Genomic DNA, 82634 nt, shown 5'->3' with positions numbered 1-82634 from the left:
GGCGGGTGTCGCCGGAGGCGATCGTTCCGGGGTCGGGGGGCTGGGGGACCGCGCCCGGCGTGCTCGCCGCCTCCGCGCCGGGCACCACCGTCCCGGCCGCCGTCCCCGGCGCCACCGGGCCGGACGGCCTGCCGCTGGAGGACCCCGCGCCCGCCACGACGAGCACCCCGGTCCCCGAGCCGATGATCACCATCCCCGGCCTGCCGCCCATCCCGTGCGGCATCTTCTGCCCGCCCGCGCAGCCGCAGGGCCGCACGCTGCCGCAGCCCGGCCCGCAGCCGCCACAGGGCGAGAATCTGCCGCAGCCCGGCCCGCAGGCTCCACAGGGAGAGGCACTGCCGCAGGGCGCGCCCGCCCCCCAGCCGGACCGCCCGCTCGGCCCGGACGGGAAGCCGCTGGAATTCGGCCCGGACGGCCGGCCGGTCGCCCCGGCCCAGGACCCGGCGGCCCCGCCGCCCGGACTGGTGCTCCCCTTCGGGATCACCATCCCGCTGCCCGCGCCCCCGGCCCCTCCCGTTCCGTGATCGGCAGAAACGGCCGATCACAATCGAATCACGAATAAAATGCCAGGTCAGCCCAGTTAAACGCAATGCGCATCACGAAGGGGTAACAAAAACATCTCGGCTGCGGTAGCCTCTGATCGTCCGAGCGTCGAGCATGGAGGGTCAGCGCACCGTGGGGCGTCACCGTAAGCAGCATTCCGCGTCCTTCAAGCGCAGCTCGGTTCTCGCGCTGACCGGCCTGGTACCGGCCGGCCTCGCGGCCGTGACCGCGACGACGAACATCAGCCCGGCGGCCGTCGCGCAGCACCTGCCGAACCCGCGCGACCTGCTCAACAACGAGCAGGGTGACGTGCTGGAGCCGGAGACGACGTCCCCGGATGCCGCCGAGGTCGTCGGCGCCCAGCCGGTCGCCGCGGTGGCCACCGCCGAGCACGCCATGGCGAAGCCGTCCGCGCCCCCCGTGGTCAAGACCGTGGCGCTGGCGGGCGACCGGGCCATGGCCGATCTGCCCTCCGGCTCGCTCGGTATCCCCGGCATCGCGATCGCCGCGTACCAGAACGCCGAGGATCGGCTCGCCGTCGAGAACCCCGACTGCCACATGGGCTGGTCCACCCTGGCCGGGATCGGCCGGGTCGAGTCCACGCACGTCTACGGCGGCAAGGCCGACCGGGACGGCAACCCGCTCAAGCCGGTCTACGGCCCGGTGCTGGACGGCTCGCTCTACGGCAACAACATCATCCACGACAGCGACGGCGGCGCGCTGGACAACATCGGCGGCTACGACCGCGCCATCGGCCCCATGCAGTTCCTGCCGGAGACCTGGACCAAGTTCGCCGCCGACGGCAACGGCGACGGCATCGCCGACCCGCAGAACCTCTTCGACGCCACGCTCACCGCGGGCAAGTACCTCTGCCACGGCGGCCTCGACATGCGCGATCTCGCGCAGCAGACCAAGGCGATCCTGCGCTACAACAACTCGATGGCCTACGTCGCCAACGTCATGGCCTGGGCGAACTCGTACAGCAACAACGTCGCGCCGAAGCCCGCGGACCTGCCCCGCATCTGACGCCACTAGACTCGGTTCCCATGTCAGTGGTAACGGAAGCGGACGTGCGGGGCGCCCTCGCCAAGGTGGACGACCCGGAGATCCGCAAACCGATCACCGAACTGGGCATGGTGAAGAGCATCGGCGTCGCCGACTCCGGTGACGTGCACGTGGAGGTCTACCTGACCACCGCCGGGTGCCCGATGCGGACGGAGATCACCCAGCGGGTCAGCCGCGCGGTCTCCGACGTGCCCGGCGTCGGCGCGGTGACCGTCGAGCTCGACGTCATGAACGACGAGCAGCGCACCGAGCTGCGCAAGTCGCTGCGCGGCGACTCCGCCGAGCCGGTCATCCCGTTCGCCCAGCCCGGCTCGCTCACCCGCGTCTACGCCGTCGCCTCCGGCAAGGGCGGCGTCGGTAAGTCCAGCGTCACGGTGAACCTGGCCGCCGCCATGGCCGCGCGCGGGCTCTCCGTCGGCGTGCTCGACGCCGACATCTACGGCCACTCCATCCCGCGCATGCTCGGCACCGACGCCCGCCCCACCCAGGTCGAGCGGATGATCATGCCGCCGGTCGCGCACGACGTGAAGATGATCTCGATCGCGCAGTTCACCCAGGGCAACACCCCGGTGGTCTGGCGCGGCCCGATGCTGCACCGGGCGCTGCAGCAGTTCCTCGCCGACGTCTTCTGGGGCGATCTGGACGTGCTGCTGCTCGACCTGCCGCCCGGCACCGGCGACGTCGCCATCTCCATCGCCCAGCTCATCCCGGGCGCGGAGATCCTCGTGGTCACCACGCCGCAGCCGGCCGCCGCCGAGGTGGCCGAGCGGGCGGGCGCCATCGCGCTGCAGACGCGGCAGCGGATCGCGGGCGTGGTGGAGAACATGTCCTGGCTCGACCTGCCGGACGGCAGCCGGATGGAGCTCTACGGCTCCGGCGGCGGCCAGGCGGTGGCCGACCGGCTCACCCGCGCGGTCGGCGCGACGGTGCCGCTGCTCGGGCAGATCCCGATCGAGCAGGCGGTGCGCGAATCCGGCGACGACGGCACCCCGATCGTGCTGCGCGACCCGGACACCCCGGCGGCCAAGGCGCTGCTCGAGGTCGCCGACAAGCTGGCCGTTCGCCGGCGCGGGCTGGCCGGGATGTCGCTCGGCATCGACACCACCCGGCACCTGTAGCCCGGGCGCACCAATAAGCTCGGGGCATGCTCACGCTGCTGCTGTACGTGCTGATCGTCGGGTTGGTGGCCGCGGTGCTCTTCCTGCTGGCGGGCGCTGTCTTCGGCCGGGCCGAGGAGCTCGGGCCGCTGCCGGAGGGGACGACCGCGACCGTGCTGCCCGCCGCGGACATCGCGGGCGCCGACGTGCGCTCGCTCCGCTTCCAGCAGGCGGTCCGCGGGTACAAGGCCGTCGAGGTGGACTGGGCGCTGGCCCGGCTCGCCGAGCGGATCGACGAACTCCAGCACGAGCTCGCGCTGGCGCACGCCGGGCAGGACGGGTCCTCCCGCCCCACCCCCGGACCCGCGCCGGCGGGCTGGACCGACGCCGGCGCTCGCCCGCAGCCACCGGTTCCGGCCGTCTCGCACCCCGGCACCGGGGAATTCCCCGCCCAGAATGCGGTTTTCCGCACGGGAGAATTCACCGCGCCCCGCTCGGGCGACATTCCGGCCGCGGTCGCCGACCAACAACCCCGCCCGCGCCGGATCTCCCGCCCCGGCGATTCGGCGAATCCGTGAGCGCCCCGGTCGACGACGGCCGCATCCGCTGCCCCTGGCCGCTCGGCTCCCAGCTCTACCTCGATTACCACGACACCGAATGGGGCCGCACCCTGCACGGGGACGACGCGCTCTACGAGCGGATGTCGCTGGAGGCATTCCAGTCCGGGCTCTCCTGGATCACGATCCTGCGCAAGCGCCCCGCCTTCCGCGCCGCCTTCGCCGATTTCGCGATCGAGCGGGTGGCCGGGTTCGGCCCGGCCGACGTCGAACGGCTGCTCACCGACGCGGGCATCGTGCGCAACCGGGCGAAGATCGAGGCCACCATCGCCAACGCCAGGGTCGCCGCCGAGCTGGACGGCGGGCTGGACGCGCTGCTCTGGTCGTTCGCCCCGCCGGCGCGGCCGCGGCCGCGCACCGGCGCCGAGATTCCCGCCGTGACCCCGGAATCCACCGCCATGGCGCGCGCGCTGAAAAAGCGCGGATTCCGCTTCGTCGGGCCGACGACGGCATATGCCCTGATGCAGGCGGTGGGAATGGTGGACGACCATGTCGCCGACTGCTGGGTGCGGTTCGAGGACTCGTTTTCGAACTCACCTGTCCGAGAAGAAGCGGGATAGGGAAGAATAGAAGCCGGTGTATCTCGCCGATTGTCGGCGGGGTGCGCCGGTTGGTGACAACTGGAGTTCCGAGAAGTGCGCGAAATAGCGCGCAGATCTGGAGGGAGCAGAGGATGGCGGCCATGAAGCCCCGTACCGGGGACGGTCCCCTCGAGGCAACCAAGGAAGGGCGTGGGATCGTCATGCGGGTTCCACTCGAGGGTGGCGGACGGCTGGTCGTCGAGCTCACACCGGATGAAGCGGCTGCACTGGGTGACGAACTGAAGAGTGTCACCAGCTAGCAGCGCGGTACTCGCCGAGCTCGCCGAGGCGCTCGCGTGTCCGAATTGCGGACTCGCGCTCGCCGCCGTCGGCCGCGCGCTGCGGTGCGCCGGCGGACATGGTTTCGACCTCGCGCGCCAGGGATATGTCAGCCTGCTCACCGGTGCCGCCAGCCGGTTCACCGGCGATACGGCCGACATGCTCCAGGCCCGTTCCGATTTCCACGCGCGGGGTCATTTCGCTCCGGTCGCCGCGGCGGTCGCCACCGCCGCGGCGCCCCCGGAGGGAAACGGGGTGCTGCTCGAAATAGGGGCGGGCAACGGTTACTTTCTCGGCGCGGCGCTCGATGCCGCGCCCGGCGCCCGCGGGATCGCGCTCGACATCGCCAAACCCGCCGCGCGCCGCGCCGCCCGCGCCCACCCGCGCGCCGCGGCGGTCCTCGCCGACGTGTGGCGCGGGCTCCCGCTGCGCCCCGCCGCCGTCGACACCGTGCTCACGGTCTTCGCCCCGCGCAACCCGGCCGAGGTGGCGCGGGTGCTCGCCCCCGAGGGGCGGTTCGTCGTCGCAACGCCCACCGAACGGCACCTCGCCGAGCTGATCGGGCCGCTCGGGCTGGTCCGGGTCGACCCGGACAAGGAGCGCAAGCTGGCGGCCGCGCTGGAAGCCGATTTCTTCCCGCTCGGCGCCGAGCTCGTCGAGTACCCCATGGCGCTCACCCGCGCGGACGCCGCGCTCCTGGTGTACATGGGCCCCTCGGCCTTTCACGCAGGTGCCGAGACCGCGGCGCAGCTCGCGGCGCTCCCCGACGAGCTCGGGGTCACCGCGTCCGTCCGCGTCGGCACCTACATCCCGCGCACCACACCGTGACCTGCGCGCAGCGCGCCGCCGTCACGCCCGGCCCTCCACGTGACCGCGGGTAGCGCACCAGCCACACGGCACCGCAGCCACCCGCTCGGCACCGCACAGGCCCGCGCGGCACCGCGCCGGGCCGACGCGCACCCGCGTCAGCGCACCGAGCGGTACACGGCTTCCGTCTGCTCGGCGATGCGCGCCCAGTCGAACTCGGCGATGGCCCGCTCGCGCCCGGCCGCGCCGTACCGCGCCGCCAGCTCGGGATCGGCGGCGAGCCGGTTCACCGCATCGGCCAGCCCGCGCTCGTACTCCGCGGCGGCCGCCGGGTCGTAGTGCACCAGATTCCCGGTCACGCCCTCGACCACCACCTCGGGAATCCCGCCCACATCCGAGGCGACGACGGCGGTCCCCGCCGCCATCGCCTCCAGGTTCACGATGCCGAGCGGCTCGTACACCGACGGGCAGACGAAGACCGCCGCGGCGGCGAGGATCTGCCTGATCTGCTCGGTGGGCAGCATCTCGCGCACCCAGAAGATCCCGTCGCGCCGCTCGCGCAGCTCGGCCACGGCCGCGACGACCTCGGCCTCCAGCTCGGGCGTGTCCGGCGCGCCCGCGCAGAGCACCAGCTGGATCTCCGGGTCGAACTCGCGCGCGGCGGCGAGCAGGTGCCCGACCCCCTTCTGCCGGGTGATCCGCCCGACGAAGGCCACGATCGGCCGATCCCGCCGGACCCCGAGCTCGTCCAGCACCCGCCGCACCCCGTCGGCGGCCGCGCCCGGATGCCAGAGCGTCGCGTCGATGCCGTTGCGCACCACGTGCACCCGCCCGGCGTCCAGCGCCGGGTAGGCGTCGAGCACGTCGTGCCGCATGCCGTCGCTGACCGCGATCACCGCGTCCGCCAGCTCCACCGCGTTCCGCTCGGACCACGAGGAGAGCCGGTACCCGCCGCCGAGCTGCTCGGCCTTCCACGGCCGCCGCGGCTCCAGCGAGTGCGCGGTGAGCACGTGCGGGATGCCGTAGAGCGTGCCGGCGAGGTGCCCCGCCAGCCCGGTGTACCAGGTGTGCGAGTGCACCACGTCGAACTCGCCGACGGCGCCGGCCATCCGGACCTGCGTGGAGATCATCCGCAGCGCGGCATTGGCCCCGTCCAGCTCCGCATCGGGATCGTGCACAACGGCATCCGGGCGCGGAACGCCCATGCAGTGCACCGTCACCTCGCACAACCGGCGCAGCCGCGCGGTCAGCTCGGTGACGTGCACCCCGGCCCCGCCGTACACCTCGGGTGGGTACTCCCGAGTCATCATCGCGACCCGCAGCCGCGGGTCCGAATGCTCCTGCCCGTCGGAGCGCGCTGCCGAGCGTTCGCCGTCCGTGCCGAAACTCACCGGTCCCAAACTAGACGCTCCCGCCTGCCCGGGCCACTCGCCCGGCGGTGGCACGGTAGTTTGGGTTTCGTGAGGAGCCAGCCGCACGTACTCGGGATCGTGCTCGCCGGTGGCGAGGGCAAGCGACTATTTCCCCTCACCGCGGATCGTGCCAAACCGGCCGTTCCGTTCGGAGGGGCCTACCGACTCATCGACTTCGTGCTGAGCAACCTGGTCAACGCCGGGTTCCTCCGGCTCTGTGTGCTGACGCAGTACAAGTCGCACTCGCTGGACCGGCACATCTCGCAGACGTGGCGGCTCTCCGGCTTCGCCGGCGAGTACATCACCCCGGTGCCCGCCCAGCAGCGGCTCGGGCCGCGCTGGTACACCGGCAGCGCGGACGCGATCATGCAGTCGCTGAATCTCATCTACGACGAGGACCCGGAGTACATCGTGGTCTTCGGCGCCGATCACGTGTACCGGATGGATCCGGAGCAGATGGTCAGGCACCACATCGACTCCGGCGCGGGCGTCACCGTCGCCGGGATCCGGGTGCCGCGCAGCGAGGCCGGCGCCTTCGGCTGCATCGACTCGGACGAGACCGGCCGGATCACCCAGTTCCTGGAGAAGCCGGCGCACCCGCCGGGCACCCCGGACGACCCCAACGTGACCTTCGCCTCGATGGGCAACTACGTCTTCACCACCAAGGTGCTGGTCGACACGATCAAGGCGGACGCGGAGAACTCCGACTCCGACCACGACATGGGCGGCGACATCATCCCCACCCTGGTCGCCGCGGGCGAGGCGAGCGTCTACGACTTCGCCGACAACGAGGTGCCCGGCGCCACCGCCCGCGACCACGGCTACTGGCGCGACGTGGGCACCATCGACGCCTTCTACGACGCGCACATGGACCTGGTCTCGGTGCACCCGGTCTTCAACCTCTACAACCGGCACTGGCCGATCCGCGGCGCGGCGGAGAACCTGCCGCCCGCCAAGTTCGCCCAGGGCGGGCTGGCGCAGGAGTCGATCGTCGGCGCGGGCAGCATCCTCTCCGCGGCCACCGTGCGCACCTCGGTGCTCAGCTCCAACGTCATGATCGACGACGGCGCGACGGTCGAGGGCAGTGTGCTCATGCCCGGCGTGCGGATCGGCCGCGGCGCGGTGGTGCGCCGGGCCATCCTGGACAAGAACGTCGTCGTCGGCGAGGGCGAGATCATCGGCGTCGACCTGGAGCGCGACCGCGAGCGCTTCGCGGTGAGCAACGGCGGCGTCGTCACCGTCGGCAAGGGCGTCTGGGTCTAGCGGCAGGCGAACGGGTAGCAGTTGCCCGGCTGGCTCGGGATGGTCGTGTTGTTGTGCGGGCGATCGCTGGAGTCGCCGCCGCCGAGCATGATGGCGAGCACGATCGCGATCACCACCACCACCAGCACGCCGATGAAGGCGCGGATCAGCCAGCGCTGCAGGCCGTCTCCGCCGCTGTTGGTGGCGGCCGCCTCGGTGGTCTCCACCGCGATGTACGTACTGCCGCCGCGTCCCCAGATCATGCCGCACCTCGATCTCGTTGCCGGGCCGTCCCTTTGAACAGCTTACGGCCCGAATACCCCCGCGCGGGAGCGGAAATCCCCGGTTCAGCCCCGGCTGGCGCAGAGCAGGCCGTCGCCGACCGGGATGAGCACGCTGGTCAGCCGGGGATCCTCGGCGACCGCGCGCAGCGCCGCGCGCACCGCGTGCGTGGTGGCGTCGCGCTGCGCCGGGTCCGGCACCCGGCCACCGAGCAGCGCGTTGTGCAGCAGGATGGCGCCGCCGTCGCGGAGAAGCCGCACGCCCTCCGCCACGTACTGCGGGTGCTCGATGGGCGCGGCATCGACGAAGACCAGGTCGTAGGCGCCGTCGGCGAGCCGGGGCAGCACGTCCAGCGCGCGGCCGTTGATCAGCCTGGTGCGCGCGGTGGGGATCTCCGCGGCGCGGAACGCCTCCTTGGCGGCGCGCTGGTACTCGTACTCCGGGTCGATGGTGGTCAGCGTGCCGTCCTCCCGCATGCCGTCCAGCAACCACAGCCCGCTGATGCCCGCCCCGGTGCCGACCTCGACCACCGCGCGCGCGGCGAGCAGCTGGGCGTACATGCTCAGCAGCGCGCCCACCGACGGCGGCACCGGTGGCACGCCGAGCTCGAGTGCCCGCTCGCGGGCGCCGACGAGGATCTCGTCCTCCACGACCGAGTCCTCGACGTAGGCGAGGGTGCGCTCCAGGTTCGATGCCACGACCATGAGGCTAATGCGGACCACGCGGTACCGGGTCGCTCCACGCGCCCGCGCGATTTTCTCAGCTCACCCTCAGCCTCTATATATCCAGGGCATATGGCGGCGGGAGAGAGTGTGAATCACGCGGAAACCGCTCGACGGTAAACGCGGGTGTCGGGAACAACGATGTACCCACTGTCGGTTGTCTCCATCGACGACCCCGCGGAGTTTACGGTCCCTAGTAGGAGGTAGCCCCATCCACATGGTCGATGCGGCGAGAGAATACGCCACCCTGCCGGAACATCCCGAGCCGGGCGACTTCGATGCCACCGAAGCGGTTGCCGAGGATTCGCCGGAAAACCTGACCGGAACCGCCGCCTTCGACGCGACCGGCGACCGCTCCGCCATGCCGTCCTGGGAGGAGCTCGTCCGCGAACACGCCGACCGGGTCTACCGGCTGGCCTACCGCCTCTCCGGCGACGCCCAGGACGCCGATGACCTCACCCAGGAGACCTTCATCCGGGTCTTCCGCTCGCTGCAGAACTACCAGCCCGGCACCTTCGAGGGCTGGCTGCACCGCATCACCACCAATCTCTTCCTCGACATGGTCCGCAGGCGGAACCGGATCCGGATGGAAGCGCTGCCGGAGGACTACGACCGGGTGCCCGCCAACGGCCCCACCCCGGAGGACGTCTACCACGACGCCAGGCTCGACCCGGACCTGCAGTCCGCGCTGGACTCGCTGGCCCCGGAATTCCGCGCCGCGGTCGTGCTGTGTGACATCGAGGGGCTCTCCTACGAGGAGATCGGCGCCACGCTCGGTGTCAAGCTGGGTACCGTGCGCAGCCGGATCCACCGCGGCCGGCAGGCCATCCGGGATCACCTTGCGCATAATGGAGCACAGCAGCGGTTCGCCGCTGACTCGACGATCGGGTGACCCGGCAGGGTCGGCGTCACCCACCTGCCGTGGATGCTGTCGATAGTCGGAAGGGTGAGCACCGAATGAGTGGCGACTCCAGCGGGTCCGGCCGTGCTCCCCGGTTCCACGCCACCGAGCATCTGGCCAGCGAAGCCGTCGCGGCCTATGTCGACGGCGAGCTGCGGATGAACGCCTACCTGCGCGCGGCCCAGCACCTCGCGGCCTGCCCGGAGTGCGCCGCCGAGGTGGACGCCCAGCAGCAGGCTCGGATCGCGCTGCGCCGCTCCGGCGCGGTGTCGGCTCCGCACGGGCTGCACGACAGCCTGAGCCGCATCCCGTTCGCCGAGCCGCAGCCCGGCGCCGCGCACCGGGAGAACCGCCGCGACGAGGCGGTCTTCGGCTTCCTGTCGGAATCGTTCACCGCGACCCGGTGGACAACCTGGTGGCGCAAGTAGAGTTCACCGGGTGACCACCGAATCGACGAATTCCGGAGCGGCCGACACCTCGGATTCGGCGGCGAACCGGGGGAATCTGCGGCCGCCGGACGCCCCGGTGCTCGGCCCGCGCCCGGTGTACCGGCCCCACATCGACACGCACACCGCCTCCACCTTCCGCAGGCCGTCCGGGCTGAGCGGCTCGTTCGCCGCGCACGACCAGGCGCGCGCCGCCGGAGCCGGCCCGGACCCGGTCCCGCACCGCCCGCCGGACACCGTGCTGGCCGAGGCGTTCGGCAGGCCGGAGGGCTCCGCCGAGCTGCTGCAGCGCGACCCGGACGCCGCCGAGCGGGACGACCGGATCGCGGGCCCCGCCGACCCGTGGCGCGATCCCGCCGCCGGCGCCAGGCTCGGCGCCCCCGCGCTGCCGACCCCGAAGCCCGCCGCGCTGCCCCCCTCCGAGCGGTTGACCGCGCGCGAGGTGCTCTTCGGCTCGCGGGTCGCGCCGCGCGCGCTGGCCCTGCTCGCCGCCGTGGCGCTGGTGATCGGGCTCATCGGCGGGCTGGTCGGCAGGCTCACCGCGGAGACCGCATCCACCCTGACCTCGCGCAAGGTCACCCTGGAGCAGGTCGAGGGCGGCGAGGAGCCGCACGGCCAGATCGCCGCGGTGGCCGACGCGGTGCTGCCGTCGGTGGTCTCCATCCGGGTCACCGTCGGCGACAACGGCGCCACCGGCTCCGGCGTGGTGATCGACGGCGCCGGGTACGTGGTGACCAACAACCACGTGATCTCGATGGCCGCACAGGACACCAGCGGCCGCGCCGCCATCCAGGTCACCTTCAACGACGGCACCCGGGTGCCGGCCAGGATCGTCGGGCGCGACCCGAAGACCGACCTCGCCGTGATCAAGGTCGAGGCGAACAACCTGACCGTCGCCCAGCTCGGCCGCTCGGAGGAGGTGCGGGTCGGCGACGACGTGCTCGCCGTCGGCTCGCCGCTCGGGCTGAGCAAGACCGTCACCTCCGGCATCGTCAGCGCGCTGCACCGGCCGGTGAAGCTCTCCGGCGAGGGCAGCGACACCAATGCCGTGATCGACGCGGTGCAGACCGACGCCTCGATCAACCCGGGCAACTCCGGCGGCGCGCTGGTGGACATGCAGGGCCGGGTGGTCGGCATCAACTCCGCCATCCGCTCGGAGACCGGCGGCTCGGTCGGGCTCGGCTTCGCCATCCCGGTGGACGTGATGACCGAGGTCGCGCAGACGCTGATCCGGGACGGCGAGATGCACCACCCGATGATCGGGGTCAGCGCCAACACCAGGCAGGTCGCGAACGAGGTGATGAGCGGCGCCGCGGTGGCCGACGTGCAGCCGGACGGCCCGGCCGCCAAGGCGGGCATCGTGGAGGGCGACGTCATCGTGAAGGTCGGCGACCGCGAGGTCACCGGGCCGGACGAGCTGGTGGTCGCGGTGCAGGCGCGGAGAATCGGGGAGACGGTGAACGTCACGCTGATCCGGGACGGCAGGCAGGTGGATGTTCCGGTCACGCTGCAATCCGACTGACCGGTCGGCCGCCGTCGGAGGGTAGCCTGGAGCGGTGTTCAGCAATATCGGCTGGGGCGAGTTCGTCATCCTGATCGTCGCCGCCCTCGTGATCCTCGGTCCGGAGCGGCTGCCCGGCGCCGTGCGCTGGACAACGCGCAGCCTCAGGCAGGTGCGTGACTACGCCAGCGGCGCCACCTCCCAGCTCCGGGAAGAACTCGGGCCGGAATTCGACGATCTGCGCAAGCCGCTGGCCGACCTGAACGAGCTGCGCGGAATGTCGCCGCGGTCGATGGTCACCAAGCACCTGCTCAACGGCGACGAGTCGATCTTCCGCGATCTGGAGCGGGCCGTGCCGGACACGAACGACCTGTTCGGTACGGGTGGCGCCATGCCGGACTACCCGAAACCGACCGGTCCGAGCCTCACCAAGAACGACAAACCGTTGGGGCACAACGAGCGTCCGCCGATCGACACCGACGCCACCTGATCACCCCGCTGACCGGCCGGGAAGCGTCAAGCAGGCTAGACGCAGGATGCTGGTCGTCTGTCTAGACTTCGCACATGTCGGCCGATGACGTGGCACGGGTCTTTGCGATCGAGGACAAGGTCGATCGACTCAAGGCGGCTACCGAGGGAGTCGCGGCGGCCCAGCAGACCATCAACGAGCTCACCCGGATCCGCCGCGCGGTCATCCGCGAGTTGCACGACGAGGGCTGGACGTTCGCGAGAATCGGTGCCGCCGCGGGTCTTTCCCGGGCCAGAATCCACCAGGTGAGTACCCAGGGCCCGGCGCCCGAGGGGTTGTTCTTCGGACACGGGGCGCTCCGCGTGCTCGTCCCCGAGGTCAGGGCGGGCCGGGTGCTCGGCGCGCCGGACCCGGCGGCCGCGCAGCGGCTCGCGGAGCTCCTGCGCCAGCTGGGATTCGCCGTGGTGGTGGAGAACTTCCTGCCCGGGCGCCCGCTGGACCTGAACCGGGACGGGCTGATCGTGCTCGGTGGCCCCGAGCTCTCGCCGAGCCTGCGCCAGCTGGTGACCGCCGATCCGCGGTTGCGCCGCACCATCACCCGGGCGGGCGATGCCAGGCGCGGGATCGAGGATCGCGCGGCGCGGCGGGTCTACCGGCCGGGCGGCCCCGAGCCGCACGACATCGCCTACCTGGCCCGGCTACCCCGGCCGGACGGGCGCGGCACGATCCTGGTGATCGACGGGCTGCACCCGCCCGGCTCGCTCGGCGCGGTGCGGCTGCTCGCCACCCGGCTGGCCACGCTGCACGAGCGGGCAGACAGCCACCTGTTCTCCGTGCTCATCGCGGTGAAATACGAACGGGCGACCGGGGAGCCGGTCGATGCCGATCTGCTGACCCCGGTCTACCGGCACGATTCCGACCCGCGCCCCGCCCGGCTGCGGCGCTGATCCGGCCATACCGGGCCCCGCTCGATTGTGTTGGAGTTCACCGCCGCTTCCGGCCCGCCTTTCCTACGTACATGTTTGAATTGCTGCGCGATAACTGGCGGGCAGTAAGGTGAACTCCGTGGTGGCGACCTCCGACGACGGCGGGTTCCGCGTCCCGGCCGGGGCGAGCGAGACCGGCGCGCTGGTGACCCATCGGATGACCTACAGCGATCGGCTCCGCGTCTTCATCGGCCCTGGCGAGGCGGTGGCGCGGTACCTGCGCCCGCTGCGCGGGCTGGACGGCAGGCGGCGCTACGCGCTCAACCTGGCCCGGCTCCCGATCCCGCTGCCTGCCACCGGGATCACGCTCGCCGACAGCACCGCCTTCGGCGGCAACTTCGTGCAGTGCCTCGGCGCCGCCGACGCGCTCACCCTCGAGCTCTGCCGCACCGGCGGCGGCGGGCCGCCCCGGCACTACGTGCTCGGGTTGCCCGGTGCCAGGACCGGCGCGCCGAGCGTGCCCATCCCGTGCGGCGGCGCCGACCGGTACGTGCACGCGGACGAGGTGTTCACCGCCGCGCACGCCGCCGAGGTCTTCACCGAGTACTTCCACAGCGGCGACGTGCCCGCCGGATTCCAGCTGCGCGGGAACGGGCCGTGAGCGAATCCGCGTTCGTCCTCGCCGCTCTCGCGATCTCGGCGCTCGCCCTCGGCACCGCGCTGATCCTGCGCCTGCGCCGCCCGCGCGAGGTCGAGCAGGTCACCGTGGACGAACTCCGCGCCAGGCTCGCGGCCGAATCGCGGCCGCCCGCCGAAAGAACCTCGCGATCCGCCGATTCCGCCCCGAAGCCGCCCGATTCCGCCCCGGAGCCGCCGCGTGACCACACCGGGCACGCCGGCAGCCCCGAACCGGGGCCGGACGGCGAGCGAACCGAGCCCGGCCGTTCCGGCGACGCCGGATAGCGACCCACCCCGCAGGGGCGGAACCCCCACCCCCGCGCGGCGCGGAAGGGATCAGGCCGCGACCTCGGCGGGGCGCAGCGTGTTCATCGGGGGGCGGTCGGCGAGCGAGACGTGCGTGCTGTGCGCGGTGAACTCGTCCCCGATCAGCGGGAACTGGGTGAGCGCCGCCCCGGAGTCGGGGATTCCGCAGCGCCCGAGCACCGTCCCGAGGATCTGCCGCGACATCACCCCGAGGTCGGAGAGCGGCCGGTTGCGGTGCGTCCGCACCCCGAGGTTCACCTGCCCGATGGCATGCAGCCCGAGCCGATCGTAGGTATCGAGCAGCAGCCCGATCTCCACGCCGTAGCCGGGCGCGAACGGCACCGAGGCGAGCAGCTCCCTCGTCCCCGCGTACTCCCCGCCGAGCGGCTGCAGCACCGGCGCGAGCCCCGGCCGCAGCGCCGCGAGCAGCGGCCGCGCGACCAGCTCGGTGACCCGCCCGCCCCCGGTGGCGTCCACGGCCGCGCCCTGCCGCAGCGGCCGCCGGTAGTACGCCTTCACCAGGTGCAGATCCGGCACCGTGAGCAGCGGCCCGAGCAGCCGCGGCACGAAGGACGGATCCGGGTCGATGAGATCGGAGTCCACGAAGGCGACCAGATCGCCGCCGGTGGCGGCGAGCGAGCGCCACAGCACCTCGCCCTTGCCCGGCACCGGCTCCAGCTCCGGCACGGCCTGCTCGCGGCTCACCACCCGCGCACCGGCGGCGCGGGCGCGCGCGGCGGTGGCGTCGGTGGAGCCGGAGTCGAGCACCACCAGCTCGTCCACCAGCGTGCCGAGCAGCGGTCGGATACTGGCCACCACGTCGGCGACGGTCTCCTCCTCGTTGAGGGCGGGCAGCACCACGGAGACCGTGCGCCCGTCCTTGGCGTCGACCAGTTCGTCGACGGTCCAGTCGGGGGCGTCCCACGTGTGGGTGTTCGCCCAGCCGTGCTCGCGATAGCGGTTCGTCATACCAGTCCTCGCAATGTTCGCGCCGGCGGCCGGAGGCCCTGGATCGCCGCGGTCATGTCCACCACCCGCCGGGTAGCGGCGACCTCGTGGACCCGGAAGACCCGGGCGCCCTGTGCCGCCGACAACGCCGTCGCCGCCAATGTGCCCTCCAGCCGTTCGGATAGTCCGACACCAAGAGTCTCCCCGATGAAATCCTTATTACTCAGCGCCATCAGGACAGGCCATCCGGTCTTTACAAGAACGTCCACTCCGCGCAACAGAGCGAGCCCGTGATAGGTGTTCTTGCCGAAATCGTGGGTCGGATCGATGAGGATTCCGTCCCGCCGCACCCCCGCCGCGAGCGCCGCCTCGGCCGCCGCGGTGACCACCGCGGTCACCTCGGCCACCACGTCGGCGTAGCGCACCCGGAAGGGGCGGGTGCGCGGGATCGCGCCGCCGGTGTGGCTGCAGACGATGCCCATGCCGCGCTCGGCGGCGACCAGGACCAGCTCGGGGTCGGCGCCGGCCCAGGTGTCGTTCACCAGGTCGGCGCCCTCTTTCCCGGCCGCGAGCGCGACCTCGGCGCGCCAGGTGTCGACGCTGATCAGCATCTCGGGGTAGCGGGCCCGGATGGCGGCGACGAAGGGCACCACCCGGCGGCTCTCCTCCACGGCGTCCACCTCGGCACCGGGCCCGGCCTTGACGCCGCCGATGTCGACCAGGTCGGCGCCCTCGTCCACCGCGCGCGCGACGGCGTCCATCGCGGCGGCGTCGGTGAAGGTGGCACCCCGGTCGTAGAACGAGTCCGGGGTGCGGTTCACGATCGCCATGACCAGGGCCCGATCCGTCGCCACCGGCCTGCCGCAGAGGGTGGGCGGCGGGGCACTCCTCTCCGAGAGATGGCTGGCGCTGATCATGCTCCGACTGTACCGAGGGGGATGGCGACCGGTCGGTGGTGTCCGGATCAGCCGCGCGGGGCCCGCCCGGCCGCGACCTCGGCCGGGTAGTCGTCGCGGAACGGCACGTAGCCGGCCTCCCTGCCGTCCAGCACGTACAGCTCGCCGTCGGCGTCCGGGTCGAAGCCCTGGTTCCGCAGCTCCACCTTGCGGCTCTTGAAGGTCGAGGTCTGCTCCAGCTCGCCGACCACCCGGACGAAGAGCGGGCGGGCGTAGGCGGGCAGCCGGTCGTACACCAGCCGGGCCAGCGCGGCGCCGTCGAACTCGGCCTCCGGTCGCAGCACCACCGCCGCCATCCCGGCCCTGCCGTCCGCGCCGGGCACCTCGACCCCGTACACGACGGCCTGCGCGAGCACCGGCGCCGCGGCGAGCGCGCCCTCCACCTCGGTGGTCGCCACGTTCTCGCCCTTCCAGCGGAAGGTGTCGCCGACCCGGTCCACGAAGGCGATGTGGAACCAGCCCTGGTCGCGCACCAGGTCGCCGGTGTCGAACCAGACGTCGCCGCGGCGGAAGCCGTCGCGCACCAGCTTCGCCTCGCCCGCCTCCGGGTCGGTGTACCCGTCGAACGGGGTGAGCCGGGTGACCTTGGCCAGCAGCAGCCCGGCCTCGCCGGTGCGCACCCGGCGCAGCTTCCCGTCCCGGCCCCGGCGCGGCCCGCCCGCCTCCTCGTCGTACTCGACCACGGCGTAGGGCAGTGGCCCGAACCCGGCGGTGCGCGGCACCCCGAAGCCGTTGATGAAGGCGATATTGCCCTCGCTGGCACCGTAGAACTCGACGATCCGGCCAACGTCGAACCGGCGCTGGAAGTCGTCCCAGAGCTCCGGCCGCAGCCCGTTCCCGACGGCCAGCCGCACCCGGTGCCCCCGGTCCTCCGCCCGCTCCGGCTGATTCAGCAGGTAGCGGCAGAGCTCGCCGATGTAGACGAAGGCGGTGGCCCGCTCGCGGATCACCTCGTCCCAGAACCGGGAGACCGAAAAATTTCGGCCCAGTGCCAGCGTGGCCTCCCCCGCGAGCACCGAGGCGAGCGCGACCGTGAGCGCGTTGTTGTGGTAGAGCGGCAGGCAGCAGTAGAGCGTGTCCGAGCCGCGCAGCCGCACCCCGAACCCGCCGAGCCCGGACATCGCCCTGCTCCAGCGCAGGTGCGTCATGACGCTGGCCTTCGGCATGCCGGTGGTGCCGGAGGTGAAGATCAGGAAGGCGCGCTCGCTCGCCCGCACCCGCGCGCAGGCGGGCGGATCGTCGGTGGCCGCGGTGCGCGCCCGCTCGGCCAGCTCCTCGGCCGCGAGCAGGTTGCCGGGGCGCTCGTCCAGGGAGTCCAGCGCCTCGGCGCACTCCGCCCCGGCGACCAGCACCCGGCTCTCCAGCAACCCGATGCTGTGCGCGAGCACCTCGCCGCGCTGGTGGTGGTTGAGCAGCCCCGCGGTGGCGCCGAGCTTGACCGTCGCGAGCACCGCGAAGAGCGCCTCCGGCCGGTTCCGCAGCAGGATCCCGACGACGTCGCCGCGGCGCACCCCGGCGTCGGCGAACACCGCGGCGTACCGGTTCACCTCGGCGTTCGCCTCGCGGTAGGTGAACGCCGCGCCCTCGAAGCGCAGGAACACCCGGTCCGGAACGCGGTGCGCGACCTGCTGGAAGGCGAACCCCACCGAGCGGGCGTTCAGCAGCCCGAAGGCGTTGCGCAGCATGGTCGGTGCGTCCGGCACCATGCCGGGCAGCCGAGTCACGATGTCGAGCAGGCCGACCGTCGAAGGGGTGCTCACCGGCGATTCTCCTCTCAGACGGGCGCCGGCTCCAGCGCCGCGAAGGCGGACGGCAGGTCGGGCGCGACCACCACTCGGTCCAGCGCCGCCGCGGTGACGAAGCCCCGGTCGCGCAGGGTCGCGATCCAGTCCAGCAGGCCGCCGTAGAAGCCGTCGGCGTCCAGCAGGACCACCGGCTTGCCGTGCTCGCCGAGGTAGCCGCCGGTCCAGGTCTCGAAGAACTCCTCCAGCGTGCCGATGCCGCCGGGCAGCGTGAGGAAGGCGTCCGCGCGCTCCTCCATGACCTGCTTGCGCTGCCGCATGGTGTCGGTGACGACCAGCTCGTCGGAGTCGACGTCGGCGACCTCCTGGTGCACCAGGTGCTTCGGGATGACGCCGAGCGTGTGCGCGCCGCCCGCCCGCGCCGCGGTGGCGACCGCGCCCATCATCGAGACGTGCCCGCCGCCGGAGACCAGCCGCCAGCCGCGCCGGGCGATCTCGGTGCCGACGCGGGCCGCGAGCCGCACGTGCTCCGGGTCGGTGGTGCTGGCCGAGCAATACACGCAGACGGCGTACCCGCTCGCAGCGGTCACCATTCGTCCTCGGTGCCGAGCGCGTCGACGTTGCCGGTGCCGCCGGAGGTACGGATGATCTCCACCACCTCGGCGACGTCGTCGGTGACGTAGAGCAGGTCCAGGTCCTCCGGCGAGATCTTGCCCGACGCGGCCAGCGAATCCCGGATCCAGTCGACCAGCCCGCCCCAGAACCTGGTGCCGAAGAGCACGATCGGGAACCGGGTGACCTTGCGGGTCTGCACCAGGGTGAGCGCCTCGAAGAGCTCGTCCAGGGTGCCGAAACCGCCGGGGAGGCAGACGAATGCCTGCGAGTACTTGACGAACATGGTCTTGCGCACGAAGAAGTAGCGGAAGTTGATGCCGAGGTCGACCCACTCGTTCAACCCCTGCTCGAACGGCAGCTCGATGCCGAGCCCGATCGAGTAGCCGCCCGCCTCGCAGGCGCCGCGGTTCGCGGCCGCCATGGCGCCCGGGCCGCCGCCGGTGATCACCGCGTACCCCGCCTCGGCCAGCGCCGCGCCGATGGCGAGCCCGGCCTGGTACTCCGGATGTTCCGCGCCGGTGCGCGCCGAGCCGAAGACGGTGACCGCGCGCGGCACCTCGGCGAGCGCGCCGAACCCCTCGACGAACTCGGCCTGGATGCGCAGCACCCGCCACGGGTCGGTGTGCACCCAGTCCGAATCGCCGCGCTGGTCGAGCAGATTGCGGTCGGCGGTGCTGCCGTCCCGGCGCGCCCTGCGGAAGACGAGCGGCCCGCGGAACCTGGTGGAGGGCCTGCGCTGACCGGCAGCTTCGGCGTCGGTGGACATGCGCCCCACGCTACCGGCCGTGCCCGCGCCCGAGCGCGGGGACCGAGTTGTTCGCCCGGCTGTTGCCCCAGCGTCACGCGCCGTCGGTCAGGTACCCCCTGAGCACCTCGGTGACCTGGGTGATCTGCCGCACCGGCACCCGCTCGTCGCGCTTGTGCGCCAGGTTCGGATCGCCCGGCCCGAGGTTCACCGCCGGGATGCCGCGGGCCGCGAACCGGGCCACGTCGGTCCAGCCGTACTTGGCCCGCACCCCGCCGCCGCCCTGCTTGCCGACCGCCGCGATCAGGTCGGCCGCCGCCGGCGCTCTCAGCCCGGGCAACGCGCCCGCCGCCGAGTCGGTGACCTCGAGTTCCAGCTCCAGCCCGGAGAAGACCTCGGCGACGTGCTCGGCGGCCTGCTGCACCGAGCGATCGGGGGCGAAACGGAAGTTCACCTCGACCTCGGCGGCGTCCGGCACCACATTGCCCGCGACCCCGCCGCCCACCCGCACCGCGGAGAGCCCCTCGCGGTAGACGCAGCCGTCGATGTCGACCTCGCGGCCGCGGTAGCTCGACAGTCGCTCCAGCACCGGGGCGAGCCGGTGGATGGCGTTGTCCCCCAGCCACGACCGGGCCGAGTGCGCCCGCACGCCCGCGGTGGTCAGCTTGGCGCGCAGCGTGCCCTGGCAGCCGGCCTCGACCCAGCCCGCCGACGGCTCGCCGAGGATCGCGAGATCGGCCGCCAGCCACTCGGGGAGGTCCCGCTCGACGCTGTTGAGGCCGTTGTAGCGGGCCGCGATCTCCTCGCAGTCGTAGAAGATCAGGGTGAGATCACAGACCGGATCGGCCACGGTCGCGGCCAGGTGCAGGAAGACCGCGTCGCCGGATTTCATGTCAACGGTGCCGCAACCGGCCAGCACCCGGTGCCCGTCCTCCATGACGTAGTGGCTGGGCAGATTGTCCGCGATCGGCACGGTGTCCAGGTGCCCGGCCAGGATCACCCGGTCCCGCCTGCCGCGGTCGGTACGTGCGAGGACGACATTGCCGTGCCGCAGCACGGTGAAGCCCGAGGTCTGTTCGCGCAGCGCGGTTTCCACCACGTCGGTGATGGCCGCCTCGTCCCTGGAGACGCTCGGGATGTCGACGAGGGCGGCGGTCAGCTCGATCGGGTCGGCGCGCAAATCGATGCTCACGCCGTCAGCCTACGGCCAGTTCGCCGCGCGGATGCCATGCCATCATGGTCGCGGCCGGGGCGAGGAGAAGGGGTGTGATGACCGCGAGACCGACCAAGGCGGACGTGGCCAGGCAGGCCGGTGTCTCCACGGCGACCGTCAGCTACGTGTTGAACAACGTCCCCGGCCGCTCGATCTCGGAGCAGACCAGGGCCGCGGTCCGGCGCGCCGCCGACGAGCTCGGCTACCGCCCCAACCTCGCGGCCCGCAACCTGGCCCGCCGGCGCAGCGGCGTCGTGCTCTTCGTACTCCCGCAGGTGGCGCTGAACGCGCTGGCCATCGAGGTGAGCACCAGGATGACGACCGAGCTCGCGCGCCGCGGCGTCATGCAGGTGCTCCTCTTCGACACCGGCGACGAGGCCGCCATCGTGAACGCCATCACCGACCTGGACCCGGTCGCCGTCACCGGCGTCTACCCGCTCCAGGGCGCCGCGCTCGCCGCCGTCGAGGCGGCCCGGATCCCCAACTTCCACCTGGGCAGCAGCCGCCTCGCCGACCTCGGCAACCTGCACCTCACCGCGGGCGAGGTCCGGATCGCGCACCTGGTGGAGCGCGGGCACCGGCGGCTGGCCTACGCCTTCTCGCCAGACGAGTCGTTGCGCCCGATCGGCGAGTACTGGCTGGCCGGGCTGCGCGCCGCGATGGACGCCCGCGGGTTGCCCGAGCCGGAACTCGCCGAGGTACGGACGGCGAACGCGGCCCAGGTCGTCACCGAGTGGCGCGAACGCGGGGTCACCGCGGTGTGCGCGCAGAACGACGACACCGCCTTCGTCGTCCAGCACGGCATGCGCCAGGCCGGGCTGGAGTGCCCGCGCGACCTGGCGGTGATCGGCGTCGACGCCATCCCGCTCGGCGAGGTGGCAGCGCCGCCGCTGACCTCGGTCGCCTTCGCCGCCGACGCCATCGTCGACATCGCCACCGCGGCCTTCATGACCGCGCTCGGCTACCCCACCGAGGCGAAGGCCACCGGCGCCGACCTGATGGTGCTGCTGGTCCGCGAATCCACCTGATTTCCGCCGGTTACGCGCGTAACCTCTCCCGAGAATGTAATTCTTCTCGATCGCCGAGAGAGGTTCTCCATGACGCGCGACCTTCCGATTCCCGCCGACTGGGCGGAGATCACCCCGGAGTGGATGACGGCGGCGCTCGCCGCCGACTTCCCCGGCGCCCGGGTGACCGCGGTGCACGTGACGCTGCGCGACGACGGCACCAACCGCCGCGCCCGGCTCGGCCTGGAGTACGCGGGCACCCCCGGCCCGCGCTCGGTGTTCGTCAAGGCCGCCGACCCCGCCCACAAAGAGCTGATCAAGCTGACCAGCGGGATGTACCACGAGCCGCGGCTCTTCCAGAGCGGACTGCCGCTCCCGGTCGAGCACCCGGTCGTGCACATCGCGCTGATCGATGAGCAGCGCGAGGACTTCCTGCTGGTCATGGAGGATCTCGCCGAGCGCGGCGCCGACCCGCGCGACGCCACCCGCCCGCTCACCGTCGACCAGGCCGCAGACGGGGTGCGCGCGCTGGCCCGGCTGCACGGCACCTACTGGGGCGCCCGGCTGGAGCAGCACCCCGAACTCGCCTGGCTGGAGCCCTTCGTCCCGTGGGACGGCATGGAGATCGCGCCGCTGCCCGCCGCGCTCGACCGGCTCCCCGACGCCCCGCCCGCCGTGCGCGAGCTGACCATCGGCGCGCTGATCGACGACATCTGGAAGCCGTACATCGCGAGCCTCACCACCGGCCCGCAGACGCTGCTGCACGGCGACGCGCACATCGGCAACACCTACCTGATCGACGGCGCCCGGGTCGGCTTCCTGGACTGGCAGGTGGCCAGGCGCGGCTCCTGGTCGCTCGACCTCGGCTACTTCCTGCAGGGCGCGCTCACCATCGAGGACCGGCGCCGCGCCGAGAACGACCTGCTCGCCGAGTACCGGGCCGCGCTGCGACTCCCGGCCGCCGAGCTGCCGTCGGCGGCGGAGATCAGGGACGGCTACCGCGCCTCCGTCGCACACGGGCTGACGCTCTGGCTCTGCACCGCGAGCGCGGGCGAGTTGTGGCAGCGCCCCGACATCGCGCTGGCGCTGGCCGAGCGGTACGCCGCCGCCTACGCCGACCTGGACACCGCGGGCGCACTCGCCGCACACCGTTGATAACCGTCGGTTACGCGCGTAACGTCTCCCAGTAACACCGTTATCGCCTGGTAGGCGCCGAGCAGTGGAGGAGCCTGTCGTGACCGTCACCCTGCCGGAACGCGAACTACTCGAGATCGCGTCGCTCGACGCCCCGGACGAGGTGACCGCGCTGACCCGGCAGTGCCTGGCGGCGGCGCTGGCCACGGCCGACGGCGACGACACCACCGAGCACATCGCCGAGATCGAGCGCGCCGCGGCGGGCTGGGCACGGACCGGCGTCCCGATCGACGCCGTGCACCACGCCGTGCACTCCGGCTACCGGATCGGCCTCGACCTGGTGGCCGCGCGCCGCACCGAGGGCGAGGTGCGGCGCGACGACTACGACACCCTGGTGGCCGGGATGCGCGCCATGCTGACCGCGCTCGACCGGATGACCACCGCGATCAGCATGGCCTACGTCCGCGAGCTGCGCTCCGCCGCCGCCGACCACCACACCGCCGTGCACACCCTCACCTCCGCGCTGCTCGGCGGCTACTCCACCAGCACCATGACGCGCGAGTGCGGCATCGAGCCCGCCGAGCGGTACGCCGTCGTGGCGCTGCAGATCCCCACCCACCCCGACGCCGCCGACCCCGCGCTCGACGGCGACGTGGTGGTCCGGCGCACCCTGCGCCGCGCCCAGGCCGCGCTCGCCGCGCACGCGGGGCGCGACACCCTCGCCCTGCTCAGCGTGGACGGCGGCACCGTGCTGCTGCCCGCGCACGCCGTCACCGACGCCTCGCTGGAGGCGCTGATCGCCGAGCTGTCCGCGGCGGCCAGGGTGCCGATCACCGCCACCGTCGTACACGCCGACAAGCACGCCATCCCGGACGCCGCCGACCGCGCGCACCAGCTGCTCGACACCGTCACCCTGATCGGCGCCCGCGGCGGCCTGCACCGCTTCGAGCGCATGGCCCTGGAATTCCAGCTCACCAGGCCCGGCCCGGCCCGCGACTGCCTCGCCGCCATCCTGAACCCGCTGGACGAGCACCCCGAGCTGCTCGCCACGCTGCGTACGCACCTGGAGAACGACTTCAACCGCCAGCTGACCGCGCGACAGCTGCACATCCACGCCAACACCGTCGACCACCGGCTCAAGCGGATCGCCCAGTTCACCGGGCTCGACCCCACCTGCGGCGCCGACATCTGGAAGCTGCGCTCGGCCCTGGTCGCGCGCTCCGCGGACGTGGCGGCACCACGCGCCCGACGCGATCGGTACGCTCTCTCGACGTGAGCACTCAGGGAGCAGCAGCAGTCGGCATCGCCACCGTGACCACGTCCGGGACCGTTCTGGACACCTGGTACCCGGCCCCGGAGCTCGGCAGCTTCGACAGCACCGGCACCGAGCGGCTGGACGCGCCGCCCGCCGAGTACTCGACCCTGGTCGGCCCCGACGACGCGCGCGACGTCGAGGTGGTCGCCGTGCGCACCACCATCGCCGACATCTCCGCCCCCCCGGTCGACGCGCACGACGTCTACCTGCGGCTGCACCTGCTCTCGCACCGGCTCGTCCAGCCGCACGGGCTCAACCTGGACGGCCAGTTCGGGCTGCTCGCCAATGTCGTGTGGACCAACCACGGCCCCGCCGCCGTCGACGGCTTCGAGAGCGTGCGGCTGCGGCTGCGCGGCCGGGGGCCGGTGACCGTGTACAGCATCGACAAGTTCCCGCGGATGGTCGACTACGTGGTGCCCACCGGGGTGCGGATCGGTGACGCCGACCGGGTCCGGCTCGGGGCGCATCTGGCCGCCGGGACGACCGTCATGCACGAGGGGTTCGTGAACTTCAATGCCGGGACGCTCGGCACCTCGATGGTCGAGGGGCGGATCTCGGCCGGCGTCGTGGTCGGGGACGGGTCGGACGTCGGCGGCGGTGCCTCCACCATGGGCACGCTCTCCGGCGGCGGCACCACCGTGATCTCGGTCGGCGCGCGCTCGCTGCTCGGCGCCAACTCCGGGCTCGGCATTCCGCTCGGCGACGACTGCGTGCTCGAGGCGGGGCTCTACCTCACCGCGGGCACCAAGGTCTCGACGCCGGACGGGACGATCGTCAAGGCGGCGCAGCTGAGCGGGCAGCCGAACCTGCTGTTCCGGCGGAACTCGCAGTCCGGCGCCGTCGAGGTGGTTTCGCGCACCGGCACCGGAATCGAGCTGAACTCCGCGCTGCACGCGCACAACTAGCTCAACTGCTTCTTCTGCACCTTCCCCATGGCGTTGCGCGGCAGCGCCTCGACGAAGCGGATCTCGCGCGGCCGCTTGTGGTTCGACAGCTCCGTCGCCACATGCGCCACCAGCTCCGCTTCGTCGGGCGCCGCGCCCCGCGGCACCACGAAGGCGACGATGCGCTGGCCCAGATCGTCGTCCGGCAGGCCGACGACCGCGACCTCGGCCACCTCCGGGTGCCCGAGCAGCGCCGTCTCCACCTCGCCCGCACCGACCCGGTACCCACCGGACTTGATCAGATCCACCGACTCCCGCCCGACGATCCGATGGAACCCGTCGGCATCGATCACCGCCACATCCCCGGTCGCGAACCACCCGTCCGCGAGCCAGCTCTCGGCGGTGGCGTCCGGTCGGTTCAGATACCCGTCGCCGAGCATCGGCCCCCGCACCTGCAGGCTGCCGATGCTCTCCCCGTCACGCGGCACCTCGGCACCGTTCTCATCCAGCAGCCTGGTCTCGACCCCGCGCACCGGAAGCCCCACCCAGCCCGGCCTGCGCTCGCCATCTGCCCTGGTCGAGAGCGTGATCATGGTTTCGCTCATCCCGTACCGCTCCACCGGCGCGTGCCCGGTGAGTTCGTGCAGCTTCCGGAACACCGGCACCGGCAGCGGCGCGCTCCCGGAGACCAGCAACCGAGCCTCGGCCAGCTTTCGCGCCGCCTCCTCGTCCTCCGCGATCCGCGACCACACCGTCGGCACCCCGAAGTAGAGCGTGCCTCCGGCCGCCGCATACGCCTCCGGCGTCGGCTTCCCGGTGTGGATCACCCGGCTCCCGACCCGCAGCGGCCCGAGCAGCCCGAGGATCAGCCCGTGCACGTGGAACAGCGGAAGCCCGTGCACCAGCGTGTCTTTCCTCGTCCAATCCCACGCCTCGGCCAGCGCATCCAGCCCGGCCGCGATCGCCCCCCGGCTGAGCAGCACCCCCTTCGGCGCCCCCGTGGTACCCGACGTGTAGAGCACGAACGCGATCCCCGCCGGATCCGGCTCCGCGTACCGATGCCACGACCGCGCGTGCTTCCGCACCGGAATCCGCGGCAGCTCACTCCCCTCGGGCGCGTCACCGAGCCACGCCTGCGCCCCGGAGTCGTTCAGAATGTGCCGCAACTCCGCGGCACCCGAATCCGGCGGCACCGGCACCACACTCACCCCCGCCAGCAACGCCCCCGTCACCGCGAGCACGGTGGTGACGGTCGGCCGCGCCAGCACCGCGACCCGCTCCGCCCCCGCCACCCGCTCGGCCACCGACGTGGCGGCCCCGAGCAGATCGGAGCGGGAGAGCGTCTCCCCGGCAATGGTCAGGGCATCCGGAAGGTCGTCGCCGGCGGCGACGGCGGCCGGGTTCAGCGATCGCAGCAGCACCCCGCTCACGCTACTGATCACAGACCGGTCACCGGTCACCGGCGTCATTGACACGACTCCCGAAACAGTGAAACCGTGGGTGTGTATCCGTCTCACCGTCGAGATCGGAGGTCGCGATGCCCCGACCTTTGCCCGTGCCACCCGAGCCCCCCGCCGACTTCGAGGTCGCCGCCTTCCTCCCGGTGCTCGCGGGCGGCCTCGCCGCCGCCCCCAACGTCATCCTGCAACTCGCCGCCCCCGGCGTCGGCTACGGCGTGCTGGAGAGCACGGTGCACAGCGGCAACGTGATGATCCACCCGATCAAACGCCTCCGCACCACCATGACCTACCTGGCCGTCGCATTGCTCGGCACCGACGAGGAGCGCGCCGCCTACCGCGAGGCCGTGAACACCTCGCACCGCCAGGTCCGCTCCACCGCCGAGAGCCCGGTGAAGTACAACGCCTTCGACGTCCGCCTCCAGCTCTGGGTAGCCGCCTGCCTCTACTGGGGCCTCGCCGACCTGCACGAACGCCTGCACGGCCCGATGGACTCCCCGGAAGCCGACGCCTTCTACCAGTACGCCGCCCGCCTCGGCACCACCCTCCAGGTCCGCGCGGATATGTGGCCCCCCGATCGCGCCGCCTTCGACCGCTACTGGTCCGAGAACCTCGCCGCCACCACCGTCTCCCCCGCCGTCCGCGCCTACCTCCGCGACCTGGTCGACCTCAAGATGCTTCCCCTGCCGGTCCAGGTCCTCCTGAGCCGCCCGCACCGCTACCTCGTAGCCGGAATGCTCCCGCCGCACGTCCGCGACCAGATGGGCCTGCGCTGGACGCCCCGCGACGAATGGCTCCTCTCCCGCACCCTCCGCCTCCTCGGCCACGTCGACAACGCCCTCCCCCACTCGGTCCGCCGCCTCCCCCTCGGCATCTACCTCAGCGACCTGCGCTTCCGCCGCAAGCACGGGCTCCCGCTGGTCTAACCGATGGCGACTTTCGCCCCGCCGGAGAACGCCGAATCGTGCAACTCCAGCGTCCCGGGCACCGACCCCGCCGGGACGTCGAAGACCACGGTGACGTTCACGCTGTTCCCAGGGTTGATCTCGGTGATGATCTCGTCGTTCACATTGATCTCCGCCGAGGTGTCGTTGTCGAACCTGCGCCCCTGCGTGTCGATCAGATGCTGATTACTGCCGAAGTAGGTCTGCGCCCGGTCCCCGATGTTGGTCACCACCAGGTGCACCTGGACGAACTCGCCCTGAGCGGTTTCCTTCAGATAGGGGTTGCTGCCCACCGTCTTCACCGGGGCATCGACCCCGGTCACCCGGAACTCGAACTTCCCGTCCCGCACTGTCGCCCCGGCCGAGGCGACCTCGGGAGCCGCCGTTTCCGGCGCGACCGCGGCCGGCTCGGCACCTGGCGCCGCCGAGCTGAAGGTGGCCGTCGACTTGTCCTCGTCGGCGCTGTTGCTCGACAGACCGACGATGCCGAAGCAGCCGCCGCAGAGCAACACCATGGCGCCGATCAGCACCCAGGGCCACACCGGTTTTTTCTTCGGCGGCTGCGGCGGCGGGTACGGGTGTCCGTACGCCTGCTGCTGGGGATACTGCGGCCCGCTGGGCTGCTGCGGATAAGGCGGCTGAGTCATGACCTGACCTTGACTGGTTCTGGACGTAGAGCCACCCAGAGTGTCAGTTACCGCAAAGCAAATCTGTCCGCCGAATGATCGACACGGCGTTCAGCCCTCAGCCAGCCGCCCCGGCACCCGGAACGAAATCGCGATGTGATCGCGGGCGAACTCACGCACCGCCCGCTCGTCCTCGAACGGAATAACCGTCTGCGGCGTCAGCGCCAGCGATAGCGACGTCCGCGCGATCATCTCGGCGATCGGCGCCGGATCGTACTCCGGCAACTTCCCCTCCCGCTGCAACCGAACGATGAACTCCACCAAGTAATCCCGACCGAGCTCGATCACCGGCGCCCCCTGCACGGTCAGATAGGGAAGCACGATCTCCGGCTCGGTCTGCAACAGCCGGTCGAGCAGCTTGTTTCCCCGCAACCCCTCCAGGAACACGACGAACAACTCGACGATCTGATCCTCGGCCCCGGCATCCCGGTCGACCTGCCGCTGCAACGCCGCATCCACGTCCTCGACGAACTGCTTCGCCTGCCGCAACCCCACAGCCTGGATGAGATCGGATTTGCTGGCGAAGCGCCGGTAGAGCGTGGCCAACGAGAGCCCGCACCGCCGCGCCACCTCGACCATGCTGGTCCGCTTGATACCGAAGTCGAGGAAGGCGACGAGCGCCGCGTCGAGCACCCGGGCCTGGTTGCGATCCTCCGGGCCCGCGGACCGCACCAGATGCAGCAATCGGGTCAGCTTCGCCATGTGGGCCACCCTATCCATCCCGAAACGATGACAGCTTCAGCATCGCATGGTTGCAGCCCCGATTGACAGCGTTGCGAGATGATGAGAGCTTTACCGGTAAATCTTCTCACGGAAGGCGGCAACGATGCCAGCACCGCTCCCCGCGCCGACGCCGACCCCCGTCGACGGCTTCGACATGGCCGCGCGGTGGACCGGCGCGGGCGCCTTCCTCGGCGGCACCGCGAACGTGATCATGCAGCTCAGCCACGCCCCCGTGGCCTACGGCGTGCTGGAGAGCTCGGTCGATTCGGGCAAGGTCATGCTGCATCCGATGAAGCGGCTGCGCACCACGCTCACCTACCTCGCCGTCGCGCTGATGGGCACCGAAGAGGAGCGCGCCGCCTATCGCGACGCCGTGAACACCTCGCACCGCTCGGTCCGCTCCTCGAAGCAGAGCCCGGTGAAGTACAACGCCTTCGACCCGAACCTGCAGCTCTGGGTCGCCGCCTGCCTCTACTACGGCGTGATCGATATCGAGCGCAGGCTGCACGGCGAGTGGGACGACGACACCGCCGACACCTTCTACCGCTACGCCGCCCGCCTCGGCACCTCGCTGCAGATGCGCCCCGACATGTGGCCCGCCGACCGCGCCGCCTTCGCCGAGTACTGGGAGTCCGGCCTCGCCGCCCGCGCCATCGACGACCGCACCCGCGAGTACTTCGACACCCTCATCGATCTGCACATGCTGCCCAAACCGCTGCGCGCCTTCGCCCCGTTCCAGCGCTTCCTGGTGACCGGGCTGCTCCCGCCCCGGCTCCGCGAGCAGATGGGCATGACCTGGTCGGAGCGCGAGGAGCGGCGGCTCGAGCTGCTCATGCGGGCCATCGGCGCCGGCCAGCGCAAGCTGCCGACGGCGCTGCGGCTCTTCCCGATGAACTTCTACCTGGCCGATTTCCGGCTGCGCCGCAGGCTCGGCAAGCCGCTGGTCTGAGTCACGACCGGCTGACCAGGGCGCGCAGGAAGAAGCCCAGGTTGGCCGGGCGCTCGGCCAGGCGGCGGGTCAGGTAGCCGTACCACTCGGTCCCGTACGGCACGTAGACCCGCACCGCCCGGCCCTCGCGCACCAGCCTGCGCTGCTCCAGATCGCGCACGCCGTAGAGCATCTGGTGCTCGTACCGGGTTCGGCCTGCCGCGATGGCCGCCTCGACCAGCACCGGGTCGTGGCTTGCCACCATCGGGTAGCCGTCGCCGTGCATGAGCACGTCCAGGCAGCGCAGGTAGGAGTCGGTGACCTCCGCGCTGTGCTGGAAGGCGACCTCGGGCGGCTCGTTGTACGCGCCCTTGCACAGCCGGACCCGCGCGTCCGTGAAACCGCCGCAGTCGGCTTCGGTGCGGTGCAGGTAGGACTGGAGAACCACGCCGAGCCAGGGGAATTCCGGGCGCAGTGCGTGCACGATCCCGAGGGTTTCCGCGATGCCGGTGTGGCCCTCGGCGTCGACCGTCACCCAGACGCCCGCCCGTTCGGCAGCGCCGCAGATGGTGCGTAGCCGATCGGCCGCGGCCGGGCTCGCGTGGCCGCCGGTGGCAGCGGGCTCGTGGAGCTCCCGGCCCAGCGCCGTGAGCTTCACCGACACCTCGAGCGGCCGCGCCCAGCGCGGGCCCAGTTCCGTACCGGGCGCGTCGGCCAGCGTCGCGAGATCCGCGATCAACGCCAGGTACTCGGCGACGACGGCATCCGCCTGCGCCGGGTCGGTGGTGTTCTCGCCGAGGAAGTCGACGCTGACCCGCCGCCCGTCGGCGAGCAGTTCCCGCAGCACCGGGAGCAGCGCGGCCCGGTCGGCGCCCGCCACGAAGCGCCGCACCACCGCCGCGGTGGCGGGCACGGTGGTGACCGCCTTCGCCAGCCGCGGCGACCCCGCCGCCGCGAGAATCACCGGCCGCAGCGGGTTCACGGCGTCCCCATGTGCGGGTAGCGATGGTCGGTGGGCGGGACGAACGTCTCCTTGATCGTCCGCGGCGCGACCCAGCGCAGCAGGTTCAGCGGCGACCCCGCCTTGTCGTCGGTGCCGGAGGCCCGCGCCCCGCCGAACGGCTGCTGCCCGACCACCGCGCCGGTCGGCTTGTCGTTGACGTAGAAGTTCCCCGCCGCGTATCGCAGTTTCTCGCTCGCCTGGTTGATCGCCTGCCGATCGCGGGCGAAGACGGCGCCGGTCAGGGCGTACGGCGCGGCGCTGTCGACCTCGTCCAGTACGGCGGGCCAGGCGTTGTCGTCGTAGACGTGCACCGCGAGGATCGGGCCGAAGTACTCGGTGCCGAACGCCTCGTCGCGCGGGTCGTCGACCAGCAGCACGGTCGGCTGCACGAAGTACCCCTCGCTGTCGTCCGCGGTGCCACCCACCGGGATCTCGATCCCCGCTTCTCGTGCCCGGTTCAGCGCGGCCACGTTCTTGTCGAAGGCCCTGCGGTCGATCAGCGCCCCACCGAAGTGGGTCAGCTCGGCGACGTCTCCGTAACTCAATTCGCCTGTGGTGTGGAGGAATTCGTCGCTCATAGCGGTCCAGAGCGAGCGCGGGATATAGGTGCGGGAGGCAGCCGAGCACTTCTGACCCTGGTACTCGAAAGCGCCGCGGACGAGCGCGGTGGCGAGAGAGGCCGGGTCGGCGGAGGGGTGCGCGATTACGAAGTCCTTCCCACCGGTCTCGCCGACCAGCCGCGGGTACCCGCGGTACCGGTCCAGGTTCGCGCCAACCTGCTGCCACAGGTACTTGAAGGTCTTCGTCGAGCCGGTGAAGTGGATCCCCGCCAGGTTCGGATCGGCGAGCGCGACCTCGGACAGAGCCCGCCCGTCCCCGGTGACCAGGTTGATCACCCCCGGCGGCAGCCCCGCCTCCTCCAGCAGCCTCATCGTGTGAAAAGCGGCCACGGTCTGCGTCGGCGACGGCTTCCACACCACCGTGTTGCCCATGAGCGCGGGCGCGGTGGGCAGGTTGCCCGCGATGGCGGTGAAGTTGAACGGGGTGATGGCGTAGACGAAGCCCTCCAGGGGGCGGTAGTCCATCCGGTTCCAGGTGCCCGCGCTCGACTCCGGCTGCTGGGCGAGGATGTCGCGGGCGAAGGCGACGTTGAAGCGCCAGAAGTCGACCAGCTCGCACGGGGCGTCGATCTCCGCCTGCTGGGCGGATTTGGACTGGCCGAGCATGGTCGCGGCGGCCAGGGTCTCCCGCCACGGGCCCGCGAGCAGGTCGGCGGCGCGCAGTAGGACGGCTGCGCGCTCGTCGAACGGGAGCGCGCGCCAGGCCGGTGCCGCGGCGATTGCCGCATCGATGGCCGAGCGGGCTTCCTCGTGCGTGGTGTCGGTGTAGGTGCCGAGCACGTGGCTGTGCCGGTGCGGGGTGACGACTTCGTGCAGCGCCCCGGTGCCCGGCCGGTGCTTCCCGCCGATGACCAGCGGGATCTCCACCTGCTGCTCGGCTATCTCGGTGAGTTTCGCGCGGAGACGTTCGCGTTCCGGGGTGCCGGGGGCGTAGGTGTGGATCGGCTCGTTGCCCGGGGTGGGGACAACCGTGACAGCGTCCATATCTCAGGCTAGCGCCGGGAGGCTGGTTCGGCAGGGAGGCCGCGCAGGCTGGAGAATTCGTCCCTATGGAGATGACCTATGACCCCGCCGCCGACGCCGCATACATCTCCCTGAGGCAGATCGCGAACGGCGAGGCGGTCCGGCAGCAGAATGTCGACGTCGATCGTGGCGACATCATCATCGACTTCGACCGCGACGGTCTGCTCGTCGGCATCGAAATCCGCGGTGCGCGCGCTGCCCTCCCCGCCGAAGCGCTGGACTCCGCGCTCCCCCGCCCGGAGGAGGGGATCGGACCACTGCCGCTCGAGGCAATCAGCAAGATCACGCCCGAGCCGATCCGCGAGCACTGGGTGGTTGTCGCGAACAAGCGCTACCCACCCAAGCAGGTCTACCAGCTCATCACCGGGCTGCCGCGCTCGACGTTCACCTCGCACCGAGCGCTCGCTGAACTGCGCGGATCAGGGCTGACCACCAGCGTCTACACACCTCAGCGGGCCGGCCACCCGGAACCGGTCGAGAAATCCGAAGACGCGACGAGCGGCAGCCAACCGGCCGAATCATTCGCAACGCTGCTGAAATTCCTCACCGACCGCGATCTGACGCTGCACCTCGCCAATGCTGAGGCCGCCCTCGAGCACGCCGACTCGACCAAGAGTGCCGCGGTGACCACCGAGTACGGATTCAGCGACGACCTTCTCGACGCCGCGCTGGCTGTGCGCGCACACGTCGGTCGCCTCAGCGACGTCATTCACGCGACCGTCATAGCGCGCGTGCTGCCTGCCATACTCGAACCCGGCGAAGTTGTCGCGCGAAGGCCGTCCCTCGGAGCGGGCAACGATCCTTCGCGCCCTTTCGACCTCGAAACTGACAGGCGAATAGCTGAATTCAAGGTCGCGCAGTGGAAGGGCGCCGACACCATGCGCAAACGAGGCGTCGTCGCCGACCTGGTCCACCTGGCGCTCGCTGACCGTGATCGGCGTGCTCAATTGTTCGTTGTCGGCACACTTCCCATCCATTTCCTGACGACATCCAAGTCGACGATCGAATGGGCGCTCGGCAGGTCATCTCCACACACCAGAGCCCGATTCGAAGAACGCTTCGGACCCGCGAGCGATCACACCATCGCCGGTTTCACTCGGGAGTACGGCGCGCATATCGAGCTCGTCGACCTGACAACGCTCGTCCCGTCGCTGGCGTTGCCGCCAGAGTTCATCTGACCCCGCGGGGCCCCGACCTCGGGTGGAATCCCGAGGCCGCAGCCTTCGCGGCGCTCGAGCCTGGGGTATACGGTAGCGCCGGGGGATTCCGCTGTGGGCTGTCCCGACGATGTGAAAGCGGGGCGGAGCGTGCACGGTGCGGAACCCGAATCGGAGCTGGACCAGCAGATAGCGGCGGTTCGCGGGGAATCGCGATCGCCCGACGGAACGGTGACCATCGAGACCGACCCGGCGGGCCGGATCACCCGCCTGCACGTCGCCGACTACGCCATGGACGACGGCCCCGAACGCTTGGCAGCCGTCCTCGCCGAGCAGCATCGCAACGCACACACCGCTGCCATCGACCACGCCGTGCGCATCCTCGACCCCGCGGCGTCGAATCCGGGAGACAGCGGTGTCTGACGACTTGGCGCAGGTGGCCCGACAGGTCGCCGAACTCGATACCGCCGTCGCGAAGGTGCGGGGCGCGGCGTATTCGCCCGACGGCTCGATCACCATCGAGGTCGACATCTACGGCACCATCACCGACCTGCGCCTGACGGAGTTCGCGATGGAACGCGGGCCGGAGCACTTCGCCCAGCTCGTCCGCGACTGCCACGAGCGGGCGCATACGGCGGCGCTGGCGGAAGCGCGGGAAACCGAGGATCGAGTTCGCGGGCAACAGGATTCGCGGGGTGCGCGGTGAACGTCGATCCGGTCAAGGTGCGGGAGCTGGCGACGAGGTTGCGGACGCAGGCAGGGATTATCGAGGGTCACCAGCCGCTGGCCAAGGCCACCCGAGATTCCGCTCGCGAGGGCATCGACGAATCCGAGACGTTCGTCCGGGTACAGGAAGTGCTCGGGGCGCTGGACCGGGTCGTCCGCTATCACGCGAGCCGAATCACCGCCGTCGCCGCTGATCTCGATACCGCCGCCGCGGCCTACGAAGCCCAGGAAGCGGCCAGCGCAGCGTCGATGGAGCAGGCGGGCCAGCGATGACGGACGGCAGTTCGATCGAGATCTCGACCGTGCTCGGGTGGACCATCAGCCCCGCTGAACGGCTGCCGACCGAACTCGACTCCCTCGCCAACACCATCGAGACCGATGTCGAAGCAGCCAGCCGCGACGTACAGAATTCACGCGACTACTTCGAAGGCGAGGCGGGTGACGCCCTCCGGACCCGGTTCGAGACCGAACGACGGAATGCGCTCGCCACCGTGGACGCGATCTCCTCGATGAAGGCCCCCATCCAAGAGGTAGCCGAGATCTTTCGTTCGGCCAAGACATCCATCGTGGACACCGTCCGCAAGATCGAGGCCTCGGAATACGAACTGTTCTACACCGAGGACGGCCAGGTGCTGTCGAGGAAGTCGGTGCTGGACTGGATGACCGACAACCTGCTCACTGGCCTGACCCGATCGATGTCCGTCGAGCGAACACGTCGTGATTATCAGGAGGCGCTGCAGGAGGCGTTGAACGATATCTGGACAGCCGATCTCCGCTACAACGCCACCCTCAACGAGGTGCTCGAGAGCCTGCCGGAGGCGGTTCGCGAAGCGCTGATCCCCGTACCGAGCGATCCGGAACTGGCCCGCATCCTGCGCGAATACCAGGTCGACGCCTCGGGCACGACGGTCATCTTCCCATCCGGCGTCCTCTTGGACACACTGCGCCTCTACCTACCGGATATCCAGCCGAAAGCGATGACGCAGGAGGAGGCGGCGGCGCTGGCACTTCTCGCCACCAAACCCCCGGAGGGGGTGTTCAACCTGAAGACCTTCTACGCCGTTCAAGACGAGGCAGCGGAGGTGGCGAAGACCGCATACCCGGAACTCGACATGACGGAGAACAGAAGGTCTCTCGCGGACGGGCATTCCGATGCCTTCCGGCACATGTACTGGAATGCGCGCATGACCCAGGAGTTCGGCCCCGAGTGGACGAGCACCTTCACCAGCGCGCACGAGATGGTGGGAAGCAACCCCGCGGCCCGAGAGGCGATGGACCTCTACAACAACGAGCGCGGCCGGGAAATCGGAACACAGAACATGAACGCTTCGCCGGAGGAGTTGCAGCAGAAGGTTCTGGAGGCCATCGACAACAACCGGGCGGTGGTCCTCCAGGAAGCTCCCGGAGGTGCGCAGATCGCGTTCAGCAACTCTGTCACGCCCGGCACGAACCCGATTCAGCCTGGGGCCGACCTCCCCTTGAACGGAAGATGACATGCGATTTTCCATTGCCCGGCTCGCAGCGGTGACCATCGCCGCGATCGTGACCTGCACGGGATGTCAGTTGATCGGGGAGGAGCCCACCGGCCCTGCCTGCTCCGGGCAGACCTTCGATCTGAAGGATCGGTCGGCGGCACCGCTCGGCCCGCCCAAAGAGCTGGTATCGGCCTTCAACGACGCGGTGGATCAGCGGCTGGAATCCGTGACCATGGCCGAGATGGTGAACCGCGCCGGGTGGTCCGACGGCTGGGATCGAGCGATCTATTTCGGCGCGGGCATGACCGACGCGGACCTGAAGCAGATGTCCGGCTCGAACCTGGAACTGGCGTGCTTCACCGGGCGACCGCAGTACAACGACGACAACCCCGATATGGCCAGCCCGTACATGAGCCTATTCCTGTCCAACGGGCAGCCTATTCAGGCCGAGCTATGGACCGGCCAGAATCCGAGCCTGGATTTCGGAGGCCGGGAGTTCCTGACGCCGGACACGGTCTTCCGCTTCGATCCCAACCCTGGCGTGATGGTCGCGGAGTAACCGCCGGCTCGACAGCCGATTGGAATCGCCAGACAGTCATCGATTGGGTCATTCAACAGAGGCGAACGACTATCCCAGCTCCGCCGTCCTGGCCCACCGCGACCGCATGGCCTCCGACTGGGACGACAGCGCCCAGGCCGCCTGGCTCGCCGACGCGGATATCGACCTGATCCGCGGCCACGCCCGCATCAGCGGCCCGCGCCGGGTCACCGTCGGACCGCGCACGCTGACCGCGAACCACGCCGTCGCCATCTGCACCGGCACCCGTGCGGCGCTGCCACCCGGTTTCGCCGCCGTCCGCCCCTGGACCAGCCGCGAAGCGACCAGCGCCCGCACCGTCCCCGCCCGGCTCGCGATACTCGGCGGCGGCGTGGTGGCCGTCGAGATGGCGACCGCCTGGCAGGCGCTCGGCGCGCAGGTCACCCTCATCGTCCGCGAGGACCGCCTGCTCCCCCGCGTCGAGCCCTTCGCCGCCGCCCTGGTCGCCGACCGCCTGCGCGCCGCAGGCGCCGACCTCCGCCTCACCAGCGGAATCACCCACGCCGAGCGCACCGACGCGGTGCACCTCACACTCGCCGACGGCGCCCACCTCACCACCGACGAACTCCTCCTCGCCACCGGCCGCGCCCCCGCACCGACGACACCTACACCGTGCCCGGCACCGACTGGCTCTACGCCGTCGGCGACGTGAACCACCGCGCCCTCCTCACCCACCAGGGCAGATACCAGGCGCGGATAGCCGGAACCGTGATCGCCGACCGCGCCCGCGGACGGAATATCGATACTGATCCGTGGGGTAGCCACGTCGGCACCGCCGATTCGATCGCGGTACCGCAGGTGATCTTCACCGACCCCGAAATCGCCTCGGTCGGCCTGACCACCGACGACGCCGCACGGGCCGGCCGCCCGGTGGACGTCGTGGACTACGACCTGAGCCGCGTCATCGACGCCCAGCAGTACCTCCCCGGCTACCGCGGCCAAGCACGGCTCCTGATCGACCCGCACCAGCGCACCATCGTCGGCGTCACCTTCGCCGGCCCCGGCGCCGCGGAACTCCTGCACTCCGCCACCATCGCCATCACCGCCCAGGTCCCGATCGACCGCCTCTGGCACGCCGTCCCGCCCTTCCCGACGATCAGCGAGGTGTGGCTGCGCCTCCTGGAGACCTATCGCCACCGCTGATCCGCCTGCGCTCCCGCCCCGAGAGCCCGCCCCAGATCCCGAACCGCTCGTCCTTGGCGATGGCGTACTCCAGGCAGCGCTGCCGCACCCCGCACCCGGCGCAGATGCGTTTGGCGTCGCGCGCCGATTCGCCCTGGCTCGGGAAGAAGGCGTCGGGGTCGGTCTGCGCGCACAGTCCGTCAGCTCGCCACGACAGTTCCTCGAAGGCGGTGTCGCACGAGGTGAAGAGCGTTGTCGTCATGCTGTGAACTTTCGCCGATCCGGGGTCCGGCGTCGCCACCGCTGACAGGGGATTCCGGTGGCGGTTCTCCCCCATTCGGAATACCTGCTACCTGGAATGCGGGCTACGGCTCGAGGAACAGGCACTCGTTCGGGAGCCGCGGCGTCTCATGTGCACCGTACGCGGCGATGCGGACGTGTTCCGCGAGGCGGTGGCGTTGCAGGTCGCAGACGAAGATGAGGGCGGCGGTGAGGCAGGCGACGAAGTGGAATTCGAGTCCGCCGAGGGTGAGGGTTAGCCAGATGTCGGGTTCCTCGGGGTGGGGGGAGGTCGGGGCTGAGCCGTTGCGGCCGGTGTGGGCTTGGTCGTTCGCGGTGCGGTGAGGGGGCATTGGGGGTCGCCTCCGTGGACTGGGGTGTTGGAGCGCTTTCCGTGGGGGTGGGGTGGCAATCGGGCGAAGGGGTCTTGCGGGCAGGGGAAGGCGGCGGTTCGTTCAGCGGTGGGTTCGGGGGTGACACCAGCGGATTGCGTCGACGATCCAGTCCCGGGTGGGGAGGTAGGTGTCGGTGGGTGGGACGACCCACGTGCGGTGCGCGGTGCTGGGTACGGGTAGGGGGAAGGTCGCGGCATCGGTGATTCCGACGTTCGCCGCGGCGAGTTCGAGGTCGGCGTAGGTGTCGAGGGGGCCGACTCGGGCGAGGAACATCCAGCGTCCGCTGAGCGTGGACGACGAGATCGGGCCGCATCGTCCCGGTACGTCGTCCATCCGTGATCGCACGGCGGCGCCGAGGTGTGGTGGTGTGGTGACCACACAGAAGTCGTCGCCGCTGGCCCGGATGGTGTTCACCCCGCCGGCGCTAACGAAGGCCGGGATTCCGCACACTTCGCGGTAGTAGTCGCAGAGCTCTTCCAGCGTCGTCTCCAACGGTGGCACGGCGACATGCATTCGGTTTCCCCCTCAGTTGCTGGCCCTCGGATGCGAGGGCGCCCGGCCCCGGACCGGGGCAGTGGGTCCGGTATGCGGGAGGAACCCCTGACGTTCCTTCCGGGCCGGGCGCCGGAGACAGAAGACCGCATCGGTAGGCGCGTTTCGAGGGTGTCCGGATGATCCGGGGCAATCGTTCTGATCGCCCTGACGCATCTCCAGATATGATGTAAACCGTTGTGTATGAGGAGTTTTCCTTCATCCAAAGGGGAGATCTGTGGCATCCAAAAATAGGGGCCCCAGTGTTCAAAACGGGGAATCCAAAACTGGGGGGCGGCCTGACGCTCACGCCGGCTCGACAGTGCCGCGCAGGCAGTTGGGGCGGCATCTGCGGGAGCTACGACAGGAGTCCGGGCTCACGATCGCGGAGGTTGCTCGGCTCATCGAGCGCGGCGCCGGGACGGTGCAGCGACTCGAAACCGGTACCCCGCATCGCATCCGACTGCTCGACATCGAGGCGCTGTGCCGCGTGCTGCACGCCGATCGAACGATGACCGATGCGCTGATGGGGTTGGCTCGGCAAGGCAACGACCGGAGCTGGTGGCACGAGTACGGCGACCTCATCCCCGAGGGCTTCGACGTGTACATCGGGCTGGAGGCAGCTGCCGCGTCGTCGACCTCCTACGGCATCATCGTTCCGGGCCTGTTGCAGACGCCGTCGTACGCCGAGGTCATGATCCGCACGGCCTATCCGGACAACGAGTCCTCGGAAATCTCACGGCGGGTGCAGATGCGGCTGCACCGACAGAAGCTCGTCACCCGGACATGGCGACCGATGCACGCCACAGTGCTGTTGGATGAGCACGCGGTCCACCGGGTTGTCGGGAGCCCGGCGATTATGTCGCAGCAGCTGCGGCACCTCGCCGACCTCAGCACCCGGGACAACATCGAGGTCAGGGTAGTGCCGTTCACCGCTGCATCTCCGCTGGGAGACGTGATCGGCCCCTACTTCATCCTTGACTTCGCGCCGGACGCGAAGGGCACGCGCGAACCGTCGGTCGTGCACCTCGAAAGCTTCACGGGGAGCCTGTATCTGGAGCAATCCGAAAGCGTGGAGCGTTACCGGATGGCGCATCGTGAGCTGACCCGCGTAGCGTTGAATCCGCAGCAGACACGTGACCTGCTCAGGCAGGCGGCAAGGAGGTATGCGCGATGAACTTCGCCGGTGCCCATTGGTTCAAGTCCTCCAAGAGCGGCGACAGGGACTGCGTCGAGGTCGCCTTCGTGGACGCTCAGGTCGGTGTCCGGGACTCCAAGAACATCGCGAGCGGGCACCTGACCTTCTCTGCCCACGCCTGGGACGCATTCACAACCGGTATCGCCCGCGGTGACTTCGACCAGGCGTAGCGGCACGACCGGAGCCCGGTTCCGCGTCCAGCGGGACTGGGCTTCTGCCTTTCTCTGCCATAGACATCCCCATTCAGCACACTCTGAACGTGAGGTCTTCGCGATCGCCGCTGGGCCTGCACTCCCCGATCCGAAGCTTCGCCCCGACCAATCTTTCGGCAACTCAATGCTTTCCGGTGCATCAAGGGACAGAGCTCTATGATTCGTGACGGGAACCATCGCGTGCGCTGGACCGTCGGGAGGGGATGTTCGTGCCGGGTGTATCTGGACCAGTGGCGCTGGTGGACCGTGTCGATGAGATAGCGACACTGCTCTCGGAGGTCGATCGTTCGGTCGAACTCCGGCAGGCGAGCGTGATCGTCCTCCGCGGGGAGGCCGGGGTCGGCAAGACGAGCCTGTTGGCCGGATTCGCACACGAGGCGGTGCAACGTCACAGCTCAGTGCATCTGCTGGCCGGCTACGGCCAGGCGATGCTGAACTCCTTGGCTTCCGATTCGTTCCAGGCTGTGCGCGAGTGCTTGAGATCGTTGGCTTCGTCGGCGCAGCGGTCCGGCTCGGCGTCCCGGTGGCAGCGGGTCGCGCAGTCGTTCAAGGAGAACGCTCCGGATTGGATCGAGTCGGTTCCCGTAGTGGGCCAGGTGCTGGCAGCAGGTGTCCGAACCGGCCAGTCCTACGCCGCGAGCGGTGGCGAGCGCACCGAGATGGACAGTCGTCTCGACCAACTCCTTCTGCTCATCGAGGACATCGTCACCGATACGCCGCTGGTGATGGTGCTCGACGATCTGCATTGGGCCGATACCGCAACAATCGACCTTTTGACGGCGGTCGCGCTGCGGGTGCGCGGCCCGCTGGTCCTCGTCCTGGCCTACCGGTCCGATCAGCTGAAATCCACCGACCAGACGCATCCGCTGCAGCGCACGGTCTTCAAACTGTGCAGGTACCGTCCGGATACGCAGGTTATCGACCTGCCGCGCCTGTCCCCGCACGACACCGAGGAGTTGGTGCGCCGGACCGTCAGCAGGTCGAATGTTCCGCCCGGTGCGGTGTCTCAGATCGTCCGGTTGAGCGCGGGCAATCCGCTGTTCGCGGAGTCGCTGGCCCGTGTCGACCACCGGAGCGGGCATCGTCCCCCCCAACAGATCACCGCGGTCATCGAGGACCGGTTGTCGTATCTGTCGGCAGACGATCAGCGGTTGCTCGAAACCGCCGCATTGATCGGCTACAACTTCGAGGTCGACTATCTGGCGCAACTGGCCCGGATCGACGTCGACGATGTCTACGAGCGGCTACATGTCCTCTTCGATGAACACGACCTGGTTCGCCCGGCCGAACAACGAAGCGACCTCGACCGCTATCGCCTCCACCATCCGCTTTTCGCCCAGATCCTGCGCGAGCGCGGCGCCGCGAACGGCCCCCGCTGGCGTCGGCACCACGCCCGACTGCTTCAAATCATCGAGTCCGAACCCGACTGGGACGAAGAGATGTACGTCCGAGCGGCAGCCGTAGCCGTCGAAGCATCCAACCGGGAGAAGGCCGGTCCGCTTGCTCTTCGAGCGGCCCGCCGCCAGTTCGCACTGGGCGCCGTATCGAAGGCCCTCGATCTCGCGCGCATCGCCGTGCAGTACGACCCCTGTTTCGCCACACACGCACTGCTGGCCGAATGCCTCTCAGCCGGCGGCGATCACATCGCCAGCGTGGACGCCTGTGCGGCGGGTCTCGCAACGGCCACATCCGCCGAAGTGCCCCTCACGGACGTGGCGCGACTGCGGCTGCTGTGGGCGCGGAATCTGCGTATGACCTGCCAATGGTCTCCGGCAGTCGAGGCACTCGACCAGCTGGCGGCCGACCACCCCGAGCCCGGCGAGGTCCTCGCCGAAACCCTGAATCTCTACGCCGAAGTCGCACTCTGCGGGCCGACCCAGGACTGTGAACGATGCATCGAACTCTGCGATCAGGTAGCGGCGATGTCCACCGACCCCGAAGTTCGGTCACGCGCGTTCGGCCACCGCGGGCTGGCCCATCTGGCCGCCGGCCAGCCGACAGAAGCTGAGCGGTGGCTGCACCGGGCGATCGACGTTGCCCGCTCCGCCGGGCACCCATACGCCGAGTACGAGGCCGTCCACTGGCTGAGCAAGAAGACGATCGCGTGCCTGGAGATCGACCGGTCCGCCGAACTCCTCGCGCAACTGCGGGAGATGTCGCAAGCCTCTGGCGTGGCCAGCGAGAACCCACCCCATGTCCGTGACCTCAGCCGTGTCCTCGGATTGCGAGGCGATCTGCCGGACGCGGCCAACGCCTTCGCGGTGTTCGCCGACATCAGTCAGACCACAGCCGCTGGACTGGTCTCGACCACTCTGGCATGCCAGCTATCGGAGATCGAATCGCTATCGAGCCCGGCCGCGGCGGAAGAGTTCCTCGACGAGATCCATCGCGCGGCCGGCGAGGACTTCCTGATGCCAAACTCGCGCGAACTGCTGCAAAGCCTCGTCGAACGGCTCCGCTCCCGGCCGCCGGGGTGGAGCCCGGTCGAGTTCGCGGCCATCGAGATGGGGGTGGCCATCGACGATGCGCGGGCAGCCGACGCAATCTTCCGGTTCGACATACCGAGCCTGACGCAGCTGAGAGCCCGGCCGGTATGAACCTCACCGCCATCGAGGAGTTCCCACTCCGTACTGGCCTCACCCAATTCAACCACGCGTCCTACGGGCTGAGTTCACTGCGAACGATCGCCGAAGGCGAGCGGCTCCGCCGCCGCATCGAATCCGACCCGACCCGGCACCTCGGCGCCGAGCTGACCGAACAGCTCACTGCACAGACCGAACTCGTCGCCCAAGTTCTCGACCTCGAGCCCGCTCGACTGACGCTGTGCGCGAATGCCACATCAGCGGCGGCGGCGATCACAGCCTCGGTGCCGCTGTCACCAGATAGCACCGTGGTCGTGCTCGACGTCGAGTACGCGTCGATCCGCCGAGCATGGGAGGTCGCGTGCGCGAAAGCCGGTGCACGGCTGACGACTGCAACAATCCTGACACCGGTCGAGTCTGCGGCCGACGTAGTCGCCGCTCTCGATCGGCAGATCGCGGGTCCGGTCGACTACCTGCAAGTCAGCGTGATCACCTCCTCAACCGCGATTCACCTGCCCATCCCGGCGCTCAGCGAATGGGCAGTGCAGCGTGGAGGCCAGCTCGTTCTCGACGCCGCCCATGCGCCGGGGCACCTGCCCCTACCAGCCGATATGTGGGGTGCGATGGCCGCCTTCGGAACACTGCACAAGTGGTTTCCGACTTTACGGCCGGTCGGCTTCCTCTGGCTCGACTCCGACTTCGATGTGCGACCCGCCGAAGTGTCGCTGACGTGGGACTCCCCTGATCTCGGCGAGCGATTCGCCTGGCCCGGGACCTTCGATCCGATACCCCGACTCAGCGTGGACACAGCGCTCGGACAATGGCTCGAATGGCACGCCGACGGTCGACTCGCCGCCAGCGAAACGTTGACCGACACCATCGACCGGGCAATGGTCGGCATCAGCGCCAGGCCCACCGCCGCACCACAATTCAGACCACCACGAATGCGGTCGTTCGTGCTCGACAGGATCACCGCGCCCCAGCTCAAAGAAGCCCTCCAGAAGGCCGACATCCGAGCCTGGGTCGGCCACGGGACGGCCGGCGAGTGCCTGCTTCGCCTCGCGACGCACATATACAACGATGAGAACGACATCGATCGTGTCACCAGCCGGATCCAGGAGGTGCTGTCTCGATGAACGTCCCTGCAATCCCCGAACGACTGAAAACCGCCGTCATCTTCCTACGCGGCGAAGAAGACGGCCGCGCCTGGCTCGACACTCTGCCCGCCCGGCTCTCCCACTACGCCGAGCACTGGGAATTGGACATAGCGGGCATCGCAGATAACGGCGCAATGTCGTGCTGCGCGTACTGCACCCAAATCGAGACCGGCCGAGCCGCGGTACTCAAGATCCCCGTCGACACAGCGGCGGGCAACACCGAGTCGCGGCTCATCGACCGCTGGGCCGCGGGCGGCGCAGCCCCATCGGTCCTCCGCCACGACGCAGAGACCGGTGTCTTCCTGATGACTCGCATCATTCCCGGCACCGTCGCCTGGCCCGGTGGCGATCCCGCCGAGTCCGCGAGTTTCGCAGCGCTGCTCGACCACCTCAACCACCCGAGTCTGCCTGAACCGCCGAACCTGCGAGACCTCGCCGAGGTGATCGAGATGCGTATCGGGTGGACGCGCGAGCGCTTCAACGACCCCCGATACACAGAGGCAATCGAGCGCATCGACGGTCACCGGCAGCTCGCCGACGCGCAAGCGGTCGCCGACACCCTGTTAACGACCACCGTGGAGCACCGGGTACTCCACGCGGATCTGCAAGCCAAGAACATCTTGCGCGGCCCCGAGCGTTGGTACACCATCGACCCGCTAGGCGCCATCGGCGATATCAACGCCGAAGCGGCACTATGGGTGGCAATCCAGGACGGGCCGCGCAGTATCGCCGAGCGGCTCGACGACCTCGCCGGCCACCCGCTGCTAACCGACCGGCTGCGGGCTTGGACCTACGTCCTCGCCGTCGCGGAGTACCGACCGTACCTGCCCGCCTCCGGCGAACGGATCGAACGCTTCATCACCGACCTGGACCGCGGAATCCGCGAAGCGATCCGGTGACCCGCGAACGTCCCATCAGCCGTTCGCGACTTCAAGTAGATCGTCTGGGTTCCAGACCTGTTTCGCAATGGCGCTATAAAGTTCGCCGCGCTCAACCAGGTCCGCTGCCTTAAACTGCTCGCAGGGCCTGAACGGCAGGGACGCTTTTCTAATGAAGGTCAGAAATCCTGGATTCTTTTCGTACGAAAGCGGATGCAAGCTGGAGGCAAGCAAGTTCTCTTTGAAGTAGTGCGGCAACTTCTTCTCGTAAGGGTCGTCGTTGTAGCTGGCATTGAATTGCTTCGGCAGTAGTAGCAAGCCCCCGATGCGGTTGCGGTGGCGTCCGAAGTCAGCTGTATTGTTGAACTCATCAGTGTGCCGTTCAGCATGATCGGCCCATACGTGCTCGACCTCGTACTTCACCTTTGCTCCGTTGGTCAGCTCGATGTAGTTGGACGCCCGACCGGAGCCAATAGTGATAAAGTCGGTCAAGCGTGCAAGGACCTTATGCAGCTGACTGCGATTCTGCTGGTGGACATATAAACCGTCGAAATCGAAGGATTCATCGATCCTGACGAGGTAATCGCGAAGTACCTTCGCCAACTCCCCCGGAGACTTTCCCCGGATGTCGCGCATCACTGTGAACATAGCGTACTGCATCGTGGAATAGGCCGTGGCCCGGGAGTTCCAGATGCGACGAGCAAGCAGAATGTCGGTAAACCGCCCTACTAGCTCCAGCTTCAAGTCAACGACTTGCCCGGAGTCGCCTACGCGAAGTGAAGCGAGAAGCAGTTGGTTCTGCAACGTGAACCCCAGGTCAGCGTTGAAGCGGATAAATCGAAGCGGGCTTTCCGGCCGGAATGGTCCTTTCGCAGCCTCAAGGATGCGCCCGTACTGGTGACCGTAGAAGTCTAGATCCCGCACGACGAACTCGTAGTATGCGTCACGTGAGGTTAGCCCGGCCTGAAGGTGTGCACTCCGAAGCCAACGATGGAACTCGGTGCCGATCCGGTCCCAGTCCTCTGGCCTCGCGCCCTTCTTGCGTTCGCGAATCTTGGTGGAGTATTGGCTTCGCAACCACGTCTTCAGGAAGTCGGAGCCTGCATCCTCGTCCTGCTCATCCAGGATGCGGAGTCGTCTGCGCCACAGATTGTTGGCCTTGGTGCGCGGCGTGCCGTCCTCCATGTTGGCGAGCAGGTAGCCCTTAAGCATGTCGGCCGGGGTGAGCTTGAGCCCGCGATCGTTCATGGTTTCGAAGATTGCGTAGGCGTCGTCGTCGCTGTAGGCGGTGATCTGCACGAGCTGGACCCGATCCTTGACCCAGTCGATGAAATATGGAAGCACGTCCCCCTTCAGCTCCTCCGGGAACAGACCGTCAAGCTCGGAATAGCGGGCGACCAGAGTGTGGACAGACTCGGGGGCGTCGGTCCGCGGGTCGAAGTCACCATGTTCGAACAAGGCCTCCATGCAGTCGTTGCGGTCAGAAACGTCAAGGTTGAAGGATTTTTCGCCGAATTTCTCCGAGTAAATCAGCTCGTCGATGCTCACGACTTCTTCGCGGTCTCGCTGAAGTCGCCGAAGATAGGTCAGGACGAGGGTCAAGCTCGTGAGGCGCTGCTGACCGTCGACTACGAACGGCTGGCTGCCCTTCTGGGAGACGATGATCGACCCGAGGTAGTAGCCGGGATACTTGGCCACGTCCCTGCGAACGTGGTCAGGCTCGTAGAGGGCGAGAAATTTCCCCGTGAGATCGGAGACCAGCTCGGCGAGCTGCTTGGCTTCCCACTTATATTCACGCTGGTAATAGTCGATAGAGTACTTCTTCTTCTCCAGCACTTCTGAAACGGTCTTCGCGACACCATCGATGTTGCGGTCGACTTCGTTCATGCTTGGCCCCCTTCGATCTTAGCGATCAGGTCCTTCTCGTTGTAATCCTCAGCGCACCGGCGATCGAGTTCATCGAAGACGATGCCCATGCCCGTGGCTGTTCGAGCCGCGGGAGGCGGATCGACGAACAACAATAGCTGGACGAGGACGTCGTTGCTGCCCCGGCCACGACTCCTCAGATTCCGCTAGCACCTTGGCCCCACTCGACGTCGAACTACACAGCAACTACGTGCTACTCGCGGCGCCCAGCATCTTCCGGTCAATATCCGGGCAGCACGGACCCTCGCTCGGAATGGGTCTCGCAAGCCTGCCGTACGGATACTGCCCTTCTCGACGAAGAAGAACTTCTCCAATTCCGCCAGAGGAGTTGATCAGTTAAGCACTCCGGTATATCAGCCCAGCGATTAGGTCTATCCTTTGAAGAAATCTTGATTGATGACTCATCGCTGATGACGTGCGTCAAGTAATGACATCTGATTCGTCGAGCACCTCGTCGATGAGGCGGGATGCTTGGTCAAACAACCGGCCTGCCTCAGCCATCGTATCCCAAGCTTGCTCAACAGCTGATGAATCTACAAGCCTTCGAGGCGGTAGCAGTACACGCTTGAGGTCATTCGGATACAGCGCATCGACAACAGATCCACAACACAACGCCGCGATCTGAATTTGCACTATGTCACTCGCGAACGCGGCCCAGAGCCAGCCAGGCTCAACCGTAGAACTAGGCAAAAGACGTCCAACATGCCCGGACGCTAACCACCCTTGCCTGTCGTTTGTAACCATGGCGGGATACCCAAGACCTTCTCCCGCTCGCCCGTCGGCCTGGAATACGACGCTTTTGGGTTGCAACTCAAACCCTCCGGCAGCCTGAGCACTGCGTTTTGAGAGATGCTTCGCTGCGACAACATCCGCTTGCAAAATTTGCCTTCCCGACAGAAGTGGCGTGCCATGCCCCGGGTCTACATACACCATCTTGTGCCTGCCAGCTGGCTTAACTACGTCAGCTGCGTCCTCAAGCGCAACACCGTCCTCAAGTAGCGCACGGACATCGCAAACAGCACGCGAGTGAAAAGCAGCGTCAAATCGGCTTTTGAGAGCCTGCGAGTGCGCCGACCAGCTACTCATCGATTTACTGCCCAAAACCGGGAAATTCGCATTAACCTTTCCGACGGCCGAGTGTAAGACACTTCGAGCAGATCCACGCAGAGAGACCGCTTTGCGCACTAGAGAGACGACTTGCACCTCAATTGAATCTATAAAAGGAACAGCGATACCAGAAACGTGGTCAGGCGAAATATGGCTGATTACAGACCCGCCCAGCTCGCCCCTCAGTATTCTCTGCCCCATGACCGACCGCAAGAAAGCGAAGCTATAGTAACGCTCATGCTCGTTTTCGATTCTAATGCGGATCATATCGTCCGACACGGCAAACTTAGCAAGATATTCGTCAGCCAGCGTCACCGGTCCCAAATTTCTTCCCGACCGGGTCTGAAGAATATCGTCGGCACTAATCAGATAATCTTCAGAATTCTTGGTTCGATGCCGCGATATGCGATCTGTTTCAGGGGGCAGGTATTCGAATACATCATAAGGCCTGAGGTACGGAATCGAGTCTTCCGAAACAGTGGCTGGCACTTTCTTTATTCGGCTGGGCATAGTAGCGCAACCCATCTTTGATATCAGCCTCGCATGCGCCGCTGTCGAAATTCTTTCTCGAAGCTCTACCGCGCCATTGACAGCGTACGGCGCATCGAGGCGCCCAGTTGCACGAATTCTGCTCGACGCAGTGGTCGCGAACTTCATGCCTGACTCGCCAGCCAGTCACGGTAAGCGTCTGCAACATCCGGAAGATCATCATCCACTTGCTTTTCGGTTACTGTCACAGTCTCAAATACCTCCCCGCCAGATTCCTGATCGATCTGCTGAAGCTGTTCAGTTCGCAATACAAGTACCTCTTCGCCTTCAGGCGTTCGACGGAAAATCGTATTTCCACGCTTATCATGACCGATTTTCTCAGCAATAGCCATAAATACGGGGTAGTCTAGCCCTTCTTTAGCCGCAACGGTTTCTTCCTCCGCAGATAACCGTCGCAAGAGAACCATCGATGTTTGCGTGTCGTTTTTGGGCTGGAAAAGCTCGCGATTCATATCTACCACGGCGAGAACCTGAGCTCGACTCAAAATCCAACGTCTCACATAGGTCAGTCCAGGATTGTTCAGGATGCCGTTCGGAATCACCATGGCCATACGGCCAGTACCCGGGCGCAGGAGCTGCAGACACCTTTCTACGAACAAAATCTCGGGCGGCTGCGATCTCTGCATGACAGGCACATTGAACCGATCTCGTCGAATTGAGAACTCGCCGTCCGGTCCTTCATCCCATACAGCTGCAAGTTCATACTGAGCTAGTACTTCTTCGTCGTCCACGGGAATATTCGCACCAAATGGCGGGTTTGAGACGATGACGTCAACACTGGCAAGAGGAATTCTCTGCCGAAGATCCGGATTCCACGCGTGTGGATTCAGCAAGGTATTCGCCTGCCAAAGCCCCCCCGAACCATCATTGTTCATGACCATGTTCATTTTAGCAGCGCGCACTAAGGCAGGGTTGAGATCAATTCCAAAAACACACTGAGAAAGATAGTCGGTCCGCCTACGGTACAGCTCCTGCCGTTCAAGATCAGAACCATTTGAGGGATCAAGCCACTGGTTACGTTGATCCCTCTCTATTGCGGCGAGAGCGTGATTCATGGCTGTGATCAAGAATCCACCCGTACCACAGGATGGGTCCAAGACTCGCTCCATTGGCTGCGGATCAAGCATCTCTACAGCCATGCGACATGCGTTGCGAGGCGTAAAGAACTCGCCGCGATCTCCTCGAAGGTTGGAGCCGACGATCTCCTCGTATGCCACTCCCTTAACATCGACAGGAGACAGAAGAAGAGAGAAATTCTGCAGCTGAGTAACCACATAGGCAACGACAGCAGGACTGAGGTCTATAATCTCGTCGCGCGGCTCGAAGATACCGGGATATTTGCGAACAACTTTGTCCTTGAACAGGCTCTGAATGCGCTTCTTGGCCGAACTAGCGAGAGCAGTGTTGGCACGTTCACTGGGTGTTGCGTAAAAATTGATTTTAGGGGATCGTTCATCTTCAATTTTCGTGAAGATGATCTTCAACAGTTCCCAGAATGCTTCTGTCTTCTGCTTTCCTTCATGTGCAGCGATATAGTTGTGGCAGCGACGAAAAGCGAAAAGGAGGTTGTCAGCTGTAGCAACCACGAGACTCTTACGACTGGGCCGCTGAGCGTCCTCTTCTGATTGCGCATGAGCGGGTATTTCGATGATCTCCTCGAAAACCCACCCGCCGGAACTGCTGGGCCTTTTAGCGAAGCAGTACCGATCGTCTCCATTAGTCCACATTCCATATTCAGCATTCAGGCAGGCTGCCATGTAGGAGTGGAGTTGCCCAATTCCCTCGGTACGACTGGTCGCTTTTGTCTCAGGACGTTTAGTCTCGATAATTACACGAACATTCGCTTGAGTGTGAGCATTCCCTGCCGTGAATACCGCGATATCGATTCGCTTCTTCGAACTTCCCACCTTGATCGGGAACTCAGGTTCACAGTCAGCGGCGGGATACTTGTACTGTCGCACCAGGGCTTTCTCAATGTTCTGCCGAACATATTCCTCGGGAGTATCGCTGACGAGATTGCCAGTGAGGAAGTCGGCACGCTTGCCCTTCGGAACCGAGCCTGCTGGAGTCACTGAGGGCGTGGCCATGGCGGCCGGCAGACGAGTCATGGGTACATCATGCCGCAAGCAACAACTGGCGCTGATCTTGCCGCCCGAATCTTAAGGTGCTTCCTCTCGACACCTTTCAGTGTGGTTCAGTCGAGCACACTCATCCTACAAGCTCTCTGGGGCTCACAACGGAACGTGACGTACAGACTCCCCTGCTGCGTCGCAATGTCGAGGCTGAGGGATCAGCACCAATCGATTGAAGCAAGTTCACCGCGATTGAAACCGCTCCTATGCACACGTCTACGGTCCCCTGACTGCTCGCAGGGGAGCACATCTAGACGCCAGCCTTGGATCAGGCATGGACGTCGTGTACGCACATCCCATATGGCCATAACTGATCTGCGCCTCGGGATGACAGGTTAGGCTGACGTCAGCCGGGTTGCGGCGGCGGCGATACGTTCATCGGCAGCTGTGAGTGCCACGCGGACGTGCTTAGCACCGGCCGGACCGTAGAAGTGACCGGGAGCAGCAAGAATGCCGAGATTGGCCAGCCAGTTCAAGGTGGTGCGCGAGGGTTCACCTCGGGTGGCCCAGAGGTAGAGGCCAGCTTCGGAGTCGTCGATTCGGAAACCGGCGCCTTCCAGCGCCTTTCGCAGGACCTCACGCCGGGTCCTGTAGCGCTCGCGCTGGCGCGATTCGTGTGCGTCGTCACCGAGGGCGGCGGTCATGGCGGCCTGGATCGGGAAGGGGACGATCATGCCGGAGTGCTTGCGCACTTCGAGCAGTTCAGCGACCAGCTCGGGATCACCCGCGACGAACCCGGCCCGGTAGCTGGCAAGGTTGGACGTCTTGGAGAGGGAGTGCACGGCCAGCAGGCCGGTGAAGTCGCCGTCGCAGACCTCGGGATTGAGTAGCGAGGGGGCTCGGCCTTCCCAAGTGAGGCCCAGGTAGCACTCGTCGGAGGTGACGATGGCGCCGCGTTCGCGGGCGAAGGAGACGACCTTGCGGAGGTGGTCGACGCCGAGCACCTTGCCGGTGGGGTTCGACGGGGAGTTGATGAAGATCAGCGCCGGATTCCGCGGCCCGATCTGGGTCAGAGAGTCAGCACGGAGGATCTCGCACCCGGCCAAAAGCCCGCCGACCTCGTAGGTCGGGTACGCGATCTCGGGAATGACCATCAGGTCCCCGGCACCGAGACCAAGCAGCCGAGGCAACCCGGCGATGAGCTCCTTGGTCCCGATCACCGGCAGAACAGCAGCTGGAGACAACCCGGTAATGCCGTACCGACGTTTCAGAGCCTCCACTGCGGCAGCTCGCAACTCGGGCGTCCCGTGGGTGGTCGGATACCCAGGAACCTCGGAAACCGAAGCCAGCGCGTCCCGGATGAGCGGGTCGACCGGGTCGACCGGCGTCCCGACGGACAGATCGACGATCCCGCCCGGATGCGCGGCAGCCCGAGCCCTGGCCTCGGCAATCGTGTCCCAGGGAAAATCGGGCAGCAAGCTGCTGACCCGGTTACGCAGAACCACGCTCATTCACCCATCGGCGGCAGCGCCTTGATGAACGGCGGATCGGACTCGACCAGCCCGACCTTCGTCGCCCCTCCCGGCGACCCCAGCTCATCGAAGAAGTCGACGTTGGCATTGATGTACCCGGACCACTGATCCGGCGTGTCGTCCTCGTAGAAGATCGCCTCGACGGGGCAGACCGGTTCGCAGGCACCACAGTCGACGCACTCGTCGGGATGGATGTACAGCATCCGGCCGCCCTCATAGATGCAGTCCACGGGGCATTCCTCGATGCAGGCCTTGTCCTTCACATCGACGCACGGTTCCGCGATGATGTACGTCACTGCCGTTCTCCTAGTCTTCCGCACTCGGGGAAATCTCGCCCGCACCAGTATCCCGGCAGCCTCAACGCTACTCGTGGTGAGCCTGTCCTAACTTGTGCCGCTCAACCCACCGTGAGCGGGAGCACAGCGGGGCGGTGGGGTGGGACGCCGTAGACGGTGGTGCGTTCGCGGACCGGTCGGCCGATGCCTTCGCCGATCTCGTGGAGCTCGGCGACGGTCTTCGCCGAGCCGTGCTGGGAGCCGGCCATGCGGGAGATGGTCTCCTCCATCAGGGTGCCGCCGAGGTCGTTGGCTCCCCCGTTCAACATGACGCGGGTACCCGCGGTTCCGAGTTTCACCCAGCTGGTCTGGATGTTGTCGATGCGGCCGTGCAGCATGATGCGGGCCAGGGCGTGGGCTGCCCTGTTGTCGCGGACGGTGGGGCCGGGGCGGGCGGCGCCTGCCAGGTAGAGGGGGGCGCTCTGGTGGACGAAAGGCAACAGGACGAATTCGGTGAAACCGCCGGTCTCGTCCTGGATTCCGCGGAGCACGTTCAGGTGGCCGACCCAGTGTTTCGGGTTGTCGACGTGGCCGTACATCATGGTCGAGCTGGAGCGGAGGCCGACCTGGTGGGCCGTCGTTATTACCTCGATCCAGGCGGAGGCGGGGAGTTTGCCCTTGGTGAGGACCCAGCGGACCTCGTCGTCCAGGATCTCGGCGGCGGTGCCGGGGATGGTGTCGAGGCCGGCCTCCTTCAAGGCCACCAGCCAGTCGCGGATGCTCTGGCCGCCGCGGGAGGCGCCGTTCACGATCTCCATCGGGCTGAAGGCGTGGACGTGCATGTCGGGGACGCGCTTCTTCACGGCGCGGACCAGGTCGGCGTAGCCGGTGACGGGGAGATCCGGGTCGATGCCGCCCTGCATGCAGACCTCGGTGGCGCCGTCGACCCACGCCTCCCAGGCGCGGTCGGCTACCTCGTCGGTGCTCAGGGTGAAGGCGTCGGCGTCGCCCTTGCGCTGGGCGAAGGCGCAGAAGCGGCAGCCGGTGTAGCAGATATTGGTGAAGTTGATGTTCCGGTTCACGACGTAGGTGACGTCGTCGCCGTTGGTGTCGCGGCGCAGCTGGTCGGCGAGGGTGGTGACGGCTTCCAGGTCGGGGCCCTCGGCGGTGGCGAGGGCCAGGTACTGGTCGTCGGTCAGGCCGGCGGGGTCGGCTTCGGCGGCGCGCAACGCTGCGAGGACGTCGGTGCCGAGGCGCTGGGGGGCGACGGCGAGCCCGGCGGCGTGTTCGCGGATGGTGTCCCAGTCGCCGAAGGCGCCGACCAGGTCCTGGTCGAGGCCCGAGTCGCTGCGGGATTCGGTATTGCGGCCCTCGGTGTCGATGGCGGTGTTCAGGTTCACGCGGCCCGTCGAATCCCAGGACTCGTCCGGCTCCTGCCAGGGGCGGCCGATGACCTCGGCGTCGGGGTTCGCGAGGCCGGTGGCGGGGTCGGTGAGGGCGGCGACGTGGACCGCGATCCTCGGGTCGGTCCACGGGTTGCCCGCGCGGACATACCTGGGGTGCGCGGAGGTGCGTTCGACCAGCTCGAAGCCGGATTCCGCGGTGATCTCGCGGAGGGTGTCGAGGTTGGGCCAGGGGCGTTCGGGGTTGACGTGGTCGGGGGTGAGCGGGGAGACGCCGCCCCAGTCGTCGATGCCGGCGTCCAGCAGGTCGCGGCACTCCTGGGCGGAGACCAGGTTGGGCGGGGCCTGCACGTGCACGTCGGGGCCGAGGAGCAGGCGGGTGACGGCGATGGTGGCGCGGAATTCCTCGAGGCTCGCGTCGGGGGTGTCGCGCATGGCGGTGTCCGGCTTGGCGCGGAAGTTCTGCACGATCACCTCCTGGATGTGGCCGAACTCCTTGTGCTGCTTGCGGATCGCCATGATGGAGTCGGCGCGCTCGGGGATGGTCTCGCCGATGCCGACCAGGATGCCGGTGGTGAACGGGACCGAGAGGCGGCCCGCGTCGGTGAGGACGCGCAGGCGCACCGCCGGGTCCTTGTCGGGGCTGCCGTAGTGAGGCTGGCCCTTCTCGGTGAAGAGGCGGGTGCTGGTGGTCTCCAGCATCATGCCCATGGATTGCGCTACCGGCTTGAGGCGGGAGATCTCGGCCCAGCTCATGACGCCGGGGTTCAGGTGCGGGAGGAGGCCGGTCTCCTCCAGGACCAGGATGGAGACGGCGCGCAGGTAGTCCAGGGTGGAGTCGTAGCCGCGCTCGTCCAGCCACTGGGCGGCCTCGGGCCAGCGGGCCTCGGGGCGGTCGCCGAGGGTGAAGAGGGCCTCCTTGCAGCCCAGTTCGGCGCCGCGGCGGGCGATCTCCAGGACCTCGTCGGGTTCCAGGAACATGCCCTTGCCCTCGGCGCGGAGCTTGCCCGGCACGGTGACGAAGGTGCAGTAGTGGCATTTGTCCCGGCACAGGTGGGTGAGCGGGATGAAGACGTTGCGGGAGTAGCTGATGGTTTTCGGGCGGCCCGCGGACTCCAGGCCGGCGTCGCGGACGCGGGCGGCGCTGGTGGTCAGGTCTAGCAGGTCGTCGCCGCGGGCATGGAGCAGAACCGCGGCCTCGTCGACGTTCAGGGTCACCCCGTCGCGGGCCCGGCGCAGCGCCCGGCGCATGGCCGAGGCCGTGGGCGGGGCGGGCGGGACGGCGGGGTTCGGAAGGTCGGTCACGTCCTCGATCATGCGCTACCCATCCCGAGCTGTCTCCTCCGTGTCGTCGACACACGAGTGCTTCCGGGTGGCAACCCGGGGAACCGGCGCGGGTATTCCCCGTGCCCTTTCGTGCCACCATGGGGCCATGACGCCGAACCTGCCCGGCTCGGCCGGGGACGGGCCGGGGGCGCGCATGCCGCCCGCCGGGGATCCGACCGTTCCGCCCGCGGGGCATGACGCCGGGAACGGAGGAGAGGGGTCCGGTGGTGGCGCCGGGTTCTTCGGCGGGGCCGGGCGTGGAACCAGGACGATCCTTGCCGATCCGGCATGGCGGCCGGACTCTCGGGCACAGCTGCTGTGGGGGACCGAGCTGGTGTTGAGCTGGCTGCTGCCCGTGATCGGGTTCGCGGTGTGGGTGGTGCTGGACGACGGGCGGCGCGGGTTGCAGGCGGTCGTCGGGACCGTGCTGGTGATCCTCATCGTGGCGACGGTGGCGGTGATTCCGATGTGGCGGTACTCGGTGCATCGGTGGGAGATCACCGACGAGGCCGTGTACACGCGGGTGGGGTGGTTGACGCAGGAGAGCCGGGTGGCGCCGATCTCGCGGGTGCAGACGGTGGATATCGAGCGGGGGCCGCTGGATCGGGCGTTCGGGCTGGCGACGGTGACGGTGACGACGGCCTCCTCGGCGGGGGCGGTGCCGATCGCGGGGCTCGACCTGCCGGTGGCGGAGGACGCGGTGGCGCGGTTGACGCGGATCGCTGCCCTGCACCGCGGGGATGCCACGTGAATCCGTGGCAGCGGTTGAACCGGCGGATGCTGCTGGTGCATCCGGTGAACGAGGTGATCAAGTACGTTCCGGTGCTGCTCGGGTCGGTGATCCTCGGGGCGAGCAGCGGGAATCACGCGTGGAGTCTGATTCCTACCGGGATCGTGGTGGTGCTCGCGTTGAGCCGGTGGTTCACGACGACGTATCGGGTGGGGCCGACGCATGTCGAGTTGCGGACGGGGTTGATTCAGCGGCGGAGTCTGTCGGTGCCGCGGTCGCGGATCCGGTCGGTGGATATCGAGGCTGATCTGCTGCATCGGGCGCTGGGGTTGGCGGTGCTCGCCATCGGGACCGGGCAGCAGGCCGAGGCCGGGGAGCGGTTCAAGTTGGACGCGCTGGATGCGCGGGTGGTGCCGGGGTTGCGGGCCGAGTTGCTCGCGCACACCGGGGCCGAGGTATCCGGGCCGGGACCGCAGGAGGCCGAGGTCGGGGGGCGGGAGATCGGGCACTGGCGGGCGGGGTGGGTGCGGTATGCGCCGCTGTCGCTGACCGGGTTCGCGATCGTGGCGCCGGTGGTGGGGTTCGGGTTCCAGTACGGGTTCGGGGAGAAGGTGTTCCGGTCGGCGGCGCACGGGGTCGGGGGCGGGAACGTCGCGCTGGGGATTGCCGGGCTCGTGCTGCCGGTGGTGCTGGTCGTGAGTGTGGCGTCGTGTGCGCAGTACCTGGCGACGTACTACGGGCTGCGGGTGCTGGACGACGGGCGGACGCTGCACCTGCGGTACGGGTTCTTCACGACCAGGCAGATCACGCTCGATCTGGCGCGGTTCCGCGGGGCGACGGTGAAGGAGCCGCTGCTGCTGCGGTTGGCCGGGGCCGCGGAGCTCGAGGCGATCATGACCGGGGAGAACCCGCGGCAGCGGATTCTGCCGCAGGCGCCGGAAGGGGCTGTGCATCACACGTTGGCGCATGTGCTCACGCCTGCGGCGCGGAGGGTCGGGGCGCATGCGCCGGTGCTGGTTCCGGGGGAACCGGGGGATTTCGCCCGGGCCGACGCGACCTCCGTCACGACGGAGAAGAGTGAGGTCGGCGCCACGGCGAGCGGAGCCGGGACGGATGCGCCTCCCAGCGCTGCTCCTGCCGCCGCTGGAGCACCCGGGTCGGTGGTGCTGGTTTCGCATGGCGGGGCGGCGCGGTATCGGCGGTACACCCGGGCGGTGGGTCCGGCTGCGGCGACCGCGCTGGTGCCGCTCGTGGCGAGCCTCGTGGGGGTGCGCTACTCCCCCTGGTGGTGGCTGGTACCGGCGGTGCTCACGGTCGTGGCGATCGCGCTGGCCGAGGACAGGTACCGGGGGCTCGGGCACGCGGTGCTGCCCGAGACGCCGCTCGCGCCGACCTGGCTCGTCACCCGCTCCGGCTCACTGGACCGGGAGCGCGACTGCCTGGCCGCGCCGGGTGTGCTCGGCTGGACCATCCGGCAGACGTTCTTCCAGCGCCGGGCCGGGCTGGCCACACTGGTGGCCGCGACCGGCGCGGGCAAGAAGCGCTACCTCGTGCTGGACGTTCCGGTGGCCCGCGCGCACGAGATCATCGAGCAGATCACGCCGGGACTGGCGGGAACGCGTCAGGTGCGGGCGACGTAGATCATCGGCGGGACGAGCCCGCAGAAGAGCAGCAGCAATGTCTGCCAGTTACTGCCGAGCAGCACGTCACCGCCGGGGCCGGAGGTGGCGCAGATCAGGAACCCGAGCGTCCACACCAGCAGCGGCAGCAGCCGGAGGCTCGCCCGATCGCTGACCGTGCCCGCCGCGTACACCAGCCCGACGTTCACCGCCCCCGCGACCAGCGCGGATATCGGAAACGCCACCGCGCCCAGGTAGGTGGGCAGGTACAAGACCTCAAGCACGAGCGTCAGCAGCGCGTCGACGGCGAGCACCACGAGGATGATCGGGGCCAGGGCCGCGTAGACCGGCCGGGTGTCCGTGGTCACGGAACCGGCGGGAACCCGAGCAGCTCGAGCAGGTGGCTCTGCATGTCGACGAAGGCGTAGAGCGCCGACATGTACATCTCGTGCTGGTGCGCCCCGTTCGGCCGCAGGGTGTCGACGAACGCGATGATGGCGTTCTGGAGGTCCCAGTTGTACATGGGCGAAGTCTATGCCCCGGTGGCGCCGGTCACGCCGGGCCCGGTGCCGGTTCGGCGGAATCCGGGAACTCGGCGATCCCGGCGAACAGGTCCTCCTCGCGGCCGTCCGGGCCGACCGCGCCGAGTTCGCCGCGGGCAAGCACGAAGTGCTCCTCCGGGAGGACCGGCTGGGCGACGCCGTTGGAGAGCGCGAACTCCCGGCCCGATGGCGCGAGCGTGACCTGGGTGGCGTGCGCGCGCAGCGCGGCCCGCTTGGTGGCCAGCTCGTCGGCGACATCGATGGTGGTGGTCACGGTGCTGCCCGGCACGCCGGGGAGCTCGTCCTCGGCGGGCAGCCGCCAGCCGGGCGGCAGCCGTCCGGGCAGGCCGTCGACGGTGCGCCTGGCCAGCGCGGTGGTGTGCTGGCGGAGCAGGTCGGCGTCGGTGACGGTCCAGTAGAACTTGGGGACGTCCCAGCCCTGCTCGGCGGCCGCGGAAACGGCGGCGGTGGTGATCTCGTGCGCGCGGATGTGGTCGGGGTGGCCGTAGCCGCCGTGCGGGTCGTAGCTGACGACCACGCGCGGCCTGCGCTCGAGCAGCTCGGCGGTGAGCGCCTCCACCGCGGCCTGGCCGGAGTGGATGAAGGCGCGCGGATTCGAGGCGGACGGAGTGCCGACCATGCCGGAATCGCGCCAGCGCCCGGCGCCACCGAGGAAGACGGGCGGACCCGCGTCCAGCGCGGCGAGCGCGCGGGTCAGCTCCAGCACCCGGTACCCGCCGAGCTGGTCGGCGTGCTCGGCGGTGAGCTGCGCCCAGCGGTCGCCGATCACCTCGCCCTCCTCGCCGAGCGTGCAGGTGACCACCGCGACCGGAATGCCGCGCCTGCGGTAGTGCGCGATCGTGCCGCCGGTGGTGATGGTCTCGTCGTCGGGGTGCGCGTGCACCAGCAGCAGCCCGCCGATGGCGATCACGGGAGCCGCCGCCACATCGCGGCGTCACCGAAGATGCCGACCTGGATGGCGCCGCTCAGCGAGGCGCCGTCCACCCGGGGGCCCGCGGCGGCGACCACGTTGTCCTGCATGATCGGCAGCACCGTGTTGAGCGCCCAGAGCTTGGGCTCGGCGTCGGCGAGCACCGCCGCGACGTCGATGCCGCGCAGCGCCGTGTCGATGGCGGGCTGCAGGGTCGGGTCGCAGACGCCGGAGAGGTTGCTCGGGGCCCGCCTGGCGGCCTCGACGTCGGCGGGCTCGTCCTCGCCGTCGCCGAGCTGCGGGCGCGGCGGCGGGCAGCCGTAGCGGGAGGCGAGCACGGTGGCCGGGTCGGAGCCGGCGACCTCCCAGCCGACGATGACGTCGATATTGCCGTCGACGAGCTCCCTGCCGTACAGCTCGTCGGCGGGGAGGCTGCGCACGGTGGCGTCGATGCCCGCGCTGCGCAGCTGGTCGGCGGCGGTATTGGCGACCGCGAGGGTGCTGGCGTCCTGCTGCACCGCGCCGATCCGGACGGTGAGCGCCCTGCCGTTCTTGCCGACGGTGCGCGGCTGCGGGGCGGGCGAGGTGACCGAGGTGTTCGGCGGCGGCTCGGGAGCCCGGCCGAAGCCGGCCTCGGCGAGCATGGCGAAGGCCTGCTCGGGGCTCGGGCGGGGCGGAGCGGTCGGGACGTAGCCGGGGTCGGAGGGGGCCAGGATCTGCGCCTTGGCCGGTTCGTACCAGTCACCGGTCTGCGCGCCGACGGTGGCGAGCAGCGTCGGGTCGAGCAGCGCGAGCACGGCGGCGCGCACCCTGGGGTCGCCGAGGTCGCCGGAGCGGCTGTTCAGCACCATCTGCATGACCCGGGACTGCGGCATGATGCCGGTCCGCACCGACGGGATGGCGGCGAGCTGGGCGCGGGTCGCGACGCCGCCGTGCACGAGCGCCATCTGGGTGTCGTTGGTGCGCAGCGACCCGGCCAGCTGGGCGGGGGTGCCGCCGCGGCGCAGCAGGATCTGGTCCGGCACCGCGGGGGTGCCCCAGTAGCGGTCGTTGCGCTCGAGCAGGATCTCCTCGCGGCCGGTGTCGGCCGAGCGGATGCCGAACGGCCCTCCGGCGACCCTGACCCCGTTGACCTCGCCGTTCATCCCGCGCTCGAAGCCGCCGGGGGCATCCTTGAGCAGGTGCGAGGGCAGCAGGTTGGCGAAGAGCTCGCGCCAGGCCGGGTAGGGCTGGGTGAGCGTGACGGTCACGGTCTTGCCGCCCGCCGACGACTCCACGTCCTCGATCAGCCGGTAGCCGGCCGGGTCGGTGACGCCGGGCTGGGAGATCATCTCCTGCCACAGGTAGCGGAAGTCCTCGGCCGCGATCGGGGCGCCGTCCGACCAGGACGCCTCGTTGCGCAGCTTGTAGGTGATGGTGAAGGGCTCCTGGGCGGAGATGTCCGCCGAGTTGACCAGCGCGGAGTCCGGCACCCAGTCGGTCGCGCCGGGCGCGGCCAGGCTCGGGATCGGCCGGAACGGGCTGGGCAGCACCATGGAGGCGATGGCCGCGGTGGCCTGCGACTGGTCGGCCCGCAGGTGCGGGTTGAAGGCGCTGCCGATGCTGTCCAGCGCCACCACGACCGTGGTGGCGGCCGGCTTCACCGGCGTGGTCTGCGGGCTGTTGGTGCTCTCGATCGGCGGCGGCGGGTTCGCCGCGCAGCCGCCGACCAGCACCACGAGGGCAGCCAGGGCGAGCGCGGTACGCGCCGCTCCCCGGTGCCGGATCCACGCACGACGGCGTGCGCGCTTGCTCCCACCCATCACCACGCCACGGACTCTACTGGGCCGTCCCGCATCCGGCCTCGCTGCGGGACGGCTCCCACCCAGCACGATCTACTGCGCCGCGGCCCGATCCCGAGCCTTGCGCCGGGAGAGCTCCCGGCCCCGCTCGGTGGCGCCGAGGATGACCTTGCGCACCCGGACCACCTCGGGGGTGACCTCGACGCACTCGTCGCCCGCGCAGAACTCCATCGCGGCCTCCAGGTCCAGCTGCAGCGGCTTGGCGAGGGTCTCGAACACATCCGCGGTGGAGCTGCGCATATTGGTCAGCTTCTTCTCGCGGGTGACGTTGATGTCGAGGTCCTCGGCGCGCGGGTTGATCCCGACCACCATGCCCTCGTAGGTGTCGGCGCCCGGCTCGACGAAGAACTGCCCGCGATCGCCGAGCTGGATCATGGCGAACGGGGTCACGGTGCCCGCGCGGTCGGAGACCAGCGAACCGGTGTGCCGCGCCCGGATCTCCCCCGCCCACGGCGCGTACCCGTGCGCCACGGCGTTGGCGATGCCGGTGCCGCGGGTCTCGGTGAGGAAGTCGGTGCGGAAGCCGATCAGGCCGCGCGAGGGGACGATGAACTCCATCCGCACCCAGCCCGCGGAGTGGTTGGTCATCTGCACCATCTTGCCCTTGCGGGCGGCGAGCAGCTGGGTGATCGCGCCGAGGTACTCCTCCGGCGCGTCGACGGTGAGCTCCTCGAAGGGCTCGTGCACCTTGCCGTCGACGTTCCTGGTGACCACCTGCGGCTTGCCGACGGTGAGCTCGAAGCCCTCCCGGCGCATCTGCTCGACCAGGATGGCCAGCGCCAGCTCACCGCGGCCCTGCACCTCCCAGGCGTCCGGGCGGCCGATGTCGAGCACCCGGAGCGAGACGTTGCCGACCAGCTCCTGGTCCAGCCGCGACTTCACCATGCGGGCGGTGAGCTTGTGCCCCTGCACCCGGCCGACCAGCGGCGAGGTGTTGGTGCCGATGGTCACCGAGATGGCGGGCTCGTCGACGGTGATCCGGGGCAGCGCCACCGGGTTCTCCGAGTCGGCGAGGGTGTCGCCGATCATGATCTCCGGGATGCCGGCGATGGCGACGATGTCGCCCGCGACCGCGACCTCACCGGGGGTGCGCTCGACGCCGATGGTCTGCAGCAGCTCGGTGATCCGCACCTGCTTGACCCCGTCGGCGTGCATCCACGCCACGGTCGAGCCCTTGCGCAGCTCGCCGCTGTAGATGCGGACCAGCGCGAGCCTGCCGAGGAAGGCGGAGGCGTCGAGGTTGGTGACGTGCGCCTGCAGCGGGCCGGTCGGGTCGCCCTTGGGCGCCGGGATGTTCTCCAGCAGGACGTCGAAGAGCGCGTCCAGGTTCTCCGCGGAGGGGGCGTTGCCGTTCTCCGGGCGCTCCTTGCTCGCCTTGCCCTCGCGGCCGGAGGCGTAGAGCACCGGCAGATCGAGCGCCAGCTCGGCGGCCTCGGCGGCGGCGTCGTCCAGGTCGGAGGCGAGGTCGAGGAGCAGGTCGTGGCTCTCCTCGACGACCTCCTCGATCCTGGCGTCGGGGCGGTCGGTCTTGTTGACCACCAGGATCACCGGCAGCGAGGCGGCGAGCGCCTTGCGCAGCACGAACCTGGTCTGCGGCAGCGGCCCCTCGGAGGCGTCCACCAGCAGCACGACGCCGTCGACCATGGAGAGGCCGCGCTCGACCTCACCACCGAAGTCGGCGTGGCCGGGGGTATCGATGACATTGATGACGGTGACCGAGCCGTCGGGGTGGTGCCGATGCACCGCGGTGTTCTTGGCGAGAATGGTGATGCCCTTCTCGCGCTCCAGATCACCGGAGTCCATCACTCGATCGACGAGTTCGGCGCGTTCGGCGAACGCCCCCGACTGCCGGAGCATGGCGTCGACCAGGGTCGTCTTGCCGTGGTCGACGTGGGCCACGATGGCGACGTTGCGAAAATCGCGTGCAGACGACACGCCTGATCCTCCTGCTGTTGATGTGCGGTGCCGGCCGTCGCGTGGAAAATACGGGCGAGGACAGAGCTCGCCGGGCGCACGACCGGGTCACACACTACCGGCAGGCCGCTTCGGACCCACGGTCGCGTGCAGGGTGTTCTCGCGCACGCAAAGTTAGGCTAAGCTAACCATCGTGGGTATCAAGGCGGAGAAGGTTTCCACGTTGAAACCGAAGAAGAAGTGCTGTCGGAAGAAGACGCGCTGCGTGAAGTGCCCCGTGGTCGTCATGCGGATGAAGAAGCTGGAAGCGGCCGGCGTCTGCGGCAAGGACCTGAAGAAGGGGCTCAAAGCCGCGCGCGCCGCGTAGCTTCGCTCCGCTCGAACGGGTACCCAGGCTCCATGGGTACGCCACTGCTGACCGATTCCGAGATCACCGAGGCACTGTCCGAGCTGGACGGCTGGTCCCGCGAAGGTGACGCCATCACCCGCGCGATCGAGGCCGAGTCCTTCCTGGCAGGCATCGATCTGGTGCGCCGGGTGGCCGAGGCCGCCGAGCGAGCCGATCACCACCCCGACATCGACATCCGGTGGCGCACCGTCACCTACACCCTCAGCACGCACTCCGCGGGCGGGCTCACGGCACAGGACGTGGCGCTGGCTCGGGAGATAGATCGGCTGGCTCGCTCCGGCGGCTGAGCCGTCCCGAGCGAATGATCCACAGGTAGGTGGCCACCGCGCCGATCACGTCGACCGCGCCGAGCCAGGAGAGCACGGCCGGGCGCGGGATGGTCCAGATCGAGTCCTGGAAGAAGGAGAGGATCCAGGGCACCCCGATCAGGGTGGTCACCAGCCAGTAACCGGCCAGGAGCCGCGCCCCCGCGGCCGCCCGCAGCGGCCCGTACAGCAGCCAGAGCACCGTCGGCACCAGCCACACCCAGTGGTGCGACCACGAGATCGGCGAGACCAGCAACCCGAAGATCTGCACCACGATCAGGGTGCCGAGCAGGTCGTCCGAGGCCAGCGCGCGCCAGGCCAGGAACGCGAGCACCGCCGCGACCAGCACCGCCCCGATCCACATCGGGCCGCTCTGCACGTCGTGCCCGAGCAACCGGCTGAGCGTGCCGCGCAGTGACTGATTCCACACCGATCCCACCGGGCCGATCCGGTCGGCGTCGCCGAGCAGCGTGGTGAAGTAGCGCCTGGCATCCGCTGGGGCCACCAGAAAACTGAGCCCGACGGTCGCGGCGAAGACCACCGCCGAGAAGACCGCGGCGAGCCAGCGCCTGCGGGCCACGAAGTACAGCCCGGTGATGGCCGGGGTCAGCTTGATCCCGGCGATCAGCCCGACCAGCCCGCCGGAGACCCACCACCGGCTGCTGCGCACCGCCAGCATCGCGCCGAGTACCAGGAAGACGTTCACCTGGCCGTAGTCGATGGTGGTGCGCACCGGCTCGGTCCACATCCCGATCGCCGTCCACCAGATCGCCGCGGTGCGCCACCCGGGCTCGGCCGCGGTCGCTCTGCCGAGCAGCAGTTCGAAGCTGATCCGGATCACGGCGTAGAGCCCGGCCACGATGGCCAGCAACCAGCCCACCGCGACCAGGGTGAACGGCAGGTAGTGCAGTGGGAGGAAGACCATCGCCGCGAACGGCGGGTAGGTGAAGGGCAGCGGGAAGTCGGGGGTCTTCTCCGCGTAGGTGAAGTCGTAGAGGGTGTCGTTCAGCAGCCCGGCCGAACCGTCCACGTAGACGTGCAGGTCGACGACGTTCATCCCGTTCGGGACGAAGAGCAGCCAGGACAGCCGGGCGAGGACGGAGAGCCCCAGCACCGCGACGGCCCAGCGCAGGTGTCGATTCACATCGCGAGCTTTCGATATAGCCGCGGCGGGATCCGGCGCGACGGCGGGAAGGGCCGCTTCACCTTAGCGGGACCGGGTTCGGCGCGGCGTGCCCGGCCCGACGTCGCCCGGCAGTAACATGAGTCACACTGTCAACTCCGGTAACAGACGCTCGAGTGTCCCACCCAGTACCGGCACAGCTCGACGCGCGCATCGGGGCGGTGGCGCTGTACACACGGCGACGTTGTCCCTAAAGTGACCCCGACACGATGGCGTTCTCGCCTTCGCGTCCCCCGATGTACCCGAAGGTAAGGACGGCTAGCCCAGTGCTTCGCACCCGATCGCGGATCGCCCTTTCCGCCCTCGCCCTCACGGCGAGTGCCACTCTGGCCGTGCCCGCCACCTCGGTGGCCGCCCCGGCGCCGGCGGCGACCGCGGCCGGCTACAGCGTGCCGATGGTTCCCGAAGGCGTCCCGGTGGACGCGCTCGCCGCTCTCGCCCCTGCCATCGCAGGCGCCATCGCGGGTCCGGCGGATGTCGCCGCAGGCCCGCAGGCCGCCATCCTCGACCAGGCCAAGGCGCTGCTCGCGAGCCTGAACCTGCCGCCGCAGATCCGCTCGACGCTGGAGCGGATCATCACGTTCCTCGACGGCAGCGGCGGCGGCGGCCCGGAGATCCCGGACGACGGCCCGGTCATCGCGCAGTTCCTCTACCCCTCGATCGGCAAGGGCTGCATCAGCGCCTCGGCCGACTCGATCGGCACCGCGCTCGCGGTTCCCGGCCCGGCCCAGCTGCCGCCGCCCGGCCCCGCCTCCGGCCAGACCGGCTTCGTCTTCACCGCGCTCGGCACCAAGGAGCCGACCGAGGTGCAGAACCCGCCGTTCACCGTGCAGTGGCTGAACCTGGACACCAGGCAGTCCGGCGTGCAGGTGCTGACCAACGAGGCGAAGATCAACCCGGGTGGCCCGGCCACGCTCTCGGCCATCGTCGACACCGGCCGCGGCCGGATCGCCGCCGTGGTCTCCGGTTCGCTGACCACCCAGGCCGACGCGGAGTCGGAGCCGCGCACCTGCTCCTTCCTGCCGACGCTCGGATTCTTCAGCGTGGCCTGATATTTCCCGCCATGAGGGCGCCCCGCGAGCCACGCTCGCGGGGCGCCGTCATGTGTGATAGACCACAAGCATGGTGAGCACCAGACGGTCGATCCGGAGCAGGCGGTCGCTGCTGTCCATTCGTTCCGAGGGGTCGATCCTGTCGATCGGCTCGGCCTACTCGATCCTGTCCGTCGGGAGCGTGGGGTCGGTGCTCTCGGTCGGCTCGGTGGGGTCGTTCGGCTCGCTGCTCTCGTCCGGGTCGTTCCTCAGCCTCGGCTCGGCCTTCTCCGGGCTCTCCCGCTGGTCACTGCTCTCCTGGCGCGGGCTGCACGCCGAGCCGGAGCGCAGGCCGGTGCTGCGCGTCGTCCCGGACGCGGAGCCGGATCCGGTGCTGCACAGCCAGACCTAGCCCGGGATCACCACTGCCCGTACTGCGGGCGCAGGATGTGGTTCCGGTCGATGCCGACGCCGTCGATGGCGCGCTTGTCGATCTCGAACTGGTGCAGGTGCGCGGCGGGGTGCACGAAGCCCTTGGGCGTGCCCCAGTCGTGCTGCCAGAACCAGCTCGCCAGCCCGGCCACCCTGGCCAGCTCGATGGTCGGCGCGTTGGCGTAGATGCCGGTGTTGCTCTTGCCGACCACCCCGTTCCAGCCGAGCAGGTAGGGCGCGATCATGGTGGCGAACTCGACGGGGGTCGGGTTGTCGTCGATGGCGGCGTAGATCGGCCGGTCCTCCGGCCCGCCCGCCTCGCGGTGCAGCTCCAGCCCGCGCTCGGCGTGTTCGCGCCCGGCCGCGAGGCCGCCGCGCCAGTCCGCCGTCGGGCCCTTGCCGAACTGATAGCAGGAGACGATCTCCAGCCCGGCGTCCCGCAGATCGGCCACCTCGCCGGCGAGCAGCGGCTTGCCCGCCATCCATTCGGCGCCCGGCCTGCGGTCGGAGACGTACCGGATGACGCCGGCGTGCCCGGCCTCCGCGATGGCCTCGGCCGAGGGAACACCGCCGGAGTAGTCGATCAGGGTGCCGAGCGGGGCGGCGGAGGCGCCGGGGGCGCGCATTCCGACCGCGGCGACGGCGGCGCCCGCGGCCGCGAGACCGAGCAGGCCGCGACGGGAGAGGGCAGCGGAGGACGAGCACATCGCAGGACTCCTTCGTGAACCCCCCGTGCACCCTGTCGAACTCGGTAGAACAGCGTGCCCGGCGCACCTTCCCCTGGTCACACGCGCCGGGAGCCTCGAACGTGGACTCATTTCACCACAAACCCCACCCGAACCGCCAGACTCACGAACAACAGCGGTTACACGGACTTCCCGATCCGCGCGCCCACGTCGATCACCCGGCCGGAGCCGGAGGTGAGTTCCTTGCGGATCACCCCCGCGACCTGCGCCACCACCTGCTTGCGGATCTTGGCGAGCGCGCCGAGCGTCGCCGCCCTGACCCCTTCGGCGGCGAGCTCCAGCCGGATCTCGGCCGGGTCCGGCGGGTCCACGTCGATGACGAGCAGCAGCGGGTCGGCGGCGCGGGCGGCCAGCACCAGCGGCACCTCCAGCTCGGCCCGGTACCGGTTGGCCTTGAGCACGTCGACGGTGATGTCCAGCGCGACCGGCAGCGTGATGTCGTAGACCACCGGCTCGATGTGGCCGGGCGCGGGCTCGCGGGGGCGCAGCGTCGGCAGCCGGACGGCGCCGCGCACGGTCACCGTCGCCCGGCGGCCCGGGCCGGTGCGCAGCGGCCCGATCTCGATCGGCCTGCCCGCCAGCCGCTCCTCCAGCACCGCGTTCACCCGCTCCGGGGTGACCAGCAGCGGGAAGAAGCGCCTGCCGAACTCGGCGTAGTCGATCCAGTCGAACGCCCACTCCGCCTCGGCCCTGCGGCGGTGCGCGGATTCGGTTCCGGCGACGATCGCCTCGATGTCGAAGACCCGGCGGCGGCGGGTCTGCGGGTCGGCGAGCATGGGGTTCACCCGGTTGGCGACCTCGCGCTGGACGACGCCGGCGATCGGGTCGAGCAGCATCTCGTTCACCGCGTCGCCCGCCTGGGTGCGCAGCACGACGCTCACGTCGTCGGGGCGGATGGCGGGGATGTCGATGACCACGAGCAGCGGGCTCGCGGTGCGGGCGTGCAGCGCGACCTCCACCGAGACCACGGCCTCCAGCCGCAGCTTGCGGCCACCGAGCAGCGCCTTCAGCGCCAGCGAGACCGGAACCGTCACGGTGTAGTGCACGTGCGGGCCGTGCCGGACGATCCGCGGCTCCCCCACCTTGCCCTCGGCCACGAACCCGGCGAGCCCGGCCGGGCCGAGCTTGAACGGCCCGAAGGTGATCTTGCGCCCGGTGACCCCGGCGACCGCGGCGGCCACCCGCTCCTCGGTGACGGCGTGGGCGACGAAGCGCTCGCCGAACTCCGCGTACTCCAGCCACTCCTGCTCGGGCACGGGCTCCCGCTCCGCGCGCAGGGCCGGGGCGGGCGGTGTCTCGTCGGTCGGGCGCATCTCGTCTTCCGAAAAAACCTCGAGCTGGGCAGCGGACACAGCACACGCTACGCGACGAGCGGGGAACCCTGTCCTGCCGATGAGGGGGAGGCAGGACAGGGCCCGGGAAACGACGCTGCCGGGCGCCGCGCTCCCATCGTAAGCCCCCCGCGCCGAAACGCCACCCTCGCATCGGCCATTCAGGTTGAGCGGCAACAGTTTTGCTCGGCCCGACCGGAACCCCCCGCGGGCTGCCGACCTCGGCCGGAGAGCGCAACGCGCCGCTCCCGGCGCGCGGAACGCCCGCTCCGCGGGGTAGGAGGGGTTAGTCTGCATCGCAACACCGGGCCGTGGGAGGCAATCCTGGACACCTTGTGGACCTTCGTGGTGAACCGGCGCGAGCAGCTGCTCACCGATTCCTATCTGCATGTCTCGGCGGTGGTGCAGTCGGTGTTCCTGGCCACCCTGATCGCGGTGCTGATCGGGATCCTGGTGTATCGCAGCCCGTTCGGTTCCTCGGTGGCGACGGCGCTGGCCAGCGCCGTCCTCACCATCCCGTCCTTCGCGCTGCTCGGGCTGCTGATCCCGATCTTCGGCCTCGGCGTCGCGCCGACCGTGATCGCGCTGGTGCTCTACGCGCTGCTGCCGATCCTGCGCAACACGATCGTCGGGCTGGCGGCGGTGGATCCCGCCGTCACCGACGCGGCCCGCGGCGTCGGGATGAACTCGCTGCGGGTGCTCACCCGGATCGAGCTGCCATTGGCCTGGCCCGCCATTCTCGCCGGCATGCGGGTCAGCACCCAGATGATCATGGGAATCCTCGCCATCGCGGCGTACGCCAAGGGCCCCGGCCTCGGCAACCTGATCTTCTCCGGGCTGGCCAGGCTGGGCAGCCCGACCGCCGTGCCGATGGCGCTGACCGGCACCGTGCTGATCGTGATCCTGGCCCTGCTGCTCGACGGGATCCTCGTCCTCGTCGGACGACTCACCATCTCGAGGGGAACGACGTGACCGACACCGACCTGCACACGTCCGCGGGCACCGACGCGGTCTCCGGCGTCGAGATCGTGCTCGATTCGGTCACCAAGCGGTACCCAGGCAGCGAGAAGCCCGCGGTCGACAATGTCTCGATGACGGTGCCGCCCGGCGAGATCGTGGTCTTGGTCGGTCCGTCCGGCTGCGGCAAGACCACGACCATGCGGATGATCAACCGGCTGATCGAGCCCACCTCGGGGAAGATCACCATCGGCGGCGAGGACGCGCTGCGGATCAACGGCGACCAGCTGCGCCGCAAGATCGGCTACGCCATCCAGCAGTCCGGGCTCTTCCCGCACCTCACCGTCGCCAAGAACATCGCGACCGTGCCCGGGCTGCTCGGCTGGGACAAGAAGCGGATCGCCGCCCGGGTCGAGGAGATGCTCGACCTGGTCGGGCTGGACGCCGCGACCTTCCACGACCGCTACCCGCGCCAGCTCTCCGGCGGCCAGCAGCAGCGCGTCGGGGTGGCCCGCGCGCTCGCCGCCGACCCGCCGGTGCTGCTGATGGACGAGCCGTTCGGCGCGGTCGATCCGATCACCCGCGGCTTCCTGCAGGACGAGCTGCTCCGGCTACAGGCCGAGCTGCACAAGACCATCGTCTTCGTCACCCACGACTTCGCCGAGGCGGTCAAGCTGGGCGATCGGATCGCGGTGCTCGGCAATCAATCCCGCATCCTGCAGTACGACACCCCCGAGGCCATCCTGGCCGCGCCCGCCGACGACACCGTGGCCGGCTTCGTCGGGGCGGGCGCCGGGCTGCGGCAGCTCACGCTCACCCGGGTGAGCGATATCGAGCTGCACCCCACCCCGGCGGCGCTGGAGACCGACGACATCGCCGGCCTGCGCGCCGAGCTCGCCCGCAGCGGGGACTCCCTCGCGCTCGTGCTCGACGAGCGGCGCAGGCCGCTGCGCTGGGTCACCGCCGACCAGCTGGACCGCGCCGCCTCGCTCGCCGCGGTCGGCACCCCGGTGGCCGACTGGGTCGCGCGGCGCTCGACGCTGCAGGACGCGCTGGAGGCGCTGCTCGCCGAGCCGACCGCGACCGCCATCGTCACCGGCGACCGGAACGAGTACCTCGGCACCATCGCGGTCGACACCCTGGTGTCGCACCTGGCGACGGTGCGGCACGCCGCCGAGTCGCCGGAGCACGAGGCGGCGAAGCCCGCGGCGGGCAATGCCGAGCCGTCCGGCGGAAGTTCGGAGCCGGCGTGAGCACCGCGGTCTCCACCGGCGCCGAGCGCAGGGCCGAGCGGCTGCGGCTGCTGGCCCAGCCGCTGCTCGTCGCGCTCCTCGTCGCCGGGGTGCTGATCTGGGCCTTCAACCGGGATCTCACCGCGACCCAGGAGGCGAGCGTCAATGTCTCCAATGTCGCCACCGTGACCTGGCAGCACATCCTGATCACGGTGACCGTCGTGCTGATCGTGGTCGCGCTGGCGGTGCCGATCGGCACCCTGGTCACCCGGCCCGGCTGGCGCAGGCTGGCCCCGGTCTTCGTCGGCATCGCCAATATCGGCGCGGCGGCTCCGGCGATCGGCCTGATCGTGCTGTTCTACCTGGTCACCAGCACCACCGGGTTCTGGATCGGGGTGGCGCCGATCGCCTTCTACTCGCTGCTCCCGGTGCTGCGGAACACCATCCTCGGCTACCAGCAGGTCGATCCGGCGGTGGTGGACGCGGGCCGCGGGCAGGGCATGTCGCAGTGGGCCGTGCTGCGGCGCATCGAGTTCCCGCTCGCCATTCCGTACATCCTGGCCGGGCTGCGCACCTCGCTGGTGCTCGCGGTCGGAACCGCGACGCTCTCCTTCCTGGTCAGCGCGGGCGGGCTCGGCATCCTCATCGATACCGGCTACAAGCTGCGGGACAACGTCACCCTGGTGCTCGGGGCGGTGCTCGCGGTCGCGCTCGCGCTGCTGGTGGACTGGCTGGGCGCGCTGGCCGAGCAGTACCTGGGGCCCAAGGGCCTGCGGTGAGGGCGGGCCGCGGTACGGGCCGGGGGCTCGGCGCGCTGCTGGCGGCGGCGGTGCTGGCGCTGACCGGGTGCGGGCTCGAGTCCGGTGGCGCGGTGCCGCTGAGCGTCGGGCCCGGCAGCATCCAGCCGGTCCCGGAGCTGGAGGGGGTCGCGGTGACCGTCGGCTCCAAGGACTTCACCGAGCAGCTCATCCTCGGCTACATCATCGAGTTCGCGCTCACCGCGGCCGGGATGGACGTCCGCGACCTGACCAATATCCAGGGCTCGAACAGCCTGCGCGATTCCCAGCTCAACGACCAGATCGACATCGCCTTCGACTACACAGGCACCGGCTGGATCAACTACCTCGGCAACGAGAAGCCGATCCCGGACTCACAGGGCCAGTTCGAGGCGGTGCGCGACGCCGATCTCGCCGCCAACGGCATGCGCTGGGCCGCGATGGCCCCGGTGAACAACACCTACGCGCTCGCCACCAGCGCGGCGTACGCGCAGCAGACCGGGGTGCGCAGCCTCTCCGACTACGCGAAGCTGCTCAACTCCGACCCGGGCGCCGCCGTGACCTGCGTCGGCACCGAGTTCAACGTCCGGCAGGACGGCTACCCCGGCATGGCGGAGGCCTACGACATCGACAACGGCAGCGCGCCCAAGCAGATCGTGCAGGACGCGGTGGTCTACAGCGCGGTCGCCGACGGCGGCTCCTGCCGGTTCGGCTCGGTGGCCGCCACCGACGGCCGCATTCCGGCGCTCGACCTGCTGCTGCTCACCGACGATCGCGCCTTCTTCCCCAAGTACAACGCCGCGCTGGTGCTGAGCGACGCCTACGCCACGGAGCACCCGCAGGTGATCACCGTGCTGGAGCCGATCACGAAGCTGCTCACCAACGAGTCGGTGACCGAGCTGAACCGGCTGGTCGACGTGGAGGGCAGGGAGCCCGCCGAGGTGGCGCGGGACTGGATGGTCGAGCAGGGCTTCGTCACGAAGGGGTAGCGGCGTCCGCGGTGCGCTTCATCGGGATGCAGGCGGTGATCAGCACCGCCAGCGCGGCCGCGGCGACCGAGATGTGGAAGGTCAGCAGGAAGCCGTCCCGCGAGGGCAGCTGGTGCCCGCCGAGCTCCATCGTCATGTGCGCGAGCACCACGCTCATCACCGCCGCCGAGGTCGAGGTGCCGATGGCGCGCATGAGCGCGTTCAGGCCGTTGGCCGCGCCGGTCTCGCTGATCGGCACCGCGCCCATGATCAGCGCGGGCATGGCCGCGTAGGCCAGCCCGATGCCCGCCGCCACGATGCTCGCGGCCAGCACGATCTGCCAGACCGCGCCCATCCACACCACCGCGCTCAGGTAGCCGAGCCCGACCACCGTCGCGCCGAGCCCCAGCGTCAGCTTCGGGCTGCGCGCGGCCGAGATCCGCGCCGAGACCGGCGAGAGCAGCAGCATCATCAACCCGCCGGGGGCGAGCGCCAGCCCCGCCGCGACCATGGAGAGGCCGAAGCCGTAGCCGGTCGCCTCCGGCGCCATGAGCAGCTGCGGGAAGGTCAGCGACATGCCGTAGAGCGCGAAGCCGATCGCGATCGATGCCAGGTTGGTGAGCAGCACCCGTGGCCGGGCGGAGACCCGCAGGTCGACCAGCGGCGCCTTCCGGCGCAGCTCGTACCAGCCGAAGACGAGCCCGGCGGCCAGCGCGAGCGCGAGCAGCCCCAGCGTGCTGCCGCTGCTCCAGCCCCAGTCGACGCCCTTGGTGATGGCGACCAGCAGCGCGACCAGCGTCACGGCGAGCCCGATGGCGCCGAGGAAGTCGAAGGGGGCGGGCGTGCGCACCGCCGACTCCGGCACCAGCAGGAAGACCAACACCGCGCAGAGCGCGCCGAGCCCGGCCGAGGTCCAGAAGAGCACGTGCCAGTCCGCGTTCTGCGCGATCACCGCGGCGAGCGGGAGCCCGACGGCGCCGCCGACGCCGAGCGTCGCGCTCATCACCGCGATGGCCGAGCCCACCCGCTGCGGCGGCAGCTCGTCGCGCAGGATGCTGATCCCGAGCGGAATCGCGCCGGTGGCCGCGCCCTGCAGCGCCCGGCCGACGATCTCCGGCCCCAGCGAGGAGGAGAGCGCGCAGACCAGCGATCCGACGACCAGCAGCGACAGCGATACCAGCAGGATCCGCCGCTTGCCGAACATGTCGCCGAGCCTGCCGCTGATCGGCATCATCACCGCACCGGCCAGCAGCGTGGCGGTGATGACCCAGGAGGCATTGGTCGGCGAGGTGCCGAGCAGCCCGGGCAGCAGCGGGACGATCGGGATGACCAGGGTCTGCATGAGCGAGACCACGACGCCGACCGTGCTCAGCGTGGCGATCAGGACGGCGGGCGGCGGCAGGCGGCGCTCGCCGCCGAGTGACCCGGTGTCGGGTTCGGCGGTGATACTCACATGTGCACGGTACACACCATGTGCATCGTGCACAATTTGGCGCTCCCCCGCTCCTGGGACATAGTGGTCGAATGTCCGATTCCGGTTCCGGCGAGTACGACCCGGTCGAACGGCTCTCGTTCGAGCTGACCCTGCTCTCCCGGCATTACACCGGCGCCACCCCGCGACGCGCGGGGCACCAGCTCGAGCGCTCGGCCTTCCTCATCCTGACCCGGCTGGAACTGGAGCACGCGCTCAGCCTGCGCGAGCTCGCCGAGGCGTTCCGGCTCGACATCTCGACGCTGAACCGCCAGGTGGCGGCGATGTCCAGGCAGCAGCTCGTGGTGCGGGTCCCCGACCCGGACGGCGGGGTGGCGCGCAAGGTGCGGGCCAGCGCCAAGGGGCTGGAGCTGCTCGCCGCCGACCGCGCGCTGGCGCACGAGGGGCTGCGGACGGTGGTCTCCGAGTGGCCGGCGGCCGACCTGGCTCAGCTCGGCGCGCTCATCGCCCGGTTCAACCGGGATATCGAGCAGCGCGAAGAGAATCCGTGGCCGCGCCCCGCCGCCGAATCCGTCGCCGAACCAGGTCAGCGACCGTAAATTCCTCGCCGCCCGGCGAAAACCTCCCGCCCGCTTCGGATCCGCCGCGGACAGCACCGTTTCGGATCGCGGTGGCGAGGCATTCCGTTTTCGACACATCGGGTTCGGCAAAGGAGGAATCGGGTGTCTGCTGGAGTGTTGGCCATCGTGGTACTCGTGGTGATCGTCGCCGCGGCCGGGATCGCCCTATTGGTGCGGCCCGCGCTACGGAGCAACAAGCTGAAGCGCAGATTCGGCCCCGAGTACGACCGCGTGGTGACCGCGGCGCCGGACAAGCGCAGCGGCGAGCACGAACTACTCGACCGCGAGCGCAAGCACGCGGACCTCGAACTGCGACCGCTGGAGCCGGCACGCGCCGCGAAGTACTCGGAGCGCTGGAACGGCGTGCAGGAGCAGTTCGTCGACGACCCGGCCGGCGCGGTGCGGGAGGCCGACCGCCTGGTCACCGAGGTGATGGCCGAACGCGGCTACCCCACCGGCGGGTACGAGGAGCAGGCCGCGCACCTTTCGGTGCGGCACACGGCGGTCCTCGAGCACTACCGGAAGGGCCACGAGATCGCCGGCCGCGACGCCTCCACCGAGGATCAGCGCACCGCCATCGTGCACTTCCGCGAAATCTTCCGTGACCTGCTCGACGATGGCCATTACAGCACCGAGGACGTGAACGCATGAGCACCGACCAGAACAGCACCCGCGACCGGGACCAGGTCCGGATCAGCGGCGGGCCGGGAGCGCCCGGCGAATCCACCGCGGTCACCGAGCCTTCGGCGACGCCGCGCCCGACGCGGGATACCTTCGACGGCCACGAGCCGCACGCAGGCGAGCGGCACGCGCCGACCGACCCCGGCACCGACGGCACGCACACCGCGTCGGACACCGACCTGACGCACCGCACAGCGGATACCGATCGGGCGCACGAGCCGTTCGACACCGATCGGGCGTACAGCGCGACGGATACCGACGGGACGCACGAGAAGTCGCACTCCACCGTGGTGACGGACGACGCGGCGACCGCGGACGGACTGTCCGGCAAGCCGACGATCACGGCCAACCCGGCCGCCTCCGTCGAGCCCACTACCGGCCACCGCAGCGACCACGACACCACCCCCGACCTCGACGTGGAGCCGCACTCCGCCACGGTCTCCCGCGAACCCGGCGTCCCGGCCACCACCGCGACGACCCCGCAGTCCGTGAATGCCGCCGACAAGCCGTTCTTCGACCGCGACCTGCTCGACGTCCTGGAAACCCGCTGGAAGGAAGTCCAGGGCTCCTTCGTCGACAACCCGCACGACGCCGTCACCAGGGCGGACCTGCTGGTGGCCGAGACCGTCGAGCAGATCACCACCCGCTGGTCCGAGCGCCAGCAGCAACTGCAGGGCCGCTGGTCCCGCGGCACCGACGGCGACACCGAGGACCTGCGCCAGGCGCTGCGCGAGTACCGCGACTTCTTCCAGAAGCTGCTCACGCTCGGCAACTGACCGACGCTCGACCGCACCGGCCCGCGAATCCGATTCGCGGGCCGGTGCTTTCGGCGTTCCCGCGGCACCCCTGGACGGATCCCGCTCAGCGCCCCGCCGGTTCGGCGCCGTCGAGCCCGTCCAGCAACGCCGTGCCCAGCTCGCGCAGTTGGTCCACCTGTTCGAGGGTGAGCCGGTCGAAGATCAGCCTGCGCACCTCGGCGACGTGGCTCGGCGCGACCTTGCGCAGCACCTCCAGCCCGGCGGTCGTGAGCGTGGCGTACTGGATGCGGCGGTCCGCGGGCGACGGCTTGCGCTCGACCCAGCCGCGCTGCTGCATCACCGAGATGGCGTGGCTGAGCCGGGACGGACTGGTCGCGGTGTAGCGGGCCAGCTCGCCCATCGGCATGGTGCGGTCGGGAGCGTCGGAGAGCGAGGCGAGCATGGAGTAGTAGCTGTGCCCGATCCCTACCTCGTCGCGCAGCTGCCGGTCCAGCGCCTGCGGCAGCAGGTGGATGAGCTTGATCAGCGGCAGCCAGGCCGCCATCTCGCGGTCGTCCAGCCAGCGTGGATCGGGCACGGGCACCTCAGCTCTCAGGCGGTCTGGACCGACCTCTTGGCCAGGCCCATCGCGAATCCGTCGATCACGGTGGTGACCGCGGCGGCCGGATCGGTCGCGGCGCCGAGGGTGACGAACAGCGGTGTGAAGTGTTCCACCGTCGGGTGCGCGTAGGCCAGTGCCGGCGCTCGATGCCGGTACTCCGTGAGCTCGGCCAGGTCACCGGCGGCCAGCGCGGTCGCCGCCCACTCGTCGAACTCCCGCGACCAGCCGGGGACCCGCTCCGGGTGCGCCCAGTCGACGTAGGGCAGGCCGTGCGTCATGTAGCCGGAGCCGATCACCAGCACCCCCTCGGCGCGCAGCGCGCGCAGCCGGGCGCCGAGCGCGAGCAGCCCGGCCGGGTCCGCGGTGGGCAGGCTGAGCTGCAGCACCGGGATGTCGGCCTCCGGGTACATGACCTTCAGCGGAATCCAGGCGCCGTGGTCGAGCCCGCGGCCGCGGTGCTCGTGGACGTGCGTGCCGTCCGGCAGCACCGCCCGCAGCCGCTCGGCGAGCGAGCCGGATTCCGGTGTGTCGTACCGCATCCGGTAGTAGAGCGGGTGGAAGCCGCCGAAGTCGTAGACCAGCTCGGTCGGCGCCGTGCTGGTGATGCCGATGGCATCCGATTCCCAGTGCGCGCTGACGATGAGGATCGCGCGCGGCCGCGGCAGCGCGCGGGCCCAGTCGTGCAGCTGGCGCATCCACGGCGCGTCCTCCAGCAGCGGCGGCGCGCCGTGGCTGAGGTAGAGCGCGGGCAGCGGGCCGTCGCCCGGCGTCCAGCCGCGGTGCGGCGCGGCGCCCGCGGCGGTGCGGCGCAGGTGTGCGGCGAACGGGTGCGCGGCGGGGACGAGCGCATCGGCCGCCGCGGTGCGCGACGCTGCCGGATCGAGCAGGCGGGACGTGGTCACGGGTCACCTCGGGAAGTCGGTATTTCAAAGTTCAAATTCTACCGACTGCAGCGCCGCGAGGTGCTGATTCATTCCCGCGATGCCCGGCCCCGGTGCCGGGCTCCGCGAGCGTGCGAGGTGCTAGACCTCGAGATCCTCCTCGATCCCGCGCAGCCGGTGCCTGGCCAGCGCCAGGTTGGCCCGGTTGCGATCGAGCGCGATGTAGAGGAAGAGGCCCTTGGACTTGCGGCCGGTCATCGGGCGGATGATGTGGTACTGGCCCTGCAGCGTGATGAGGATGTCCTCGATGTCCTCGTTCAGCCCGAGCTGTTCCATGGTGCGCATCTTGGCCCGCACCACCTCGGTGTTGCCCGCGGCGGCGACCTGCAGGTCGAGCGACTTGGAGCTGCCGAGCATGCCGAGCGCCATGCCGCTGTTGTAGTCGACCACCGCGGCGCCGACAGCGCCGTCGATGACCATCATGTCTTTCAGAGCGAGATCCATGGTGGTGGACACAGGTTTCCTCTCAGTGGGTTTTCGTTGCCCGGTCTTTTCCGGGATCGTTCGTGATCGCCGTCAGATGGTCGGCGATGGCGCGGGCCACGGGGCGGCTCTCCAGGTGCAACCGCCCGACGTTCACCTCGGGGCCGGCGAGCACGGTCAGCGAGGTCCAGCCGGCCGCGTAGATGACCACGTGGCCGCCGGTGCCGTTCACCACGACCTCGTGGAACCCGCCGCCGTGCGCGGTGGTCGCGAGCCGGTGCGAGAGCGAGAGGTGGGAGGCGGCCAGCGCCGCCATCCGGGACGGCTCGATCTGCGGGGGCAGGTCGTGCGCGACCAACAGGCCGTCGCTGGAGGCCACCAGCGACCCGGTGAGCTTCGGCACCCGCTCGCGCAGGGCCTTCAGCTCCGCCAGGACGACGGCGTCGGGTTCGGGTCCGGACATCGACACCTTGCTCTTCCTTCCCATCAGATCGCCGAGCAGCTTCTTTCCCGCCGTCACCACTTCAGCTCCTCCAGCGCGGCCTTCAGCCGGACCAGCACCTCGCGGTCGACCGGCTCCAGCCGGTCGTACGGGGCGAGCGGCTCGACCGGCTGGGCGCGGCGGCGCGGCAGCGGGGTCACCGGAAGCGACGGGGTCACCGGAAGCGGCGTCACCGGAAGCGTCGAGGTTTCGGCGACCGGCGGCTCCGGCAGCAGCACCGGATGCTCGATCAGCTCGGCGGCGGTCAGTTCGCGCACCGCCTCCAGCACCCCGTAGGCGGTGCGCCCGAGCGCCCGCGCGATCGAGGCGATGGTGCGGTGGCCGTCCGCGATGGCGAGCACCTCCGCCTGGCCGCCGGTGAGCACGACGCGCCTGCGCCGAACCCGGCGCACCGGGATGACCGCGGCCCGGTCCACCAGCGCGGCGGGCCACGGCCCCGAGCGCGGATCGCCGCGGCGCGCGCACTCGCGCATGAGCGCCCGTGGCGGCACGTGGCAGACCGGGGCGAGCCAGTGCGCGGGCGCCGGGTGGAATTCGCTCCGCTCGGCGGTGGCGAGCAGGAAGTAGGCGGCGTCGAAGACCGACAGCAACGCCAGGGTTTCCAGCCGGGGTCGGCCCAGCACCGGCGTCGGATCGCCCGCGCCCGCCCTTCGCCAGTCCTCCTCGGTGGCGACTCCCGCCTCCACCACCAGCCGGTCCAGCCCGGTGGTCCAGCGGCATTCCGCGGAGACGATCGCACCCTCGGCCAGGTGGAACTCGCCGTCGCCCGCGCGCAGGACGCCGGTGCTCCCCGCCCTTTCCAGCCGCTGCAGTTCGAGCTCGAGATCAGTGCTCATGCGGGATCGCCGGCCAATTCACCGAGGATATTCTTGAGCCGGAATCGCGCCATTGCCAAGTTTCCGTTTTCCTCGTCGAAGAGGACGTGAACGAATAATCTTCCGTCGAAATCGCCGTTCACGAGATTCAGCAGGTGATATCCGCTGGTGCCGTAGACGATGATCTCGCTGACGTCGTCGCCTTCGGTCGCGAGCGCCGGGCAACCGAGCACCGCGCGCACCACGTCCGTGGTCGCCGCGGCGTCCTCGTGCTCGTCGACGAGGTCATGTCTACCTGCGGCTGCGATCGCCAGACCACTGGCCCCGTCCACCAGTGTCACGCTGCGCGCACCAGGAATGTCCATGATGCGTTGCAGGCAGCCATCGATCCCGATCACCGATCCCCCGGCCTGTTCCTTGCGTAGGTTACGAATTCCAGACGCTACACACCGGCGCGAGTGATCGCACGTCGAACGGCAGATAATCCCGGGCAACCCTGGTTACACGCGATATACCCGTCAGTATTCAGACTTGTCGGTATTAGAAACCTTTCGGTATCCATTTCCCGGCGGCATGAGAGACCTTCCGGTTTTTATTCTCGAAGTACTTCCTATATCGACCTGAGATAGGGACCAAGGACCCTTGCCCCGACCCGCGGGAAGCACTGGGCGGCGCCTCCGTGCGGGGATCATCGGGGCTACCGCTGGGCGACCGACCCGTATGTTTCATCGGCAACCGTGCCGCTACGCCCCCGCGACCGCCGGGCACACCCTGTCGGCCCGGTGCCCTACGGTGAGCCGCGACACCACGGGAGAGGAACATATGGGCGCCTGGGATTTCGGACCCTTCGACAACGATCACGCAGGCGACTGGAGCGCGCGCCTCCACCACGCCGAGCCCGGCGACCGCGAGGCCCTGCTGCGCGGCGCGCTGACCGAGGCGGCGGACACCACCGGCTACCTGGACAACGACGAGGCGACCGCCGCCGTCGCCGCGGCCGCGGTCGTCGCCTCGACGCTCCCCGGCGGCACCCCCGTCACCTCCGCCTACGGGCCCACCTTCCTCACCGAGGGCGGAACGCTCGATATCGGCGAGGGCACACCGGAACTCGCGGTGCGTGCGCTGGAGCGGGTGCTCGGCCCGGACTCCGAGTGGGTGGAGCTGTGGGCCGACGGTGGCGGCGACACGGCGCAGCACCCGGCGTTCGTGAGCGTGCACGAACTGCTGGCGGTGCTGCGCCGCTGACCCGCTACCCGCAGAGCTGCTCCGGTGCGCCGTACTCCGCGCACCGGATGGCGCTGCCGACGTCGACCGGCTGCCACGCGTTCGCGGAGTACTGGAACAGCACCCGGGCCGGCTGCGTCGTACCGCCGTGCGACCCGCTGCGCGCCGACGCCCAGCCGTTCGCGCACCTGGCGTCCTCCAGTTCGATCGGCGTCGCCAACCGGTCCTCGATGTCCGTGCCCTGGAGCGCGGTCACCAGGGTCGCGGTGTCCACCGGGCAGCCGGTGGCCGGCTGGAACGGGTCGGTGACCTCGCTCGGCACCTGCCGATCCGGGGTCACCACCCTGCCGTTCAGGGTGAACGTGATGGTGACCGGGCCGCCCTGCGGGCAGCAGAACGGTTCGTCGCCGACCAGCCAGCGGTACTGCACCTGGACGGCCGTGTCGGTCGAGCCGGTGGCCGAGGCGTAGGAGGTCTCGCGCTGGGTTGCGGTGCCGAGGTAGCCGGCGTTGTCGAAGAACAGGATGTGCGACGGGGAGCTCGCGGAGCCGCCCGCGGTCACCCGGGCCCACAGGAGTTGCGGGCACTGGCCGAGCGGGTTGTCGCTGGCGCCGTCCGGGAGGAAGGGGGCCTCGTTCCCTGCCCTGCCGAGGGTGGCGACGGCTGCTGTCACCGCCGGTGATGCCGGGTCCAGGCACTTCCCATTGCCCGCCGTCGCGGGTTGGGCGGGCGATCCCGGGCCCGGTCCGCCCGGTTGCTGCGTCCCACCCGGTTGCTGCGTCCCACCCGGTTGCTGCGTCCCACCCGGCTGTTGCGTGCCACCGGGCTGTTGCGTGCCACCGGGCTGTTGCGTGCCGCCCGGCTGCTGGGTACCGCCCGGCGCCTGCGTCGCGGTTGTTCCCGGCGGCGCCGACGTTCCCGAATCGCCCTGACATCCGGCCACCGCCGCGACCACCCCGATCGCCATGACCGCCGCCCCGAAGATCTTCCCCATTGCCTCCCCTTCCGGAATCCCGACACCAGCCAAATCGGAATCTTCCGTCCGGTATTACGCCCCCAGTTCCGGGGCTTGCCACGAACGATCAGTTTTCGAGAAGCCACGCACCCTGCCGCACCCCTACCGTTGCCGGTACCGGATCACCACAGGCAGGAGCCACCATGACCGACAAGACCAAGAGCTACGACGGCTTCACCACCGAGGAGCGCGACGCGATGAAGCAGCGCGCGACCGAGCTCAAGTCCCGCAGGCGCGGCAAGGACACCGAGCCGGAGGTCCTCGCCAAGATCGCCGAGATGCCCGACGCCGACCGCGTCATCGCCGAGCGCATCCACGCCCTCGTCAAGACGCACGCCCCCGGCCTCGTCCCCAAGCTCTGGTACGGCATGCCCGCCTACGCCAAGGACGGGAAGGTGCTCTGCTTCTTCCAGGCGGCCGACAAGTTCAAGGCGCGGTACGCGACGTTCGGGTTCGATGCGATCGCGGCGCTGGACGAGGGGTCGATGTGGGCGACGTCGTTCGCCATCACGGAGTTGTCGGAGGTGGATGCGGAGCGGTTGGGGGCGTTGATCGCCAAGGCGGTGAGCTGAGACTCTGTGCTCCGTTTTGTCGAACTCTGCGCAAGATCGAACAATCGGCCTGTTGATTTCAGGGAGGTGCAAACATGACCGACATTCTCATCCGCGACGTTCCCGAGTCCGCGCTCGACGAGATCGACCGCCAGGCACGCACCCTCGGTGTCTCCCGCAGCGAGTTCCTCCGGCGTTGGCTCAGCCGCGACTTCCGCCCGGCAGTCGAGGTCTCGCCCAGCGACCTGACCCGCCTCGGCCGGCTCGCTCGCGACCTCGGCGACCCGGACGTGATGGGTCGAGCATGGGCGTGAACACCCGCCCCTGGCTCGTCGACAAGTCGGCGCTGGTCCGCCTCGGCAATTCCCCAGACGCAGCCGAGGGGCAGAGCGGATCGAACGAGGGCTCCTTCGAATCACCACCGTCACCCTGCTGTAGACCGGATACTCCGCACGCTCCGCCGCCGACCTCATCGACATGCTCGACCTACCGCCCATCGCCGGCATGCCGGTCGAGTACCTGACACCTTCCGCCGAAGCTCGCGCTGTCGCGGTACTTCGAGCACTCGCGGACCACGGTTATCATCGCGCTCCCTCGATCCCCGACCTGCTGATCGCGGCCTGTGCGGAGCAGGCCCGGCTCACCGTTCTACACGCCGACAAAGATTTCGAGCTGATCGCCGAAGTCACCGGCCAGCCGCTGGAACGTCTCGAGATCTGAGCTGTCGCTTCAGCGCCGCAGGACCGACAACTTCTACAAAACCGGCAGCTGTACTCGCCCGTTGCTACACATTGAAGCGGAACTCGACCACGTCGCCGTCGGACATGACGTAGTCCTTGCCCTCCATCCGGACCTTCCCCGCCGCCTTCGCCGCGGCCATCGACCCAGCCGCCACCAGATCGTCGAAAGCAACGATCTCCGCCTTGATGAAGCCGCGCTCGAAATCGGTGTGGATGACCCCGGCGGCCTTGGGAGCGGTGTCCCCCTGGTGGATGGTCCAGGCGCGGGCCTCCTTGGGCCCGGCGGTGAGGTAGGTCTGCAGGCCGAGGGTGTGGAAGCCGGCGCGGGCGAGGCCGTGCAGGCCGGGTTCGGTCTGGCCGATGGATTCGAGCAGTTCCAGGGCGGACTCGTCGTCGAGTTCGAGGAGCTCGGCTTCGACCTTGGCGTCGAGGAACACCGCGTCGGCGGGGGCGACGGAGGCGCGGAGTTCGGCGACGCGGGCTTCGTCGGTGAGCACCGACTCGTCGGCGTTGAAGACGTACAGGAACGGCTTCACCGTGAGCAGGCTCAGCTCACGCAACAGCTCGGTATCCACCTCGGCGGCGGCGGCGAACAAGGTGCGGCCGGAGTCGAGGATCTCCTGTGCCTGCTTGGCGGCGTCGGCGGCGGGTTTGCGGTCCTTCTTGACCCGGGCTTCCTTCTCCAGGCGGACGACCGCCTTCTCCAGGGTCTGCAGGTCGGCGAGGATGAGTTCGGTCTCGATGACCTCGATGTCGGCGGAGGGGTCGACACGGCCGTCGACGTGGATGACGTCGTCGTCGGCGAAGACCCGGACGACCTGGCAGATGGCGTCGGCTTCACGGATGTTGGCGAGGAATTTGTTGCCGAGGCCCGCGCCTTCGGAGGCGCCCTTGACGATGCCCGCGATGTCGACGAAGGAGACCACGGCGGGGACGATGCGCTCGGAGGCGAAGATCTCGGCGAGTTCGTCGAGCCTGGGGTCCGGGAGGGGGACCACGCCGACGTTGGGCTCGATCGTCGCGAAGGGGTAGTTCGCGGCGAGCACGTCGTTCTTGGTCAGGGCGTT

Annotated in this window: 89 protein-coding genes and 2 pseudogenes (1 of these 91 only partly in view); 51 read left to right on the top strand and 40 right to left on the bottom strand. The window is 69.4% G+C overall.

What is annotated here, in order from left to right; translation table 11 throughout:
• The 7 genes and pseudogenes from ACFO0B_RS01765 to ACFO0B_RS01735 all read left to right on the top strand — a co-directional run.
• Window positions 1-524 (top strand): annotated as a pseudogene (locus ACFO0B_RS01765) (lytic transglycosylase); the annotation flags it as partial.
• A gap of 151 nt (window positions 525-675) precedes the next feature.
• Window positions 676-1569 (top strand): lytic transglycosylase domain-containing protein, encoded by an 894-nt coding sequence (locus tag ACFO0B_RS01760; protein ID WP_378610470.1) that lies wholly within the window; start codon window positions 676-678, stop codon window positions 1567-1569.
• Window positions 1570-1589: 20 nt separating this feature from the next.
• A complete protein-coding gene (locus tag ACFO0B_RS01755; RefSeq protein WP_378610469.1) occupies window positions 1590-2726 on the top strand; it encodes an Mrp/NBP35 family ATP-binding protein in 1137 nt (378 codons plus the stop codon).
• Between the two features lie 26 nt (window positions 2727-2752).
• A complete protein-coding gene (locus tag ACFO0B_RS01750; protein WP_378610468.1) occupies window positions 2753-3283 on the top strand; it encodes a DivIVA domain-containing protein in 531 nt (176 codons plus the stop codon).
• Complete coding sequence (locus ACFO0B_RS01745; protein ID WP_378610467.1) at window positions 3280-3882, top strand: DNA-3-methyladenine glycosylase I; 603 nt, start codon at window positions 3280-3282, stop codon at window positions 3880-3882. The genes ACFO0B_RS01750 and ACFO0B_RS01745 overlap by 4 nt, the downstream gene beginning before the upstream one ends.
• Before the next feature lie 113 nt (window positions 3883-3995).
• The gene (locus ACFO0B_RS01740; RefSeq protein WP_011211259.1) at window positions 3996-4163 is read left to right on the top strand and encodes a DUF3117 domain-containing protein; all 168 of its coding nucleotides are present in this window, start codon (window positions 3996-3998) and stop codon (window positions 4161-4163) included.
• On the top strand, window positions 4150-5010 hold the full coding sequence (locus ACFO0B_RS01735) for a putative RNA methyltransferase (RefSeq protein WP_378610466.1): 861 nt from the start codon (window positions 4150-4152) through the stop codon (window positions 5008-5010). The genes ACFO0B_RS01740 and ACFO0B_RS01735 overlap by 14 nt, the downstream gene beginning before the upstream one ends.
• Window positions 5011-5147: 137 nt before the next feature.
• Here the strand turns inward: ACFO0B_RS01735 and glgA are convergent, their stop codons facing one another.
• Entirely contained in the window at window positions 5148-6311 is a 1164-nt protein-coding gene (glgA, locus tag ACFO0B_RS01730) for a glycogen synthase (protein WP_378610486.1), read from the bottom strand.
• A gap of 138 nt (window positions 6312-6449) precedes the next feature.
• On the opposite strand from glgA, the gene glgC reads away from it, so the two are divergent.
• On the top strand, window positions 6450-7664 hold the full coding sequence (gene glgC, locus ACFO0B_RS01725; protein ID WP_378610465.1) for a glucose-1-phosphate adenylyltransferase: 1215 nt from the start codon (window positions 6450-6452) through the stop codon (window positions 7662-7664).
• On the opposite strand, the gene ACFO0B_RS01720 is transcribed toward glgC, so the two are convergent.
• On the bottom strand, window positions 7661-7906 hold the full coding sequence (locus tag ACFO0B_RS01720; protein WP_378610464.1) for a hypothetical protein: 246 nt from the start codon (window positions 7904-7906) through the stop codon (window positions 7661-7663). The two genes, glgC and ACFO0B_RS01720, sit on opposite strands and share 4 nt — an antisense overlap.
• 84 nt (window positions 7907-7990) lie before the next feature.
• Window positions 7991-8629 (bottom strand): O-methyltransferase, encoded by a 639-nt coding sequence (locus tag ACFO0B_RS01715; RefSeq protein WP_378610463.1) that lies wholly within the window; start codon window positions 8627-8629, stop codon window positions 7991-7993.
• A gap of 235 nt (window positions 8630-8864) precedes the next feature.
• Here ACFO0B_RS01715 and sigE point away from each other — a divergent pair, with 235 nt between their 5' ends.
• The 7 genes from sigE (at window position 8865) to ACFO0B_RS01680 (ending at window position 13853) form a co-directional block, all read left to right on the top strand.
• The gene (gene sigE / locus ACFO0B_RS01710; protein WP_378610462.1) at window positions 8865-9539 is read left to right on the top strand and encodes an RNA polymerase sigma factor SigE; all 675 of its coding nucleotides are present in this window, start codon (window positions 8865-8867) and stop codon (window positions 9537-9539) included.
• Window positions 9540-9604: 65 nt separating this feature from the next.
• Window positions 9605-9976 carry a zf-HC2 domain-containing protein gene (locus ACFO0B_RS01705; protein WP_378610461.1) on the top strand — a complete coding sequence of 124 codons (372 nt, stop codon included), beginning with the start codon at window positions 9605-9607 and terminating at the stop codon, window positions 9974-9976.
• 10 nt (window positions 9977-9986) lie between these two features.
• On the top strand, window positions 9987-11516 hold the full coding sequence (locus tag ACFO0B_RS01700; RefSeq protein ID WP_378610460.1) for a S1C family serine protease: 1530 nt from the start codon (window positions 9987-9989) through the stop codon (window positions 11514-11516).
• A gap of 34 nt (window positions 11517-11550) precedes the next feature.
• Entirely contained in the window at window positions 11551-11985 is a 435-nt protein-coding gene (gene tatB / locus ACFO0B_RS01695; RefSeq protein ID WP_378610459.1) for a Sec-independent protein translocase protein TatB, read from the top strand.
• A gap of 74 nt (window positions 11986-12059) precedes the next feature.
• Complete coding sequence (locus ACFO0B_RS01690; RefSeq protein WP_378610458.1) at window positions 12060-12911, top strand: hypothetical protein; 852 nt, start codon at window positions 12060-12062, stop codon at window positions 12909-12911.
• A gap of 118 nt (window positions 12912-13029) precedes the next feature.
• Window positions 13030-13551, top strand: coding sequence for a hypothetical protein (locus ACFO0B_RS01685; protein WP_378610457.1), 522 nt, complete (start codon window positions 13030-13032; stop codon window positions 13549-13551).
• Window positions 13548-13853, top strand: a complete 306-nt coding sequence (locus ACFO0B_RS01680; RefSeq protein ID WP_378610456.1) for a hypothetical protein — start codon at window positions 13548-13550, stop codon at window positions 13851-13853. Before ACFO0B_RS01685 ends, ACFO0B_RS01680 begins: the two co-directional genes overlap by 4 nt.
• A gap of 51 nt (window positions 13854-13904) precedes the next feature.
• Here the strand turns inward: ACFO0B_RS01680 and ACFO0B_RS01675 are convergent, their stop codons facing one another.
• From ACFO0B_RS01675 to dapE, 6 genes are all read right to left on the bottom strand, one after another.
• Complete coding sequence (locus ACFO0B_RS01675; protein ID WP_378610455.1) at window positions 13905-14843, bottom strand: glucosyl-3-phosphoglycerate synthase; 939 nt, start codon at window positions 14841-14843, stop codon at window positions 13905-13907.
• Window positions 14840-15739: a dihydropteroate synthase gene (gene folP / locus ACFO0B_RS01670; RefSeq protein WP_378610454.1), complete on the bottom strand. Its 900-nt coding sequence runs from the start codon at window positions 15737-15739 to the stop codon at window positions 14840-14842. The genes ACFO0B_RS01675 and folP overlap by 4 nt, the downstream gene beginning before the upstream one ends.
• A gap of 47 nt (window positions 15740-15786) precedes the next feature.
• The gene (locus ACFO0B_RS01665; protein WP_378610453.1) at window positions 15787-17538 is read right to left on the bottom strand and encodes a long-chain-acyl-CoA synthetase; all 1752 of its coding nucleotides are present in this window, start codon (window positions 17536-17538) and stop codon (window positions 15787-15789) included.
• A gap of 14 nt (window positions 17539-17552) precedes the next feature.
• Window positions 17553-18110 (bottom strand): LOG family protein, encoded by a 558-nt coding sequence (locus tag ACFO0B_RS01660; RefSeq protein WP_378610452.1) that lies wholly within the window; start codon window positions 18108-18110, stop codon window positions 17553-17555.
• Window positions 18107-18901: an LOG family protein gene (locus ACFO0B_RS01655; RefSeq protein ID WP_378610451.1), complete on the bottom strand. Its 795-nt coding sequence runs from the start codon at window positions 18899-18901 to the stop codon at window positions 18107-18109. Before ACFO0B_RS01655 ends, ACFO0B_RS01660 begins: the two co-directional genes overlap by 4 nt.
• 73 nt (window positions 18902-18974) lie before the next feature.
• Entirely contained in the window at window positions 18975-20072 is a 1098-nt protein-coding gene (gene dapE / locus ACFO0B_RS01650) for a succinyl-diaminopimelate desuccinylase (protein ID WP_378610450.1), read from the bottom strand.
• A gap of 77 nt (window positions 20073-20149) precedes the next feature.
• Here dapE and ACFO0B_RS01645 point away from each other — a divergent pair, with 77 nt between their 5' ends.
• The 4 genes from ACFO0B_RS01645 (at window position 20150) to dapD (ending at window position 24454) form a co-directional block, all read left to right on the top strand.
• Window positions 20150-21121 carry a LacI family DNA-binding transcriptional regulator gene (locus ACFO0B_RS01645; RefSeq protein ID WP_378610449.1) on the top strand — a complete coding sequence of 324 codons (972 nt, stop codon included), beginning with the start codon at window positions 20150-20152 and terminating at the stop codon, window positions 21119-21121.
• Between the two features lie 69 nt (window positions 21122-21190).
• Entirely contained in the window at window positions 21191-22255 is a 1065-nt protein-coding gene (locus tag ACFO0B_RS01640; RefSeq protein WP_378610448.1) for a phosphotransferase, read from the top strand.
• Window positions 22256-22334: 79 nt separating this feature from the next.
• The gene (locus ACFO0B_RS01635; RefSeq protein WP_378610447.1) at window positions 22335-23510 is read left to right on the top strand and encodes a PucR family transcriptional regulator; all 1176 of its coding nucleotides are present in this window, start codon (window positions 22335-22337) and stop codon (window positions 23508-23510) included.
• Window positions 23507-24454, top strand: a complete 948-nt coding sequence (gene dapD / locus ACFO0B_RS01630; protein ID WP_378610446.1) for a 2,3,4,5-tetrahydropyridine-2,6-dicarboxylate N-succinyltransferase — start codon at window positions 23507-23509, stop codon at window positions 24452-24454. Before ACFO0B_RS01635 ends, dapD begins: the two co-directional genes overlap by 4 nt.
• Here dapD and ACFO0B_RS01625 read toward each other — a convergent pair.
• On the bottom strand, window positions 24451-25902 hold the full coding sequence (locus ACFO0B_RS01625; RefSeq protein ID WP_378610445.1) for an acyl-CoA synthetase: 1452 nt from the start codon (window positions 25900-25902) through the stop codon (window positions 24451-24453). The two genes, dapD and ACFO0B_RS01625, sit on opposite strands and share 4 nt — an antisense overlap.
• A 68-nt stretch (window positions 25903-25970) precedes the next feature.
• On the opposite strand from ACFO0B_RS01625, the gene ACFO0B_RS01620 reads away from it, so the two are divergent.
• Entirely contained in the window at window positions 25971-26816 is an 846-nt protein-coding gene (locus tag ACFO0B_RS01620) for an oxygenase MpaB family protein (RefSeq protein ID WP_378610444.1), read from the top strand.
• Here ACFO0B_RS01620 and ACFO0B_RS01615 read toward each other — a convergent pair.
• Entirely contained in the window at window positions 26813-27481 is a 669-nt protein-coding gene (locus tag ACFO0B_RS01615) for a DUF4352 domain-containing protein (protein ID WP_378610443.1), read from the bottom strand. The two genes, ACFO0B_RS01620 and ACFO0B_RS01615, sit on opposite strands and share 4 nt — an antisense overlap.
• A gap of 90 nt (window positions 27482-27571) precedes the next feature.
• Window positions 27572-28222 (bottom strand): TetR/AcrR family transcriptional regulator, encoded by a 651-nt coding sequence (locus ACFO0B_RS01610; RefSeq protein ID WP_378610442.1) that lies wholly within the window; start codon window positions 28220-28222, stop codon window positions 27572-27574.
• Between the two features lie 124 nt (window positions 28223-28346).
• On the opposite strand from ACFO0B_RS01610, the gene ACFO0B_RS01605 reads away from it, so the two are divergent.
• Entirely contained in the window at window positions 28347-29192 is an 846-nt protein-coding gene (locus ACFO0B_RS01605; RefSeq protein ID WP_378610441.1) for an oxygenase MpaB family protein, read from the top strand.
• 1 nt (window position 29193) lies between these two features.
• Here ACFO0B_RS01605 and ACFO0B_RS01600 read toward each other — a convergent pair whose 3' ends face one another.
• Complete coding sequence (locus ACFO0B_RS01600; protein ID WP_378610440.1) at window positions 29194-30153, bottom strand: proline dehydrogenase family protein; 960 nt, start codon at window positions 30151-30153, stop codon at window positions 29194-29196.
• Complete coding sequence (gene pruA, locus ACFO0B_RS01595) at window positions 30150-31778, bottom strand: L-glutamate gamma-semialdehyde dehydrogenase (RefSeq protein WP_378610439.1); 1629 nt, start codon at window positions 31776-31778, stop codon at window positions 30150-30152. The genes ACFO0B_RS01600 and pruA overlap by 4 nt, the downstream gene beginning before the upstream one ends.
• A 65-nt stretch (window positions 31779-31843) precedes the next feature.
• On the opposite strand from pruA, the gene ACFO0B_RS01590 reads away from it, so the two are divergent.
• The 8 genes from ACFO0B_RS01590 to ACFO0B_RS01555 all read left to right on the top strand — a co-directional run bounded on the left by ACFO0B_RS01590 (window position 31844) and on the right by ACFO0B_RS01555 (window position 36916).
• Window positions 31844-32995 carry a DUF2283 domain-containing protein gene (locus ACFO0B_RS01590; protein ID WP_378610438.1) on the top strand — a complete coding sequence of 384 codons (1152 nt, stop codon included), beginning with the start codon at window positions 31844-31846 and terminating at the stop codon, window positions 32993-32995.
• Window positions 32996-33205: 210 nt separating this feature from the next.
• A complete protein-coding gene (locus tag ACFO0B_RS01585) occupies window positions 33206-33397 on the top strand; it encodes a hypothetical protein (RefSeq protein WP_378610437.1) in 192 nt (63 codons plus the stop codon).
• A gap of 4 nt (window positions 33398-33401) precedes the next feature.
• Entirely contained in the window at window positions 33402-33680 is a 279-nt protein-coding gene (locus ACFO0B_RS01580; protein WP_378610436.1) for a YbaB/EbfC family nucleoid-associated protein, read from the top strand.
• Window positions 33677-33973, top strand: a complete 297-nt coding sequence (locus tag ACFO0B_RS01575) for a hypothetical protein (RefSeq protein WP_378610435.1) — start codon at window positions 33677-33679, stop codon at window positions 33971-33973. The genes ACFO0B_RS01580 and ACFO0B_RS01575 overlap by 4 nt, the downstream gene beginning before the upstream one ends.
• Window positions 33970-35193, top strand: coding sequence for a DUF6973 domain-containing protein (locus ACFO0B_RS01570; protein ID WP_378610434.1), 1224 nt, complete (start codon window positions 33970-33972; stop codon window positions 35191-35193). The genes ACFO0B_RS01575 and ACFO0B_RS01570 overlap by 4 nt, the downstream gene beginning before the upstream one ends.
• 1 nt (window position 35194) lies before the next feature.
• On the top strand, window positions 35195-35734 hold the full coding sequence (locus ACFO0B_RS01565; RefSeq protein WP_378610433.1) for a hypothetical protein: 540 nt from the start codon (window positions 35195-35197) through the stop codon (window positions 35732-35734).
• 43 nt (window positions 35735-35777) lie between these two features.
• Entirely contained in the window at window positions 35778-36425 is a 648-nt protein-coding gene (locus ACFO0B_RS01560; RefSeq protein WP_378610432.1) for an FAD-dependent oxidoreductase, read from the top strand.
• Window positions 36386-36916 (top strand): hypothetical protein, encoded by a 531-nt coding sequence (locus ACFO0B_RS01555; protein WP_378610431.1) that lies wholly within the window; start codon window positions 36386-36388, stop codon window positions 36914-36916. Before ACFO0B_RS01560 ends, ACFO0B_RS01555 begins: the two co-directional genes overlap by 40 nt.
• Here the strand turns inward: ACFO0B_RS01555 and ACFO0B_RS01550 are convergent.
• The 3 genes from ACFO0B_RS01550 to ACFO0B_RS01540 all read right to left on the bottom strand — a co-directional run bounded on the left by ACFO0B_RS01550 (window position 36870) and on the right by ACFO0B_RS01540 (window position 38082).
• Complete coding sequence (locus ACFO0B_RS01550; RefSeq protein ID WP_378610430.1) at window positions 36870-37157, bottom strand: WhiB family transcriptional regulator; 288 nt, start codon at window positions 37155-37157, stop codon at window positions 36870-36872. The genes ACFO0B_RS01555 and ACFO0B_RS01550 overlap by 47 nt on opposite strands.
• 103 nt (window positions 37158-37260) lie before the next feature.
• Window positions 37261-37527, bottom strand: coding sequence for a hypothetical protein (locus tag ACFO0B_RS01545; RefSeq protein WP_378610429.1), 267 nt, complete (start codon window positions 37525-37527; stop codon window positions 37261-37263).
• A gap of 102 nt (window positions 37528-37629) precedes the next feature.
• Window positions 37630-38082, bottom strand: a complete 453-nt coding sequence (locus ACFO0B_RS01540; protein WP_378610428.1) for a hypothetical protein — start codon at window positions 38080-38082, stop codon at window positions 37630-37632.
• Window positions 38083-38422: 340 nt separating this feature from the next.
• On the opposite strand from ACFO0B_RS01540, the gene ACFO0B_RS01535 reads away from it, so the two are divergent.
• The 5 genes from ACFO0B_RS01535 (at window position 38423) to ACFO0B_RS01515 (ending at window position 44148) form a co-directional block, all read left to right on the top strand.
• A complete protein-coding gene (locus ACFO0B_RS01535; RefSeq protein ID WP_378610427.1) occupies window positions 38423-39277 on the top strand; it encodes a helix-turn-helix domain-containing protein in 855 nt (284 codons plus the stop codon).
• The gene (locus tag ACFO0B_RS01530) at window positions 39274-39468 is read left to right on the top strand and encodes a DUF397 domain-containing protein (protein WP_378610426.1); all 195 of its coding nucleotides are present in this window, start codon (window positions 39274-39276) and stop codon (window positions 39466-39468) included. Before ACFO0B_RS01535 ends, ACFO0B_RS01530 begins: the two co-directional genes overlap by 4 nt.
• A gap of 272 nt (window positions 39469-39740) precedes the next feature.
• Window positions 39741-42107 (top strand): ATP-binding protein, encoded by a 2367-nt coding sequence (locus ACFO0B_RS01525; RefSeq protein WP_378610425.1) that lies wholly within the window; start codon window positions 39741-39743, stop codon window positions 42105-42107.
• Window positions 42104-43228, top strand: coding sequence for an aminotransferase class V-fold PLP-dependent enzyme (locus tag ACFO0B_RS01520; RefSeq protein ID WP_378610424.1), 1125 nt, complete (start codon window positions 42104-42106; stop codon window positions 43226-43228). The genes ACFO0B_RS01525 and ACFO0B_RS01520 overlap by 4 nt, the downstream gene beginning before the upstream one ends.
• Window positions 43225-44148, top strand: a complete 924-nt coding sequence (locus ACFO0B_RS01515; RefSeq protein ID WP_378610423.1) for an aminoglycoside phosphotransferase family protein — start codon at window positions 43225-43227, stop codon at window positions 44146-44148. Before ACFO0B_RS01520 ends, ACFO0B_RS01515 begins: the two co-directional genes overlap by 4 nt.
• A 15-nt stretch (window positions 44149-44163) precedes the next feature.
• Here the strand turns inward: ACFO0B_RS01515 and ACFO0B_RS01510 are convergent, their stop codons facing one another.
• The 6 genes from ACFO0B_RS01510 to ACFO0B_RS01485 all read right to left on the bottom strand — a co-directional run bounded on the left by ACFO0B_RS01510 (window position 44164) and on the right by ACFO0B_RS01485 (window position 54308).
• Window positions 44164-46014 (bottom strand): DUF262 domain-containing protein, encoded by a 1851-nt coding sequence (locus tag ACFO0B_RS01510; RefSeq protein ID WP_378610422.1) that lies wholly within the window; start codon window positions 46012-46014, stop codon window positions 44164-44166.
• A gap of 459 nt (window positions 46015-46473) precedes the next feature.
• Window positions 46474-47649, bottom strand: coding sequence for a hypothetical protein (locus tag ACFO0B_RS01505; RefSeq protein WP_378610421.1), 1176 nt, complete (start codon window positions 47647-47649; stop codon window positions 46474-46476).
• Between the two features lie 164 nt (window positions 47650-47813).
• Entirely contained in the window at window positions 47814-49817 is a 2004-nt protein-coding gene (locus ACFO0B_RS01500; protein ID WP_378610420.1) for an N-6 DNA methylase, read from the bottom strand.
• Window positions 49818-50176: 359 nt separating this feature from the next.
• Window positions 50177-51292: a succinyldiaminopimelate transaminase gene (gene dapC / locus ACFO0B_RS01495; protein WP_378610419.1), complete on the bottom strand. Its 1116-nt coding sequence runs from the start codon at window positions 51290-51292 to the stop codon at window positions 50177-50179.
• Complete coding sequence (gene fdxA, locus ACFO0B_RS01490) at window positions 51289-51609, bottom strand: ferredoxin (RefSeq protein ID WP_378610418.1); 321 nt, start codon at window positions 51607-51609, stop codon at window positions 51289-51291. The genes dapC and fdxA overlap by 4 nt, the downstream gene beginning before the upstream one ends.
• 101 nt (window positions 51610-51710) lie before the next feature.
• Window positions 51711-54308 carry a bifunctional FO biosynthesis protein CofGH gene (locus ACFO0B_RS01485; RefSeq protein WP_378610417.1) on the bottom strand — a complete coding sequence of 866 codons (2598 nt, stop codon included), beginning with the start codon at window positions 54306-54308 and terminating at the stop codon, window positions 51711-51713.
• Between the two features lie 280 nt (window positions 54309-54588).
• Here ACFO0B_RS01485 and ACFO0B_RS01480 point away from each other — a divergent pair, with 280 nt between their 5' ends.
• Both ACFO0B_RS01480 and ACFO0B_RS01475 read left to right on the top strand, forming a co-directional pair.
• A complete protein-coding gene (locus tag ACFO0B_RS01480) occupies window positions 54589-55068 on the top strand; it encodes a PH domain-containing protein (RefSeq protein ID WP_378610485.1) in 480 nt (159 codons plus the stop codon).
• Window positions 55065-56687: a PH domain-containing protein gene (locus ACFO0B_RS01475; RefSeq protein ID WP_378610416.1), complete on the top strand. Its 1623-nt coding sequence runs from the start codon at window positions 55065-55067 to the stop codon at window positions 56685-56687. The genes ACFO0B_RS01480 and ACFO0B_RS01475 overlap by 4 nt, the downstream gene beginning before the upstream one ends.
• On the opposite strand, the gene ACFO0B_RS01470 is transcribed toward ACFO0B_RS01475, so the two are convergent.
• The 5 genes from ACFO0B_RS01470 to typA all read right to left on the bottom strand — a co-directional run bounded on the left by ACFO0B_RS01470 (window position 56669) and on the right by typA (window position 61915).
• Window positions 56669-57034 carry a hypothetical protein gene (locus ACFO0B_RS01470; protein ID WP_378610415.1) on the bottom strand — a complete coding sequence of 122 codons (366 nt, stop codon included), beginning with the start codon at window positions 57032-57034 and terminating at the stop codon, window positions 56669-56671. The two genes, ACFO0B_RS01475 and ACFO0B_RS01470, sit on opposite strands and share 19 nt — an antisense overlap.
• Entirely contained in the window at window positions 57031-57189 is a 159-nt protein-coding gene (locus tag ACFO0B_RS01465) for a hypothetical protein (RefSeq protein ID WP_378610414.1), read from the bottom strand. The genes ACFO0B_RS01470 and ACFO0B_RS01465 overlap by 4 nt, the downstream gene beginning before the upstream one ends.
• 29 nt (window positions 57190-57218) lie before the next feature.
• Window positions 57219-58154 (bottom strand): N-acetyl-1-D-myo-inositol-2-amino-2-deoxy-alpha-D-glucopyranoside deacetylase, encoded by a 936-nt coding sequence (mshB, locus tag ACFO0B_RS01460; RefSeq protein ID WP_378610413.1) that lies wholly within the window; start codon window positions 58152-58154, stop codon window positions 57219-57221.
• Window positions 58136-59941, bottom strand: a complete 1806-nt coding sequence (locus ACFO0B_RS01455; RefSeq protein WP_378610484.1) for an ABC transporter family substrate-binding protein — start codon at window positions 59939-59941, stop codon at window positions 58136-58138. The genes mshB and ACFO0B_RS01455 overlap by 19 nt, the downstream gene beginning before the upstream one ends.
• A 72-nt stretch (window positions 59942-60013) precedes the next feature.
• The gene (typA, locus tag ACFO0B_RS01450) at window positions 60014-61915 is read right to left on the bottom strand and encodes a translational GTPase TypA (protein WP_378610412.1); all 1902 of its coding nucleotides are present in this window, start codon (window positions 61913-61915) and stop codon (window positions 60014-60016) included.
• Between the two features lie 172 nt (window positions 61916-62087).
• Between typA and ACFO0B_RS01445 the strand changes: the two genes are divergently transcribed.
• Together ACFO0B_RS01445 and ACFO0B_RS01440 are read left to right on the top strand one after the other, a co-directional pair.
• Window positions 62088-62261, top strand: a complete 174-nt coding sequence (locus ACFO0B_RS01445; protein WP_233020323.1) for a hypothetical protein — start codon at window positions 62088-62090, stop codon at window positions 62259-62261.
• A 32-nt stretch (window positions 62262-62293) separates the two neighbouring features.
• On the top strand, window positions 62294-62590 hold the full coding sequence (locus ACFO0B_RS01440; RefSeq protein WP_378610411.1) for a 4a-hydroxytetrahydrobiopterin dehydratase: 297 nt from the start codon (window positions 62294-62296) through the stop codon (window positions 62588-62590).
• Here the strand turns inward: ACFO0B_RS01440 and ACFO0B_RS01435 are convergent.
• Window positions 62529-63752 (bottom strand): mannosyltransferase, encoded by a 1224-nt coding sequence (locus tag ACFO0B_RS01435; RefSeq protein ID WP_378610410.1) that lies wholly within the window; start codon window positions 63750-63752, stop codon window positions 62529-62531. The two genes, ACFO0B_RS01440 and ACFO0B_RS01435, sit on opposite strands and share 62 nt — an antisense overlap.
• Window positions 63753-64057: 305 nt before the next feature.
• Here ACFO0B_RS01435 and ACFO0B_RS01430 point away from each other — a divergent pair, with 305 nt between their 5' ends.
• Window positions 64058-64843: an Rv1157c family protein gene (locus ACFO0B_RS01430; RefSeq protein ID WP_378610409.1), complete on the top strand. Its 786-nt coding sequence runs from the start codon at window positions 64058-64060 to the stop codon at window positions 64841-64843.
• A 70-nt stretch (window positions 64844-64913) separates the two neighbouring features.
• Window positions 64914-65234, top strand: coding sequence for a hypothetical protein (locus ACFO0B_RS01425; RefSeq protein ID WP_378610408.1), 321 nt, complete (start codon window positions 64914-64916; stop codon window positions 65232-65234).
• Window positions 65235-65241: 7 nt separating this feature from the next.
• Here the strand turns inward: ACFO0B_RS01425 and ACFO0B_RS01420 are convergent, their stop codons facing one another.
• Entirely contained in the window at window positions 65242-65961 is a 720-nt protein-coding gene (locus tag ACFO0B_RS01420) for a DUF1906 domain-containing protein (protein WP_378610407.1), read from the bottom strand.
• 158 nt (window positions 65962-66119) lie between these two features.
• On the bottom strand, window positions 66120-67313 hold the full coding sequence (locus ACFO0B_RS01415; protein WP_378610406.1) for a hypothetical protein: 1194 nt from the start codon (window positions 67311-67313) through the stop codon (window positions 66120-66122).
• A 342-nt stretch (window positions 67314-67655) separates the two neighbouring features.
• Between ACFO0B_RS01415 and ACFO0B_RS01410 the strand changes: the two genes are divergently transcribed.
• From ACFO0B_RS01410 to ACFO0B_RS01395, 4 genes are read left to right on the top strand one after another with little or no spacing between them, the layout of a single operon-like run.
• The gene (locus ACFO0B_RS01410; protein ID WP_378610483.1) at window positions 67656-68303 is read left to right on the top strand and encodes an ABC transporter permease; all 648 of its coding nucleotides are present in this window, start codon (window positions 67656-67658) and stop codon (window positions 68301-68303) included.
• The gene (locus tag ACFO0B_RS01405; protein ID WP_378610405.1) at window positions 68300-69541 is read left to right on the top strand and encodes an ABC transporter ATP-binding protein; all 1242 of its coding nucleotides are present in this window, start codon (window positions 68300-68302) and stop codon (window positions 69539-69541) included. The genes ACFO0B_RS01410 and ACFO0B_RS01405 overlap by 4 nt, the downstream gene beginning before the upstream one ends.
• Window positions 69538-70299 (top strand): ABC transporter permease, encoded by a 762-nt coding sequence (locus ACFO0B_RS01400; RefSeq protein ID WP_378610404.1) that lies wholly within the window; start codon window positions 69538-69540, stop codon window positions 70297-70299. Before ACFO0B_RS01405 ends, ACFO0B_RS01400 begins: the two co-directional genes overlap by 4 nt.
• The gene (locus ACFO0B_RS01395) at window positions 70296-71285 is read left to right on the top strand and encodes a glycine betaine ABC transporter substrate-binding protein (protein ID WP_378610403.1); all 990 of its coding nucleotides are present in this window, start codon (window positions 70296-70298) and stop codon (window positions 71283-71285) included. The genes ACFO0B_RS01400 and ACFO0B_RS01395 overlap by 4 nt, the downstream gene beginning before the upstream one ends.
• Here the strand turns inward: ACFO0B_RS01395 and ACFO0B_RS01390 are convergent.
• A complete protein-coding gene (locus ACFO0B_RS01390) occupies window positions 71272-72717 on the bottom strand; it encodes an MFS transporter (protein WP_378610402.1) in 1446 nt (481 codons plus the stop codon). The genes ACFO0B_RS01395 and ACFO0B_RS01390 overlap by 14 nt on opposite strands.
• A 71-nt stretch (window positions 72718-72788) precedes the next feature.
• On the opposite strand from ACFO0B_RS01390, the gene ACFO0B_RS01385 reads away from it, so the two are divergent.
• From ACFO0B_RS01385 to ACFO0B_RS01375, 3 genes are all read left to right on the top strand, one after another.
• A complete protein-coding gene (locus ACFO0B_RS01385; protein WP_378610401.1) occupies window positions 72789-73295 on the top strand; it encodes a MarR family winged helix-turn-helix transcriptional regulator in 507 nt (168 codons plus the stop codon).
• 123 nt (window positions 73296-73418) lie between these two features.
• The gene (locus ACFO0B_RS01380; RefSeq protein ID WP_378610400.1) at window positions 73419-73967 is read left to right on the top strand and encodes a hypothetical protein; all 549 of its coding nucleotides are present in this window, start codon (window positions 73419-73421) and stop codon (window positions 73965-73967) included.
• Window positions 73964-74773 (top strand): hypothetical protein, encoded by an 810-nt coding sequence (locus tag ACFO0B_RS01375; RefSeq protein ID WP_378610399.1) that lies wholly within the window; start codon window positions 73964-73966, stop codon window positions 74771-74773. The genes ACFO0B_RS01380 and ACFO0B_RS01375 overlap by 4 nt, the downstream gene beginning before the upstream one ends.
• A gap of 85 nt (window positions 74774-74858) precedes the next feature.
• Here ACFO0B_RS01375 and ACFO0B_RS01370 read toward each other — a convergent pair whose 3' ends face one another.
• The 6 genes from ACFO0B_RS01370 to ACFO0B_RS01345 all read right to left on the bottom strand — a co-directional run bounded on the left by ACFO0B_RS01370 (window position 74859) and on the right by ACFO0B_RS01345 (window position 78435).
• Entirely contained in the window at window positions 74859-75332 is a 474-nt protein-coding gene (locus ACFO0B_RS01370) for a MarR family winged helix-turn-helix transcriptional regulator (RefSeq protein ID WP_378610398.1), read from the bottom strand.
• Between the two features lie 14 nt (window positions 75333-75346).
• Window positions 75347-76108: a dioxygenase family protein gene (locus ACFO0B_RS01365; protein ID WP_378610482.1), complete on the bottom strand. Its 762-nt coding sequence runs from the start codon at window positions 76106-76108 to the stop codon at window positions 75347-75349.
• A 270-nt stretch (window positions 76109-76378) separates the two neighbouring features.
• On the bottom strand, window positions 76379-76741 hold the full coding sequence (locus ACFO0B_RS01360) for a hypothetical protein (protein ID WP_233021005.1): 363 nt from the start codon (window positions 76739-76741) through the stop codon (window positions 76379-76381).
• A 22-nt stretch (window positions 76742-76763) separates the two neighbouring features.
• Entirely contained in the window at window positions 76764-77240 is a 477-nt protein-coding gene (locus ACFO0B_RS01355) for a roadblock/LC7 domain-containing protein (RefSeq protein WP_378610397.1), read from the bottom strand.
• On the bottom strand, window positions 77237-78058 hold the full coding sequence (locus ACFO0B_RS01350; protein ID WP_378610396.1) for a hypothetical protein: 822 nt from the start codon (window positions 78056-78058) through the stop codon (window positions 77237-77239). The genes ACFO0B_RS01355 and ACFO0B_RS01350 overlap by 4 nt, the downstream gene beginning before the upstream one ends.
• Window positions 78055-78435, bottom strand: a complete 381-nt coding sequence (locus ACFO0B_RS01345) for a hypothetical protein (RefSeq protein WP_378610395.1) — start codon at window positions 78433-78435, stop codon at window positions 78055-78057. Before ACFO0B_RS01345 ends, ACFO0B_RS01350 begins: the two co-directional genes overlap by 4 nt.
• A gap of 424 nt (window positions 78436-78859) precedes the next feature.
• Between ACFO0B_RS01345 and ACFO0B_RS01340 the strand changes: the two genes are divergently transcribed.
• Window positions 78860-79282, top strand: a complete 423-nt coding sequence (locus ACFO0B_RS01340; RefSeq protein ID WP_378610394.1) for a DUF4259 domain-containing protein — start codon at window positions 78860-78862, stop codon at window positions 79280-79282.
• Between the two features lie 4 nt (window positions 79283-79286).
• Here the strand turns inward: ACFO0B_RS01340 and ACFO0B_RS01335 are convergent, their stop codons facing one another.
• A complete protein-coding gene (locus ACFO0B_RS01335; protein ID WP_378610393.1) occupies window positions 79287-79934 on the bottom strand; it encodes an LppP/LprE family lipoprotein in 648 nt (215 codons plus the stop codon).
• Window positions 79935-80419: 485 nt separating this feature from the next.
• On the opposite strand from ACFO0B_RS01335, the gene ACFO0B_RS01330 reads away from it, so the two are divergent.
• From ACFO0B_RS01330 to ACFO0B_RS01320, 3 genes and pseudogenes are all read left to right on the top strand, one after another.
• Window positions 80420-80848, top strand: coding sequence for an iron chaperone (locus ACFO0B_RS01330; protein WP_378610392.1), 429 nt, complete (start codon window positions 80420-80422; stop codon window positions 80846-80848).
• Window positions 80849-80922: 74 nt separating this feature from the next.
• On the top strand, window positions 80923-81141 hold the full coding sequence (gene vapB, locus ACFO0B_RS01325) for a type II toxin-antitoxin system VapB family antitoxin (RefSeq protein WP_378610391.1): 219 nt from the start codon (window positions 80923-80925) through the stop codon (window positions 81139-81141).
• A pseudogene (locus ACFO0B_RS01320) lies at window positions 81132-81547 on the top strand (PIN domain-containing protein). The gene vapB and the pseudogene ACFO0B_RS01320 overlap by 10 nt, the downstream one beginning before the upstream one ends.
• A gap of 64 nt (window positions 81548-81611) precedes the next feature.
• Here ACFO0B_RS01320 and ychF read toward each other — a convergent pair.
• Window positions 81612-82634, bottom strand: partial view of a redox-regulated ATPase YchF gene (gene ychF / locus ACFO0B_RS01315; RefSeq protein ID WP_378610390.1) — the 3' portion only. 57 nt of this gene lie beyond the right edge of the window; 1023 of the gene's 1080 nt are visible here — the last part of the coding sequence; its start codon lies beyond the right edge, outside the window; its stop codon occupies window positions 81612-81614.

It is taken from the genome of Nocardia jiangsuensis, from assembly GCF_042650385.1.
Classification (GTDB): Bacteria; Actinomycetota; Actinomycetes; order Mycobacteriales; family Mycobacteriaceae; genus Nocardia; species Nocardia jiangsuensis.
This window is presented reverse-complemented; position numbering and strand designations above follow the sequence as displayed.

Coding starts and splice junctions, on each gene's coding strand:
- ACFO0B_RS01755 (WP_378610469.1), top strand. CDS start 1,590: ATGTCAGTGGTAACGGAAGCGGACGTGCGGGGCGCCCTCGCCAAGGTG.
- ACFO0B_RS01750 (WP_378610468.1), top strand. CDS start 2,753: ATGCTCACGCTGCTGCTGTACGTGCTGATCGTCGGGTTGGTGGCCGCG.
- ACFO0B_RS01740 (WP_011211259.1), top strand. CDS start 3,996: ATGGCGGCCATGAAGCCCCGTACCGGGGACGGTCCCCTCGAGGCAACC.
- ACFO0B_RS01720 (WP_378610464.1), bottom strand. CDS start 7,906: ATGATCTGGGGACGCGGCGGCAGTACGTACATCGCGGTGGAGACCACC.
- ACFO0B_RS01715 (WP_378610463.1), bottom strand. CDS start 8,629: ATGGTCGTGGCATCGAACCTGGAGCGCACCCTCGCCTACGTCGAGGAC.
- sigE (WP_378610462.1), top strand. CDS start 8,865: ATGGTCGATGCGGCGAGAGAATACGCCACCCTGCCGGAACATCCCGAG.
- ACFO0B_RS01705 (WP_378610461.1), top strand. CDS start 9,605: ATGAGTGGCGACTCCAGCGGGTCCGGCCGTGCTCCCCGGTTCCACGCC.
- ACFO0B_RS01690 (WP_378610458.1), top strand. CDS start 12,060: ATGTCGGCCGATGACGTGGCACGGGTCTTTGCGATCGAGGACAAGGTC.
- ACFO0B_RS01675 (WP_378610455.1), bottom strand. CDS start 14,843: ATGACGAACCGCTATCGCGAGCACGGCTGGGCGAACACCCACACGTGG.
- folP (WP_378610454.1), bottom strand. CDS start 15,739: ATGATCAGCGCCAGCCATCTCTCGGAGAGGAGTGCCCCGCCGCCCACC.
- ACFO0B_RS01655 (WP_378610451.1), bottom strand. CDS start 18,901: ATGTCCACCGACGCCGAAGCTGCCGGTCAGCGCAGGCCCTCCACCAGG.
- ACFO0B_RS01645 (WP_378610449.1), top strand. CDS start 20,150: ATGACCGCGAGACCGACCAAGGCGGACGTGGCCAGGCAGGCCGGTGTC.
- ACFO0B_RS01640 (WP_378610448.1), top strand. CDS start 21,191: ATGACGCGCGACCTTCCGATTCCCGCCGACTGGGCGGAGATCACCCCG.
- ACFO0B_RS01625 (WP_378610445.1), bottom strand. CDS start 25,902: ATGACGCCGGTGACCGGTGACCGGTCTGTGATCAGTAGCGTGAGCGGG.
- ACFO0B_RS01620 (WP_378610444.1), top strand. CDS start 25,971: ATGCCCCGACCTTTGCCCGTGCCACCCGAGCCCCCCGCCGACTTCGAG.
- ACFO0B_RS01615 (WP_378610443.1), bottom strand. CDS start 27,481: ATGACTCAGCCGCCTTATCCGCAGCAGCCCAGCGGGCCGCAGTATCCC.
- ACFO0B_RS01610 (WP_378610442.1), bottom strand. CDS start 28,222: ATGGCGAAGCTGACCCGATTGCTGCATCTGGTGCGGTCCGCGGGCCCG.
- ACFO0B_RS01605 (WP_378610441.1), top strand. CDS start 28,347: ATGCCAGCACCGCTCCCCGCGCCGACGCCGACCCCCGTCGACGGCTTC.
- pruA (WP_378610439.1), bottom strand. CDS start 31,778: ATGGACGCTGTCACGGTTGTCCCCACCCCGGGCAACGAGCCGATCCAC.
- ACFO0B_RS01590 (WP_378610438.1), top strand. CDS start 31,844: ATGGAGATGACCTATGACCCCGCCGCCGACGCCGCATACATCTCCCTG.
- ACFO0B_RS01570 (WP_378610434.1), top strand. CDS start 33,970: ATGACGGACGGCAGTTCGATCGAGATCTCGACCGTGCTCGGGTGGACC.
- ACFO0B_RS01565 (WP_378610433.1), top strand. CDS start 35,195: ATGCGATTTTCCATTGCCCGGCTCGCAGCGGTGACCATCGCCGCGATC.
- ACFO0B_RS01550 (WP_378610430.1), bottom strand. CDS start 37,157: ATGACGACAACGCTCTTCACCTCGTGCGACACCGCCTTCGAGGAACTG.
- ACFO0B_RS01545 (WP_378610429.1), bottom strand. CDS start 37,527: ATGCCCCCTCACCGCACCGCGAACGACCAAGCCCACACCGGCCGCAAC.
- ACFO0B_RS01540 (WP_378610428.1), bottom strand. CDS start 38,082: ATGCATGTCGCCGTGCCACCGTTGGAGACGACGCTGGAAGAGCTCTGC.
- ACFO0B_RS01530 (WP_378610426.1), top strand. CDS start 39,274: ATGAACTTCGCCGGTGCCCATTGGTTCAAGTCCTCCAAGAGCGGCGAC.
- ACFO0B_RS01520 (WP_378610424.1), top strand. CDS start 42,104: ATGAACCTCACCGCCATCGAGGAGTTCCCACTCCGTACTGGCCTCACC.
- ACFO0B_RS01515 (WP_378610423.1), top strand. CDS start 43,225: ATGAACGTCCCTGCAATCCCCGAACGACTGAAAACCGCCGTCATCTTC.
- ACFO0B_RS01510 (WP_378610422.1), bottom strand. CDS start 46,014: ATGAACGAAGTCGACCGCAACATCGATGGTGTCGCGAAGACCGTTTCA.
- ACFO0B_RS01500 (WP_378610420.1), bottom strand. CDS start 49,817: ATGACTCGTCTGCCGGCCGCCATGGCCACGCCCTCAGTGACTCCAGCA.
- dapC (WP_378610419.1), bottom strand. CDS start 51,292: ATGAGCGTGGTTCTGCGTAACCGGGTCAGCAGCTTGCTGCCCGATTTT.
- ACFO0B_RS01485 (WP_378610417.1), bottom strand. CDS start 54,308: ATGATCGAGGACGTGACCGACCTTCCGAACCCCGCCGTCCCGCCCGCC.
- ACFO0B_RS01465 (WP_378610414.1), bottom strand. CDS start 57,189: ATGTACAACTGGGACCTCCAGAACGCCATCATCGCGTTCGTCGACACC.
- ACFO0B_RS01455 (WP_378610484.1), bottom strand. CDS start 59,941: ATGGGTGGGAGCAAGCGCGCACGCCGTCGTGCGTGGATCCGGCACCGG.
- ACFO0B_RS01440 (WP_378610411.1), top strand. CDS start 62,294: ATGGGTACGCCACTGCTGACCGATTCCGAGATCACCGAGGCACTGTCC.
- ACFO0B_RS01425 (WP_378610408.1), top strand. CDS start 64,914: ATGGTGAGCACCAGACGGTCGATCCGGAGCAGGCGGTCGCTGCTGTCC.
- ACFO0B_RS01420 (WP_378610407.1), bottom strand. CDS start 65,961: ATGTGCTCGTCCTCCGCTGCCCTCTCCCGTCGCGGCCTGCTCGGTCTC.
- ACFO0B_RS01415 (WP_378610406.1), bottom strand. CDS start 67,313: ATGCGCCCGACCGACGAGACACCGCCCGCCCCGGCCCTGCGCGCGGAG.
- ACFO0B_RS01385 (WP_378610401.1), top strand. CDS start 72,789: ATGTCCGATTCCGGTTCCGGCGAGTACGACCCGGTCGAACGGCTCTCG.
- ACFO0B_RS01375 (WP_378610399.1), top strand. CDS start 73,964: ATGAGCACCGACCAGAACAGCACCCGCGACCGGGACCAGGTCCGGATC.
- ACFO0B_RS01360 (WP_233021005.1), bottom strand. CDS start 76,741: ATGGATCTCGCTCTGAAAGACATGATGGTCATCGACGGCGCTGTCGGC.
- ACFO0B_RS01350 (WP_378610396.1), bottom strand. CDS start 78,058: ATGAGCACTGATCTCGAGCTCGAACTGCAGCGGCTGGAAAGGGCGGGG.
- ACFO0B_RS01340 (WP_378610394.1), top strand. CDS start 78,860: ATGGGCGCCTGGGATTTCGGACCCTTCGACAACGATCACGCAGGCGAC.
- ACFO0B_RS01330 (WP_378610392.1), top strand. CDS start 80,420: ATGACCGACAAGACCAAGAGCTACGACGGCTTCACCACCGAGGAGCGC.
- vapB (WP_378610391.1), top strand. CDS start 80,923: ATGACCGACATTCTCATCCGCGACGTTCCCGAGTCCGCGCTCGACGAG.